Here is a 112678-nt window from a genome sequence, read left to right as displayed (position 1 = left end):
CCCCGCCACCAGCCCCCCCCCCCCCCCCTGCCCCCGCCGCCGGCCCCCCGCCCCCCCGCCGCGCCCGCCGGGCGCGGCGGCCCGTCGGCGGGCCGCTCAGTGCCCGGACCTCGGCCCGGACCTCAGAGGGCCGCCGGGGCCACCGTCGCCAGCGAGAGCGCGAACCTGCCCCGTGCGTCCGTCCACCACCGGGACAGCTCCATCCCGGCGTCGGCCAGCTCCGCGCGCACTCCTTCCTGACGGAACTTCGCCGACACCTCCGTCCGCAGCTCCTCGCCCTCGTGGAACGGCACCACCACATCCAGCTCCGGGATCTTCACGGTCACCGCCCGGCGGGCGCGCAGCCGCATCTCGATCCACTCGTGCTCCCGGTCCCACAGCGCCACATGGTCGAAGTCCTCGGGATCGGCGTCCGCGCCCAGCTCACGGGCCAGGACATTCAGTACATTTTTATTGAACTCGGCCGTCACTCCCGCCCGGTCGTCATAGGCCCGGACGAGCACGCCCTCGTCCTTCACCAGATCGGTCCCCAGCAGCAGCGCGTCCCCGGGGCCGAGCAGCGCCCGTACCGAGCGCAGGAAGAGCGCGCGCTCGGCGGGCAGCAGATTGCCGATCGTCCCGCCGAGGAAGACGACCAGCCGGGGCCCCGGGGTCACGGGCAGCGCCAGCCCCTCGGTGAAGTCCGCGATCAGGGCGTGGATGCGCAGCCCCGGACGCTCTTCCAGCAGCGCCCGGCCCGCGCCGCGCAGCGCGCTCTCGCTCACGTCGACCGGGACATAGCTCTCCAGGTCCGGCATCGCGTCCAGCAGATACCGGGTCTTCTCGGACGAGCCCGAGCCCAGCTCCACCAGGGTGCGGGCGCCGCTCGCGGCGGCGATCTCGGCCGAGCGGGCGATCAGGATCTCCCGCTCGGCACGGGTCGGGTAGTACTCCGGCAAGCGGGTGATCCGCTCGAACAGCTCACTGCCCCGGGCGTCGTAGAACCATTTGGGCGGCAGCTCCTTGGGGGTGCGGGTGAGCCCGTGGAGCACGTCTTCGCGCAGCGCGGCGCCGGTGGCGTCCTCGGGCAGGGTGCGGGTCAGCTGGAACGGGCTCACAGAGAGGGCTCCTTGAGCGGGGAGAGGAGAACTCCGGCGGCGGTGGCGACCAGCAGGGTGCGGTCGGGCACCTCGCGCCAGCGGGGATCGTCGTCGTACGGCTCCGATGCCACCGTGCACCGGTCCGGTTCGGCGAGCGACCAGAGCGAGTCGCCCCAGGTGGTCGCCGCGATCGTCGCGCCGTCGGTGAGGAGGAAGTTCAGCCGGGAGCCCGGCGCGGCCTCGGCCGCCTCGCGGACGGTGTCCGCGAGCGCCCGGCCCGGCTCGTCGCCGCGCCGGAGCCGGTGCAGCACCAGCGCCCAGAGCAGCGCCGTGTCGCTGCGCGCCTCCAGCGTGAGCAGTTCGGCCGCCGGCAGGGTCGCGGCGAGCGGGGCGAGCGAGCCGGGCCAGCCGGGGACCGAGCCGTTGTGGCTGAACAGCCAGGGACCGGCGGCGAAGGGGGCCGCCGCCGCCTCGCCGTCCGCGCCGGGCACGGTGGCGTCCCGCACGGCGGCCAGCAGGGCCCGGCTGCGGACCACCCGGGTGAGATCGGCGAAGGAGAGATCGGCCCAGATCGGACCGGCGCGCCGGTAGCGGGCGGGCACCGGATCGCCCTCGGCGTACCAGCCCACCCCGAATCCGTCCGCGTTGACGGTGCCGTGGCGCTGGTGGCGCGGGGCCCAGGACTGCCGCAGCAGCCCGTTGGCCGGCACGGTGAGCAGCTCCCCGAGGGCGGCCGGCGGCCCGAGGGAGGCGATGTGGCGGCACATCAGACGGTGTCCTCCAGGGGATCGGCGTCCCGCGCGGTGCGGAACCCGCTGAAGATCTGCCGCCGTACCGGAAGGTCCCAGTTGCGGAAGGTGCCCCGGCAGGCCACCGGGTCCACCCCGAAGGAGCCGCCGCGCAGCACCTTGTGCGCACTGCCGAAGAAGACTTCCGAGTACTCGCGGTAGGGGAAGGCGGCGAAGCCGGGATAGGGGAGGAAGTCGCTCGCGGTCCACTCCCACACATCGCCGATCAGCTGTCGCACCCCCAGCGGCGACCGCCCCTCGCGGTATCCGCCGGCCGGGGCCGGCCGCAGATGGCGCTGGCCCAGATTGGCGTGTACGGGGGTGGGGTCGGCGTCGCCCCAGGGGAAGCGGCGCGAGCGGCCCGTCCCCGGGTCGTGCCGGGCGGCCTTCTCCCACTCGGCCTCGGTGGGCAGCCGCCGCCCGGCCCAGCGGGCGTACGCGTCGGCCTCGTACCAGCTCACATGGAGCACCGGCTCGTCGAGCGGCACCGGCTCGGTCACCCCGAAGCGGCGGCGCAGCCACTGCCCGCCCTCCCGCCGCCAGAACAGCGGGGCCCCGATGTCGTGCCTGCGGATCTGCTCGTAGCCCTCGGCCGCCCACCAGCGGGGGTCGCGGTAGCCGCCGTCCGCGATGAAGGCGAGATACGCGCCGCAGGTCACCGGGGTGGTGTCGATACGAAAGGCGGGCACCGTCCGCCGGTGCGCGGGCCGCTCGTTGTCCAGCGCCCAGGGCTCGGTCGACGTGCCCATGGTGAAGGGGCCGCCGGGCACCAGCACATCGGCGGGCAGCTCCGCCGCGTCCGGCCCGGCCCGGGGCGGCTCGGGCGCGGACAGCGCGGCCGGGCCGTCGCGCAGCTGGTGCGTGATCAGCATCGTCTCGTCGTGCTGCTGCTCATGCTGGGCGATCATGCCGAAGGCGAAGGCGGAGTCGACCAGCGGTCCGCCGCCCTCCAGCGGGGTCCGCTCCAGCAGATCGAGCACCCGGCCGCGCACCTCGGACGCGTAGCCGCGCGCCTCGGCCGGGGCGAGCAGCGGGAGCGAGGGCCGGGTGGCCCGGGGGTGTTCGAAGGCGTCGTACACCGAGTCGATCTCGGGCCGCAGGGCGGCGCGCCCGCCGACCGTGCGCAGCAGCCACTGCTCCTCCTGGTTGCCTATGTGGGCGAGATCCCAGACGAGCGGGGACATCAGGGGCGAGTGCTGGGCGGTCAGCTCCCGGTCGTCCACACATTCGGTGAGCGTGGCGGTACGGGTCCGGGCCCGGGTCAGCGCGTCGAGCGCGCGCCGTCGGAGGTCTTCGTTCATATGCCCGGTTCCCTTTCCAGTGTTCCCTGGCCGTGCCCGGGCGCGGGGATGAGGAGCAGATCGTCGGCGGGACATCGGCCCCGCAGAACATGGCGCTCGTTGAAGGCGGCGACCGCCTCGTGGACCGCGCTGGACGCGCCGACGCGCGGCAGGGCCTCCAGCGCCGTGGCGAAGCAGGCCACGGCGGCCGTGCGCAGCTCGGGATGGCTCAGCCCGAGCCGGGCCGCGTCGAGCCAGAGCGGATTGCGGGGCGCGGGCCGCGACCCGGCGTACTCCGCGAGCGGTTTGACCGTCCGGTACACGGTCTCGGCCGCCTCCGGGTCCTCGAAGAGGGCGGTGGTCACCGCGAGCGGGACCATCCAGCCGTCGTCGCCCGGCTGCGCGTCGATCATCCGCAGTTCGAGATGGCCGCGCGGGCGCACCGGGGGGAAGAGGGTGGTGAGATGGCGTTCCAGATCCTGCCGGGTCGCCGCGCGCGGTGCGCCGGAGCGCAGCCATGAGCGGAAGGTCAGCCCCTCGGGCCGGAGCCACGGCCCGTCGGGCATCGTCATGAACATCAACGGGGCGTCCAGCGCGTGCGCGGCCCAGGCGGCCTTCGGCTCCCGGTCCAGCGGCGGCGAGACGGGGCGTACGGCGTCGAGTTCGTTCCAGATCGCCTGCCGGGTGGAGCGCCAGCCGGTGAGCCGGCCCGCCAGGGCGGGCGAGTTGGCGAAGACGGCGGTGAGCACCGCGCCGAGCAGATGGGCGAGCTGCCACCGTCTGCCGTGTCCGAGCGGTCCCGGCTCCTGCTCACCGGCGTCCAGGCACACCTGGATCGAGGCGGAGTTGCACATCATGACGCGACCGGACGGGCCGGTGCGGTCGAGGTAGGCCTCCATGGCGTCGTAGCGGGGTTCGCGCAGCATCCGGCGCGGTGACTGCCAGGGGTCGAGCCCCATTCCGGCGAGGGTGAGCCCGGTCGGCCGGAGGGCGGTCCGTACGGTGTCCAGATCGGCGGCGACGGAGTCCACGCACTCCATCAGGGAGGCCGCGGGCTGTGAGCTGAGTTCCAGCTGGCCGCCGGGCTCGAAGGTCAGAGCCGATGTCAGGGGGAGAGCGCGCACCAGGTCATGGGCGGCGGTGAGGCGCTCGGCCGAGAGGCGGAGCCGGGGGTCGTGCCGTTCGTGTATGAGCCATTCCAGCTCCACACCCACCATGGCGGGTGGGCCGTTCTTGAAGCAGATGCATCGAAGCAGATCCTCCGCTTCCTCTTCCGAGATGGGCCGGCCGTAGTCGCCGGCGTCGGGTGGACGCATGAGCGGCTCCTCTTTCGAAGGCCTTGCGAGGGCACTCTGCCAACCTAAAGCCAGGGTCGGCGCTTCGCACAAGAGTGCACCGCGGGGGTCCGGGGCCGGTCGCGGTTTCGCGGGCCGTTCGCCGGAAAAGCATTTGCCGCCTTTGTCGCAGGTCAAGGAGTATGTGGCCATGAGCGCACGACTGCGGGGGATCGCCCAACAGACCGAGGATATTGTTGAAACTGGTCGCTATCTGGCCACCAATGGACGAGAAGTGGTCATCGCGGCGGAGGTCGCCGCGGCCCGGGCCGGGACCCGGATGTACGGACCGGATCCGGTGCCCGTCACTCCGGACACCGGCCGCCGGACCGTCTTCGAGGTCACGGCGGAGAGCAGTACGGCGGCGGCCCGGCGACTCACGTCCGGTGCGGGTGTGGGTGCGGGTGCGGGTGCGGAGCCGAGCGCCGGGCCGGGTGCCGGTGCCAGTGCGGGCGCTGATGCCGGGCCGGGTGCCGAGCCGAGCGCCGCGTCCGCTCCGGAGTCCGGTGCCGCGTCCGGCCCGGTGGCCGTGCTCAACTTCGCCTCCGCGCGCAACCCCGGCGGCGGGTATCTGAACGGCGCGCAGGCACAGGAGGAGGCGCTCTGCCGGGCCTCCGCCCTCCACACCACCCTGCGGCGCGCACCCCAGTACTACGAACACCACCGCACCGACCGCGACCCGTTCTACTCGGACCGGGTCATCCACTCGCCCGCCGTCCCCGTCTTCCGCGACGACCGGGGCGCCCTGCTGGACACCCCGTACACCGTCGGCTTTCTGACCTCGCCCGCGCCCAACGCCGGTGTGATCGCGCGAAACGCCCCCGAGGAGACGCACCGGATCCCCGCCGCCCTCGCCTCCCGCGCCGAACGCGTCCTGGAGACCGCCGTCGACCGGGGCTACCGGCGGCTGGTGCTCGGAGCCTGGGGCTGCGGCGTCTTCCGCAACGACCCGGCGACGGTCGCGGGCGTCTTCCACGCGCTGCTCACCGGCGACGGCCGCTTCGCGGGCCACTTCGACCGGGTCGTCCTCGCCGTGCTCGACCGCACCGCGGGACGAACGACCCTCGGGGCCTTCTCCCGCGTCTTCGCCGAACAACTCCCTCCGGCACCGGAATCGGCCGCAACCGGCCCGTCCGCCGGTCATCCCCAGCCGTAACGCTCCCGGAGCCGCTGTACGACGGTGTCGAACCGGGGCCGGTCCAGCGCGCACGCCTCCCGGCGCATGCCCTTCTCGCGCACCCGCAGCACCCGGTCCAGATCGACCCAGGACTCCCGCTCCTCCCGGTCCCAGGGCCCGACCCCGATCGGCACCCACTCACGGTCCCGGTCATGGCGCTTGCTGGAGAGCTGCACCGCGAGCAGCGTCCCCGTCTCCTCCCGGGCCACGATCAGCACCGGACGGTCCTTTCCGCGCCCGTCGTTCTCCTCGAACGGCACCCACGTCCAGACGATCTCACCGGGGTCGGGATCGCCGTCGCGGTCCGGGGCGTAGGAGGTGCGGACCGGGCCCACCGCGGTGGGATCGGCCTCGGTGGTGGCCGAGGCGCCGCCGCGGCCGGGGGAGTCGGAGGCGCCCGATGCGCCGGAGAAGATCGTCACCGTCCCACGGTAGTGCCCCGAGGGGGCCGCCCGCCCGCACCGGCGGCGGACCCGGCTGCTCCGCGATCAGATCCAGCCCTCCAGCGCGGCCATGAATCCGTCGAAGTCGTCGCGGTGCACGGTGTGTCCCGCACCCGTGACGACACGCACCTCGAAGCCGCGCTCCCGCAGCACCGCCGCCCGCCGGGCAGGCACCAGCCGGCTCGGGTCGGCGGCCACCACCAGGGACGGCGCGACGGGCACGGCCGGCATCAGATCCCTGCCCACCGCCTCCTTCAGCCCCTGCGCCGTCGACTCGTCCCAGAGCCCCAGCGTCGCCAGCTCGATGTCGACGTCCTTCTCGTCCCAGCGCGGCGCGGTCTCCCGTATCGCCTCCCGGGACAGCCCCTTCGCCGCGGCGAACGCCTCCGCGCGGAAGCCCTCAGGCCCCTCGGGCAGATGCCAGACCGGGTCCACATAGACCACGCGCCCCGGCGACAGCTCGGCCGCCGCCAGGGACAGCGTCAGCCCGCCGAGCGAATGCCCCATCGCCAGTTCCGCCCCGGCCGGCAGGGACTCCACCAGATCGTCCGCGTACTCCCTCAGGCCGTACGAAGCGGCACGGCCGCTCGCGCCGTGCCCCCGCAGATCCACCGCGACCACCCGATAACCCCGCTCCGCCAGCGCCGGGCCCACCCGCCGCCAGCTGCGATGGTCGGACATGACGCCGTGAATCAGCAGGGCGACGCGCTCGCCCGTACCCCAAGTCGTCGTGTGAAGACGCACGCCGTTCCCTCTCCCTCTCAAGTGCGCTGACACCACCAGGATGAGCGAAGGAAGATCAAAGCAATAGGGGCATCCGGATCCGGCCAACCACCGGACCACGCCCGCGAGCGTTCTGGAAAGATTCCCAGGGCGATGAGCCAGACACCCAAGCAATCCGCCGAACGCTCCGTTCCCACCAGCGCCGACGTCGCCCGGTTAGCAGGGGTTTCCCGGGCCACGGTCTCGTACGTGCTCAACAACACGTCGTCCGTGCGCATCAGCGAGCCCACCCGCCGCCGGGTCCGGGAGGCCGCCGAAGAACTGGGTTACGTACCCCACGCGGCCGCCCGCAGCCTGCGCGCGGGACACACCAGAATGGTCCTGCTGCCCGCCGCGACCTTCTCGCTCGGCCCCCTGTTCCACGAGTTCTTCAACGAACTCCAATGGGCCCTCAGACGCCTGGACTACACCGTCGTTCAGTACGGCAGCCTCGGCCTCGACGGCGACGAGGCCGCCCGCGCCTGGGCCGAGCTGAGACCCGTGGCGGTCGTCTCGCTCGGCGAGGTCGGACTCACGCCCCAGGGCGTCGAAACCCTCAAACGCTCCGGAGCGAAGGCCGTCATCAGCCTCGCCCCCCGGCGGGTGGAAGGCGCGCACTCACTCGTCATGGACCAGAGCGAGGTCGGCAGCTGCGCCGTCACCCATCTGATCCAGCGCGGCCGGCGGGACATCGGCGTCGTCATACCCGGCGAAGCAGGCCTCGAACACTTCTCCGAACCGCGCTTCGAGGGCGCGCGCCGGGCCGGCGCGGCCGGCCGGGCCAGGATCGAGCCGCTGCCCCTCTCGTACGACGAGGAGTCGGCGTCCGCGCTCGCCTCGTCCTGGCGGGGCCTCGGCCTCGACGCCGTCTACGCCTACAACGACGATTACGCCATGCTCCTGATGCGCGCCCTCCAGGAGGAAGGCATCGACATACCGGGGCAGACGGCTGTGATCGGCGCGGACGATCTGCTGCTGGGAAGGCTGCTGCGCCCCCGGCTGAGCACCGTCCACATCGACATGGTGACCGGACGGCTGCTGGCCGAGATCGTCGACCGGGTGGTGCGCGACCCCGGGGACCACCTGGAGATCCGTGATCTGATGGGGGCCCGAGCGGTACACCGCGAGTCCAGCTGACTCCGTCGACCCCGCGTCGCGAGTCCGCCGGGATGCGGACGGGCCGCCGGGTGCCTAGCGTCACGCACAGCGACGATCCGCAGCGGATCCGCAGCAGAGGAGTCCCGGTGACGACCGAACCACAGCGCTTCGAAGTCCTGATCGTGCCCGAGCACGCCGAGGGGCACGACCCCGGCACCCTCTCCGAGGTCGCCCTCCGGTCGGCCCTGGTGGCCGCCACGGGCGAAACCGGAGCCTCCGGCTACCCCCGGTTCGCCGGGGAGGGGATCGTGGCCGACATCGACCCCGCCACCCGTACGGTCGAAGCCCTCCTCATCGACGGCTCCGAAATCGACTACGGCCTCTCGGCCCGGGTCCGCGAGGTCGGCCGCTGACCCGGGCCGCCCGGCATCCCCCGCATCCCCCCGGCACCCGGGTCAGCCCTTCGGGCCCTCACCGTTCCCCGCGCCGGCCTCGGCCTTCTTGATCGACTGGCGGACCTCGTCCATGTCCAGCGCCCTGGCCTGGCCGATCACATCCTCCAGCACGGACTCCGGCAGCGCGCCCGGCTGCGCGAACACCGCCACATTCTCGCGGACGATCATCAGCGTCGGGATGGACTGGATCTCGAACGCGGCGGCCAGCTCCTGCTGCGCCTCGGTGTCGACCTTCGCGAAGACCAGGTCGGGGTGGCGCTCGGCCGCCCCCTCGTACACCGGGGCGAACTGACGGCAGGGGCCACACCACGAAGCCCAGAAATCGATCAGAACGAATTCGTTCTCGGAAACGACCTGATCGAAGTTCTCCTTGGTGAGCTCTACAGTGCTCATGACGTGGTTACCTCTCCCTGTGTCCGGCCGTCCGGCCGTCCGGTGTGGACTCGCCCCCGACAACGGTGCCGAGGGCCGTGCTATTCCTGCGACTGCCCATGTGGCCAGGACGCACACCCGGTACCAGACTGTCCCTATGACCGAAGCTGTGGAGTTTGACGTCGTGGTGCTGGGCGCGGGCCCCACCGGCGAGAATGTGGCGGACCGGCTGCGGGCCGCGGGCCTGAGCACGGCGGTCGTGGAGAGCGAGCTGGTCGGCGGCGAATGCTCCTACTGGGCCTGCATGCCCAGCAAGGCCCTGCTGCGCCCGGTGCTCGCCCGTGCCGACGCCCGCCGGCTGCCCGGACTGAGCGAGTCGGCCGCCGCGCCGCTCGACACCGAGGCCGTACTCGCCCGCAGGGACGCCTTCGCCTCCCAATGGAAGGACGACGGACAGGTTTCCTGGCTGGATTCCACCGGCGCCCGGCTCTACCGGGGCCGCGGCAGACTGGACGGCCCCAAGCGCGTCGTCGTGGACGGCCCCGAGGGCGAACACCACGTACTCACCGCCCGCCACGCGGTCGCCGTGTGCACCGGCAGCCGCGCGGTCCTCCCCGACCTGCCGGGACTCCGCGGCGCGAGGCCCTGGACCAGCCGCGAGGCCACCAGCGCCCACACCGCGCCCGGACGGCTCGCGATCGTCGGCGGGGGAGTCGTCGGCGTCGAGATGGCCACCGCCTGGCAGGCCCTCGGCTCCCGGGTCACCCTCCTGGTCCGCGGCGACGGGCTGCTGCCCCGCATGGAACCCTTCGTCGGCGAATACATCGCCGACGCCCTCACCGAGGCCGGAGTCCACCTCCGCACCAACGTCTCCGTCGCCTCCGTCGAACGCCCCGACGCCACCGGCCCCGTCACCCTCGTCCTCGACGACGGCGACCGCGTCGAGGCCGACGAAGTCCTCTTCGCCACCGGCCGCGCCCCCCGCACCGAAGACCTGGGCCTCGAAACCGTCGGACTCCAGCCCGGCTCCTGGCTCCCCGTCGACGACAGCTGCCGCGTCGACGGCAGCAAATGGCTCTACGGCGTCGGCGACGTCAACCACCGCGCCCTCCTCACCCACCAGGGCAAATACCAGGCCCGCATCGCCGCCGCCGCCATCGTCGCCCGCGCCCAGCACGTCCCCCTCCTCGAAACCGACCCCTGGGGCGCCCACACCGCCACCGCCGACCACGCCGCCGTCCCCCAAGTCGTCTTCACCGACCCCGAAGCCGCCTCCGTCGGCCTCTCCCTCTCCGAAGCCCAATCCGCCGGCCACCGCGTCCGCGCCGTCGACCACGACCTCGCCTCCGTCGCCGGCGCTTCCCTCTACGCCGACGGCTACAAAGGCCGCGCCCGCATGATCGTCGACCTCGACCGCCAAATCCTCCTCGGCGTCACCTTCGTCGGCCCCGGCGTCGGCGAACTCCTCCACTCCGCGACCATCGCCGTCGTCGGCGAAGTCCCCATCGAACGCCTGTGGCACGCGGTGCCCGCGTATCCGACGATCAGTGAGGTGTGGTTGCGGCTGCTGGAGGCGTTTCGGGGATAGGAACCGCCGTTAAAGCCATACTGCGGTCGTCGGGTCGGGCTCTTGAGCGTTCGGTCCAGAGTGGTACGGGCTCGGAGCAGAGGATATTCAGGTTGTGGGGATCGGCCGCCCCACCCGCGTGGGGCGGTCCACAGAACCGGGGTCCGACGTGGAGTTCCGCCGGAATCTCTCCGCCGCCGCAGCAACAAGCCCGGTAGACCATCACGGTGGGCCGTAGAGCACCTGCTCCGGTCACGTCCGCTCATGCCATCTGCTTGGCGTGGTAGAACAGGCTCCCCCCTCAGCCGTGCTCTCCGCTGAATCCACTGCGAAGCCCTTTTCTCGACTGAGTCGGTAGTAGCTCGGAGCCCACGCCGGAAACCCACCCGGCCGAGGGAAGACTCGGCGAGGTGGGTCCGTGGACGAGCACAGTCGTGCCGGCAGCAGGAAGCAAGACGGCGCTTATCCTGGCGCGAGGTCTCGAGGGATCAGCCCTCCAGAAGCCTCACTGCTTTGGTTCGCCATTCCGCCACGGCCGCCATGAGCTGAACGAGGTTCTGGCAGGAGGTGATCAACCGCCGCGCGGGAACACGTAGATGTTGACTGGAAGCGCCGAAGCTATCGATCAGCGTGATGACTTCCTCGAAGTCGGCCGGTTCGGTCTCGCAGGAGGGCTCAGCCATGTGCCGCAGCATCTGTACGAGATCGTCCGACCACTCGCTGCGCGGAGTGTTCCGGGTCCACTCCATGAAGGCGTCGAAGGCGATGGTGGCGGCGCTCATGCGTTGGGCAAGTCGCTCGGTGGCTGATTCCAGTTCACCAGCTGGCCCGCTGATCACTTTGGCCATTTGGGTCAACACCGCCAGCTTGGCGTTCGCGGGGGCCCCAGGATGACTGACTCGGACCATGTCCTCCATCATGAGTTCCATGATCGCCCCGAGATCGGCCGCCGCCGAATCCACGTCGGCCATATCTGCTGTTATACCCGCCATTTGCGCCTCGGCCTCCGCGACGAGGTCAAAGAAGCCGGGAGCGTCGTCGTGCTCGTTCGCCTGAGGTTTGTCGGTCTCCACGGTCGGACCGATGGCCGAACTCGTTGGGCACGTTCCGCGCAGTGCCTCCGCCATCAGCGCCGTGAGCCGATTCCGAGCTGCGACGGGGTCCACAGCATGACGCGGAAGCTCGATGGAAGGGCTCGCACCGTGCCCCCGAGGGATCGCGGTTCCATCAGTGAAGTGGATGGTGTGTCGGCCGAGCGCGTGCCGGACGCCGAGCCCGAAAGAGAGTGCCTCATCGGTGCCGGTGACATCGGCGACGACAATGTCGGCTTCGGCCACCAGGCTCAGCAACTGATCAACCGGGAGTCCGGCATTCGTCAGATCATCGGCCCGGAGGGGGGTGAGGTTGAGCTGTTCGCAGGAAGGCCGTACAACATCCTCGTAGAGGATCGCTGAGCGGTCACACTCCTCCGTGACCGATCCACTGGAGGGGCGGGGCCCGGTGACCCTCATTCCAACGGCGAGACAAGTGGGCATGACACATCCTTCGGTGTAGTCGTTGAGACGTGCTGTGTGTGGGTGGGGGGGGAGTGACCGAGAAGGTCAGTCGAAGAGCGTGAGCGCCACTCCGTCGGCGATCTCGTCGGCGAAAACAGGCCGCTCCTCGATGCCCAGCGCTCGCAACAGGTCAACCGTGAGCACTCGGTGTCGTCTGCCGACTCGAAGCGTGGGGCAGGGGAACGTGTCGAGCGTGATGTGTCGGTAGGCCGTGGCACGGCACATCCCGAAGGCTCTGGCAGCCGTCCCCAGATCGACACTGACCGGAAGGTTGAAGATCTCGCGGAAAGTGAGCGGGGTGCTCTCGTGATCCGTCACCGGCCCCTCCCGGGTCGCCGCAGGGAGATCGCCGCGACCTGGCGGCCTCGGCCCGTATGGGGAACTTCAGTGGCCGTGTCCGACAGGCCCCAGGCCTGGGCAAGGGCACCGATCCGTACGCCCTCGACACGGTGACCGGGAACCGTGAAGCGCGGACTGGCGGAAAGCCCCGAAGGCCGTACGGGCGGGTTGTACTCCACCTGCCAGGGGAGTTCTGCCCCTGCACCGGACGATAGGCCTCCGGCGTGCTCCACATTCTCCACGGCCAGCTCATGGCAGGCCCCCCGCCAAACTTCCCAGGCGTGAGAACAGGTCGCGCGCAGCACATGGCCGCCCGGGTCCGACGCGTGGGTCCCGAACTCTGCCAGAGACTCCAGGTAGCAGGTGACGAGTTCGGCCTCGACGTCCTCGCGTTCCGCACGGCGGGCACTGACGATTCTCAAGGCGGTTCGCCGAAGCCCCGGCAGCCCTAACCACACGACTGCCACAGGCCAGTCGGACGTGTCGGCGTCGAATCGGGACCGTTCCTCGATCTGATGCCACAGCGCGACGCGTGCCCCATGGTCTACGGAGCGGTCGTACAGCACCCGTCGGGCGAGTTCCAGGGGCAGTGCAAGCCCCGATTCGTCCGTTCCGTCGAAGAGGCGTAGTTCGGGTGCCGGATTCCGATTGACGAACAGCCTCTCGATGGAGGTGAAGAGTCCAGGGTAAGCGAGAGTCGGCATCGCTACACCCCCTTCGGGCTGGGCTCGCGGGTGGAGATCCTCCTGCGCCACAAAGCGAGCAACCTCATGGCCAGTTCCTTGCTGGGCTTGCTGGGAACGACATCCTCGCTCCGTTCGAAGGCGAGCAGCCATCGGAGGAAACCGGGTTGCCGGGCAGCTGTGAGACCTTCGAGAAGCTCTGTCAGCGCTGGATCGGGTTCCGAGGCTTCGTCTGCCTTGCGGCACCAGTCGAGAAGGACATCTCGCATGGTTGCGTAAGTGCTCGGCTCGTTCAGGGTGTGTCCGGTCAGCCGGACCATGCCGGAAGCCGCTTCGCCACCCGCGAGGACCCGATCGCCGCACCAGGAGAGGTCGGCCTCTGCCATGAGGGGAAAGACGTGAGCGACAATCAGCCCCGGAATACCGTCGAGTGCGGCCCAGTCGCGCATTCTGTCGAGGTGTGCCCCCTTCGTACGGGCGTCGCCCGCTCTGAAGCACAGAACGAGGACTTCGGTGATTGAAGCGGCGACATCGACGTCCCCGCTGTCGCCGACCAACGTTCCCATCAGCCGATCGATGAGTTCCAGGCTCTGTTCGGGCATCGGCCCGTCCAGATCCGGGCGGCAGGCGTACGCCACGGCCTTGCGCAGTGGAGCCTCGGTCGCGACGCTCCACTGGTTCAGCAACTCGCCCGCCCTGAGCCCCGCTGCCGGGTTTCGGGCGACCAGCCCCAGACACCGGGCCGCGATCTCGGCAGCCGGTGGCCACGAACTCAGGACCAGGTGGTGCAGAAGGATCAACGTTCTGCCACCGGTCGCCGCGGCCATGGCTGCGGCCGTCCACCCCGCCCGCTCGATGTGGTGCGGATCCTTCCCGGTCCCGGCGAGCCAGGCATGGATCAAAGGCGACAGATCCTCATGTTCTCTGCACAGGACCTCCCAGAGCGCTTCGGCGGTGGTCGGCCAGTAGAACGATGCGATATCAGGGCCATCCGTCCCGGCCCGCGGCCCGCACCGCACCCCGAGAGCTCGCCATGCCTCGGGCAGGAGTTGCTGTCGCGCCCCGCTGCCCTGTGACTCGTCCGCTCGACGGAGCAGAATCTGCACGGTCGGTACGTGCTCCCAGCCGGAACCGGCTGCTTTCAGCAGGTCCGCTGCGCGCTCCGACACAACCGCGCGCTCCAGACCACCGTAGACACCGAGTGACAGCAGATGAGCAAGGAGCTGAGGTTCCTCCCGTGCTCGGGCCATGAGCTCCGATGCCTCCGTCCGCCCCAGGTCATAGAGCACTTCGGTGCTGGTGTCACTCTCGGCGATACCGATGCGGGTCAAGGCCTCCGCTGCTTGGGCCGCGCGCCGCGGCGGCAGCTCTGACGGCAGCATTTCGTCGAGGAGCCCCGATGCCAGGGAACGCAGGATCCAGGTCCGCTTCTGCTGGTCGGTGCAGACATCCTTGAGATGGGCGGCGAGGACCATTCTCGGATCGGGTGGCAAGTGCCGAAGGACCGGGATGCCCAGGTGCTCCGTCACGGCGGAAGTGAGCCCGGGTGAGTCCGTCAGCACGATGAGAAGATGCGCCCCGGCCTCCGCCAAGGTGAGTTCCAGCCGGGACAGGTCCCAGGGGCGAAGCTTGAAGAGGTTCTGCGGCTCCATCACCAGGTACCCCTGTACGCGATGAGGATGCGGTCCCCACTGTGTGAGGTCGACCGCTCCGTCAATCTGGTAAAGCACAGCTTCTTCCCTCCCGTGAGCCAGGAGATTGAGAGCATGTGTCTCACGGCCGGTGCCCGGGGGGCCGACCAGCACGGCGATTCCCGCTTCGAGGGTGGCCAGCGCTCCCTCGTATCCGGGTGGCGGGACGAAGCGGCGCCTCGCCGTTCTCAGGTCCTTGGCCCGCACGGGCCCCTGTCGCATGGGTGAGGCGCCGGGGCTTTCCTCATTCGGTGTGGTGGTGACGATCTGTCGCTGGCCGCCCGTCACCATTCCCGTATTGACGGTCCCGTTCGGAGCAACGACCACCATCTCCTTGCCGGCGGACAGGGCCGCGAGGAAGGCATCGAAATCCCCTCCGGGGAGCACATCAGATGTCACAGTCGGATCCTTCGTCATAGTGACCGGGCAAACCAACGGAAGTGATGCGCTGACCGCCGTATACGGTCCCGGTGTTGATGATCCCCCGCGCAGCATGGAGAACGGTTTTGGGTATGGCTTCGACCCCTTCGGCTACCTGGGCCGACTCAACATGATCACCCTTCGGATCGCATGTCGTTCGTGGACAGAAAGCGATCACCTTGTTCGCCTGACGAATTCCCTGTTCTCGCATTTCTTCCTCTCTGGGCATTCGGCATGCCCGAGACTCTGGTAGCGGCTTTCGAACACTTCGAGCATCGTGCATGCGCAACCTGCCGTATGCTTCCGCAGTGCGGAAATGGGGTGACTGCGGTCACAGTCGCGAGACAGGTCCAGACCTCATGACACGAAAGGGCGGGTGCGTCGCCCGAAGGCAATGCACCCGCCCGTCTGCTCTGTTCTTATTTCCTTGTCGCTGTCACCCCCGGGACCTGGCGTCCCAGCGCCGCGATCCGGTCGCGGAGGATGCTGGAAATCTCCTTTCGCTCCTGGTCGGTCAGAGTTCCGAGAAGAGAGGCCAATTCCTCCTGCCAGTCCGTATGCGCTGGGCCCAGTAGATCCTGATGGCCGACGGACCAGTCAAGAACCTGTTGCACCTGGTCGGGATGTCTGAGGAGCCAGAGAGCCGCGAGGGAGACCGGGCCGGCGCGCAGTGCCTGGAGGCAGAAGTCGTACTCACCCCGGCGGTCGTTCGTCCATGAGAAACGAACCCACTCGTTCTCCTGCTGACCGAGGAGAAGCTCTTCGCCGGAATCGCGAAGCCTTATGTCGAACACTCGGTAGCTCAGGCCCGCTTCCGCCATCCGCTGTGTCACGCCCAGGTGCCGCATGATCTCGGGGGCTCCGAGCCCGCTGCCCGCCTCGGTCTGCGCGTCTGCCAGCTGCCGCAGGATGCCGCTGAGATGGGTTCGGATCTGATGCCATCCGTACATGGTTCTGGTGCGTACGACCTGTACCGGATCATGCACCCACCAGGATACCCAAACGTCCACCGATTCGGTTCCGTAAACCGTGGGAATTCCCACGGCCCGGCTGTCCACATGCTCGGTTACATCCACCCGAAAGGAATCCGCGTAGTCACCGCGCAGACTCGGTTCCGGCGCATCGTCGATCATAGCCGCAGGCCCGCCGGAGTCGACAGGGTCGCCTCGGCGGCCGAGCATAAAGTATCGGCCGTCAAAATCTCTCACTACCAGGGACGAATCGCTTTTAGTTAGCCATTTATAGCCGAAGATCTCCCTCCATGGCCTCCGGTCCGTCCGTGAGTAGAGCTGCTTGGCGATGTCCTCACTCATGCAGACTCCCATCTTTCCCCCACACGCCAGCTACTGAGAGCGCTTCGCGCGATTTCGCGCCCCGCCCAGCCGGCGGTTCCCTGTTGGTCGATCTCCACGAACAGTCGTAGTTCGCCGTGCCGCATGCTTCGGGCCAACTCATGGAAGAGATTTTCTACTGATCGGGAAGCGGTCTCGTCCCAGAGTCCTTGGTTGGACCATCTCAGCAGGGCGGAACAGGTTTTGTCGAATGAGTCATCCGTGTTCAAGGCCCTCCGAATGATGTCGATCGTCAGAGGGCTACGGGAAGTCTCGCGAGAAAGTTGCAGTTGAAACCAATTCGATGAAAGAAGTAACCCGCTGAAAAGTGCGAGCAGCTGCTCCGGCTCGATTTTCTCACTCTTCAGCCACTCCAGAAGTCGGGTGAAGACGAGATCTTCATGGCCGGATTGGAACAAGCGGAGAATCGCCTCTTCCACGGCGAGCCTGAGCAGCAGCTGCTCCCCTTCCGTTCTTCCGCCGGGCTGTAGGCCTCGCAGGAGTGTGTGCAAGAGCCGCAGGGCGAATTCGGGCCGGGCGAGGCCGAAGTCGGCGGCGCACGCATACGCGGTCGTCCTTCTCCGATAGGGACTCGCCGCCATGCTCCAGTTCTCAAGCCGGTAGCGCACCTCTCCGACCAGCAGGGGATCCTCGGCGGCGATGCCCAGGGCATTAGCCGCGATCATCTGACTGGTTGTGCGTTCGGAATCGGCCAGGGTGCCGATGTGGCGCAAGGCCCGTCTCCCGCCGCCCCAGCTCGCGGCCTTACCCATGATCCGGCCCGCCGGCAGTGTGAGTTCGTTGTCGCGGCTCACCTTGCTCAGCCAACTGACAAGCAGGTCCGAAACCTGGCTGTACTCACGCCAGACATGCCGGAGTACGGCTTCCGCCTGTCGGTGCCTGATAAAGGAGACCGGCTCGACGCTGTGGGTGTACATCCCTCTCGCCGGAATCCGAGGCATCTGCCGTGAAGCGCCGATCGCATCGAGCAGATCGGTCAGGGAGCGCCGGAAGACGAACTGGGGGTTTGGCCTTTCCTCATTTCGGCCGCCTTGGGGATCGGTTACCGGCAGCACCGCGGAGAGGCGGCCCTCGGACAGCTCCAGCAGCCGATCTGCCTCCTCCTTCACGATCCGGTGGTCCAGTCCTTCGTAGACACAGGCGGCCAGGAGAAAGGCCAGCGCGTCGGACTCGTCGCGCAACCGTGCCACCAGCTCAGGGACTTCCTGTTCGGCCCGGAAACTCAGCTGCTCGGTGAGATCACCCAGCAGGGTCCGGTCTCCGCCCGCCGCCACGATGGCAGTCACCAACTCGACCACTTCGGTCGGCACCAGCTCGGGCGCCAGGAGTTCGCCGAGCACCTGATCGCCCACGGCGGACATCAGACGTTCCCGCTCACGCTCATCCGGAACCTCCGCTTTGAGCCGGCTGCCGAACACCAGCGAGGGCGGCGGGGGCTCGCACATGATGGGACCGATATGGAGATCCTGCTTGAGGCGACGCAGCAGGGCCGTGTCGTCCGGCAGGATGATCACCATGCACGCTCCGGCTTTCTCCAGCAGCGAGCGCACATGGCCGAGTACCCCCGGGCCGAGGGGCCTTGCCGGAAATAATCCGTCGACGATGTAGCCCCCCACCGTGGGCTTGGACGGACGCCATCGGTCCAGCTCGGTGAGACTGTCCATGGCTTGGAGCGGAACACCCTCCCCGCAGTACTGGCGCAACAGGTTGAGGGTCGCGGTACGACGTCCGGATCCCGGGCGTCCGGCCAGAAAGAGCACCTTTTTGTCCAGCTTCCTTCTGGCCGCCCCAAACCATGCGGGCTCCGCGAACCCGAATGCGGCGGCTTCCACCTCGGACTCTGGAACGGGCCCCTCGTGCACCCGAGCAGCCCGCCGGGTTCCCGCACCCTCTGTCGGACCGTTCTGTACGCGTTGATCACCATGAACGGTGCCTGCGTTGACGTTCGCGTACGGCGCCCAGACGTGCGGACCCGAGGAGCCCGCAGCCCCACCGAGGGCGTCGAAGAGATCGATGAGGTCGCGCTCCGCCCCCTCGTGCGACGATCCGGCGACGGATGCGTGCTCGGCCCCCGACGCCGCCGCGTCAGGCGGTTCCGCGGTGGTCCCTCGTTCTTCCGTGGTCACGAGCGCCCACGGTTCTTGTCACCACGGATCCGGTCGGCCTGGAAGCCGCGTACGCGTCGAGCCTTGTTCCCCTTGACAAGGTCCCCGGCGATGTCCTGGTTGCTCACGCTCTGGCCACCATGGACGGTGCCCGTGTTGATGTTGCCACCGGGAGCACTGTTCTCCACGTGCGGACGGAGTCCAGTGCTTTCGGGAGTCCGCACGTCCTCCTGCGGCACGATGTCACGGTCGTCACCGGTGTCGCGGTCCAAGGTCTCCTCATACAGTGGCCCGGATGGCTGCGGCACATAGAGCCATGCCCGCTGAGCGAAGGGTTTTCCCTCCACGGTCGCGGCCACCTCGACGAAGTGATCGGGGTGCCGCCCGGTGTATCCACTGACTACCGCGTCTTCGAAGCAACGGTCCGAAAGGATCGCCGCCACGTGGGTGACGTTCTCTTTGTGAGAGGCGAGTACGGCCTTGACGGGCCGGGAGTCGAGCAGCCGATGGGTGTCGTTGCGCACGGTTCCATTGCCGCTGAACTCGTCCCGAGTGTCGGGCAGGGGACCGATGTGCAGGCTGGCTCGGAGGCGGATGGGCATCACCCCATGAGACAGGACGTTGTAGTCGGTCAGTACATCCTGAAGGGTGAGAAGGAAAGGATGGATCACCATGGGCACGAGCGACACGTCGAACCCGAAGACATAGCCATCGCCCGTCGTGTTGGGAAACAGACGGTCGTCCCAGACTTCACGCATCCCCACCCGGGTCAGAGCCGTCATGAGAAGGTCCGGCACGGTACGGCTGATGGTCTCGTGCTCAAGGGCGGGCCGTCCCGTGAACCCCTTGGCGTCCACGGCCAGGACGCCCCTGTAAGGAGGTAGCGGACGACTGCGGGTGAAGGGGCGTTCGCGCCCCACGGACAAACTGCTGATCTGCTCATGCATGGGTGTGGCTCCTCGCTGAGGCCCCGCCCAGGAAGGCTGGACGGGGCGGAGTGTCCTTGGCCGTGCCACTCCAGGTTCCCGACGAGGCCTCGGGAGGTCTGCACCGCGAGTGCGTGTGGTGAGTGAAGTGGAGCACAATGTCGTCATGGACCGGCGTCGGCGAGAGCCCTCTTCAGTCCTTCCACGCTGGACACGATGATGCGCCCCTTCTCCACCCGCACCTTGTCCGGCCCGAGGGCTCTCAGCCCTTTGGTGACGGAGTTGCGCCCAGCTCCGATGTGCTGGGCCAGTTCCTCCCGGGTGAGGGAGAAGGAGCACACGCCCTCCGAGATGTCGACCAGACGGAGGAGCGCCATGGCCAGACGCTGATGTATGGCGCCGTCGTACATCTCGGTCTGCTCCCGCAGTCGACTTGAGGCAACCACCGCAAGGGAGTACGCGAGATCGTGCTGCTTCACCAGATGATGGAAGTCTCCGGCGGAGATCCATACGACTCTGCATCTGCTCATCGTCCGTACATCAGCCAGCCGCTCACCGCCGTACTGAAGGGCCATCTCGCCCAGAACCTCCCCCGGACCACGAAAGGCGAGCAGGCGTTGCCGATCGCCACGGTCTCTGCGAATCACTTTCACCATGCCGCTGATCAGCGCAAACGCCCCAGTGCCCGGGGTGCCTTGCTCCAAGAGGGTGACGCCCGGTGGACGAAAGCCCAGTGGGCGTCGGGTCATCTCTGCCCAGGCCTCTTTGGACACCAGGTCGCGCAGGGTTCGCGCCGAAGAGTGACGGTCTCTGCTCATACGGTTACGCTAAGGGAATGAGGCTCAGGGAGGGTGCGGATCTCCATAAATCAGTCCCTTCCGCCGATGTGAGGTCCCGACTCTCCAGTTGCCGCGAGTACTTTGCCCCTGCGACGCGGCCCCGCCATGTGGTGGCACGGGAGTGCCCATCCTGTCGTTATCGTTCGAGTGCCTGTGCTCGTGTCTCTGTCCTTGCCGTCACGGGGTGCTCCTCGCTCTGAGGGGACTCCCCGGACGGGACGCGCGGGCCGACAGGACCGGAACTGGCCCCTCTGGGTCTGTGGAGGGCCCGGGAACACCCCTGGGAAGTGATGTCGGCGACCCCGCTTATGCTGCACGGACGATCAAGCGGAGCCAGGGGAGAGCGCGGTATGTTCGGAAAACTGTTCGGCAGGGGCGGGGAGAGAACGGCGGCGGATCCGTACGCCCTTCCCGTCCCTCGCAGGCGGAAGGGCGGGATGTACACGCTGCGCGCGCTCGGGGACACACGGGTGCTCGCCCTGGTGGAGGCGGCCGACGCGGGGGACTGGGAGGCGGTCAAGGCGGCGTTGGAGCCCTTCGATCTCGGGCGGGACCACCGGGTTCTCGGCGAGCTGGTGGAGCTGGACGGTCTGCAGGACTGGATCGGCCGGGCCGTCGAGGAGGATGAGGAGCACCGGGCGACGGCTCTGCTGATATCGGGGGCGCGCCACATCAGCTGGGGCTGGGAGGCGCGCACCGCCGAGCGGGCCGTGAATGTCACGCAGGAGCAGTGGAGGATCTTTCACGAGCGGCTCCACATCGCGGAGGAGCAGCTGTTCGAGGCCGCCGAGCTGCGGCCGGAGTGGGTCACGCCGTGGCGCCGCCTCCTCACCTCCGGTCGTGGGATGTCGCTGGGCCCGACCGTCAACGAGGTCCGGTTCGACGCCGCGCTGCGCCGCGCCCCGCTGGACCTGGAGACCCATGTGGAACGGCTGTCGCAGCTCCAGCCCCGCTGGGGCGGCGAGCCGGGGCAGGGCCTGGCGTTCGCCCGCGAGGCGCTCTCCCGGACCCCGCAGGGGGACCGGCTCGGCTGTGTGATCGCCATGGCGCACATCGAGGAATGGGTCGAGTCGGACGACGGGGAATGCCTCGAAACCCCCGAGATCCAGGCCGAGTTGCGCAACGCGGCCGACCACAGCATCCTCCACCCCGCCCATGTGCGGAGCCCGGGCTGGCAGCACGACTTCAACACGTTCGCCATGGCCCTGTCGCTGGCCGGCGAGAGCCACACGGTCCGGCGCGTCTTCAAGGAGCTCGACGGCGCCTACACCAGCTGGCCCTGGACCTATCTCGCGGATCCCGAGAAGCGCTTCGCCCACCACAGCCGCAGCGTCTGATCCCACGCAGGCCCTTCCCTTCACCCGCCGCCCCTCCCCCTCGGACTGCCCGATGACTTCGCCCGATCCCGCCACCGCCACCGACACCGCCCCCGATCCGGCAGGCGCCGACCGCACCTTCCAGGTCGATCTGCGCGGCCTCGTGGACCTCCTCTCCCACCACCTCTACTCCAGCCCACGTGTCTATCTGCGCGAACTGCTCCAGAACGCGGTGGACGCGCTGACCGCCCGGCACGGCCTCGAACCGGACGCCCCCGCCGACGCCTTCGGCATCCGCCTCTACGCCGACGGCACGGCCGTACGCGTCGAGGACGACGGCGTCGGCCTCACCGAGGCCGACGTGCACACCTTCCTCGCCACGATCGGCCGCAGCAGCAAGCGCGCCGAACGGATCGCCGAGCAGCGCGCCGACTACATCGGCCAGTTCGGGATCGGCCTGCTCTCCTGCTTCCTGGTCGCGGACGAGATCCACGTCCTCAGCCGCTCCGCCCGCACCCCCGGCGCACCGGCCGTGGAATGGCGAGGGCGCGGCGACGGCAGCTACACCGTGCGCACCCTGCCCGCGTCCGCCCGCCCCCGGCCCGGCACCACCGTCACCCTCACCCCCCGCGCCGACGCGGGCGAGTGGACCCGCCCGGCGCAGGTGCACGCGCTGGCCCGGCACTTCGGCTCCCTGCTGCGCCACCCGGTGACCTTCGACGACGGCACGGGCGGCCCGGGCGCGTCCGTCAACCCCGACCCCGCGCCCTGGGCGCGTACGCACCCCACCCCCGGAGCGCGTTCCCGCGCACTGGCCGCGTACGGCGAGAAGACCTTCGGGTTCACCCCGCTGGACGTCATCGAGCTGGACCTGCCGGCCGTGGGACTGAAGGGCATCGCGTGCGTACTGCCCGAGGCGGTGCCCGCCGGGCGCCGCCACGGCCATCGCGTGCACGTCAAGGGCATGCTGCTGTCCGAGCAGGCCGAGGAGATCCTGCCCGAATGGGCGTTCTTCGTCCGCTGCGTCGTCGACGCAGAGAGCCTGCGCCCGACGGCGTCCCGCGAATCCCTGTACGAGGACGACACACTCGCCGCGGTGCGCGACGCCCTCGCCGAGCGGCTGCGCGCATGGATCGCCCGGGCCGCCGCCAGCGACCCGGACCTCCTCGCCCGTTTCCTCCAGGCCCACCACCTGGCCGTGAAGTCGCTCGCGGTGCACGACGACGAGATCCTGCGGATGCTGCTGCCCTGGCTGCCGTTCGAGACCACCGACGGGCACGCCACCCTCGACGAATTCGCGCGCACCCACCGCACCGTGCTCGTCACATCGAGCGTGGAGGAATTCCGGCAGGTCGCGGCGATCGCCTCGGCGGCCGGGCTCGGCGTCGTCAACGGCGGCTACACCTACGACCGTGAGCTGGTCCACCGGCTGCCCGAGATCAGGCCGGGGATCAGCGTCGCCGACCTCGACCCGGCGACCCTCACCGCCCATCTCGACCCCGTCGACCGTGAGACGGAACTCGCCGCCACGGCCTATCTCGCCCTGGCCCGCGACGCCCTCGCCGTCTTCGACTGCGACGTCGCGCTGCGCACCTTCCAGCCCGCCTCCGCCCCCGCCCTCCTGGTCGACAGCCGCGAGGCCCGGCACGAACGCACCCGCTCCCAGCTCGCCCGCGAGCAGGAGGGCGGCCTGTGGGGCGACATCCTCGGCGCTCTGCGCCAGGAGGCCCCACGGGCCCAGCTGATCCTCAATCAGCTCAACCCGCTGGTCCGCGCCGCCGTCGCCATCGACGAGCCCGAGCTGGCCCGCACCAGCGCCGAAGCCCTCTACGGCCAGGCCGCGCTGCTGTCCCGGCGCCCGCTCAGGCCCGCCGAGTCGAGCCTCATCAACCGCTCCTTCCTCGACCTTCTCGCCCACGCCCTCCGCAAGGACAGCTGACGATGCCGACCGCACCCCACCCCCAGAACACGGACGAGCTGTACCAGGCGCTCCAGGAGAACGGCCGCCGCCCCTACGGCCGCCCGCGCACCGTCACGGCCGAGGAACTCGTGGACACGGCGGAGCTGCTGGCGGATCCCGCCGCGCTCGTCCACGCGCTCCTCGAACTCCAGGACGCGTACACCTACGGCTCCGAGCCCCGGAAGTCGCCCGTCGTCTTCGCCCGTCTGCTCGCCCTGTTCGACGAGCAGCCCGACGTCTTCGACGAGCGCCGGCGCCACGCGCTCTTCTGGCGGTTCAAGTGGGTGGCCAACGCCCTGCGCGCCCTGCCCGAGATGCCGCTGACCAGCCTGCGCCAGTGGCTGACGGAGATGCGCGACCGGTACGAGAAGGCCGGCCTCGGCCTCCAGCCCTACTACGGTCAGGCGTACCAGCTCGCCGCCCACCGGGGCGAGGACACCACCGTCGCGTACGAGCTGTGGGCGGGCCGCCGCCGGACCCCGCTCAGCGACTGCGAGGCGTGCGAGATCTGCGAACTCGCCCGCCACCACCTCGCGGCGGGCGACGACGAACGGGCGCTGGCCGCCTGGGAGCCCGTCCTCGACGGCAAGGAATCCTGCCGGGAGGAGCCGGCCCGCTCCGTCTCGTACGCGCTGCTGCCCCTGCTGCGCACCGGCCGCGTCGAGCGCGCCCGTGAACTGCACCTCGCCGGCTACCGCGGCTGCCGCCGCGACCCCGCCATGTCCCAGGAGGTCGGCCGGCACCTGGAATTCTGCGCGCTGACCGGCAACGAGGCACGCGGCCTGGAGCTGCTCGCCGAGAACCGGAGCCTGCTGGACGAGGTGGAGTCGCCGCTGGACCTGTACGACTTCCTCACCGGCGTGGAGGTCCTCCTCCAGCGCGTCGAACTCCTCGGCCACGGCGAACTGCCCGCCGCCGGATACGCGGGCCGCACCTGGACGGTGACCGCCCTGCGCGCCGAGGTGAGCACGCGCGCCGACGACCTCGCCGCCCGCTTCGACGCCCGCAACGCGACCACGGCGCACACCGACCGCCGCAGGGCCCGCCTCGACCGCGCCCCCCTCCTGGACGCGCTGGAGCTGACCCTGCGCACCCGCGGCCTCGACGAGGCGACCGTGGCCGCCACCCCGGCCGCCGGGCCCGCCGCCCGCACGCCCGCCGCCGTCCCGGAGTCGCTGACCGAGCTCATCGTCCAGGCGCGAGCACTGGACCGGCAGGGACACCCGGACGCACAGCTCTGCTGGGCACGGCTGCGCACCCTCGTCGCCGCCCGCGACTACGCCCACCCCGACGACCCGGCCGTCGGCCCGCTCGTACAGCTGCGCGCGGACCTGCTGTCCGCCGAAGCCATCCGGGCGGACGAGAAGGACGAGCCCGCCGCCGCTCTCCACGAGGAGGCCGCGGGCCTGTACGAGGACGCCGGAGCGCCGGGCGACGCGGCGCTCGCCCGTGCCCACGCCCTGATCGCCGCCGCCGAGAGACCCGACGAGGCTCCCGCGGAGACCTCCGCCGAGACCTCCGCCGAAACCCTCGCGGAGGACGCCGACGACGCCGACGGCACCGGGGCGAAGGCCACCGCGCTGACCGCCGCCCACGCCTCCCTGGTCCGCCTGCACGAGGAGACGCCCGGCCTCGCCCCGCACCACGAGGCCCGTCTGCTGCGGCTGCGGGCGGCCGCGCTCGGTCTGCGCCTCCAGGCCTCGGGGAACGAGGAGCACGTCGCGCCGGTCTTCGCCGAGGTGGATCTGCTGCACGCGTACGCCACCCGGCACGACCTCCCCACGCAGATATCCGGCGCCCTCCATCTGCGGGCCGGCACCCACGCACTCTCCGGCGACCTGCCCGCCGCGGTCACCGAGATCGACGGCCTCCTCGACCGGCTCAAGGCGCACGGCCCCGCCTGGCACCTGCCCCGCACGCTCGCCCTGCGCGGCCGGATCCAGCTCGGCCTCCGGGACGCGCGGGCCGCCCACGCCGACCTGACCGAGGGCCTGCGACTGGCCGCCGACTGGCCCGCCGACACGAGCGGCACCGCCCGCCTCCACGCCGATCTGGCCGAGGCGTGCATGCACCTCGGCCGCCCCGACGAGGCACTGCGGCATCTGACGCGCTCCGCAGAGCTGGAACTGCGCCACGGCAACCGCACGGACGCGTACTGCACCTACGGCAACGCGGCCCAGCTCAGCCTCGACCTCGGCCGCGTCGAGGACTGCATCGCCCTGCTCGACTCCCTTCTGGCCGACCCGGGCGCCGCCGCCGGAGAGCTGGACGACCGGCTCGTCGCCCAGCTGCGCCTGACCCGCGCCCGCGCGCTGCACGCGGGGGAGGACCTCAAGGCCGCCACGGCCGAGTTCGTCGCCCTCGCCGCCGAGTCGGCCGGCTGGCACGACGACCCCGGGAGCCACGCCATGATCGCCGCGGAGACCGCCGTACTCCTCGGCGAGTCCGGCGAGTTCGACCGGGCCCGCGACGCCGCCGACCAGGCGCTCGCCGCCCACGCCCGGGCCCCGCGCTATGAGCAGCTCAGCAACTGCCTGCGCGAACTCGCCCGCCTCCAGACCCAGCGGCAGGGCCCCGACGGCCTGCCCGGCGCCCTCGCCCACCTCACCACCGCCGGCCGGATCGCCGACGAGGCCCGCGCCGCGGGCCACCAGGCCCACGGCCGTTCCCTGGACACGGCCCTGGCCTACGAACACGGGCGGATCAACGCCTACGCCGGCGCGTACGACGACTCCCTGACCGCCCTGGACAGGGCCCTCACCCTGCTCGGCGACCCGGGCCCCGAGGACGGCCACGCCGGCGAGTGGGCCGAGTGCGTCCGTCTCGCAGGCGCCGTGGAGGGCATCTACCTCGAACGCCCCGCACCCGCCCTCACCCGCCTCGACGCGGCGATCTCCCTCCTCACCGCCCTCGGCCGCACCGAGGACGCCGAACCGCTGACCTCCCTGGCGGCCCGGCTGCGCGACCAGGAGTGACGAGGGCTGACACGGTGAGCGCGCTGAGCCGATCACAACCAGGGCGGTCCGGGCCGGCGCCGTGTCGGTGTGGATGAACTCGCCCTGGGCAAGGGCGACTTGGCGGGCGAGGGCGAGGGCGAGCGGGAAGACGGAGGCGGTACGGCCCCGTGGGGCCGGGCCCCCTCGCCGCGCCCGCCGCCCTCGCGCTGACCGTCTCCGGCTGGCCGCTGCTGGAATGGGCCGGGCGCGACCGTCCGCACCGACACCGCCCCGCCCTGATGCGCCCGCCCGAGGTCGTCGGGCCGGAAAAAGATGTGGGGGGATCGAACCCCTCGTACCCGTCTATTCCGTCGTCATATTTTTATCCGTCCGTCGGATGGGATGACAAGAAGAGCACGAGGTGGGATTTTCCCCTTGCCGAAGCGGGTTCAGCGGGCGCCGTTCTCGGCTTTCTCTGGCCAACGCCCGTACTGGCAGGGGGAGTTCATGTTCTCCAGGAGGCGACAGAACCTCGGTGCCGTGACGCTCACCGCAGTGGTGGCGGCAGCGCTCGTTGCGGGGCTGACCACCCCGGCGTCGTCCGCTTCCATCGCCCTTCCGGGAGGCACGGCCGCCGCCGTGCCCTTGGGGACGGGCGTCGAACTCACCGATCGGAGCAGCAGGAGCAGCGGGAGCAGCGGGAGCAGCGGGAGCAGCGGAAGCGGTAAGAGCGACGAGGCCGGCGAGGGCGGCCGGGGCAAGGACGCCGTCCTCCACTGGGTCACCCTCATCACCGGTGACCGGGTCGGGGTGGACGCCGAGGGCGAGGCGGTCGCGCTCGACCGGGCCGAGGGCCGCTCGGGCATTCCCGTCCGGACCTTCACCCAGGACGGCGACACCTATGTCATACCGGACGACGCCCACTCCCTGGTGGCCGACGGCCGTCTCGACCGGCGGCTGTTCGACGTCACCGAGCTGAGCGGGGCGGAGAGCCGCACGGCGTACGGCGACGGGCTGAAGGTGATCGTCGCCTACGGCGGCGCCTCCGCGTCCACGGCCAGGAAGAGCCTGCGTTCCGCCGAAGACGTCCGGGTCGGCCGGAACCTCCCTCTTCTGAACGCGGACGCGGTGACGGTCCCGGGGCGGCGGACGAGCGCCCTGTGGGACTCCCTCACCCGGACCGGCGGCGAGCGAGGACGGGCCGCCATCGTCTCCGGCGTCGAGCGCGTCTGGCTGGACCGGGTGTACACGACCTCACTCGACAAGAGCGTCGTCCAGATCGGCGCCTCCAAGGTGTGGCAGGAGACCGGTCTCGACGGAACCGGCGTGAAGATCGCCGTACTGGACAGCGGGGTGGACAAGACCCATCCGGATCTGAAGACGCGGGTCGTCGCGGAGAAGAACTTCAGCAGCTCCCCGAGCGTGACCGACCGGGCGGGCCACGGCACGCACGTCGCCTCCATCGCGGCGGGCACAGGCGTCAGATCGGGGGGCACGCACAAGGGCGTCGCCTTCGGCGCCTCGATCCTCAACGGCAAGGTGCTCAACGACCAGGGCTCGGGCACCGCCTCCGGCGTCATCGCCGGCATCGACTGGGCCGTGTCCCAGGGCGCGGACATCGTCAATTTGAGTCTCGGCGCCCCGGACGGCCCCGAGATCGACCCGCTGGAAGCCCATGTCAACAAGGTCTTCCGGGAGAAGGGCGTACTCTTCGCGGTCGCCGCGGGCAATGAGGGATCCCACGGCATCAGCTCCCCGGGGAGCGCGGACGGAGCGCTGACCGCCGCCGCCGTGGACGACGACGGCGAGACGGCCCCCTTCTCCAGCCGGGGCCCGCGGGTCGACGGCGCGATCAAACCGGACGTCGCCGCTCCAGGGGTGGACATCACTGCCGCCGCGGCGACCGGGACCTATTTCGACCCCGAGACCCCGGGGTACGCCGCCCACTCCGGCACCTCGATGGCCAGCCCGCATGTGGCCGGCGCCGCCGCCCTGCTGAAGCAGCGGCACCGCGACTGGAAGGGGGAGCGGCTGAAGAACGCCCTGATCGCTTCCGCCGAGGATCTCGGCCGGAGCGCCGTCGAGCAGGGCGCGGGCCGGATCGCCCTGGAGCGGGCGGTCCGGCAGAGCGTCGTCGCCGAGCCGCCGTCGGTGAGCTTCGCCCGGCAGGCGTGGCCGCACCAGGACGACGTCCCCGAGACCCGGAAGATCAGCTACCGCAATCTGGGCGACACGGACGTCGCGCTTGAGGTGAAGGTCACCGGGTACGGGCCGAAGGGCAAGCCCGCTCCGGCCGGCTTCTTCACCCTGAGCGCCCGGCGGCTGACCGTCCCGGCCGGCGGCGCCGCCTCAGTGGACCTGTCCGTGGACACCCGCCTCGGGGGGAAGGCCGACGGCTACTACACGGCCTCGGTCGTCGCGACCGGCGGCGGGCAGAGCGTGCGCACCGTCGCGGGCGTGGATCGCGAGGCGGAGCAGTACGACCTCACCATCAAGTACATCGGACGGGACGGCAAGCCGACCAAGAACCTCTACTCGATCCTCCACGGGCTTTTCGAGGACGGGGAGATGTACTCGATCGACGATGAGAAGAGCAGTGTCACGGTCCGCGTCCGCAAGGGCGATTACGCCCTGAGGACCGGCGGCCCCGTGGACCCGAAGGACTACGCCAAGGGCTACGACCACCTCCTTCGGCCGAAGCTGTCCGTCACCGAGGACGCCACGGTCACGGTCGACACCCGCAAGGCCGAGCCGGTCTCCATCACGGTGCCGGACAAGAAGGCGAAGCTGCGCCGTGCGGTGCTCGGCTACGCGGTGGGCAAGGGCGCGCACCGGACCGACGGGTCCGTCGATCTCGACTCCTTGCGCAAGGTGCGCACCGGGCATCTGGGGCCGGAGATCTCCGACGGTTCGCTCAGCGAATCCTGGACCACCTGGTGGAAGCCGGTCGGCGCCACCGAGTACAGCACCGTCAGCGGCGGCACGGTGAAGAAGTACTCCACCGGCTACACCAAGAAGTTCAAGGCCGGGGACTTCGCCGAGGTGAAGGTCGGTATGGCGTCCTCGGTGAAGGGCAAATACGGCTATGTCGGCACGGTGAGCAAGCTGGACGGCATGCGGGCCATCATGGACGGCGGGACGAAGTCCCTTCCCGGCGTCTGGAATCTGCTGATCGCTTCCAGCCCCCGGGCCACATGGTCCTTGAGGGGCACCCAGACCCGGGTGAAGCAGCCCAGCTACCAGGACGAGGAGGTCGAGCACGGCACCCGGTTCCGGACTTACCGTGCGGGCACGTCGTACACCGAGACCATCGGCACGGGGGTGCATGCGCCGCTGGTGCGGAAGGGCGAGAGCGGCGTCCATCGCGAAGGAAGCAAGATCTACGGCGAGATGAAGCTCTTCACCGACGGCAAGGGCCACAGGGCGGTCGCCTCCGTCCACTCGTCGGCGAAGACCACCCTCCACCAGGGGGCGACGAAGATCGGCGAGAACGACGACCCGCTCAGCGGCTGGAAATCCTTCCACGTCGGCGAGGCCGAGGCCGAATACACCCTGGCGACCTCGGTGAAGCGGTCCAAGGCGATGACCCGGACCGCGAGCCGCATCGACGCGAGCTGGACCTTCCGCTCGAAGAGGCCCGCCCGGGGCACGGTGGACACCCTGCCGATCTCCTCGGTCCGCCTCACCCCGGAGCTCGCCCTCGACAACACCGCCCCGGCGGGCCGGAAGGTCGCCTTCCCGGTGACCGTCGAGGGCCCGGCGGCCGGCCAGGGGCTGAAGTCTCTCAAGATCTCCGCCTCTTACGACGGGGGTAAGACCTGGAAGAAGGTCGCCGTCGTCAAGGGCAAGGTCACGGTGAAGAACCCGGCCAAGGGGAAGTCGGTCTCCTTCAAGGCCGAGATCGTGGACAAGAAGAACAACAAGAGCGCCATCACGGTCTACGACGCCTACCACGGCAAGTAGACCGCGGCTGCCGGCTCGTCGCCGAGGCTGTCCCGACAGCTCGGCGGCGAGCCGGGGCGGTGGAGGCCGGGCGGGGGCCGTCGCCGGTCAGCTTCCGCAGACGCGTCTCGCTGCCGCCGGTTCGGCGCCCTCCGGGGTGTTCTCGGTGGTGCGGCAGGCATCGCCGTCTTCGCGGGCGGAGCTCTCGCCCATCCGGTCGGCGTCGGCCTTGACGACATAGACCTCCCAGGGCTCCTTGCCGGGGCCGTGGACCCAGACCTTGTCCTGGAGGGCGTAGCAGCAGGAGGTGTCGTTCTCCTCGAAGGTGGCGAGCCCGGCGTCCTTGAGGCGGTCGGCGGCGGCGGTGACCGTCTCCGTGGAGTCGACCTCGACGCCGAGGTGGTCGAGGCGGGTGTCCTGCCCGGGTTCGCCCTCGATCAGGACGAGCTTGAGCGGGGGCTCGGTGATCGCGAAATTGGCGTAGCCGGGGCGGCGCTTGGCGGGCTCGACGCCGAAGAGCCGGGAGTAGAAGGTGACCGACGCTTCAAGGTCGGCGACGTTGAGGGCGAGCTGGACCCGGGACATGACGGACTCCTCGAACACTCTGTATCGATGTTTATCGATGCCTTGTGGGTTCGAGCTTGTCTCTTGAATCGAAATTCGTCAACATAGACGTATGTCGAAACAAGAGCTTCCGGTGATCGGGCAGGACACCGCGGCGGACGGCTGCTGCCCCGGCCTGCTGACCGCCCCCCTGGACGAGGACGCCTCCGTCGAGCTGGCCAGGGTGTTCAAGGCCCTCGGCGACCCGGTCCGGCTGCGGCTGCTGTCGATGATCGCCTCCCGCGCGGGCGGTGAGGTCTGCGTCTGCGACCTCACCCCCGCGTTCGAGCTGTCCCAGCCGACGATCTCCCACCACCTCAAGCTCCTGCGCGAGGCCGGACTGATCGCCTCGGAACGGCGCGGGACCTGGGTGTACTACCGCCCGCTGCCCGAGACCACCGACCGGCTCGCCGCCCTCCTCACCCGGGGCGCCGCACCCGCACCCGCCGGGGCGCGGGCGTGAGCGCCGCTCCCGCCCCGGTGGCGGGACGGCTCTCCTTCCTCGACCGGTACCTGGCCCTGTGGATCCTCGCGGCGATGGCCGCCGGCCTCGGCCTCGGCCGACTCGTCCCGGGCCTGGGCGACGGGCTCGCGAGGGTCACGGTCGCCGGGGTGTCGCTGCCGATCGCCCTCGGCCTGCTGGTGATGATGTACCCGGTGCTGGCCAAGGTCCGCTACGACCGGCTCGACGTCGTCACCCGCGACCGCCCCCTCCTGGTGTGGTCGCTGGTGCTGAACTGGATCATCGGCCCGGCGCTGATGTTCGCCCTCGCCTGGATCTTCCTGCCCGATCTGCCGGAGTACCGCACCGGGCTGATCATCGTCGGGCTCGCCCGCTGCATCGCCATGGTCATCATCTGGAACGACCTCGCCTGCGGCCACCGTGAGGCCGCCGCCGTCCTCGTCGCGGTGAACTCCGTCTTCCAGGTCCTCGCCTTCGGTCTGCTGGGCTGGTTCTATCTCGACCTTCTGCCCGGCCTGCTCGGCCTGGCGACCACCGGCCTGGACATCTCCGCCTGGGAGATCGCCCGCTCCGTCCTCATCTTCCTCGGCATCCCCCTCGCCGCCGGATTCCTGACCCGCCGCCTCGGCGAGAAGACCCGGGGCCGCGACTGGTACGAGACGAAGCTGATCCCCCGCATCGGGCCGTTCGCCCTCTACGGGCTGCTGTTCACGATCGTCGTGCTCTTCGCCCTCCAGGGCGACGCCATCACCTCGAAGCCGGTCGACGTGGCCCGGATCGCGCTGCCGCTGCTGGTGTACTTCGCCCTCATGTGGGCCGGGTCCATGGCGATCGGCCGCGCGGCCGGACTGGACCACCCCAAGACCACCACACTGGCGTTCACCGCGGCCGGGAACAACTTCGAACTCGCCATCGCGGTCGCCATCGCCACCTTCGGCGCCACCAGCGGCCAGGCCCTCGCCGGAGTCGTCGGGCCCCTCATCGAAGTCCCCGTCCTCATCGGCCTCGTCCACGTCGCCCTCCGCGCCCGCCGCTACTTCCCCCAGCCCACCCCCACGCGGGCCGTCCCGGCCGCCGCCACCGAAGGCACCGCCCATGTCTGACACCCGGCCGAAGCCGTCCGTCCTCTTCGTCTGCGTCCACAACGCGGGCCGCTCCCAGATGGCCGCCGCCTTCCTCGCCCACCTCGCCGGCGACCGGGTCGAGGTTCACTCCGCCGGCTCCGCTCCGGGGGCTGCCGTCAACCCGACCGCTGTCGCCGCCATGGCCGAGGTCGGCATCGACATCTCCGCGGAGACCCCGAAGATCCTCACCGTGGACGCCGTTCAGGCGTCCGACGTCTGCATCACCATGGGCTGCGGCGACACCTGCCCCGTCCTCCCCGCCACGCGCTACCTCGACTGGACCCTGGACGACCCCGCAGGCCAGGGTCTCGAAGCCGTCCGACCGATCCGCGACGAGATCGAGCGCCGCGTCCGGACCCTGATCGGCGAACTCGGCGTCGAGCCGAGATAGCGGGTCAGCGCCGCAGACCGCGGTCCAGCGCGGCGATCAGCGAGCCCTGGGCGTCATCCCCGTCCAGGGACCAGACCATCACGCCGCCGAGATCGTTCCGCTGGGTGTAGCGGGCCTTCTGGGCGGCGGTGGCCGGGGTGTCGTACGTCCAGAACTCGTTGCCGTCGTACTTCCAGGCCGCGCCGTGCCTGCGGTCGGTGTGCACGGTGCCCGGCAGGTCCTTGACGGCCTTGTAGGGCAGTTGGCCGCCGCCGCGCGGGGACATGCCGGTGGCGGGCTGGTAGAGGCCGTTCTTCGTCCCGGCGGGCACTCCCGTCCAGCCGTAGCCCCAGGACGGCACCCCGAGCACCGCCTTGCGGGCCGGCAGGCCGCCGGCCAGGTAGTGCCGTACGACCCGGTCCGCGCTGTAGCTGTAGTCGACGCCGGAGGGGTCGGCCGGGTCGGTGTAGAGGTTCGCCTGGTGATTGGTCGGGCCCTGCGGCTCCCAGGAGCCGTGCATGGTGTAGGTCATCAGGTTCAGGTAGTCCACCTGGCGGGCGACCTTCCGCAGCTCCAGCCGGTCCGCGATGTCGGTGTTGGCGGCGACGGCCGCCGTCAGCAGATGGCGCCCCCGCCCGCCGTCGCCCAGCGCGTCCAGCTGCCGCCGGAACTCGGCCAGCAGCAGGGTGAAGTTGCGGCCGTCCTCGGGGCGCACCGAGTTGCCCGGCAGACCGTCGCCGCCCGGGTGCTCCCAGTCGAGGTCGATGCCGTCGAAGACGCCCGCGCCGCTGCCCGGGCCGCCCTCCGGCGAGCCCAGCCGCGGCAGGTTGCCCTTGATGTAGAGGTCGACGCAGGAGGCCACGAACTTCTTGCGCGCGGCGTCAGTGGCGGCCACGTCCGAGAAGTACTTCGACCAGCCCCAGCCGCCGATCGAGATGACGGCCTTCAGCTGAGGGTTCTTCGCCTTCAGCTTCCGCAGCTGGTTGAAGCTGCCTTTCAGCGGCTGGTCCCAGGTGTCGGCGACGCCGTCCACCGAGTCGGCCGCGCCGATCGGGCGCTGGTAGTCGGCCCAGGCGTCGGCCTGGTCGGCCAGGTTGTCCTCGAAGCAGGTGCCCTCGGGGGAGATGTTGCCGAAGGCGTAGTTGATCACGGTCAGCTTCGCCGCCTGGCCCGAGTCCTGCACCTTCTTGGCGGAGAAGCCGCTGTAGACGCTCCACCCGGTGAAGTAGGCCACACGGTGGCCGGGCAGCCGGCGGCTGTCGTCGTCATCGGCGTGAGCGGTCGCGGGGGCCGCGACGAGCGAGGCGAGCAGAGCCGTCGCCAGGAACGCGGAGGCGCGTCTGAACATACTGATGGCCTTCTCTGAGCGGGGTCAGATGGTCTGTACCAATCGCGAGAAGAGATCTAGTCCATGCCGGGGGGTGCGCACAAGAGGCCGAGTCGCACGAAGTGGCCAGTCTCCCTTGGAAATTGATGGAGCGTCAGTTAATCAATCGGCCCGCGCAGCCCGCGCGCCGCAGAATGTCGCCGTCGCGGAAGCAGTCCGTCTCACAGGAACCGTGCCGCGATCTTCTCCGGAGTGATCCGGACGGTCACCAGCTCCGGGAGGAGCGCGTGGGACTCCGGGTTGTGCTCGGCGTAGATCATGCCGGTGTACTTGACGGCCAGTCGGTCCAGGCGCTCGCGGCTGCCCGGACTCTCGAACCGGGCCGTGCCGCCGATCGACGCGTATCCGTACGGCTCGTCCGGCGGGTTCACCATGACGTTCAGCCGTGGATCGCGCCGCAGATTGCGGACTTTGAGCTTGTCGACACCGGTCACGAAGAAGAGCTCGTCGTCCTCCCTCCCGATCCAGACCACCGACTGGTGCGGACTTCCGTCGGGCCGCAGGGTCGCCACGGTGACGAAGATCCGGGCATCGAGCGCCTTCTTGAGTTTCACGGACAGACGGACCGGGCTCACGCGTGACTCCTGACTGGGTGCGGACACTGCGGCATCAAGTGCCACAACTATGTGACACTTGATACGTAACTCGCAACACCAATGGGGCAGTTGATGGCTCATCTGCTACGTTCCGCATAGACTTCCGGTCACGATGAGAGCTGACGCGGAACGCAACCTGGACACGGTCCTCCAGACCGGTGCGCGCCTGCTGGCGGCCGACCCCGGCGCGAGCATCGCGGCGATCGCGGCGGCGGCGGGGGTCGACCGGCGCACCGTCTACCGCCGCTTCACCACGCGCGAAGAGCTCTTGGTCGCGGTCCATACGGCCAAGCTCGACGCCTGCGAGCAGGTCGTCGCCGAGGCTCGATTGACCGAGGCGCCCGTGCTGGTCGCCCTGCACCGCTACGCGGAAGGCATCATCACCGTCAGCAGACGCCTGCCGGTGGACGTACGGCAAGTGCGGGACGAGGCAATGGCCGGTCGTCTCCGTCGGCTGATCGAGCAACTCGACGGCTTCATGGACCGCGCGGTCCGCGAAGGCGTCATCCGCCCCGGACTTCCCGACCGCTGGGCCCGCTCCCTGCTCGTCCGTCTCACCGCCATGGCCGCGCACGAGATGCCGGAGCTGACCAGCGCCCAGGGAGCCGACATGGTGGTCCAGTCACTGACCAAGGGCCTCCGCCCCGCCTGAGCGGACGGGCCCGCCGTGTCCGTCCCACCGAAACCACTGAAGAGCGCCATTCAACATTCCAGCGAACGAAGGCACTCCATTGCTTCTGAGACGACGAGCGACCTCCAAGACCGCCCTGGCCGTCACCGCGTTACTCGCCCCCGCGCTGCTCGCCCCCGCCCTCCTCGGCACTGAGGCTGCGGCCGCGGCCGCGTTCACGGCCGGGCCCGGTTCGCCGGTGGCCGCGCGGACCGTCGTGTCCTCATTGGCCTGGCGGGGTTGCGGCGGCGACCTCCCCGCCACCGTCGAGTGCGCGACCCTCAAGGTCCCCCTCGACCACCGCGAGCCGGGCGGCAAGAAGATCGATCTGTCGTTGTCGCGGATCAAGGCCGCCAACCCCGACAAGCGCCGCGGTGTCCTCTTGTTCAACCCGGGCGGTCCCAGCACCTCCGGGCTCTTCTATCCCCTGGCGCTCAGCGACTATCTGCCGCACTCCGTGAAGGACCGGTACGACCTGATCGGTTTTGATCCGCGCGGCGTCGGTGCGAGCAGTCCCCTCGCCTGCGGTACGACCAACGCCGGCGAGCGGAAGACGTACCGGCCCTACACGAAGGCGACGTTCGCCAAGGACGTCGCCTGGGCGCGCGACATCGCGGACCGGTGCCAAAAACGCAACAGGGAAACGATCCCGCACATCAACACCCGCAACACAGCACGTGACATGGACGCCATCCGCCATGCCCTCGGGGAGCGGAAGATCTCGTACTTCGGGCTGTCTTACGGGACCTATCTCGGTTCTGTGTACATCCAGCTATTCCCGAACCGGGCCGACCGGTTCGTCCTGGACAGCGCGGTCGACCCCAAACGGGTCTGGCGGGGCATGGCGCGGTCCTGGGCGGTACAGGCCGAGGCCACCTTCGACCGGTGGACGGAATGGACCGCCCGCCATTCGGCGCGATACGGACTCGGTGACACGGCCGCCGAGGTCGAGAAACTGTTCCGGGACATCGTGGCGCGCGCCGACCGGGAGCCGCTCGACCTGGGCGGGACCATCTTCAACGGTGCCGATGTGCGCGAGTACATACGGTGGGAGATCCCCCACCCGTCCCTCGCGGCAAGGACTCTGGGGCTGCTGAGGGACGCCGCCGCGGGCAAGCCCGTCCCGACGTTCCCGACCTTCGTACCGACCGACAACGAGCTGGCGAGCTACACGGCGGTCATGTGCGGCGACGTCCGCTGGCCCACCGACCCGGCCGTCTATCAGACCGACGCCCGCCGTGACAGCGTCCGCTACCCCCTGTACGGAGACTCCGTCTCGAACATCTTCCCGTGCGCGTTCTGGGACCGGCCCGCCGAAGCGGCCACCAAGATCGACAACAAGGTCCCCGCGCTCATCGTCCAGAACGAATGGGACCCACAGACGCCCCTGGCCACGGCGCTCGGCCTGCGGCGCGCGCTGAAGGGCTCCCGGCTCGTCACCGTCGACGAGGGGCAGGGCCACGGCGTCTACTTGCGCGGCATCAGCGCCTGCGCCGACGACGCCGCCACGGAGTATCTGACCACCGGCCGACTGCCCGCCGGGGACGTCACCTGCGCCGCCACCTCGAACATCTCAAGGAAATCGCCGACCGTTAGGGCCTGTCTGAATGACACGGAGCATCAACGCGCCCTTGCTGAACGAGCCGCCCGGTGACTCGCGACCGGGGTCGGGTCGGCATCACTGGGTCCGGGCCGGGCCGCCGCCGCAGAGGGTCTCTCCGTCCGCGGTGCGGCTTCGGACGGCCGGGGAGGAGATGTCTTCCGACTGGATCGGTTTCCGGTACTTGACTTGCCCAGTGCCGTTCCTGAGGCTATGGCTCTCACCACACGCCCCGAGAGCCGGAGGGCCCATGGCGGACACCACCCCGATGGACGGCGTTCCCTGGTTCGATGTCGCCGACCCGGGCTTCTCGATCACCTCCGCCGCGGTGCACGAGGCGCGGGAGAGGTCCTGGTACGCCCGGACCGGATACGGACTGGCAGTCCTGCGCCACGCGGAGATGGAAGCACTGCTCAAGCACCCTCTTCTCCGTCAGGGCAGTGTGGCCTGGCCCGCTCACAACGGGGTGAACGAGGGCCCTTTGGCCGACTGGTGGGCGAGCTGGATCCTCAACAAGGAGGGGGAGGAGCACCGTAGGCTTCGCCGGCTGATGAACCCGGCCTTCTCCGCGCGGCTCACCACCGCCCTGTTACCCCGGTTCAGGGCTCTCGCCATTGAGCTGACCGATGCCTTCGCCGGGAGCGGCTCATGCGAGTTCGTCTCGGATTTCGCCGAGCCCTACGCGGCCCGGGTGATCGCCATTCTGCTCGGGCTCCCGGAGTCGGAGTGGCCCGGCATCGCGCGTGAGTCCGCTGTTCTGGGACTGGCGCTGGGAGTGACCGTCCGCCAGGATCTCGACCGTATCGAACGCGCCCTCGCCGCGCTCCACGTCTACGCCGACGAAGTGATCGAGGACCGCCGGCGCAGGGAGCGCGACGACTTCGTCTCCCGGATGGTGCGAGCCGGTAGGGACAGCGACCGGCTCGACGGCGACGAACTGCGTGACGGACTGGTCCTGCTGATGTTCGGGGGCTTCGACACCACCCGCAATCAGCTCGGTCTGGCCCTGGAGTCCTTCATCCGGCACCCGGCCCAGTGGAGGCTGCTCGCCGAGCGGCCCGAACTGGGCGCGCGAGCGGTGGAGGAGGTGATGCGTGTCAATCCGACCATTCGGTGGGTCACCCGGGAGGCGCTTGAGGACTTCACTTTCCAGGGTCTGGACATCCCCGCCGGGACCACCGTCCATCTGTGGAACGAGTCCGCCGGTACCGACCCCCGCGTCCATGGTCCGTACTCCTTCGACATCACCGCCGAGCGCGAACCCCACTTCGGTTTCGGCGGCGGGGTCCATCACTGCCTTGGTCACTTCGTCGCCCGAGGTGACATGGCCGAGGCCCTGCCGGTGCTCGCCCGGCGTCTGCGCGACCCCCGGGTCGCCGAGGGCGCCGAATGGCTCCCCGACTCGGGCAACACCGGTTCCGTACGGCTTCCTCTCACCTTCACCCCCGCGTCCTGAGCGGGCTCCGCCGCCTTCCCGCCGCCCACGCCCTTGCCGTACGACTCCTCCGAGGTGTCCGCATGACCACCCGAAGCCCGAACACCACCGCGCTCGACGGCCATCGTGAGCGGAACACCGACCATGACGCGGTGGACGCCGTGCGTAAACGGATCGCCGAGGCCGGTGTCGAGTACATCTACTATCAGTCCGTGACGCTCGGCGGCCGGGCCGTCGGCAAGGTGGTACCCGCCGTACATCTGCTCCGCAATCTGGAGCGTGGCGTTCAGATGCACCGTGCCGTCGTCGCCGACTTCCAGACCGACCGGAGCGGCACCCTCCTCGGCGGTGGCGCCCAGGCGGCCGAGTTCACGGCCCTGCCCGACCTCGACACCTTCGCGGTACTGCCCTGGGACACCAGTGTCGGCCGGTTCTTCTGCCGTCTTTATGAGCCCGCGCATCGCCCCGAGTACGGTGGTGAGCCGTTCGCCGCCGATGTGCGCGGCAACCTCATCCGGCGGCACCGGGAGTTCACCGAACACACCGGACTCGTTCTCCGCTCGGGCTGCGAGCCCGAGACGACGTGGACCGGGCAGGGCCTGGAGGCGTCCCACCGCCCCGATGCCAGCCCGGCGTACCGGGTCGAGATGCTGGAGCGCAACCGGCCCGTCTACCAGAAAGTGATCACCTACGCCAGGGCGCTCGGACTCGACATGATCGAGGGCGACTACGAGGACCCCGGTCAGCTCGAACTGAACTGGATGTACGACCGGGCCGAGCTGACCGCCGACCGGCTCATCACCTTCCGGCAGATCTGTCGGCAGGTCGCCCGTGAACTGGGCGTCACCGCCAGTTTCATGCCCAAGCCCACCATCGGGGTGATGGGCAACGGCTGCCATCACAACCTCAGCCTGTGGCGTGGCGCAGAGAACGTGCTGGCCGAGCCCGGCCGCCGCGAACTGCATCTCTCCGGGACCGGACGGCATGTCCTCGGCGGCATTCTGAGGCATGCCGCGGGCGCCATGGCCGTCATGGGATCCACCGTCAACTCCTACAAGCGCTACTGGGACGCGGGCCTGTTCGCTCCCGAGCGAATCGACTGGGGCATGGACGACAAGACCTGCACCGTACGCCTCTCCGCCAATGGACGGCTGGAGTTCAAACTCCCCGATGCCATGGTCAACCCCTATCTCTCCCACGCCGTCCTGCTCGCCGTCATCTCCGACGGCCTGGAGAACCGGATCGACCCCGGACCGCCGCAGGCCACCGCCGAGGAACCCGGGTTCCGGTTTCCCGCACTGCCGATGAACCTCGGCGAGGCCCTGACGGCCTTCGGTGAGGACGCCGTGGTCAGAGGCGGGCTGACCGAGGAGATCGCCGCTCTCCATCTCGCCTGCAAGTCGGACGAGTGGGCGCGTTTTTGCGCCGCCGTCACCGACTGGGAGCACATGATGTACGCGGAGGACACACCGTGACCCAGCAGGTCCGGCCGATGCCCTCGCGAGCGAACGAGTAACGAGCGCTGAGCGATAAACCGGGTCGACGTGGATCAGTGCGGTACTCGATCATGTGTTCATGCCTCTGAGAGAGACCCTTGCCCGAGTCGACGCGGACCTGGCCGCCGGACGAGTTCCCGTCGCGCGCCAGCGTTTGCGCGGTCTCGTCTCGTCCTTCCCGCACGACCTGGCGCTCCGTCGGCGTCTGGCCGAGGTGTACCGGCTCTACGGCGATGCCGCCGAGGCCGGACGCTGGATGTACCTCGAAGAGGACCACGACGCCGACGAGACCGCCGCCTTCGAGGCCCGATACGGGTCTCGAAGGCAGCGGATGAAGGCCCTCGCCTGGCGCGGCCCCGAAGCTGTGGCCGGCACCTCCTTCGCGGAGGGGCGACTGGTCGCGGTGCGGACCGCCTGTGCCGAGGAGCTGGGGCGCCCCGTCGACTGGGACGACCCCGCCTCCTACCAGGACGACCCGGAGGAGTACGAGGAGACGACCTCCGAGCCGTGGACGGTCGGCGGTGTGCTGGCGGGCGTCGGCTGCCTGGTGGGGTCCCTCGCGTTCCTCGCGATCTGGGTGAACGGAGTCTTCGCCCTCTTCGACTGACCGGGCCGCCAGGGATCGGCTTGACCCTGACGCGCGGGTCAAGGGTTAACGTCGCCGTATCCCGCGGCGGACTCGTGCCGGGCCGCGGCCGAAACCCGCCCAGGAGCCCCGTATGAGCGCAGCCCTGCCCCGTACGACCCGTGAAGTCCGGCTGGCAGCCGTCCCCGAGGGATTGCCCACACAGGAGCATTTCGTCGTCGCCGAAACGCCGTTGCCCGAGGCCGGAGCAGGGCAAGTCCTCGTCAGGAACCGGTACTTCCTGGTCTTCCCCGGCCTGCGGACCCTGATCGGCGGGGAGGTCGAGGGAGTGCCGCTGCCTCCGCTGCGCAGCGGTGACACCCTCTTCGGCCCCGCCGTCGGCGAAGTCGTCGCGGCCCCGGCCGGATCCGCCCTGCGCACGGGCGAGATCGTGGCGCATATGCGCGGCTGGCGGGAGTACGCGCTGGTGGAGGCCGCCGAGTGCACCCCCTTGGCGGGCGCGTGGCCTGATCCGGTGTCGTACCTCGCCCAGGGGGCGGCGGCCTATGGCACGCTGACCCGCCTTGCCGACGTCCGTATGGGCGATGTGGTCTTCGTTACGGGAGCGGCGGGAGCGGTGGGCTCCCTGGCGGGGCAGATCGCCCGGCTGCTGGGTGCCAGGAGGGTGATCGGCAGCACCGGCTCGCCGTGGAAGGCCGAGCGGCTGATGTCCGAGCTGGGCTACGACGCGGTCGTGCTGCGGGGGGAGGGGTCCCTGGCGGACCAGCTCGCCGAGGCTGCGCCCGAGGGCATCGACGTACTGGTGGACACCGTCGCGGGGGAGCAGCTCCGCGCGGCGCTCGGCGCGGCACGCCAGGGCGCGCGATTCGCTCTGGTGGGGGCTCTGTCGGGGCAGTTGTCGGCGGAGCGGGCCGGTGGCAGCGCGCCGGTGGAGATCGATGCCTTCCGCATCGTGGTCAAGGGGATCTCGCTGCGCGGATACAGCGGTGCGGACCACCCCGATGTGGAGAGGGAGTGGGCGGGCCGCTTCAACGAGTGGCTGCGCTCCGGTGAGATCAGTTTTCCTCATACGCGGATCGCGGGCATTACTCGCGCCCCGAGGGCGTTGCGGGAACTGATCGAGGGCCGGCACTTTGGAGCCGTCGTCGTGGAGTTGTAGCCCGGTGGCGGCGCGGCGGCCGTGGGCGTGCGGACGTGGGGAAGGGGAGTGGGGGACCGTGCGGATCGGTGAAGCGGCGGCGGCGGCCGGGACCACGGCCAGGGCACTGAGGTTCTACGAGCAGCGCGGGTTGCTGCCCCCGCCCGTCCGCACGAGCTCGGGGCAGCGGACGTACACGCCCGGCGATGTCGCACGAGTCCGTGCGATCCGCGACCTGCTGGCCCTCGGGCTCACCGTCGAGGATCTGCGCGCCCGCGCCGACCGACTCCATCTGCTCACCGAGTACCCGCCCCCGCGCTGTGGCTCCGACGGACCCGGCGGTCCCGCATCCGAGGTCGTCAGCCGGAGGCTCGCCGCTCTCGACGCCGAGATCAGCCGGCTGACCGGGCTTCGCGAGAGCCTCGCGCGGCGCGCTGCCGGAGAGTGAACCCGGGCCCGCGCACGGAGGACGCCACCGCGACGCCGCCGGATGACGGAGAGCCGGGCCGTCACGTCCCCTCGGTCGGCGCGTCGCCGAAGCGCGTCAGGGCGAGTGCTCCCGCCACCGCCGCCATGAATCCCACGAGCGCCAGCCACTGGAGACCGTCGCGGGGACGGTCGCCCAGCCAGACGATGCCCACCACGGCGGGCCCGGTTGTTTCGGCCAGGACCATGCCCGCTGTCGCCACGGTCACCGAGCCGCGCTGGAACGCCGAGGTGAGCAGGAGGAAGCCCGCTGCTCCCCCGAGCACCAGGGCGTAGAGGGCGGGGTCGCCGAACACCCGGGGAACCGTGAGGGAGTCGATCAGCCGGACCGCGACCTCGACCACGCCGAAGCCCGCGCCCGCGCCGAGTCCCAGCAGCAGGGCGCGCGGCCGGCCCGGAAGCCGCCCGGCGAGCGCGCCGGCGAGGAGGACGAGGAGGACGGCGCAGAGCAGGGACCAGCGCAGGGCGGCCGGTCCGGCGCGGTTTCCCTCCGGTCCGGAGGAGAGCGCGATCATGGCCAGCCCCGCGCAGACCGTGGCCACCGCGGCCCGTTCGGCGGCGGTCAGCCGGGCGTCGAGGAGCCGGGTGGCGACCACGGCGGTGACCGCGAGACTGGCGGCGAGGGAGGCGCTCACCGCGTAGAGGGGAATCGACCGCAGGGCGACGATCTGGAGGAGGAACCCGAGGCCGTCGAGGGCGAGCCCGGCGGCGTAGCGCCACTGGCGCAGAGCGCGCAGCAGCAGCACGGGGTCGACGCCGGAGCCGGAGCCGGCCTCGACGGCACGCGCGGCGATGGCCTGGAGCACGGAGGCCGTGCCGAAACAGCAGGCCGAGGCGAGTGCGCACACCATCCCCAAGGGCATGAGACGGACTGTAGGCCGGAGCCCGGCGGAGAGCCGGGGGCCGGGCCGACGACCGCCCGGGGCACACCCGTACGGGGATGCCCGGGGCGTCCCCGGTCAAGGCCGGGGGCGGGGCGGTACGTCGACCGAGCCGATGTACTCCTGGGTCTCCGCGTCCGGGAGCCGGACGCGGAGTGCCCAGAAGTAGATCAGCAGACTGAACCCGGCGATGACCGCCATGTCCCACCACAGGGGCAGGGCGCCGGTCGCGCCGCAGGACACCGACGAGGCCGGGCCCCCGCTGCAGTAACCGCCCTGCCAGGAGATCAGCCCCAGGCCCACCAGATACACCGGCAGCCACTGGGCGGACCGCCAGTCCAGGTGCGGGGCTCTCGGGTTGAGTCCGAGCAGCGCCGAGCCGCCCAGCAGCAGATAGCCGAGGACGATCGCCAGGCCGAGCCGCCACAGGGTGTCCCAGCCGGCCCAGTAAATGATCAGGTTGGACACGATGAAGGCCACAGGAGCCCAGAACAGCCCGCCGGGAAGACGGTACGGGCGGTACCGGTCGGGGTCCTGCCGACGCAGACACCCGAGGGCGAGCGGCGCCCCCGCGTACATCAGCACGCTCGCGGAGGTGACGAAGCCGACCAGCTTCTGCCAGGTGGGGAAGGGCAGAAAGACGATGAGCCCGACGAGGAAGGTGAAGAGCAGACTGAACCAGGGCACCCCGCGTGCCGTCGTCCGTTCGAAGACCGCGGGCACATAGCCGTTGCGGGAGAGGCCGTACGACACCCGGGAGGCGGCGGTGGTGTAGATCAGACCGGTGCCGGTCGGCGAGACCACCGCGTCGACGTAGATCAGCGCGGCGAGCCAGCCGAGTCCGGCGGACAGGGCGATTCCGGCGAACGGCCCCGTCTTGTCGGCGAAGGTCAGATCGGCCCAGCCGTGGGCGAAGGCGCTCTGGGGCAGGGCTCCGATGAAGACCGTCTGGAGTGCCAGATAGATGAGCGCGCCGATGAGGATCGAGCCGATCACCGCCCTCGGGATGTCCCGTGCCGGGTCGCGGCTCTCTCCCGCCAGCTGGTCGGCCTGTTCGAATCCGAGGAGCGCGAAGATGATTCCGCTGGTGCTGATGGCGGAGAGCACTCCCTCGACGCCGAACGGGGCGAAGCCCTGGTGGCCGAAATTGCCTCCGTGGAAGGTGGTGCCCGCCAGGACGGCGATGGTCAGCAGGGGGATGGTGATCTTCCACCAGGTGGCCACGCTGTTGGTGTGGGCGAGCCAGCGGATGCCGAAGAAGTTGACGATGACGAAGAAGGCCATGAAGGCGACGGCCAGCCCGTACCCGGCGGGGGTCAGCCGGTTCTCCCCGGTCTGTACCCAGGTGGCGTGCACGCTGAGATAGTTCAGCGACGCCATGACCTCGATCGGCGCGGTGGCGACGGCCTGGAGCCAGGAGAACCAGCCGAAGGAGGCCCCGGCCGCGCTGCCGAAGGCGTAGTGCGGAAAGCGCGCGGTGCCTCCCGCGACCGGGTACGCGGCCCCCAGCTCCGCGTGGACGAACGCCAGAACGGTGATCGCGAGCGCTCCGATCCCCCAGGAGACGAGGGCTGCGGTCCCGGCCGCCTGCGCGGCGAACAGCGCGCCGAACAGCCAGCCCGATCCGATGATGGACCCCACGGAGGTCCAGATGAGCCCGATCGTGCCGATGTCCCGCCGGAGATCCGGTCGACGGGACGCCTCAGGCGTGGCCGATGTCGGCATCTGGCGGGAACCTCGCTCCGGTGCGGGCAGGACGCTCGGTCGGTCGACGCGTCCGCCGATCCCGTTCTCCCTTCCCCGGGTGACTGCCCGGCCACTCCGGCGGGACGGGACTTGCTCCGAACGGGTCCTGGAAGGGCTCAGATTCCGGTCGGCGGCGCTCCGGATCGGCCCCTGCCAACGCCCCCGCCACCGGCGGACGGATCTCGGCGCAGGGCCGCCACCGCGCAGATCAGCAGCGCGGCCCCGATCGCCACGAGATGTTCCCGGCCGGCCAGATTGGGCCTGACGGCTACCTCGACGGCCATCGCCACGATCACCAGGGCCCCGGTGAGCCACGCCCCCAGACTCACACAGACGCAGACCGCGAGCCCCGCGACCGCCGCCGACGGCCCGGTGTCGACGATCCGCGCGTCCGAGGCGGGCAGCCCGAGCGGACCGTCGGGACCGACGGCGACACCGAACCGTGCGTAGAGCGTCCCGGCGAGGGTGCAGACATAGGCGACGACAAGGGTCCGCCATCGTCCCAGAGCGATCTCCGCGATGCCGAACACCAGCAGCACCTGGGCCAGCGCACCCCACACCGGCAGGCTGAGCGCCGGTACGAAGAGCGAGGCCGGGGTGCGGAGCAGGGCGAGCCAGAGCGGATCCGCGGCCCGGACGGAACCGATGTCACCGACGAAGCCGTGGCCCCAGTCCTGATCCTGGACGAACTGGAACAGCACGATGAGACAGACCGCGGTGAGCGTGAGAGGGATCGCCCGCCACCCCCGGGCGGCCAGGGCGGTCCGCACGGTCGAGTACATCGGTCCCCACTCGCGCCGGGCGAACGAGGCGGCCGTGCTCAACGGCGGGCGCCCGGATGTCCGCGATGCGGCCGCTTCGGCGGACCGGGCACTTCCAGGAAGCCCTCCGCGCGGGCGCTCGCGAGACCGATCCGCAGCAGGTCGGTGCTCTGGTCGTACAGCAGGAAGCGGGGTTCCCAGATGGGCCGGTACTTGGCGTTGGCGCGATAGAGGGACTCGATCTGCCACCAGCGGGAGAAGAAGCTGAGCAGCGAGCGCCACAGTCGCAGCACCGGGCCCGCGCCGAGCCGGGAGCCGCGTTCGAAGACCGCGCGGAACATCGCGAAGTTCAACGAGACCTGCACGATCCCGAGATCGCCGGCGTGCCGGATCAGCTCCAGCACCATGAACTCGAACAGGCCGTTGTCCGCCTCCCGGTCACGCCGCATCAGATCGAGGGAGAGCCCGTCGCCGCCCCAGGGGACGAAGCTCAGCAGAGCACGCGGCCGTCCGCCGGCGTCACGGCAGACCAGCAGCACACAGCGCCCGTCCGCAGGGTCGCCGAGCCGTCCCAGCGCCATGGAGAAGCCACGCTCGGTGGCCCCGTCACGCCAGTCGTCGGCGAGTTCGATCATCCGCGCCGTCTCGTGCGGCGACAGGTCCTCGTGCCGGCTGATGCCGACGGTGTATCCGGCGCGCTCGACCCGGTGGTGGGCCTGGCGGACACCCCGTATGGCGCGGCCCTCCAGAGTGAACTCGCCGATGTCGATGATCGCCTCGTCGCCCAGCTCCAGCGCGTTCAGACCGTGCCGGGCATAGACGGTGCCGCCCTCTTCGCTCGCCCCGATCACGGACGGGGTCCAGCCGTGCTCCAGGGCCTGGGTCAGCCAGCGGTCGATAGCCCCGGGCCATGCCTCCGGGTCGCCGATCGGATCGCCCGACGCGAGCGAGACCCCGCCGAGCACACGGTAGGTGACGGCCGACTTGCCCGTCGGCGACCAGACGACGCTCTTGTCCCGGCGCAGGGCGAAGTAGCCGAGGGAGTCCCGCTCCCCGTGGTGCTCCAGAAGGCCGCGCAGCCGCTCCTCGTCGTCCTTGGTGATCGCGTCGGCGGCACGGCGGGACCGGAACGCCGCATAGAGGACCAGCAGGATCAGCGCCGTGCTCATCAGGTTGATGACCACCTTGGCCCAGCCGGGGGTGACGATGCCCTCGAAGCGGACATCGTCGTAGGAGAGCGACACCATGCGGAACACGCCGTAGCGCCAGCGCTCCAGAAAGTCGGAGCGCCCGGGGTGGGCGGCGGCGTTGGTCACCGTGACCATGGCGGCGGCGAGCAGCGAACCCACCGCCAGCCCGCCCGCGCCCACCGCCGCCGCCAGCTTCGGATTGGCACGGTCGCCCTTCGCGTAGAACTCGCGCCGCCCCACGAGCAGGGCTGTGAAGAAGAGCGCGGTCACCACGACCGCCACCCAGTTCTGGGCGTGCTGCCGGTACACCGGCAGCCCCAGGGCCACGGCGGTCAGGGACAGCGCCAGACCGCTCAGAGCGAGATTGAGGATCCACGCGGCCCGCTTGCGCCGCCGCATGGTGATCGCCAGGAACAGCGAGAACACGCCGGAGAAGAAGCCTGCGGTCAGCAGATAGGGCGTGAAGAACTCGTCGTCGTTGTGACGTCTGATCTCGTTCCCGAAAGAGATCCACACGGCACTGAGGAAGTTGGCGAACGCGACGAGGCGCAGGTACCAGACCGTGAATGTGTACGAGCGCCGCGACCAGTCGCCGCGATTCTCTCCGGGCCGCGAACCCGGTCGGACACGCCCCATACGAGCGAACGTAGAGGGCGCGGGGTACGGGGAGGCGTTACGACGGCATGGCGAACGGGTGGATTCGCGGCCCGGGACGGATTCGGCGGCGGGTCATCAGGGTTCATGGACGGTCGGCTCCGGCGGCTCCCGGGGCTCCGGCGGCTCCGGGGGAGGGGAGTCGTGCTTCGGCATCGCGAGGAGCACCGACACGGCCAGCAGGGTTCCGGCGATCCGCAGGGTCAGCCGCACCGGATCGCCGGGGAGGGCCTCGTCGAACGCGAAGGTGCCCAGTACGGCGGTGAAGACGCTGGTGACCGTCGTGCACACCGGCACGATGAGGGAGACCCGGCAGCGCTGGAGGGCCGCCTGCGACATGATCAGCCCGAACGCGCCGGTGAACAGGAGGAGATACGGGTACGGGGAGCCCAGAGCGTCGAGGGGGCCGGTCAGCCGGCCCGAGAGCCCCTTGATCGCCAGGGAGCTCACCCCGTACAGCAGCCCCAGGGCGACCGCGTACTCGACCCCTGTCGTCGGCCGCCGGTGCGGTTGCCGCGACCGGCGCTCGGCGGTGGTGTAGATCCAGGGTCCGGCGGCCAGCGCGGGCAGGCAGATCAGCAGGACCAGAGGTGTCGGCGCGTCGGCGCCGATGGTGTCGGTGGCCGGGGAGAGGGAGAGGACCACCATGACGAGGGCGGCGAGGATCGCCCCGATGGCGAACCGTTCGCGTGCCGAGGTCCGTTCGCCGAGCAGGCGCGCGGACAGCAGCAGGAGCAGTACCAGGCCGGAGACGAAGATGCCTTGGGCGGCGGCGATCGGCAGCGTCCGGTAGACGATGAGCTGAGCCCCGAATCCGGCGGCCAGCGCCAGGGAGCCGCCGATCCACAGCGGGCTGCCGAGGACCAGACGCAGCAGCCGCGCGGGCTGTTCGACCGATACGGCGGGCATGGTGCCGAGGGCCTTCTTCTCCAGGACGAATCCCGTGCTGTAGAGCACATTCGCCAGCAGCGCGGCGGCCACCCCCCACCACATGGGTTAGACCCTCCGGGCGTGCAGCAGCAGGATCGAGGAGAGCGAGGGGGCCGCGCACGCCAGCCGGTCCAGGGGGCGCAGGGGGCGCGGCACCCCGTGGAAGGGCGCGCCCGCGAGCCGGACCACCTCGAAGCCGGACGCGGACACGAACTCCCGCAGCGCGCGGGCGGTGTAGAGCCGAAGGTGCCCGACGACCTCGGCTCCGGGACGTCCGTGGATGCCGCGCAGGCTGACCTCGGAGAAGACGGGCTGGACACCGGCGAGCAGCAGGGCCCGGTTGTACCAGGCGGCCAGGTTGGGGGTGGACAGCATCAGATGGCCGCCGGGGCGCAGTACGCGCCGCAGTTCGTCCAGGGCGCCGTCCGGGTCGACCAGATGCTCGATCACCTCGCTGAACAGCACGGCGTCGGCCGCGCCGGACCTGAACGGCAGTCGGCCGGGGGTGAGTTCGCCGCGGACCACGTCGGTGAGCCGGGTCCGGGCCCGGCGCAGGGCGTCCTGCGACCAGTCGACGCCGATGACCCGGTGCCCGGCGAGCAGCGGTGCCGCGGTGGCCGCCGCCGTGCCGTCGCCGCAGCCGACGTCGAGGACGACGGCGGGTCGCGCGGCGGCGGGGCCGAGCGCGGCGGCGAGCATCCGGGCCTGTCGCAGAGTGCGGGCGTCCCCGGAGGCGACGGGCACGGCGGGATTCTCGTAGAACTCCCGAAGCCCCCGGAGCCCCCGGCGCGGCGCGGTGTCGGCATCCGTCTCCGCCTCTGTCTCCGCCTCTGTCTCCGTCTCCGTCTCCGTCTCCGTGCCCCTCTCCGACTGGGCCGTTGTCTTCATCCCGACCCCTTCTCCGCGGCCTCTGTCGCGCCCAGGTACCGTTCGAACAGCTCCAGCAGCCTCTCCCCGTCCCGCTGTGCGAGCAGCTCCTTCGACCAGCGGAGCGCGAGATGCAGCCGCCCGGCGGTGGACGCCGTCATCACATTGAGCCCCCGGGGCATCCGGGCGGGCGCCGAGAACCAGACGGCGTCCGCGCGGCCCGCGTCGCCGAAGTCCAGGGCGTACGGAACGCGTCCGATGTTGCTCAGCAGCGTCGTGGACGTCCACGGCCCCGCCGCCCGCCGCAGGCCGCGGGTGACGGCGGCCCGCCATGCCACCGGCGCGACCGGAGCCGTCAGCAGGGCGGCTCCGTACCCGAGCTGCGGGCGGGGTACGGCCTTGAGGGCGCGGGTGCGGCCGGCGGTGCGGTGCAGCAGCCCGTCCACGCCGCCCCGTTCACCGGAGGCCAGCTCGGCCGCGGTGAAGGGGACCTCGACGAGCCGGGTGCCGTTCCCGATGGGCATGTCGACGCCGCGAGGCCGGTCGTCCACCGGCATGGTGATCCGTATCGGGCGCGGTGGGACGCCGTGCTCCCGGTTCCAGCACGCGATCATCAGCGCGGTGGCGACCAGGAGCTGATCGTTCACGGTGTACGCGGCACCCGGCGGGCGGCGAGGTACGGCCAGGTCGGCCACGAGCATGCCGTTGCCCGGGGGGCCGGACGGGGTGCCGCGGGCCACGCGGGCGGACGGCGACCACGGGGGCGGCCCCGGCGCCGCCGGGGGCCGGCCGCCGGGGGCGGCACGGACCGGGGGCGCCGCCGGGGCGCTGCCCCGGCCGCCGTACAGCTCGGCGGCCGTCGCGAGGACCCGCAGACACGCGGGGCCGTCCAGCGCGGTGTGGTTGACGGTGAGGAACAGGGCCGTGCCGCCGGGACGTTCGGGATCCTCGACGATGTCGAGCCGGACCGGCGGGGACGCCGACAGGGAGGGAGCCGAGGCCAGACAGCGCTCCCTGGCCCGCTCCAGCGCCCCGGGCCCCGGGGGTGCGACCGTCACCACGTCCACGCCCGGGTCCGGCTCCTCGGTCAGCTCCCAGAAGTAGCGCCGCCGGTACCAGGGGCCCGTGGCCTGGCGGACCTGCGCGCGCGGATGGCGGCGCAGCGCGTCGGTGAACGCCCGCCGCAGCCGGGCCGGGTCGGGCCGGCCCGGCAGCCGGATCTCCAGATGGATGGTCTCGGGCTCCTCCTCCCGGAGACAGTGCCGCGAGACCTCGTCGACGACGGGGAACGGCACGAGGACGGGCCGCGCTCCGGGCGCGGAGCGCGCGGGACCCTCCACGGCGGTCACTGGCCACCGCCGTCTTCAGGAGCACCGGAAGGGCTGGTGCCCGGGCCGGAATCGGCCCCGGGCGACACCCGTCCGAACCGCCCGAGCCCTCCGACGGTCACCAGGGCCGCGAACAGCGCGATGAACGCCAGGAGCTGGGCCGCGTACCCGAACGCCCCCGCCCCGGCGGCCGGAGCCTCGCCCGCGCCGGTGGCCGCCACGATCCCCGCCCCCGCCATCGCGGCGAACGCGATCGGCGTCAGCAGCGTGTGCCGCCGCAGGGCGATCAGCGCGAGCGCCGGGACCAGCAGCGCGAACCAGCCCGCGACCACCACGGCCACCAGGGTCGGCGCCACCACCCCGAGGACCGTCCCCGGCCCGTTCGGCACCGGCGTCGGCCCGGTCCCGTCCGTGCGCTCGGGGTTCTCCTCGTGCCTGCGGTACAGCACCAGACCGATCAGCGCCAGCAGGGCGACGCCGCCGGCGATCAGCCCCGCCCCGTACACCCGGGACGGCTCGTACGACAGCTCGACCGTCCCGCCCTCGCCCTCCGGGATCTCGAAGGCCTGCTGCCAGCCGTCGAGCCGGAGCGGCGAGAGTTCCTCGCCGTTCAGCGTGGCCTTCCAGCCGTCGTTGAAGTTCTCGTACGTCGTCAGATACGAGGCGGCACCGGGCTCGACCGACACCTCACGGCGGTCGGACGACCAGTCGCCGACGGTGAGTTCCCGGCTGTTCGCGGCGGGCGCGGCCGGTTCGCCCCGGGTGAGGGTCACATCGGTGATCGCGAGCGGACCCGCGTCCCCGGCCTCGACCCGGTGCATGCCCGCGCCGAGGGCCAGCCGTGTGTCCTTCTCTCCCTTCTGGCAGAGCGTCACCTCGATCGGGCGGCGCTCCACCAGGTCCCCGACGGTGCCCGTCGCACTGGTCGCGTGCAGGGTCCCGTCGACCGCGAGGGCCGGTCCCTCGCCGCACTTCAGGGTGAAGGGGCGGTCGGCGGAGGGCTGCTCGGTGCGCTGGTCGGCGAGTGCCGGGACATGCAGCTCGGTGAGGCCGACGGGGAGCTGGAGGTCGTCGTCGGCGATCGGGTTGTGCAGGGTCACCGGCGCGGTCCGGGTGACCGTGATGTCGAGCCGGTCGGTGGTGATCGCCTCGAAGCGGGCCCAGCCGTTGTCGTCGACGTTCGCGATCGCCGCGCCGTCGGGGGAGCTGATCTCGATCTTCGTGGGCCGGGCGGAGAGTCCGCCCGCGCCGGCCAGCACCAGCGAGTCCACGGACTTCTCGCCGGACCAGCTCAGATGGATCACCGGCTTGTTCCCGGCGATCCACGCGGTCGTCAGATCGCCGTCGGTCAGATTGCGCGCCGAAAGCTCCGCGCCGAGCCGGGCCGTGGAGTCGGCGGTCGCGACGATCCGCCCCTTCTGCTCGGGAGCGACCCGGTACAGCAGCTTGTCCAGCTCCTCGCCGGGCACCGGAACCGCGCTGATCCCGATGTCCCTGACTCCGGCCGAGCCGGTGGTGAAGGAGCGGTGCAGCCCCGACTCCGTACCGGCCGGGGAGAGCCCGCCCGGGTCGGACGGCCGGTGCAGCGACACCGTCTCGGCCGCCGCGTCCGAATCCGCGCCGTCCGTCGGCAGCCTCAGCATCCGTGTCACCGTGACACCGGGAATCGCGATCTCGGCGAACCCGGCGCCGATCAGCCCCGGCCGCCCGGCCTCCGCGTCCACGATGGTGACCTTCACCCAACCCGTCTCACCAGGGGGCGAGGCGATGTCCTGGGTCGTGCCGTCGGCCGTCAGCGGGCTGATCTCACTGCCCTGCTCGGTCTCCACCCGCACCCGCGTCGCGGCGGCCCGCACCCCGTCCCGCGGAAGCGGGGTCACCTTCAGCGACGACGGCAGCCGCTTCTTCCCGTCGAACGCGATACGCAGCCACTGGCCCTTCGCGCCGGTGTGCGAGCCCTCGGCCCACGCCGTGTCCGGGTTCCCGTCGAAGGCGTTCACGGGGTCGTACTGCGGCAGATGGAACAGCCAGTTGCCGCTGGAGGACGCCGTCACCTCACGCGCCCCGCGCAGCTCCGCGACCGTCTGACGCTCGATGCCCCTCGTCGGCAGGATCTGATGCGGCGCCTCCGAGGGGTTCTGCACGCTGCCGGGATGATTGCGCTCGTCCTTGGTGTAGGTGTACGAGGTGTTGGTGTTCACCAGGCCGAACCGGGTGTCGGCGCGCCGCAGCCCATCACCGGTGACCTGGAGCGCAGGCTTCTCGACGCCGGGGTGCTCGTCCCCGCTCAGCACGGTGGGCCGTCCGCGCAGCGAGGGATCGGCGGCGAGCGGCAGCAGCGACTCCGGTCCGCCCGACACCACGGCCGTGTCGGCGGCGGTGTAGATTCCGGCCCGGCCGGGCCGCCGGATGTCCTCGGCGGGCGCGAAGATCTCCACCGCCCGCTGCCGCGGATACACCGCCTCCACCTGGAGGGGGGTGTCGTCCGCGATCCGTCCACCGGTCATGACCGGGCCGAGGGCCTTGACCCGCTCATAGCCGGACTGCTCCAGCGCCCGCTTCACGGTCGGCGTCGGCACATGGCCGAGCTGGTCCGGGTCCAGGTCGTTGCGGACCACCACATAGTGCAGTCCCGCCCGGCTCAAGTAGTCCCGCAGCCCCGGTATCGCGGCGCCGGTGAGCAGGGCCTGCTCCACGGCGTCCATCGCGCGCCGGTTCCCCGGAGTGCCGAACGGCACATAGTCGCGCTGGGCCCAGGGGGAGTCGGCGAGCACATCGAGAGGCTGGTCGATCGGGGAGCCCCAGGTGTAGGTGCCGTGCGCGGTCGCCGGGACCACCAGGGCCCGGCTGTCCGGCGAGTGCTTCTCCAGCCAGTCCGCCGTGTCGCTCCAGTGCGTCGGCAGCTTCGTGAACGAGCCCGGTTGCAGGACCGCCCCGCTGGCATACGGCAGGGCGAGCCCGGGCAGCACCAGCAGCGCCGCGATCGGCGCGGCGTACCGCCGCCCCCACCGCACCCCGTGCCCCGGACGCGACCCGCGCTCCCGCTCCGCGACGGCGGTCAGATGGACGAGTCCGAGGACCAGGGCGAGCGCCAGCCCCGGCTGGAACTTGTAGACGTTCCGGAACGGGGCCAGCGCCCCGTCCAGCAGATCCTGTACGGGCCCGGCGAACGGCGCGCCGAACTTCCCCGCGTACCCGGCGAGGGTGAGCAGCGCGACCGTCAGCACCGTCAGCGTCAGCCAGCGGCGCTCCGGCAGATCCCGCCGGGCGAGCCCGCCGAGCCCCAGCGCCGCGGCCAGCGCCGAACAGATGACGACCAGGACCGAGGTCGCGACACTCCACCCGGCGGGCAGCCAGGCCTCACCGAAGTTCAGATACGCCACCCAGTTGCCCGCGCCGCGCAGGGCCTCCGTCGCCGCCATCGTGTCCGTGGTGACCTGTGACGTCTCGACGTACGGGAGGAAGTTCTCGCCGTACACGCTGAGCAGCAGCAGCGGGATCACCCACCACAGCGTCGCCAGGAAGACCCCCGGCACCCACCACAGGATGAGCCCCCGCTTCCGCGGACCGTTCGGCCGGGACAGCAGATACAGCGCCACCGGCAGCAGCGAGGCGAGGGTCGACACCGCGTTGACCCCGCCCATGAACGGGATCAGCAGCGCGGAGCGCAGCGCCGCGACCCGCGCGCCGTACCGGTCGTCGGTGAGCGGCAGCAGCACCCACGGCAGCAGCGCGCCGGGCAGCGCGGCCGCCGACGTGGACCCGACGACGATGGTGAACGTCGGCCACAGCGCGTACGCCACCGCGCCGAGGAGCCGCGTCGGACGGGTGCCGAAGCCGAGGCGTTCGGCCAGCCGCAGCGCCCCCCAGAAGGCGGTGGTCACCACCAGCGAGAGCCACAGCCGCTCCGTCAGCCACACCGGCGACTGCGCCAGATCGGCGAGTCCGTGGAACGGGAGCATCGGGAACGCGTACCCGATGTACTGGTTCGAGAGCCCGCCGAACCCGCCGGTGTCCTGCCACAGCCGCCCGAGGTCGGCCATGAACCGCCACGGATCGGCGACGACGCCGAGCTTGGTGTCGAACGTCATGCGCCCCGGCGACGCCGCCAGGAAGAGCACGAACACCACGGCCCAGAACCCCAGCAGCCACCAGCGCGACCGGGGCCCGTCGGGAGGGTCCTGGGCCGCACCGGTGGTCCGGACGGCAGCCGGAGGGGGAGCCTGGGCCGCTGGGGCCGTACTGGTCATGGACACCGCCGAAGGATGAGAAGGAGATTCCAGGTAGCGAACTCACGCAGGCCCGGCACCCGGGTCACCGCCCCGGCCAGGAACGGCCAGTAGCGGGAGCGGGCCGAGACCACCGTGACGTCGGTCCTCGCCCGTACCTGGCGCAGGGTGGGACCGATGTGCACGGCGAAGAGGTTCTCGCCGAGGGTGTGCTTGGCGGGGCGTCCGGTACGCCGCTCGTAGCGGCCCCGGGCCCGCGCCGCGCCCAGATAGTGCCAGGGCGCCCACTCATGACCGCCCCAGGGGGACAGCCAGTTGGTGAACGAGAGATAGATCAGCCCGCCGGGGCGGGTCGCACGGATCATCTCGCCGAGGAAGGCCCGCGGATCGGCCACATGCTCCAGGACGTTGGAGGAGAAGCAGACATCGGCCGAACCGTCCGCGAGCGGCAGCAGACAGCCGTCCGCGACGACCGTCCCCCCGGGCGGCCTCGGCCCCAGCTCCCGTACGTCCGCCTCGAAGAGGAAACAGCGCGCACCGCGACGGCGGAACTCCTCGGTGAAGTACCCGCGCCCACCGCCGATGTCGACGACGGTCAGCCCGCCGACCGGTCCGCCGTACGCCTCGACCTGATCGGCGGAGTCCCGCGCCAGCAGCGTGTAGCACGTCTCGGGGTCGTCCCGCTCCCGCATGAAGGCCCGGAACAGGGCGAGCGAGCGTCCGGGGGAAGCGCCGCCCTTCGGCGCGGTACGTACTCCTGGATCAGGGGCTGGCATCGGCGCTCATTTCCGCCGGGAGCGCCCGGCGGCCTCCACGGCGACCTCGTGGAACGCCCGTACCGTACTGTCCCAGGTGTATCCGGCCGCCATTTCCCGCGCGGCCCGCCCCATCGCCGAGCGGTGCTCCTCGCCGAGCGCCAGCGAGCACCAGGCGGCGGCGAACGAACTCTCCCCCCGGGCCAGCACCCCGCTCACCCCGTCGACGACGGAGTCCCGCAGCCCCGGAACGTCGAAGCCGACCGTCGGGGTCGACCGGATCGCGGCCTCCGTGACCACCAGCCCCCACCCCTCCACGGCCGAGGGATGCAGCAGCAGCCAGGCCGAGCAGAGCAGCCGGTGCTTCTCCGCCTCCGTGACATGGCCCGTGAACTCCACTGAGGGGCCCGCGAGCCTCGCCAGCCGGTCCCGCTCCGGACCGTCCCCGACGATGACGAGCCGCCCGCCGGTCACGGGTCTGACCCGCTCCCACATCCTCAGCAGCAGATCGATCCGCTTGTACTCCACGAGCCTGCCCAGAGCCAGGAACAAGGGCTCGGGCGAGCGCGGCGGCCGGGGACCGGGCTCATCGACGCCGTTGTGCACCACACGTATTCGGTCCTGGTCGACGCCGATCCCGCGCAGCGCCCCGGCCGTGGACGGGGACACCGCGACCACCAGATTCCGCCGCTGCGCCTCCTTGAGGGACCAGTGCTCCAGCCGGCGGCCGAGCCGCCCGGCGGGCGCGAGGGCACGGCCGCCGAAGCGCATGTTCCACAGCTCGGTGTGGACATGGTTGACCAGGCACAGCGTCGGGCCGCGATGCCACAGCGGCGTCAGATACGGCATGCCGTTGCACACCTCGACCAGCAGATCGCAGTCGCCGACCCGCCGGGCCAGGGTCCCCCGGGCCCGCAGGAAGTGACCGAGGTCGCCGCCCGCCGACACCACACGGTAGTCACGGGGGGCCGCCGGGCCACCGCAGACAAGGGTGACCTGATGGCCGAGTCGGGTGAGACCGCCGGCCAGCCGGTCCACCAGGAGTTCGGAACCGCCGGCGGCGGGATTGCCGAGGTCGCGGCGGGAGAGGAACACAATGCGGCGCGGCTCGGAGGGCGGCGCCGCGAGCGGCTGAGCGGGCCGGGGACCGGCCTTGCGCAGCGAAGCGGGCACGTGCTGGGGCATTGGTGCTCCGACTCGTCTCGGGGTGCGGAACGGTGCGGCGGTACCAGGGAGGTCCACGGCGGTACGGAGTTCGAGCGGGGTACGGGATGAGGTACGGGTGCGTAAGAGGTACGGGTGAGGTGTACGGGTGGGTGGGCCGGGTCCGGGACCGCGCGGGCGAACGACTGCTGCCGCACGCGGTCCCGGCGGGACTCCGGCCCGGGGATCCGGCTCCGGACGAGCCCCGGAGGGTGCCGGGGCCGCTCGAATGTGCCGGGGTCTTGCACGGATGGTGTGTTCGGGTGGGTGGGATGGACAGTTTTCGCCCAGCGGTTCGCCGCGGCTACTCACCGGGATGACAAATCGCGCGCCTGTTACCGGCCGTACCTCATCACCGAGTGAAGGGTTCCGGTTCTCCGGCCGGAGCCGGGACCGCGCCGGTGTCCTCGGAACGCCCCCGGAACACCATCACCGAGCCCGCCGCGGCCAGCAGCAGCCCCAGCGCGCCCGCCCCCACGGGCACCGTCAGCCCCAGCAGCCGGAACTTGCGGTTATCGGCCCGCGCCAGCTCGACCTGCTTCTTCTGCGTCTCCTCGGTGAACGCGATGCGCTCGCTCTCCAGCAGCACCACCTCGTTCCCGCCGGAGACCGCGCCCGGAGCCCGCAGCGTCTTCCTCGGCCCGATCGCCGCGAACAGGATCCGCCCGGTCTTCCGGTCCGCGACCAGCTCGATGCCGTGGTTCGCGTACCACTCCTCGGCGAGCACCTGCCCGCGGTCCGGCAGACCGACGAGCACCCCCGGCACCTGCCGCGTCCCGGTCCTCACCGGGTCGACCGTGCCGGTGAACCGGTATCCCTCGTGCCCCTGGACCTTCGTCCCGCCCGCGAACTCCAGCTCCACGGTGCCGCCCAGCGTGCTGTCCCACCAGCGGTACGCCCGCCGCTCCACATTGAACGGGAACTTCAGATACGCCTCGCCCTCGAAGCGCGGGCTCTCCTCGCAGCAGTGCACGGGGGTGTTGGTCCTCCGGTCGGTCACCCAGCGTTCCACCGTCCACTGGAACGAGTCGTGGGTGTCGGACGCGGGCAGGGTGTCGTCGGTGTCGACGCTCGTCGACACGTCCCAGACGGCCCGGCCGCTCTCCTCGCTGTCGGCCACGTCCCCGCGGACCTTCCGGGTGACGGTGAGCTTCGTACCGTCGACGGTTTTGACCTTCTTGGCATCGAAATAGCTACCCCGACCAGTGAAGACCGTGGTCGCGTCGGTGTCGATCGGGGTGCGCTGGGCGCGCGGCTCGACATACCAGGCGAGCATCGCGGCCAGCACCAGCAAAAAGGTGCCGACGCCCAGCAGAACGAGCGGGACGGGTGAGGCGGTACGTCGCATCCGGGCACTCCAGGAGGGTTCGGGGCGGGTCAGCGCAGTGGCGGAGAATCGCGGTCACAAGGTGACGGAGCGTGTGCGCGCGTAGGGAGAAAACGCAGGCGCGGTATGGGCCGGGAACCGTAGGCGCCCTCTTGACTAGGTGTCAATGCATTGTTGAGACTGACCCCTGCCGGCCGAGACCGGCGCGCGCCACCACGGGAAGGCGGTACCAGGGACCCGTGACCGCCCATGAGCAGGGAACTCATGAGCACCGGCGCGGATTGTGCGGATCACCCGGGGTGGGGACGACCTTTCGACCGGAGAGGCTGGACCCCAGCATGCCCAGACTGCTCACCGCCGCACTCACCGTCGTGGCCGCCGCGGCCCTCGCCGTGGGCGCCGCCCTCGGTGCCGTCGCCCTGCTCAATGCCGCCCCGGAGCAGCCCAACACCCCCCTTGTCACCTACGAGACGGCCCCCCGGGAGCGCTGACCAGTGCCTTCCCCCACCTCCCCGGGCGCCACCGCGGGCCCCCTCACCACGGGGGACCGCACCGTGCCGCCACTCGGGACCCGCTCGGCCTGGCACGACGTACCGCGCACCCAGGTACGCCAGTTCGCGGCACTCGTCATGGCCGAGGCCCCCACGCTGGCCGAGGAGATCCTGCGGGAGATCCGCCGCGAGTACCCCCATGTCCCGGTCGTCCTCGACGACTCCGGGGAACCCAAGTCCCTCATCGGCATCCGGCGCGCCATCGAGATCTTCGTACTGCGTCTGGAGACCGCCGAGGACCGGCCCCGCGTCCACCCCGAAGTCTTCCAGGACTTCGGCCGCGGCGAGGAGATCGGCGGCCGCAGCCTCGACTCCCTCCAGGCCATCTACCGCCTCGGCGTCCGCCTCACCTGGCGGCGTCTCGCCGAGATCGGCCAACGCGTCGACATCCCGCCGCCCGCCATGTACGAGCTGGTCGACGCGGGTTACGAGTACCTCGACGGCCTCGTCGACCAGTCGGTACGCGGCTATGCCGAGGCCGCCGCCCGACAGGCCGGTGAACGCCTCCGCCTCCAGCGCGAGCTCATGGAACTCCTCCTCGCCGACCACAGCACCCGCCCCGCCGCGGGCCCGCACGAGATCGCCGCCGCCCTCGCGGAACGCGCCGCCCGGATCGGCTGGCCGCTGCCCGCCAAGGTCTCCGCCGGAGTGCTGCTGCGCCCCGCCCGCCAGGCCGTCGCCCCCGCCGTCGGCCAGGGCGTCCTCCTCGACATGGAGGCCGAACAGCCCCGCGTGATCGTCCCCGACCCGTACGCGGCGGGCCGCCCCGAACTGCTGCGGCGCGCCATGACCGGCTGGGCCGGCGCGATCGGACCGCCGGTGCCGCTGGTCGACGCCGCGAAGTCGCTGCGCTGGGCCGAGGCCGCCGTACGCCTCATGGAACGCGGGCTGCTTCCGGCGGGGGAGGTGCTCCACTGCACCGAGCACACCGAGGCCCTGGTGCTCCTCCAGCCCGAGGAGCTGATCGACGACCTCGCCCGCCGCACCCTCGCCCCCCTCGCCCACTGCGGCCGCACCCCCGCCCGCCGCCTCGCCGAGACCCTCCTCGCCTGGCTGGAGACCCGGGGCGGCGCCCCCGAGGTCGCGGCACGCCTCGGGGTCCACCCCCAGACCGTCCGCTACCGGCTCCGCCAGATCCGGGAGCTGTGGGGGGACGAGATCGACGACCCCGACCGCCGCTTCGAACTCGAACTGGTGCTGCGCGCCCAGCGGCTGCGCGGAGACCTGGGCAGCTTCACCCCCTGAGCCCGGGGCCGTAGCCCGAGGCCGTCCGGGGCCGTAGCCCGGGGCTGAGGGGCCGTCCGGGGCGCGTCAATCGCCGTGCGCCGCCGCCGGTTCTGACTCCCGCTCCGGGGCCGGGGGCTGCTCTGTCTCCTCCTCCCCGTGGCCCACGGTCGAAACGCCGCGCAGCATCACCGCGGCCAGCGCCGCGGTGGCGAGCAGCAGCGCGGCGGAGACGCCCGCCGCGGTGGCGAGGCCGTCGGTGAAGGCGTCGCGGGCCGCGTCGACGAGACCCGACGAGGCCGGTTCCGGCAGGTCCTCGGCGGCGCTGACGGCACTGCCGACGGTCTGCTGGGCGTCGCTCAGCGCGGCGTCGTCCACACCGGCGGGCGCGTTGTCGGAGAGCTGCCGCCGGTAGACGGCGAGGCCGAGGCTGCCGAGCAGCGCCATGCCCAGGGAGAGGCCCAGCTCCGCGCCGCTCTCCGAGACGGCCGACGCCGCGCCCGCGCGCTCCGGCGGGGCGGAGCCCACGATGAGGTCGGCGGTCAGGGCGAGAATCGGGGTGACACCGGCGTACAGCAGGGTGAATCCGCCGATCGCCCAGGCCAGTCCGGACTCCGGGCCCGCGGGCACGATCAGCGCCGCGCCGACGGCGGCCAGCACCAGACAGACGCTGACCGCGGTGGCCGGGCGGACCCGGGTGACCGTGCGCGGGGCGAGCAGGGTGCCGACGATGCCGATGCCGACGGCGGGCAGCGTCCACAGGCCCGCCCGGAGCGGGGAGAGTTCGTGGACGGACTGGAGATACTGCATCAGCAGGAGCTGGGTGCCCGCGAGACCGCAGACCGAGAGCGTCTGAGTGCTCAGCGCGGCACTGAAGGCCGGGACGCGGAACAGACCGAGATCCACCAGCGGCTCGTCCAGCCGCTTCTGCCGCCGGACGAAGGCCGCGCCCGCGGCCAGGCCGACGAGAGCGAAGCCCAGTGGCCCCGCACCCGCGCCCGACTCGGAGAGCAGCTTGACCGCGTAGACCAGCGAGAGCACCGCCAGCAGCGACAGCGCGGCGCTGACGAAGTCGAAACGCCCCGCCGGCCGGGCCTCGCGGTGCTCCGGCAGCAGCTTGGGCGCGGTGACCAGGAGCAGCACCATCACCGGGACGGCGATGAGGAACACCGACCCCCACCAGAAGAACTCCAGCAGCACGCCGCCCACCAGGGGGCCGACCGCCTCGCCGGTGATGAAGGCGGTCATCCAGACGGCGATGGCGAAGGCGCGCTGGGCGGGGACCGCGAACATGGTGGAGATCAGGGCCAGTGCGGAGGGCATCACCGTCGCCCCGGCGACCCCCAGCAGCGCCCGGGCCAGGATGAGCGTCTCGGCACTCTGCGCATACGCCGCGAACACCGAGGCCGCGGTGAAGGCGGTGGCTCCGGCCATCAGCAGCCGACGGCGTCCGATCCGGTCGCCGAGGGTGCCCATGGAGATCAGGAATCCCGAGATCAGGAAGCCGTAGATGTCCAGGATCCACAGCAGCTCGCTGCCGCTGGGGGAGAGATCCTCGCTGATGGCGGGCGCGGCGAGATGCAGGACGGTCATGTCCATCGCCAGCATGGAGGTGGGCAGGGCCAGTACGGCCAACCCCCACCACTCCCGTCGTCCCGCGCGCGGCGGCGCGCTTTCGCTGGGCACTGCCGTGCCTCCTTCCTTCCGTGCGTCACTTCACGGCCGTCACTCGGCGACGGCCGTTCGCACGAACGGTAAACCCTCACATCAATGTGAAAGTCAAATCCAGGGAGGGGGGTTGGAGGTGCGGCGCGGTGTGGTGCGGCGCGGCGCGTATGAGGGAACCTTCCCGCCGTACGGGCACCGGCGACTTCTAGAGCGAGGCCCGGCGCACCACGCGGTGGCGGAGGCAGACGACTCCCGAACCGAAGGCACGGGTCCCGACGAGTTCGAGATCCACCCGGCGCTCCCGCCGGGGAAAGAACGGAACACCGCCGCCGACCAGCACCGGGTGGACCCTGGCCCGGTACTCGTCGATCAGCCCCAGCGCGGCCGCCTCGGCGGCGAGCGTCGCACCGCCGATCGCGATGTCACCCTCCCCCGGCTCGGCCCGCAACCGCTCGATCTCCTCCGGCAGACCACCGGAGGCCAGGCGGGCGCTGCCCCGCACCGTCGACAGCGTGGTGGAGAACACCACCTTGGGGAGCGGCTTCCAGATCGCCGCCCACTCACGCAGGGAGCCGCCGAGCGACGGATCCTGGTCCGCAGTCTCCCAGTACAGCATCGTCTCGTACAGCCGCCGTCCCAGCAGATGGACGCCGACCTCCCGGATCTCGTCGGTGACGAAGCGAAAGAGCTCCTCGTCGGGCTCCGTCCAGTCGAAGCGGCCGTCCGGCCCGACGATGTAGCCGTCGAGGGAGACGCCCATCGAGTAGGTCACCCCGCGCATCAGAAGTCCTCCTCCGGAACAGGCCCGACTCTATGAGCCGACCGCCGCGGGACTCGTCGCGGCTCACCGTCCCCGCCCTTCCCTTTACGCGGGACGAATCCCACCGGGCACCCCGGTTTCCCGCCTGAGACCGAGCCCCCACGGAGGCTCTTCTACGGCGTCCGGTCGGCGCCCTCCCCGTTCCCGCGCGCGCCGGGCAGATGGATCAGTACGAGGGCGAACGCCGCCAGCATCACATTGCGTCCCGCGGGCTCCAGCCCGTTCCAGTCGGACGACTGCCACATCTGGAACCACTCGCCGCCGATCACGATGAAGCCGAGTCCGAAGAGCAGCAGCACCATGAGCAGCCCCAGGGTGGTGGTCCGGCGCGCCGGGCCGACATCCCCCCGGTTCCCGCGCCGCAGTCCGCGTACCCACAGCCACACCGCGCCCAGCAGGACGGCGGCGGTCAGTGTCTCCCAGGCGATGATGCCCACGTACGCCACGTCGGCCACGGCGTGCGACTCGATCGCCCGCCACATCACGTCCTCGTCCCGGAAGGTGGTGTCCATGGCCAGGACATGGCGGACGAACTCGCGGTTCGTCCCGAAGTCGGTGATGTTCCCGAACGCGACCAGGGCCATGTAGGCGGCGACGATGCCCGTGAGCACGGCCCCCGCGACCGGCAGACTCCCGAACCCGCTCCGTATGCCGTCGCCGTCCTTGCCGTCCCTGCCGTCCTTGCCGTCCTTCGTCATGAAATCCCCTTCCATCACACAAGTCCCATGCGTCTCACACGCATTGATCTCGCGCATCGTTCCACGCCGGCCGGACCCTGTGTCCGTTCACCCCGTGAACTGCGCCCGGGTGGGGGCGGGGACGGGGAGCGGGTGGGCGCTTCGGGTGCGCAGACCGTCGAAGACCATGGCCAGATAGCGCCGCCAGAGGCCGGGGGCGTCCTCGCTGATGCTGAGGACGGCCTGGGAGGCGGCGCTCAGCAGGAGCACGATGTCGAGGCCCGTGATGTCGTCACGGATCGCCCCGGCCCGCTGCGCGTTGGCGACGAGGGTCTCGGCCACGTCCGCGAGGCGTTCGCGGGAGGTGTGGACGGCTGATTCGCTGCGGGAGAGGGCGGCGGCGGCCTGGCAGAAGGAGCGGTCGCGGGCCTGGATCTCGGTGCCGATGGTCATGAACTCGAAGAGCGCGCCGGCCGGGTCGTCGGACTCGGCGAGCCGGAGACCGGCCGTGACCAGTTCCTCCAGGCGGTCGCTGAAGATCTCGGCGAGCAGTTGTTCCTTGGTGTCGAAGTGCCGGAAGACCGTCCCCTTGCCGATTCCGGCCCGGGTGGCGATACGGGTGATCGACACATCCATGCCGTTCTCGGCGAACTCCGCCGCGGCGGCGTCCATCAGCAGGCGGCGGTTGCGCACGGCGTCAGCTCTCATCATGGGTCCCATCCTACCTAATCGGACCGCGCGGTCATGTTGTGCTACGGTTCAGAACATGACCGAGCGGTCCGGTTGTCCGGATCGTGTGGCACGAGGCGCTTCGGAGCCGAGTGCCACCGGTCTCGGCGCGGCCCCAGGACGGGGGCGCGCCCGATCAGACCTCCCCGCCCCGCCGGTGTCACGGCGGGGCCCGCCCCGAGCGGGATCGCCCGATCCGGGGAGTGGCAGCACGCAGTGAGAGAGGAAACAACCATGGACGTCCGCGGCTACGAGACCGGCCCGATCAAGGCGGAGGCGGCCTTCACCTCCGACTTCCCCCTGGATGACCGCTACTCCACCCAGGACCTCGTCGACATGCTGGAGCGTGAGCGCCCCAACATGGACATCCGCCCGGGCATGCGCCACAAGTACACCCCGCTGCGCTTCGACCCGGCCACCGGCGTCAAGTACATCGGCGGTCGCTACCTCTTCGACACCTGGGAGAACGTCCTCGACTACAACCACTTCACCAACGAGGAGCTCTTCCCGGAGCCCGGCGTGAAGTTCTGGTCGCGCTTCCCCGGTGTGGACAAGCACTACTGGAAGGTCACCGGCGCGCACGACTTCAAGCCGATGGCCACCTCGCACCACATCAACCGGTTCGAGCGGTACTCCTACCCCGCCGAGAGCGCTGAGGGCGTCGAGCGGCTGCTGGCCGAGGTGTGGCCGGCCATCCGTGACGAGGCCGAGAAGCAGGGCCAGTCCAGCATCTGGCTGATGTTCCAGCCCGAGGAGAAGCAGATCGGCATCCTGACCGTCGCCGAGAAGACCGGCGACGCCGACCAGTCCGTCGCCATCTCCAAGGGCCTGGAGCGCCTGGAGAAGGTCGAGCCCTTCGGCCGCTTCCTGCCCGGGCGGCTCGGCGCCGAGCAGCTGATGGACCGGACCAGCCTGATCATCTCGTCCTGGCTGCCGGAGTCCCGGGCGCTGGGTGGGGCGCACTCGTCCTTCGACGTGTTGCCCCCGCCGCACCCGAAGCCGCAGACCGGAGGGGGTGCGAGCGGATCTGAGGGGGTCCGAGCAGACCCAAGCGGGCCCGAGCGGACCCGACGGCGAACGGGCGCCCGGCCGGAACACTCTCACTGTCCCGGCCGGGCGTCCGTGAACCGTACCGCTCGCGGACCGGCCCTTCAGCCGTTCCCGGCGGGAACGCCGTTCGCGGTGGGCCCGGCCGTCAGGTCCAGGCTTCCCGGTACGGCGGCGAACGCGCGGTCGGTCAGGGCGATCAGCTCCGGCCGGCCCGCGTTCGCGGGCCCGGTGGACCAGGCGTGCAGCGCGCACCGGAAGGCGGCCACGGTGATCTCCAGCGCGATCCGCAACCGCAGCTCGTCCATCCCCGGCCCGTCCGGACCGCCGTCGTCCGCGATCAGTGGCCCCCGGGCCCCCAGGCGCCCGGAGAGCAGCGCCAGGACGGCGCCGGAGGTCTCGGCGCAGTGCTGGAGGCTGTGCGCCGAGAGCGCCGGGATCCGCTCCACGAGCCGCCGGCTCTCCGCGAACCGCCGCTCCCACTCCTCTCCCATCCGCTCCAGAGAGGCGATCAGCGCCCGGTGCAGCACACCGAGGACCGGCCCGGACAGTTCGGCCGCCCGGAGCACATCGAGGAAGGCGGCCCAGAACTCCTTCTCCGGCGCGAGCGCCACATCCTCCTTGGAGGCGAAGTAGCGGAAGAAGGTCCGCTTCGAGATCTCGACATCGTCGGTGAGGTCGTCGAGTGTCGTCCGCTCGAAGCCGTCCCTGGCGTACCGGGTGAGCGCGGCCTCGACCAGGGCCCGCCGGGTACGCAGCCGCTTGCGCTCGCGCAGCGGCAGCTCTTTCCCCTCCAGCCCCGGCCCCGGCCCCGGCCCCGGTGCCGGTCCCGGTCTCGTCGCCGTCCCTGTCGTCATACCGGCGAGTGTAGGCGGAATCGCCCCTGGAATACCTAAGCCACCGAGCAGCGTTTGCCTACTATAAGCAAGTGCCACTGAGTGACATTTTCTGGACGGCGGCCCGCCCGCCCCAGAGACCGACCGGAGGAATCCCATGCGTGCCCTGATCGCCGACCGCTCCGCCCCGGGACGGCTGCGCCTCGCCGAAGCACCCGACCCCGTCCCCGCGCCCCACCAGGCGCTCGTCCGCGTCACGGCGATCTCGCCCAACCCGGCCGAGTTCCGCTACATCCTTCCGGGCGCGCCCGACGGCGCGGTGATCGGCTGGGACGCCGCCGGTGTCGTCGAGCGGGCCGCCGCCGACGGCTCGGGCCCGGCGGCCGGCACCCCCGTGACCACCCTCGGCCTCAGCGAGGGCTGGGCGGAGCTGCGCGCCGTCGACACCGCGCTGATCGGCACCGTCCCCCGGGGCGCCGACCTCGGAGAGATGAGCACCCTGCCCGTCTCCGGCGGGACCGCGCTGCGCGCCCTGCGCAGACTGGGCCCGATCCTGGGCCGTCGGGTCCTGGTCAACGGGGCCTCGGGCGCGGTCGGCCGGTTCGCCGTCCAGCTCGCCGCCCGGGGCGGCGCGTATGTGATCGCCGTCGCCCGGAAGCCGGAGACGGCCGACGAGCTGCGCGCCCTCGGCGCGCACGAGGTCGTCACCGGCCCCGACGGGATCACCGCACCCGTCGACGGAGTGCTCGACCAGGTCGGCGGCCCCGACCTCGCCGCGTACTTCGACGCGCTCGGCGAGGGAGGCACGCTCGTGCTGACCGGTGCCGCCTCCGGCGGCGCCACCACCTTCGGACCGGGCGGTCTGCTCGCCGACCCCGCGCGCCAGAACCGCTCGATCGTCACCTTCTTCGAGATGACCGGCGGCGGCATCGACACGGACCTGACCTGGCTCGCCGCCGAGGTCGCCGCCGGGAGGCTGCGCACGCACACCGTGTGGCGCGGCGACTGGAACGACGCCGCCGAGACACTCGACGCCGTACGGATGAGCCGGCTCGCCGGAAAGGCCGTCCTGGAGCTGTCCTGACGCGCCCGCCGCGCCGATCGCGACCCGGCCCGGTTCCATCACCGGAACCGGCCCCCGACCCCACCACGAAAGAACCGAACCGTCATGACCCGCTACTCCGACATCCCGCTCTCCGTCCTCGACCTCTCCCCGATCCGCACGGGCCGGCCCGCCGCCGAGGCGCTGGAGAACACCGTCGCGCTGGCCTGCGCCACCGAGGCGTACGGCTACCGCCGCTTCTGGATCTCCGAGCACCACAACACCCCGGCGATGGCCAGCTCCGCGACCTCGATCATCATCGGCCGGGTCGCCGCCGCCACCGAGCGGATCAGAGTCGGAGCGGGCGGCGTCATGCTCCCCAACCACGCCCCGTACGTGGTCGCCGAGCAGTTCGGCACCCTCGCCACCTACCACCCGGGCCGGATCGACCTCGGCCTCGGCCGCGCCCCCGGCACCGACCCCTGGACCACCCGCGCCCTGCGGCGCGAGCACCAGAGCGGCGCCGACTTCCCCGAGCAGGTCGCCGAACTCCGCGGCTACCTCGCGCCCGGCAGCGCCGAGCGCAAGGTCCGCGCGATCCCCGGCGAGGGCGTCGACCTGCCCGTCTACATCCTCGGCTCCAGCACCTTCGGCGCGGCCCTCGCCGCCCGCGAGGGGCTGCCGTTCGTCTTCGCCTCCCACTTCTCGCCCGACCAGCTCGGCACCGCGCTGGAGCTGTACCGCAACGCGTTCCGCCCGTCGGCGACGCTGGCGAAGCCGTACGCCGTCGTCGCGGCCAACGCGGTCGTCGCCGACACCGACGAGGAAGCCGTACGGATCTTCAGCACCATGCGGCAGAAGTTCCTCACCCACTTCCGGGGCGGCATGGAGTTCCTGCCGCCGGTCGACGACATCGACGCCGTCTGGGCCCCGCAGGAGGCCCGGATGGTGAACGCCATGCTCGCCGAGTCCTTCACCGGCACCCCGGAGACCGTCCGCCGGGGCCTGGAGGGCCTCGTCGACCGGACGCACGCCGACGAGCTGATGATCGTCAGCGAGGCCTGGGACTTCGACGCCCGGCTGCGCTCGTACGAACTGCTCGCCAAGACCTGGAACCACTGACCCCGGCACCCTCCTCGCGAAAGGATCCGCAGTGAACGCGCCCGCCGCCCTCTTCCGGCCCACCCGGCTCGGTGACCTCGCCCTGCCCAACCGCATGGTCATGGCGCCGATGAGCCGCGCCCGCGCGGACGCCGACGGCACCCCCGGCCCGCTCATGGCGAACTACTACGCCCAGCGCGCCTCGGCCGGACTGATCGTGGCCGAGGGCACCCACCCGGTCGCCGCCGGAGCCATCGGCCCCGGCGCGCCGGGCCTGTTCACCGACGCCCACCAGGACGGCTGGGCACGGGTCGCCGACGGGGTGCACGCGGCCGGCGGACATCTCTTCCTCCAGCTCATGCACGCGGGCCGGCTGGCCCACCCCGACTTCCTGCCCGAGGGGACGCCCCCGGCGGCCCCCTCGGCGGTGGCCGCCGACACCCTCGTCCACACCTCCGCCGGCCGGATGCCCGCCGTCACCCCGACGGCCCTCACCGACACCGCGATCCAGGAACTGATCGACGCCTTCGTCCACTCCGCCTGCCGAGCGGTGGCCGCGGGCCTCGACGGAGTCGAGATCCACGCTGCCAACGGCTATCTGCTCCACCAATTCCTCGCGGAGAACACCAACCTCCGCACCGACCGCTGGGGCGGCGACACCGAGGGCCGTATCCGCCTCACCACCGCCATCACCAAGGCCGTCGCGGACACCATCGGCCCCCACCGGGTCGGAGTGCGCATCTCCCCGTCCAACCCCTTCGGCGACCTCACCGAGACCGACCCCCACACCACCTACACCGCCCTCCTCCGCACACTCGCGCCCCTCCGCATCGCCTATCTGCACCACGGCGAGACGGGCACACCACTGGACACGGCGGTACGAGAACTCTGGCCCACAGCCCTCATGATCACCCCCCTCCCGGCCCACCGCGACAAACCACAGGCCGCCGCCCACTCCCTCGAACACGGCGCGGACCTCGTCTCCTTCGGCCGCGACTTCCTCGCCAACCCCGACCTCGTCACCCGCTGCCGCATCGGCGCCCCCCTCAACCCGGCCCGCCCGACGGGCTTCTACGGCGGGGGAGCCCACGGCTACACCGACTACCCGGCCCTCGGCCGACCCGCGTGATCGGGCGGTCGGCCGATCCTGCCGCCCACCGCGGTGCCACGCCGTACAGTCGGACGCGTGCACTCAGCGACAAGAAGAGCCCCCGCCGGGCTGGTTACGGTCACCGGAAGTTCGGGCCAGGTCGGAGCGGCCCTGGCCGAGGCGCTGGACGCGGCCGGCTGGGTGGTTCGCGGTGTGGACCGGATTCCCGGGCGCTGGACGAGCGTGGTCGGAGATCTGCGAAACCGGCCGGTGAGACTGGCCGCATTGGAGTCGGCCGATGTCCTGGTCCATGCTGCCGCGCTGCACGCCCCGCATGTCGGCCGTCTGGCGGATGGAGAGTTCCGGTCCGTGAACGTAGGCGCGACCGTGGGCCTGCTCGACGACGCCGACCGCCTCGGCGCCCGGCGGGTTCTCTACATCAGCAGTACGAGTGTGTACGGGCACGCCCTGGAGCCCACCGATCGTGCTGTCTGGGTGGACGAGCGGCTCACGCCGCTTCCCAGGGACATCTACGACGAGACCAAACTGGCCGCGGAGGAGCTGGTCGCCGGCTGCGCCGTTTCTTCGATCACGCTGCGCATATCGCGATGTTTTCCGGAGCCGCCGCCGGTGCGAGCCCGCCATCTGCTCCACAGGGCGGTCGACGTCGCCGACGTAGCGGCGGCGGGGGTCCTGGCCGTGGCACATCCCACCGTTACCGGCAGGTTCAACATCTCAGGGCCGCACCCGTTTCACCGCGAGGACTGCCTTGCCCTTTTCCGTGATGCGGGCGCGGTGCTCGCCGAACGGGTTCCGGACGTCGTCCGGGCATTCCGCGACCAGGGGTGGCCTGTGCCCGATCGTCTGGACCGGGTGTACGACTCGACCGCCGCGGCGAACGCGTTCGGTTACCGACCTGTTCGCGGAGTGCGGGAGCTACTGCGCGATGCCGCGGCCGGTCCGGGGCCCGAGTGATCGGACGGCTCGGCTCGGCTCGCCCTCGACGGCTTCCGTGACCGGTCCGGCGAGGCCGGTGAGGGGTGAACCATCACTCTGGTTGTTCGGTGAAGTCCAAGCCCAGCCAGCAGTTGCCCGGTGCCTCCGGATCCCTGCTGGTCCAGAACTCGACGACCGCCGAGGTGAATTCCTCCGCCGACAGCCTGCCGTCCCCGTCACGGTCCAGTCGGCGGAAGGCGGCGTCCACATGCTCTCTGGACTGTCGGGGGAAGTGGCCGCTCAGGAAGGAGAAGTACTCGTCGGGGTCGAGTGCCCCGTCCCGGTCGGTGTCGGCGACGGTCAGGAAGACCTCCGCCAGGGCCCCCACGGTGGCGCGCGCCGCTGCGGGGTCGTCGGCCAGGGAACGGGTGGACTCGATGAACTGCTCGCGGCTCATCGCCTCCGCGCCGGGCGGCAGATGGGGCACATGCAGGTTCCGCCAGATGGACACGTACGCGTCCACGATGCGCTGCTCCTCCTCCGACCCGGAGAGGTGACCGAGCGACCGGGCGGACCGCTGTCCCATGAGGACATGATCGGCTTCGGTCAGATCCCCGCTGCCGTCCACGTCGAACTGGTCGAAGCCGTAGGCGATTTTGCGGATCAGCAGTTCCTCTGACATCGGCCTGTCTCCTTCGAGCGGGGGAGCGGCCCCGGAGGCCGGAGAAGGGCCCGGGGCGGCAGCGGTGCACGGTGATATTACTCCGTTCCGGTGAGGGCCCGGAATCGAACAGGGCACAGCACACGGCGGAATCGATTTCCACCGCCACCGCCACCGCCACCGTGCGCATCGCCCCGAACCGGCCGGTCCCGCGTCGGCGGATGTGGCGCTGGTGGTGCTCCTGAGGGTGCTGTACCTGCGGCGATACCTTCGTTCGGGGGAATCGGCATCCTGAGGGCTTGCGGGGTGCGGTGTTCGCGTGATGATGCCGTCACGGAACAATCACCCGGTTGGAGCCCCAAGATGACTGAACGGGACCAGGACACCACCGAAGCGGGCGGCGAACCGCTGGACCTGGCCGACCAGGAGCTGGTCCGTGATCCGTTCACCGCGTACGCACCGGTTCGTGAACGTGAGCGGATGGTGCGGGGACGGGTACGGGGCGTCGACCTCATGTGGGTGGCCACACGGCACGACGACATTCGTACGATCATGAGCGATTCCCGCTTCACCATTGACGCGGCGACCGTCCCCGGCGCGTCGGTGGCGCATCGCACCGAGCAGACCTGGCAGGCGCGCGGCATGTACGCGGGGCACGAGAAATATCTGCGCGCAGGAATCTTCGACGCGGACGGAGCCGACCACCGCCGGCTGCGCGGCCTGGTCACCGCCGCGTTCTCCCCGCGCCGAGTGGCGGCGCTGCGCCCCAGGATCGACGCCATCGCCGCCCAACTGCTGGACCGGCTGCCGGACCACGCCGAGGACGGCGTCGTCGACCTGGTCGAACACTTCGCCCGGCCGCTGCCGATCACCGTCATCTGCGAACTGATCGCCGTCCCCGAAGCGGACCGGGACCGCTGGCGGGCACGGAGCGCCACACTGAGCGCGGGCGTGTGCGGTGAGGAGCTGGGAGAGGCGCTCGCAGGCATGATCGACGACGCCCACACGCTCATCGAGCACCACGCGGCCCACCCCGGCGGCGACCTCATCTCAGAACTGCTGTCGCCCCGCCACCGCGATCGACTGAGCACCGACGAGCTTGTCGCGCTCATCACCAACCTGGTCGTCGCCGGGCACATCACCACCGTCAATCTCATCGCCAACAGCACCGAGGCACTCCTCGCCCACCCCGACCAGCTCGCTCTGCTGCGCGAGGACCCCACCCTCATGCCGTACGCCGTCGATGAACTCATGCGCTACTGCGGCCCCGTCGTGCGCGCCCTCCCGCGCTACGCCGTCTGCGACACCACCGTGGGCAGCACCCCCGTACAGGCGGGGGAAGCGGTCCTGCCGATCGTGTCCGCGGCCAACCGCGACCCGGCCGCCTTCACCGACCCCGACCGTCTCGACCTCGGCCGCACCCGTCGCGGCAGGGAACCCCACCTCGGATTCGGGCACGGCGCCCACCGCTGTCTGGGCGCGCACCTCGCCCAGGAGGAGACCGCCGCCGCCCTGACCGCTCTGTTCGACCGGGTGCCGGACCTCCGGCTCGCCACCGATCCACAGGATCTGCAACGCGGCGCCAACCCTGTCAACTGGCATCTGAGAGCGCTCCCCGTGCGCCTGTGAGCCGACCTCGACGATCACTCGTGCCGGTGTCGCCGGAGACGGAGACGGCGACGGAGATGATCGACGAGGACGGGTACGTGGCTGTGCTCCGGGTCCTTGACGGCGGTGACCAGGGTGACGGTGGAGGCGCGGGCCAGGTCGATCAGACGGCCGACCGCCGCCACCCGGTCGGGCTCGGCCAATTCCTCCTCGTAGCGGGCCCGGAAGGCGGCGAAGTCGAGCCGTCCGGAGTGGTAGGCGGTGCGCAGATCACCCGAGGGCGTCACATCCTTGAGCCACTCGTCCACCGCGGCCCGCTCCTTGGACACCCCGCGCGGCCACAGCCGGTCCACCAGGACCCGCCGGCCGTCGGCCGGCTCGGGAGGGTCGTAGACCCGGCGCACCCGGAAATCAGGGTCAGACGGCATGGTGTGCCTCCCGGAGCGCGGACCTGTCACGAGGAACGCTATCCCGGGGCCGCCGCTCGGCTCCGGCGAACCGCCGTGGCGGCCGTCGGCCGAAAACGTCTACCGGGGGCCGGGGCCGGGGACCGTTCGCGACACGCGCAGTTCCGTGAGGTACCGCTTGGCGACCCGGCCTCCGTACCGCCCGTCGATCAGCGTGGCGATGCATTCGAGGAGCCCTTCGCGCGCCTTCGGCGGCAGCGCCCGATGGCCGGAATAGGTCCGCAGTACCTCCAGATACTGGGCGGTGGTGTACGTCAGCTCCCACTCGTGACGCCGGAGGGCGACAGGGCCGAACCGGCCGGTGCGCGCGACCTCGTCCGCGTGGTCGGAGGTGTCGACGTCCCCGGCGGCGGGCGGGCGCAGCCCCGGAGGGGTGGCCGGGTCGAAGCGTTCGTAGCACTCCTGGACCTCGATGAAGAACTCTTCGCTGCCACCCGCCACATGCTGCGTGGCCACCACGGCGAGGGCGCCCCCGGGCCGCAGCGCGTCAGCGGCTTTCGCCGTGCGCACCGCCGGATCGATCCAGTGGAACGCCGTGGCGAAGAGAACCGCGTCGAAAGGCTCCCCGGGCAGCGGCCAGCTCTCGAAATCAGCGGTCACGATCTCCACCGCCGGGAAACCGGCCAGGTTGCGCCGGGCGACGGCGGCCATGTTCGCCCCCAGCTCGACGGCGGTGACCCGGCAGCCCCGCTCGGCGAGCGGCAGGGTCGCCTTCCCGGTGCCCGCCCCCACCTCAAGGACACGGCGGCCGGGACCGATGACGGCCATGCCGCTGAGGTCCTCGAACAGCTCCGGCGGATATCCGGGCCTGGCCCGGTCGTACAGCTCCGCGTCCTCGTCGAAGGTCCGGCTCAGCCGGGTACGGTGCGTCTCTTCGGGGGTGTCGTCGCGCATGGCAGCACACTAGGCCGCGGCCGCGTCATCCGCGGTCGGCGATGCGCTCAGTGCCTGGCCCGCTCGCCCAGCCCGCGCGGGGCCGCCGCCGCACCTACTGCTCGCGCGCGTGCAGACAGCGGCAGTACCGCCGGAACACGGACCGCCGGAACACGGACCGGCGGAAGACGGGGAGCTGAGGAGGGGACTCTCAGGCGTCGGGCAGCGACGCCGCGAGGCGCTCCCAGTCCGTGTGGACCCGCTCCCCGACGATCCCGAACTGGGTGATGACCGCGACGCACCGCCCGTCCTCGTCGTCGAGCTCGATCGCCGAGGTCGGGCCGTGCGCGGCCGTGGAGCGGACGAGGTGGCACGCGCGGACGGCGGGGAGCCCGATCACCACCGAGCTGTCCGCGACGGCCGCGAACACCTGGCCGCCGACGGTCTGGTCGGTGATGTGCACCCGCCCGGCGCACGCCTGCATGGCCGCCGGGCCGAACACCGCGACGCCGATCGGCAGCCCGGCGGAGCGGACGTGCTCCAGAACCGAGGGCAGGACGGCGGCGTCGATCTTCCGGTGCTCGCCGGGATACCGGTCGAAGGCCTCGCGCCGGGCGACACCCCCGTCGACGAGGATCGCGTCGAGCTGCGCGAGCTGGTCGCCGTCCTCCCAGGCGGGCGGCCGGACGGGGGCCGTGGGGGGCGGCGCGGCGGTCACCGCACCGCCCGCGGCCGGGCCGGTGAGACCGGCCAGCAGCCGGTCGCCCTCGGAGAGCAGCAGCCCCTGGTGGGCGATCCGGCCCGCGGCGTCGAACAGCTGGACGGCGACCGAGCCGGTGCGCTCGTCCCGTACGACCGAGGCCGAAGCGACCGCGTCACCGTCGACGCGCAGCGTGATCGACCCCGGCAGGACGGAGAACGCCTCCCCGCGCAGACTCGGCACCGCGTAGCTGCCGGCCTGGTCGATCCGCGCGACGGGACCGCCGGTGACCGCCTGGACGTACTGGAAGAGCGTCAGACAGCGACCGAGCTCCGGCATCCGCGCGTCGATCGGACGCCCGGTGCCGCTCCGTCTGCCGCAGTGCTCCCCGAACACGCACAGGCGGCCGTCGGCGTGCGGCGGCCCGGCCCGGTGATCCGCCATGCGTCAGTACACATCCCGCACATAGCGCTTCGCCCGGCGCAGATCCGCGAGGTACTGCGAGGCGTCGTCCTCCCCGTGCCCGCGCTGCTCGGCGATGACGCCCAGCAGGGCCGCCTCGACGTCCTTCGCCATCCGGGAGGCGTCACCGCAGACGTACACATGAGCGCCGTCCTCCAGCCATCCGTACAGCTCCCGCGACTGCTCGCGCATCCGCGTCTGCACATAGACCTTCTCGGCCTGGTCGCGCGAGAACGCGAGGTCGAGCCGGGTGAGGACGCCCTGCTCACCCAGCTGGGTCAGCTCGTCCTCGTACACGAAGTCGGTACGGCGGTGCTGGTCGCCGAAGAACAGCCAGTTGCGCCCGGCGGCCCCCCGCGCGGCGCGCTCGTGGAGGAAGCCCCGGAAGGGGGCGATGCCGGTGCCGGGACCGATCATGATCATCGGGGCGTCGTCGTCCGCCGGGACGCCGAAGGAGGCGTTCGGCTGGAGGTAGACGCCCGCCGTGCCGTCGGAGGCGCCCTCGCCGATCCGGTCCGCGAGATAGGTCGACGCGACGCCCTCGTACCGGCGGTGCGCGTTGGCGTACCGCACGGACGCGACGGTGAGATGGATGCGGTCCGGGTGCGCGAGCGGGCTCGACGAGATCGAGTACTGCCGTGCCTGGAGCGGACGGAGGAACGGCAGCAGCTCGTCCAGGCCCGGCGCGGCGGACCCGGCGTCACGGATCAGGTCGAGCACATCCCGGTCCCAGAGCCAGGAGTCGAGGTCGGACCGGTCGCCGTGCGCGACGACCGAGGCGAGTTCGCTCGAAGGGGCGCGCTCGACCAGGTCGGCGACCAGCTCCTTCGACGGGATGCGGATCTCGCGCCCGGTGCTCAGCACCTCGGCGAGCCGCCCCCCTTCGACGTCCTCGTCGCCGCTCGCGCCGAACTGCTTGAGGAAGTCGACGACGAGCGCGTCGTCATTGACGGGTACGACGGCGAGCGCGTCACCGGCCGTGTAGGTGATGCCGCTGTCGCCGAGGTCGAACTCGTAGTGGCGGATCTCCTTCGCGCTGTCCGGCGAGGACAGCAGTCTGTTCACCGCGAGCCGGGAGCGGTACGGGCTGCGCCGGTTCCAGGGGGACCGGGTCCGGCCGGCCGGGGGCGCGGTGCTCGCCGCCGTCGTCGTCGTCGCACCGGCCGTGGCGGTCGCGCCGGTCTCGTCGGCGAGACGGTCCAGGACCGAGGCCGTCCACGCCGCGGCGGGCTCCTCGAACTCGACGTCGCAGTCGACGCGGTCGTGCAGCCGGGTCGCCCCGAGCTGCTCCAGCCGGGTGTCCAGCAACTTCGCGGCCTGGCAGAAGTCGTCGTACCCCCGGTCGCCGAGCCCGAGGACCGCGTAGCGCAGACCCTCCAGCCGGGGCGCGCTCTCGGCCTGGAGCGCCTCCCAGAACAGCCCGGCGTTGTCGGGCATCTCGCCCTCGCCGTAGGTCGAGACGACGACGATCAGATGGGACATGGCGGCGAGCCGCTCGGGGGTGACGTCGTCGAGCGCGGTGGCGGCACCGCCGAGGCCGCGGGCGCGGGCCCCGGCGACGAGTTCGCCGGCGAGGAACTCCGCGTTGCCGGTCTGGGTGCCGAACAGCACGTCGACCGTGGCCGAGGGCGTGTCCGCCGCGGCGGTCTCCCGGCGTCCGGCGGCCGCGACGCCCGCGATGAACCCGGCCAGCCAGGACTCCTGTTCGGCGGAGAACGGCGCGTCGGCCAGGATGAGGGATCCGGTAGGGGGCATGAGAGTCACGCGGTCACCGCCTCGGTCGGGGCCTGCGGGGCGCGGCGCGCGATGTCCTCGAAGGCCGCGGTCGCGAGCAGTTCGTCGAATCGGGCGGCTCGGACGCGGCCCGCGTTCTTCGTGTTCTGGTGGACGATCCAGCCGTAGGTGCCGGGAGCGTCCACACTCAGGTTGTTCCGCTGCCTCAGCGCGTGCTTGTAGTCGTCGAGACGCTTGATCGCGATGAGCGTCGCCAGTTCGTCGTCGTCGAACCGCTCCAGCGCTCCGCGCAGATACTTCACGACGCGCTGCTTGACGAGGAAGTCCTCGGTGAGCACCAGATTGCGGACCGCGTCGGCGACCCGGGGGTCGTCCAGGCCCGTCGCCCCGGGCACCCGCTTGAGGGCGAGGTCCTGCGCGACGCCGAGCACCGTGTACGAGGAGAGCAGCGAGAACATGCCGTCGCCGCCCTGGTCGCCGAGTGCCGGGGCACGGCCGCCGAGCACGGTGCGGCGGTCGCGGTAGTCGACCTTGAAGGCGCGGAGCTTGTCCGTCGCGGTCGAGGTCGCCAGCTCGTCGAGCAGCTCGGAGCGGGTCGCCGCGGCGAGGATCTCGGAGGCGTCCTGGTACAGCAGCAGCGAGCGGGGCATCCCGCAGTACACATGCTCCCGCTCACTCGCCCAGTTCTCCAGCAGCCGGGCCGCGAGCCGCGAGCCGGTGGCGGCCAGGTGCCACTCCAGGAGCAGCCGGACGGCCTCCTCGTGGAAGGCCCCGTGCTCGGTGTCGGTCACCGGGAACACCAGGAGTGAGTCGGCGCTGACCCGGTCGCGCACCTCGCCCGTCGGGTCGTACTGGTACAGGAACCCGCCGCTCATGCCGTTGCCGAGGCCCTTGCCGAAGCCGCCCAGGTTGAGCACGGTGCCGCCGGTCATGTACTCGCAGCCGAAGTCGCCGAGGCCCTCCACGACCGCGGTCGAGCCGGAGTTCCGCACGGCGAACCGGTCGCCCGCCTCCCCCTCGACGAACGTCCGGCCGCCGGTCGCGCCGAACAGCGCGAAGTTCCCGATGAGCACATTGCCGCCGCGTTCGGCGCTGCCGCCGCCCGGGGCGCGGACGATGATCCGCCCGCCGCTCTGGCTCTTGCCGACACCGTCGTTCGCGGTGCCGGTGTGCTCCAGCGTGATGCCGTCGTTGCAGAACACACCGTACGACTGACCGGCCGAACCGCTGGTGCGGATACGGACGGCGCCGTCGGCGAGACGGCGGCGGCCCCGGTCGTCGGCCGTGATCGCGGGCGCGCCCGCGAGGTCGGCGGCGCTCAGCTCGTGGTTGAGGAGCCGCTCGACATCGATGCCGAGCTGTCCGCCGACCGACTTGTCGCTGTTGCCGAGGCGGATGCCCTCGATGAGCGCGGCGGGCTCCCGCCGGTCGACGAGCGCGGCGCGGACGCGCTCGATGAGGGCGTCGTCGGTGGTGAAGTCCTTCTCCAGGTACTCCGGGTTCTCGACGATCTTCTCCGGCACACGGGTGAGCAGCCTGCGGACGTCGAGGCGTCCCACGCTCGCCGGGTGGTCGAGAAGCTGGAGCAGATCGGTGCGCCCCCGGGCGTCGCGCAGGGAACGCAGCCCGAGACGGCCGAGGATCTGCCGGACGTCGTGCGCGATATTGAGCAGGTACTGCGCCAGCGCGCGCGGGTCGCCCTCGAAGGCCTCGGCGTTCGTGGTGAGCCCGGCGGGGCACTTCACATTGCAGTTCTTCGCCATGACGCAGCCGAGCATCATGAGCGCGGTCGTGCCGAACTCGAAGCTGTCGCCCCCGAGCAGCGCCGAGGTGACGACGTCGCCGCCGGTCTGGTGCGCGCCGGAGCAGCGCAGGGTGACCTTCTGCCGGAGCCCGTTGGCGACGAGCGCCTGGTGCACCTCGGCGACGCCGATCTCCGCCGACCGCCCGGCGTACTTGAGGCTGGTGACGGCGGCCGCGCCGGTGCCGCCGGTGTTCCCGGCGACATTGATCACGTCCGCGCCCGCCTTGGCGACGCCGACCGCGATGGTGCCGATGCCCTCGGAGGACACGAGCTTCACGATGACCCGCACCCGCGCGGCCTTGCAGTCGTGGATGAGCTGCGCGAGGTCCTCGATCGAGTACGTGTCGTGGTGCGGCGGCGGGGAGATCAGCTCGATGCCCGGGGTGCCGCCGCGCGCCGCCGCGATGTCGACGGTGACCTTCGGCGCGGGCAGCTGGCCGCCCTCGCCGGGCTTCGCGCCCTGGCCGATCTTGATCTCCAGCTCCTCCAGCATCGGGTCGGCGAGATAGCCCGCCCAGATCCCGAACCGGCCGGACGCGAACTGCTTGATCCGGGAGCCGCGGATGGTGCCGTACCGGGAGTGGTGCTCGCCGCCCTCACCGCTGTTCGACATGCCGCCGACCATGTTCGTCCCGTGCGCGACGGCCTCGTGGGCGGTCGCCACGAGCGCGCCGTGGCTCATCGCGCCGGAGGCGAGCGCGCGGGTGATCTCGTGCGCGGGCTGCACCTCGTCGAGCGGCACGCTCTCGGGCGCGCCCGTCAGCAGCGCGAGCAGCCGGGCCGCGTCGCCGGAGGCGGTGACGACGACACCGTCGGCGTCCGCCCCCGCCGTCTCGACCTGGCCCGGGTGGGCGAGCGCGAGCCCCTCGGCGAGCGCGGCGTGCCGCTCCGCGCCGTCGGGGCCGGGGGAGAGCAGGCTCAGCCGGGCCGTCACCGCGCCCGTGTCGCCGTCCGTCCCGGAGGCGGTCGTGACCACACCGCGGACCGTGATGCTCGCGTTGCCCTCGGGGCAGAAGCGGCCGAGTTCGCGGGCGAAGTCCTCCGGGGTGCGCAGCCCCGCGACATCGGCGGGCAGCGCCAGCACATCGCGGAGCGCGGCCGGGCGGCGGAGGCGCTCCTCGCGCGTGGTCCGCAGGAAGGCGCGGTATCCGGGGGTGATGTGGAACGCGTCGATCTCGGCGTCGCTGAGCGCGTCGTACCCGGTGTTGCGGTACGCGGCGTCGGTGATGCCGAACGCGTCGTCGAGCTGGCCGAGCGTGAGGAGGCGGAGCGCCTCCGAGTCGTCCGGCCGGCCGAACTCCGGCCGCTCCTCGGTCATACCGCCGAAGCCGCGCACGGCCGTGACGCCGAACGAGTGCCCGGCGCCGTCCGACCGCTCCTTGAAGAGGCCGAGCAGCGGGATCTGCTGCTCGGTCTCCACCGTACGGGCCCGCTCGTGCCACTCCGTCGTGGTCTGAGCGATCCGGGCGAAGCCGACACCGCCGACCGGGGCGTCCATGTGCGGGAAGATCCGCGCGAACACGTCGTCGCGGGTGTCGAGGTAGTTCGGCTCGAAGAACTCGCCGCCGATGTAGCTCTCGGCGGTGCACAGCCCGACGCGGCCCATGGTCTTGGCGAGCGACTTCTCGGCCGCCTTGCGGAACCTCGCCAGCGCCCGGTCGGTCTCGGTGATCTCGCCCGCGGGCGCGGGGGCGCTCGGGTGCTTCTCCTCGGCGCGCAGCCGCGCGCTGAGGCTGTAGACCGCCGACGCGCCGAAACCGAGCGCGGTCGCCACATGGTGCGAGGAGGCCAGCTGGCCGCTCTCCGCCACGATCGAGGCGCGCAGGCGCAGCCCGGTCTCGATGAGGCGCTGGTTCACCGCCGCGACGGCGAGGATCACCGGCAGCGGCGCGCGCGCCGAGGAGACCGCCCGGTCGCTGAGGAGCGCGATGCCACCGCCCTCCGCGGCGAACCGCTCGACGTCGTCGCAGAGCAGTTCGAGCGCGGAGCGGAGCGCGTCGGCGTTCGCGCTCTCGTCGCCGGTCACCGGGGTGTAGAGCATGGCGAACCGCTTCAGCGGCACGATCCGCTGGTCGCGCAGCCGGACCATGTCGAGGTGTCCGAGCACGGGTGAGGAGAGCACGAGCTGCCGGCTTCCGGCGATTCCGGTGCTCCCGGTGCCGTCGGGCTTCGGGCCGAGAGCGACCCGCATGCTCATGCCGTCGGCCTCACGGATGCTGTCGAGCGGCGGGTTCGTCACCTGGGCGAAGCGCTGCGAGAAGTACTTCGCCATGCCGCCCTCGGTGTCGCTGAGCGCGTTGATGGCATTGCCGTAGCCCATCGCGGAGATCCGCTCGGAGCCGTTGGCGAGCATCGGGTCGAGCATGAACCGGAAGCTCTCCTGGTTCAGCGAGTACGCCACGTACCGGCCGGCCGGCGTCAGATCGCCGTCGTACCCGAGCGTCGTCGTGCCGCGCTGGTAGTCCGGCGCGGGCAGGTCGTCCAGGTTCACCCGGGCCGCGGTGAGCAGCTCGGAGTACGGGCGGCGCGCGGCGAGGGCGTCGAGCACCTCGCGGGTGCGCATCCGGTCGCCGGTGCGGTGGTCGACGACGAGCATGCCGCCTGCCTCGATGCGGCCCCGGTGCACGACCTCGTCGTCGGGGAAGGCGACCTGGCCGGCCTCCGACGCCACCATGAGGTACTCGGCGGTCTCGACGGTGCGCAGCGGGCGCAGACCGAGCCGGTCGAGCCGCGCGCCGATGACGTCCCCGTCGCTGAAGATCACGGCCGCCGGGCCGTCGTTCTTCTCCTCGTACAGCGAGAAGTACTCCAGCATGTCCCGCACGGAGTCGGGCAGGGTGCGGTCGTTCTCCCACGCGGGCGGCATGAGCGACACGACGGCCTCGACGATGTCCAGACCGTCGTCGAACACCCGGCTCTGGAGGGTCTGGTCGAGCCGGCTGGAGTCCGACTGCCCCGGCGGACGCACGATGCTGCGGGTGCGGGCGCGGGCGAGGGCCTCGTCGGAGAGACGGTTCTTGCGGTCGGTGTTCAGCTCGCCGTTGTGCGCCATGAGGCGGAACGGCTGCGCCATGGTCGGGTGCGGCTCGGTGTTCGTGGAGAACCGGGTGTGGAAGTAGAGCGACCGGACGGAGTGCGCCGGGTCGCCGAGGTCGCGGAAGTAGCCGATGACCTCGCCGGAGTTGAGCCGTCCCTTGAGCACCTGGGTCCGCGCGCTCAGGGAGAGCGGGTACAGCCCGGCGTACGCGTCCTCGGCGTAGGCGGCGGCCTCGACGGCGAGCAGCGCGCGGTTGGCGGCCGCGTCGACGTCACCCCGCTCCCAGCTCTCGGGCGCGCGGAAGACCCACTGCACGATGGGAAGCTGGTAGCGCTCCGCCTCGGGACAGGCGACGCTGTGATCCACCGGGACGTCGCGGACCAGCAGAACCTCGAACCCCTGCTCGGCGATGCTCCGGCCGACGAGGTCCACCGCGCCGTCGCGGCGGCCGTCGTCGCCCGGCACGAAGCAGTTCGCGACACCGAAGTGCCCGGCGCGCAGCTTCTCGCCGGTGATGGCGTCGAAGAACTCCACCGACAGATCGACGCTCACGCCCGCGCCGTCGCCGACGCCCTCGGCGGACTTGCCGCCGCGGTGCGGGATGGTGCGGAGAGCTTCGTCGCCCTTGAGGATGACGTCGTGGCTCGGCGTCCCGTCGAGACGGGTGATGAAGCCGACTCCGCAGTCACTGTGGTCGAGGGCAGGGCTGTAGAGCCCGAAGGGGGAGTGGTTCACATGGATCCTGTCAGCGAAATACATACCGGCAGCGGACGGCCAGGCTGCGTCGGTGAAGCGCTCGCCGCGGGCAGGCCGGTGTGACGGCCGAGCCCCGAGGGTGTGAATGTGAATCGTAAGGCTCGCCTAATCGTCACCGCAAGGGTTTCGCTGCCCGGATTTCGGGACCGGAGTGTCAGCAGGTGGACATTCCGCAGGTGGGGGCGGTGCGTCGGACCCCTTGACGGGCCGCCCGGCCGGGGTCGCACGGCGGGCCTCGACCTCCGTCAGCACCCGGTCGACCCGGCGGAAGCGCCGCAGCAGATGAGGCGCTCTCGCCCCGGCGGCGGCGAGAAGCGCGACGGGCAGCGGACGGCCCGCCAGTACGGCGAGTGCGATGGTCCAGGGCGGCACGCCCGCCAGCGCGCACACCAGAACGGTCGCCCGGGGCGTCCACGGCAGGAGCGCGAGAAGGACCAGGGCCCAGACGCCGTACCGGGTGACCGTCCCGCCGGCCTCGCTCAGCCCGCCGAGGCCGGGAGCGGGCAGCCCGAGGGCGTCCAGCAGCCGGGGCCCGGCGCTCTGGACGGCGGTCGCCGTCAGGAACGCGCCCGCGGCGGACGCGATGACGAAGGTCAGGGCGATCGCCCGCCAGCGCCGGGGGTGGAGCGCGGGGACCCCCATGAGCAGCATCTGGTTGGGGAGGAACGGCAGCGCGTAGTCCCCGAGCGGGAAGACGGCGAGCGCCGGCAGGAACCATCGCCGGTGCGCGGCGCGGTCGAGCCGTATCAGGGTGCGTACGGTACGAGCGGCCGGGCCGCGAGGAGCGGCGGCGGGCGCGGGAGCGGGAGCCGGGGTGGGGGCCGGGGCCGGGGCGTCAGCCATGCCGCAGCGCGCGGTGGCCGAGCGAGGGGGAGATCCGCATCAGGGCGGGCAGAAAGCGCGCCTTGCCGACATAGATCTCCGTCCGCTCGCGGCGGACGCCCTCCAGGACCGCCCGCGCCGTCTCGGCCGCACTGATCTTGCCCCGGCCCCGGCCGGCGGTCATGTCGGTGTCGACGAGCGGGAGGATCGCGTCGATCACCCGGATCTGGGGCGCGGAGTCCTCGCACTGGTAGCGCAGCGCCCGGGTGAAGGTCCGGACCGCCGACTTGGCGGCGCAGTACACGGGCGCCGAGGGTTTGGGAACGATGGCCAGCCCGCTGCTGATGTTGACGATCGCGGCCGATGGCCGGTCCCGGAGATGGGGGAGCAGGCCCGTGGAGAGCGTGATGACGGCGTCCAGATTGACGGCCAGCTCCCGGCGCAGCACCGTCCGGGTGTCGCGGGGGTCGGCGGTCAGGAAGTCGCTGAGGTTCTGCACCCCGGCGTTGTTGATGACCACGGAGAGCGCGGGGTGACGGCCGGGCAGCCCGTCGGCGAAATCGCCGACGGCCTCGGGGTCCGAGAGGTCCAGCGCCTCGGCCGACACCCGGTCGCCGTACTCGGCCCCGAGCCGCGCGAGCCCGTCGGGGTCACGGCCCACGGCCACCACATGGGCGTCGAGTGCGACCAGCCGCCGGGTCAGGGCCCGGCCGATGCCACGGGTGCCGCCCGTGACGAGAACCGTTCTGCCGGTGAGATTCATGGAGTCCTCTCCTTCGCGGGTCCGGCTGTCCGGTCCCCGTGCTCCTCGGCGGTCCGCCGCCGGAACGCCGATCGGTAGACCGCGGGCGTCATGGCGGTCCGGAGTTTGAAATGGCGGGTGAAGTGGGGCTGGTCCGCGTAGCCGCAGGCGAAGCCGACGACGCTCAGGGGGTGCCCGCTGCGCATGAGCAGCCCGGCGGCGACCTCCGTACGCACCGTCCCCAGCACTCCGCTGAAGCCCCCGGCGTCCGCCAGCCGCCGCTGGAGGCTCCGGGTGGGAAGCCCCAGCTCGGCGGCGAGCCCGCCGAGCGTCCACCGCCGGGCGGGATCGGCGGCGATCAGCCCGCGCGTCCTCGACACCTCGTCCCGGCCGGATTCCCCCGTACCGGTGTCCTCGGTGCCGGTGTCCTCCGTACCGGCGCTCAGGGCGGGCGCCGTGCCGGACCAGGTGAAGCGCCACAGGCCGCTGCCGTGTTGGGGCGGCGGCACGCCGAAGCCGCCGTCCGTGAACACGACCACCGGTGCGTCGCCCGCGGCGACCGTGAGGTCCAGGGCCCCGCACATCGACAGCAGCGCCGTCAGCACGCCGAGTACCAGGGCGTCCTCGGCCGGGTCGGGCGGCGCCCCCGGGGGGCCGACGTGTTCCGCGACCAGCCGCCGTACGCCGTGCTCCCGGATCACCACACGGTGACGGGAGTGGGTGAACCGCTCCAGCCGCTGCCACCGCTCGAACAGATCGAGCGGGGTGCGGGCGTGCAGCAGGGCCGAGACGGCCGGATCGGACGGGTGCACCGCCAGCGTCGAGCCGACCCGCATCAAGGGCAACAGCCCGTGGCCGCCCGCCACTTCGGTCAGAAACCGGCGCTTCGCCTCGAACGGCAGCAGAGCGCCGTCACTCCTGGGCGCGACGGCGGGGATGCCCGCCGCCGTCAGCGCGCGCTGGACCAGATCCACCAGCTTGGCACTCGCGTACTCCTCCATGACCGCCCCTTTCCGCGCTCTGCGGGCACGGTATGCGCGGCGGTCCGGGGGTGTCTTGAAGGATCACGCCACCGCCGCTCTTCGGCGGCGGCGCTGCTCACCTCAGCGGGGCCCGGGGCCGTGGGCCGCCGGAGTGAAGGCGTCCAGGGATTCCGGGAGGGTCTGGCCCCCGTCGACGGTGAGGGTCTGGCCGGTGATGAAGGCGGCCTCGTCGGAAGCGAGGAAGAGCACCGAGTGCGCGATGTCGAAGGTCTCGCCCAGACGGCCCAGCGGGATCGCGGCGGTCATCTTCCGCAGATACTCCTCGCCCAGCCCGGCGAGACCCTCGGTGCGCACATTGCCGGGCAGGACGGCGTTGACGGTGATGTTGTGCGGTGCCAGCTCAAGGGCGGCGCCGCGCAGAAAACCGAGCTGGCCCGCCTTGCTCGCGCCGTAGTGGGACCACCCCGTGTACCCGGTGGTGGGGCCGGTGATCGAGGAGGTGAGAACGATCCTGCCGCGCCCGGCGCGCTCCATCGCCGGCAGACAGGCCCGGACGGAGAGAATGCCACCGCGGAGGTTGACGTCGAGGACCTCGTCCACATCGTCGGCGGTCATCTCGCGCAGCGGCTTCTCGGGGAAGATCCCGGCATTCGCGCAGAGCACGTCGACGCCCCCGTGCAGACGCACGGCCTCGGCCGCCATCGCGTCGATGGCCTCCGGGACCCGCAGATCCACCCCCGTTCCCACGACCCGGCCGCCGGTGTCGCGGGCGATCTCGGCCGCGACGGCGCGCGCGGCCCCGGTGTCCCGGCCGGTGAGCAGGACCGCGGCCCCCTGACGGGCGAAGAGCTCGGCGATCCCCTTCCCGATGCCGCGCGTTCCGCCGGTCACCACGACCGAGCGGTCCTTCCAGTCCGTGAACGTCATACTCCGCGCCCCTTCTCCGCCGTCCGGCCCGGATGCCGGACTCCCCATGCGGCTCACACGGTAGCGGCCGGGCCCGCCCGGCGGCGCGGGATCACGCGTACCGCCGGGGCCTCACTGGCCCACTCTGCCGTCGACGCACTCGCGCAGCAGATCGGCGTGGCCGCAGTGCCGGGCGTACTCGTCGATCCGGTGCACCATCAGCTCCCGGATCGAGGTCCTGTCCCTCCCCACCCGCTCGCCCAGGTCCGGGTGCGCGGCCAGCGCCGCGTCGGTCGCGGCCTGCTCGCGCTCCAGATCGGAGAACGCGGCGTCGACCACCGCCCGCTCGCCGACCGCGCCGTGGAAATCGGCGTCCCGCCCGCCGTAGAGCTTCGGCAGCGGATCGCCCTCGCCGAGCCAGTTGCGCCAGTCCCTCTCGACCTCGGCGAGATGCCGGACCAGACCGAGCAGCGACATCGTCGACGGCGGGACCGACCGGCGGGCCAGCTGCTCCGGGGCCAGGCCCTCGCACTTCATCCGCAGGGTCAGACGGTAGTCCGCCAGAAAGTCCTCAAGCGTCGCGAGCTCGCCGTCCCGGCTCACCCCTTCGCCGCCGCGGGGGTCGTCGTCCGGGTCCGCCCACATGTCCGCGTAGACGGTCGCCCTGGTCCATCGTGCCGGCTGGTCGCTCATGGGGGCCATATTCGTCCCGGGGGAGCCGGGTCGGCCAGTGGATTTCGACGACGGCGGCGGCCGGCTGGGCCATGCGCCCGCCCGGCCGGTCACAGCCAGCCGCTGCGCTGTGCCTGCAAGGCCATCTGGAAGCGGTTGGCCGCGCCCAGCCGCGCCATCAGAATCTGCAGACGGCGGTAGAGCGTACGACGGCTGACGCCCATCTCACGGGCGATGACCTCGTCGCTCGCGCCGCCCGCGAGGAGCCACAGCAGCCGGCGGTCGGCGGGCGGCAGACCGCCCGGGCGGGTGGTGCGGCCCTGGAACGGCAGGGCGTTCAGCCAGGACTGCTCGAACAGCGCGATGAGCGCCGAGAGCAGGCCGCAGGGCTGCACGACCAGCATGGTGTTGTGGACATCGGCCTCTTTGATCGACAGGGAGACGAGCGCGTACGCCTCATCGATGATCACGAGTTTCACCGGTACCGACGGCAGCACCCTCGCCTGCTCGCCGGCCTCGACGCACGGCTCGATCACCTCCCTCAGATGGCCCGGGTGCTCCAGCGACTCCCGCGAGTACACGACACGCTGCGTCACACCGCGCGCGAGCGTGTCCAGCGCGTCCCGCGTGGCACTGGACAGCGGGAAGTACGGGGGCGACTCGAACTGCCTGATCTGATCGCGGGCGCTCGCCCACGCCTGCCGGATCCGGGGGCCGACGGCCTCCCCGGTGACGACCTCGACGAGATCGTCGTTGTACGCGGCGAGCCGCTGCCGCCGAAACGATTCGAAAGCGCCCCCGACGGCGATGCGGGACTCCTCGACCTCGGCCGCCCGGTGCCGGGCGAGGATCTCCAGACCGGCGGTCGGCGGAACCGGCGCGACCGTGTCCCCGCCCTCCTCGGCGGCGCTGGCCAGCCCCGCGTCGACCAGCGCCCCGTAGGCGGCGGTCAGCTCCGCACCGCTCAGACCGGCGGCCTCCGCGATCGCGCTCAGCGGGGCGGGCGCCCGTTCGAGGAGGGTCAGATAGACCCGCGCCGCCGCGTGATCGAGCCCCAGAAGCCGGAGGGCCTCGCCGAGTTTCGCGTTCGTCATGTGTCTCATTATCGACGACCCCCTCCCCGGCGAATGGCCGATCCATGCCAGTGGCACGGCCCGGCACCGTACGGACACGGTGCGGGATACCGTCCGGGAGCCGCCGAGGACCGGCGGCGGCGAGGCCACCCAGGGAAGGTGCACGACATGGCGAAAGGCCGCAAGAACGGTCTCTACTCAGGGATCTCCGAGGAACTCTCCGCCCTGATGCGGACGGGATGGGCGGACACCGAGCGCCACGATCTGCTCCCCGGCGAGCAGGCCCCGCACGCGGCCCGCCGCCGCGCCGCGCTCTCCGCGCGCTTCCCGGGCGAGCGCCTCGTGATCCCCTCCGGAAACCTCAAGGCCCGCTCGAACGACGACAGCTACCCGTTCCGCCCGTACACCGGCTATGTGCACATGACCGGCGACCAGGCCAGGGACTGCGCGCTCGTCCTGGAGCCCCGCGCGGACGGCGGCCACGACGCCTACTGCTACCAGCTCCCCCGGGACAGCCGGGACGACGACGAATTCTGGACCGGCAACACCGCGGAACTGTGGATGGGCCGCCGCCGCTCCCTCGCCGAGTCGGAACAGGTGCTCGGGCTGCCCTGCCGCGACGTCCGCACGGCCGCGGGCGACCTGGCCGCCGCCTCCGGCACGACGCCGACCCGGATCGTCCGAGGCGTCGACCCCGCCCTGGAGGCAGCCGTCACCACCGAGGAGGAGCGCGACGACGAACTGGAAGAGGCGCTCAGCGACCTCCGTCTCGTCAAGGACGACTGGGAGATCACCGAACTCCGCAAGGCAGTGGACTCCACCGTGCGCGGCTTCACCGATGTGATCGCCGAGCTGTCCCGGGCGATCGCCTCGTCCGAGCGGTGGATCGAGGGCACCTTCTTCCGCCGCGCCCGCCTCGAAGGCAACTCCGTCGGCTACGGCTCGATCTGCGCCGCCGGCGAGCACGCCACGATCATGCACTGGACCGACAACGACGGCCCGGTGCGCCCGGGCGACCTGCTGCTCCTCGACGCCGGTGTGGAGACACGCACCCTCTACACCGCCGACGTCACACGCACCCTTCCGATCAGCGGCACCTTCACACCGCTCCAGCGCGAGGTCTACGACGCGGTGTACGAGTCCCAGGAGGCGGGCATGGCCGCCGTCCGGCCGGGCGCCGCCTACCGCGACTTCCACGAGGCCTCCCAGCGCCACCTCGCGGCCCGGCTGGTCGAGTGGGGCTTCATCGAGGGCCCGGCCGACCGCGCGTACGAACTCGGCCTCCAGCGCCGCTTCACCATGGCAGGCACCGGTCACATGCTCGGCCTGGACGTCCACGACTGCGCCCGGGCCCGCAACGAGGAGTACGTCGACGGCTTCCTGGAGCCGGGCATGGTCCTCACCGTCGAGCCCGGCCTGTACTTCCAGCCCGACGACCTCACCGTCCCCGAGGAGTGGCGCGGCATCGGCGTCCGCATCGAGGACGACCTCCTCGTCACCGAGGACGGCCACGAGAACCTGTCGGCGGGTCTGCCCCGGTCGGCGGAGGACGTCGAGGCGTGGATGGCCCGCTTCGCGGGCTGAGCGCGCCGCGACCCGGTCGTCGCCCCATCCGGACGGGGCGACGACCGGGTCGTGTGCCCTCCCTCCGCGGGCCCGCGCCCGGGCCGGTCCGTACCGGGGCACGGACCGGGGCCCGGTACGGACCGCTGACCCCGGATCAGCCGGCCCCGCGCCGTATCCGCCAGAGGCCGAACAGAACGAGGATCCCGCCGAGCGACAGATAGATCCCGGTCTCCAGCCACTGGAACGTCCAGTAACGGCTCTCGGGGTGATAGCTGACGTCGACATGGAGATCGAGCCGGGCGAGACACACCGCCGCGTCGCCGAATGTTCCACCCGCGCCCGTTCTGGGCGGGCTGTCGACGCAGTCGCCGAACACGGCCGTGTCGAGGTTCTTCCCGTCCGCGGTGCGCAGCGGACTGGTGTCCGCGATCCACGCGTCGGGTTCGCCCGGGATCCGCACCCCGCCGATCACGGAGCCGCCGCCGATCCCGCCGAGGTTCTGGGCCCCGTTGATGGCCCCGGCCGTCATCGCCAGCGTGGCCCTCTCCGGCGGAATGAGAGCGGGACGCACCACATTCGGGAAGAAGAACTGGAAGGCGAGGAAGCCGACGAGCGTCACGGCCATCGCGGGCAGCGTCCGGCGCAGCAGGAGTCCGGTGACGGTCCCGAAGGCGAGGGCCAGCGTGGCGTAGCCGATCGGGGCGATGCCGCGCGCACCGAACACCAGGGCGCTGAACCGGTCCCCGGCGATCTCGTCGTACGGCTGCGCCGCCCAGGTGAGCAGGGCCGCCGCCGTGCCGGTGAGGACCACGGAGGCCAGGCCGACGAGCAGGATCCTGCCGAGCAGCCAGCGCGGACGGGTGACGCTCTGGTTCCACACGAGCCGGTGGGTGCCGTTCTCCAGCTCCCGGGCGATCAGCGGCGCGCCCCAGAAGGCGCCGGCCACGGCGGGGATCAGACCGAGTCCGGCCGCGAGGAACAGCAGGGTGTTCCTGTGGGCCCCGCGGAACCGGGCGGCCGCCTCGGCGCAGTCGGCCCGGTTCAGGCAATGGGCCCGGTAGAGCTCGTATCCGTCGCGGACGTCCCAGCCCAGGCGGATCAGGAAGACGGCGATGACGAGCAGCGCGCCCGCCCCGACCAGCGCCTGGACGCGGAACTGCCGCCAGCTCAGCCACATCATCGCGAACCCTCCCCGGCCCCGGCCCCGGCGAGGGGCGCTCCGGCCGCCCGTGTCATATAGCCGAGGACCAGTTCTTCGAGCGAGACGGGCTCGACCCGGTACGGCGGGGGCGCGGACAGCCCGCGGGCGCGGACGATCGCGCTGCCGTGCGGTCCACGGTGCTCCGCGGAGATCATCTCGACCCCGGCGGGCAGCCGGTCGAACTCGGCGCGAGGAGCCACCAGCCGGGCGTGCTCGGCCAGCAGATCCCGGGTGTCGCCGGCGACCTGCACCCGTGCGTCGCACAGCACGATGAGGTAGTCGCAGACCTGCTCGATGTCGCCGAGCAGATGCGAGGAGAGCACGGCGCTGGCGCCCAGCTCCCGTACGAACTCCAGGAGGTTCCGCAGAAACCCCTGGCGGGCCAGCGGATCCAGCGCCGCCGCCGGTTCGTCGAAGATCAGCAGCTCCGGCCGCTTGGCCGCCGCGACGGTCAGCGCCAGCTGCGCCCGCTGGCCGCCCGAGAGCTGCCCCGCCTTCCGCGCCGGGTTCAGCCCGGCCTCGCCGATACGCCGCTTGGCCAGGTCGGGGTCCCAGGAAGGGTTCATGCTCGCGCCGAGCCTCAAGTGCTCGGCCACGGTCAGCGAGCCGTACACCGGGGTGTTCTGAGCGACGAATCCCACCCGGGCCAGATGCGAGGCGCTCGCCGCCGGGCGCGACCCCAGCACGGTCAGCGAGCCGGCCGACGGCTCGGTCAGCCCGCAGGCCAGATGCAGCAGCGTCGATTTACCGGCTCCGTTCGGGCCGACCAGACCGATCACCCGGCCGGAGGGGACCGCGAGGTTCACCCCGCTCAGGGCCGTCCGGCCGCGTCGGCCGTACTTCTTCGTCAAGTTCTCCGCGCCGAGCGCCGGAGGGAGTTCTGCAAGGGACATGCCCCAAATCCTGGAAGATCCACGATCGTCGCGGCACCGGCCTGAAGTACGGCTTCCGCCCCCCGGCGGCCGTACTTTCGGCCGGTTCGGCTACGGAGCGCCCCCGACGAGGCGGTGTTCCCAGGCCCAGACCGCGATCTCGGTCCGGTTGCGCGCCCCGAGCTTGCCCTGGATCCCGGACAGATGGCTCTTGACCGTGCTGAGCGAGATGAACAGCTCGGAGGCGATCTCCTGGTTGGTACGGCCGCGCGCGACGGCCCGGACCACCTCGATCTCCCGCCCGGACAGCGGAGTCGACCGCCCGGCGGGGGAACGGGGCGCGGCGGCGGGGTCGTTGAGATGTCTGAGCAGCCGCAGGGTGACCGACGGCGAGACCAGCGCCTCGCCCTTGTGCGCGGCGCGGACGGCCTCGACGAGCAGCGCGGGCCCGGCGTCCTTGAGGACAAAACCCACCGCGCCGCCGCGCAGCGCCCCGTACACGTACTCGTCCAGATCGAAGGTGGTGACCACGATGACCTTCATCGGATCGGGTACTCCCGGACCGGCCAGCGCGCGCGTGACCTCGATGCCGTCGACTCCCGGCATCCTGATGTCGACCAGGCACACATCCGGGCGCAGCGCCCTGGCCATCGCCATCGCGGCGGCCCCGTCCGGGGCCTCGCCCGTGACGGTGATGTCGGGCTGGTCCTCCAGGATCAGCCGCAGACCGCGCCGGATCATCGCCTGGTCGTCGGCGATCAGCACCTCGATGGTCATCCGGGCTCCCGGGCGGGTACGGGCAGGGTCGCCCGCACGGACCAGCCGCCGCCGGGTCCGGGTCCGGCGTCCAGCGAGCCGCCGAGCGTGGTGACGCGCTCGCGCATGCCGATCAGACCGTATCCGCCGCGCTGAGGGGGGCGGACGGAGTTCGGCGGGGCGTCGTCGGTCACCTCCACGGTGACGCCCCCGGCGGTCCGGCCGACGGTGACCTCGACGGAACGGGCGTGCCGCGCGTGCCGCAGCACATTCGTCAGGGCCTCCTGGACGACGCGGTACACGGTGCTGGTCACCTCCGGCGGCCACCGCGCGTCGCCGTCGGGGACGGTCAGACTCACCTTCGGGCCCTGTCGGCCGAAGTGCTCCACCAGCGCGCTCAGCCGGTCGGGACCGGGCGGGGCGGGCGGTGTGTCGTCGGTGTCCCGCAGCAGGCTCACGACGCGGCGCATCGCGGCCATGGCCTCGGAGCCCGCGGTCTCTATCTCGGCGAGCGAGTCCGCCACCCGGTGCGGGTCGCGCCGTGCGACGATCTGCGCGGCCTGCGCCTGGATCAGCATTCCGGTGATGTGATGGGCCACGATGTCGTGCAGCTCCCGTGCCAGATCGAGCCGTTCGTCCCGGCGCACCCGCTCGACGGTGGCCCGTGCCCGGCCGTCGTGGGCCCGCAGCGACAGCCCCGCCGCGACGGCGAGTACCCAGCCCGTCGCGGTGATGACCGCCACCGCCGACGCGGGCCGGGCGGCGAACTGACCGGCGATCACCAGCAGTCCGGCACCGGCGACGGCCCCGGCCCGGGCCACGGGCAGCGCCCTGACCGAAGAGCCGATGAGCACCGCCAGCGCCAGCGTCATGGCGGGCCCCGGCTCGGCGGGAAGACGGACCCCCGGCAGCAGCCCGGCCGCCACCACGAGTCCCGCCACGCCCAGGCCCGCCGCCGCCGTCCGGGTCCGCCACCGGTGGCGGACCAGCGCCAGCGCGCCCACCGCCGAAGCGGCGACAGCGCCCGGGATCCAGTAGCCGGAGCCCCAGCTCTGCGCCACCGCGAACGCCTGCGCGGCGATCGCGGCGAGAAACACCGCACCGAGCCCGGCCGCGGACACGCGCCTGCTCCGAGGGCCGGGAATGATCATGCCGGGCAGGCTACCGAACCCGAACCTGGGCCCGGAGTCGGACCCGTGGCTGTCCGTCGCGTACTCCGACGCCGTGCCCGGACGGCCGGTGCCCACTGATTCCGGTTCCACCTTGTCTCCGCGCTCCTCCGCACCTCCCCACACCTCCCCGTGCCTCTCCGGGCACGGGGCCGGCGTCCACGCCGCCCAGATTAGGAAGCCCGGGCCGCTCGGCGCACCGGCCGAAAGTACGGAAGTACGGAAGACGGTTCGCCCCCGGTCCCGGGGCGGGCCACGAAGCCCGCCCCGGCACCGGGAGAGGGGGTCAGGCGCTCTCGCCGTTCAGACCCGAGCGGACCGTACGGGCGGCGCTGACCAGATTCTCCAGCGACGCCTTCGTCTCGGGCCAGCCGCGCGTCTTCAGCCCGCAGTCGGGGTTGACCCAGAGACGGTCCGCCGGGATCGCCTCCAGCCCCTTGCGCAGCAGGGCGGCGGCCTCGTCGGCGCTGGGCACCCGCGGCGAGTGGATGTCGTAGACACCGGGCCCGGCCTCGCGCGGATAGCCGTGCCCGGCGAGTTCGGCGGCGACCTGCATGTGGGAGCGGGCGGCCTCCAGGCTGATGACGTCGGCGTCCAGATCGTCGATGGCCTGGACGATGTCGCCGAACTCGGCGTAGCACATGTGCGTGTGGATCTGGGTGGCCGGCCGCACCCCGCTGGTGGTGAGACGGAAGGACTCGGTGGCCCACTCCAGATATCCGGCGTGGTCGGCCGCGCGCAGCGGGAGGGTCTCGCGGAGCGCGGGCTCGTCGACCTGGATGACCGAGGTACCGGCGGCCTCCAGGTCGTCCACCTCGTCGCGCAGGGCGAGGGCCACCTGCCGGGCCGTGTCGCCGAGCGGCTGGTCGTCGCGGACGAAGGACCAGGCGAGCATGGTCACCGGGCCGGTGAGCATGCCCTTGACCGGCCGCTCGGTGAGCGACTGCGCGTAGGAGGTCCAGCGCACGGTCATCGGCTCGGGACGGGAGATGTCGCCTGCCAGCACCGGCGGCCGGACATAGCGGGTGCCGTAGGACTGGACCCAGCCGTGCTGGGTGGCGAGATAGCCGGTGAGCTGCTCGGCGAAGTACTGCACCATGTCATTGCGCTCGGGCTCGCCGTGCACGAGGACGTCGATGCCCGCCTTCTCCTGGAAGGCGAGGACCTCACGGATCTCGTCCTTGATGCGCTCCTCGTACCCGGCGGTGTCGATGCGCCCGGCACGCAGATCGGCCCGCGCGGTGCGCAGCTCGTTCGTCTGGGGGAACGAACCGATGGTGGTGGTCGGCAGCAGGGGCAGCCGCAGCCCCGCGCGCTGCGCCGCGGTCCGCTCGGCGTAGGGCTGGGAGCGGCGGCCGTCGGCGTCGGTGACGGCGGCGGTACGGGCGCGCACGGCCGGGTCGCGGGTGAGGGCGGAGGAGGCGCGGGAGGCCAGATCGGCCCGGTTGGCGGCGATTTCGGCGGTGATCGCGCCGGTGCCCTGGGCCAGCCCCTTGGCGAGAGTGACGATCTCGGCCGTCTTCTGCCGGGCGAAGGCGAGCCAGCGGCCGATCTGCGGATCGATGTCGCGTTCGGCGGCGGCGTCGAGCGGCACATGCAGCAGCGAGCTGGAGGCGGCCACATCGACCCGGCCGGCGAGGCCGAGCAGGGTGCCCAGGGTCGCGAGGGACTTCTCGTAGTCGTTGATCCAGATGTTGCGGCCGTTGACGACACCGGCGACCAGACGCTTGCCGGGCAGCCCGCCCGCGGCGGCGAGATCGGCGAGGTTGCCCGCGGCCCGCTCCGTGAAGTCGAGGGCGAGGCCCTCGACGGGCGCCTTGGCCAGCACGGGCAGGGCGTCGCCGAGACGGTCGAAGTAGGAGGCGATCAGCAGCTTGGGCCGGTCGGTGAGCGCGCCGAGGTCACGGTAGGCACGGGCCGCGGCGTTCAGATCGGCCGGAGTGCGGTCCTGGACCAGCGCGGGCTCGTCCAGCTGCGCCCACTCGGCCCCGGCGGCGCGCAGATCGGCGAGGACCTCCGCGTACACCGGCAGCAGCCGGTCCAGCAGCGTCAGCGGCTCGAAGTCGGCGGCCACCCCGGGGGCGGGCTTGGCCAGCAGCAGATAGGTGACGGGTCCGACGAGGACCGGCCGGGGGGTGAGCCCGAGCGCGAGGGCCTCCTTCAACTCGGCGACCTGCTTGGCCGAGTCGGCCGTGAAGACGGTGTCGGGGCCGAGTTCGGGGACCAGATAGTGGTAGTTGGTGTCGAACCACTTGGTCATCTCCAGGGGCGCGACGTCCTGGGTGCCGCGCGCCATGGCGAAGTAGCCGTCGAGCGCGTCCGCGGCACGGGCGCCGCGATGCCGCTCGGGGACAGCGCCGACCATGACACTGGTGTCCAGCATGTGGTCGTAGTACGAGAAATCACCGGTCGGCACCTCGTGGACGCCGGCCTCGGCCAGCTGCCGCCAGTTCGTCCGGCGCAGACCGGCGGCGGTCTCCCGGAGGGCGTCGGCGGTGACGCGGCCCTTCCAGTAGCCCTCGATGGCCTTCTTCAGTTCCCGGTTCTGTCCCTGGCGGGGGTAGCCGTACACGGTGGCCCGTGCTGCCGCGGCTGCGGACTGCGCTGTCACGGAAATCTCCTTCGCGAGATGTCTCCTGAACTCCCGGGGACGACACGGGACGGAGAACGCGAAGGGATGACAGACCGGACGGACCGAGGCCGCACCTGGGTACGGTCGTCCGCCTGATTCGTACGCCCCCGGACCAGGTCCAGGGGTGCCCCCACTCGACCCGCCCACGAGGTCACCGGGATACCGCGCACGATCGGCCGTGCGCGGGCAACGGGCAGGTCTTCGGACTCGCGGGCACATCCTCCGGTCTCCCGGCGGACACCTACTGGCCGTCGCTTCCCAGGCCCGGACGGGCCCAGTGCGTATGACGGCGGTCGTTCCCGCTCACCGCTGCGGGGCAGTCCCGGATTTCCACCGGGTTCCCTCTTGCGACGCGTCTGTCTGGCGGACAGGGCGAACCAGCTGCGTCCGTCAGCCTAGAGCGGCGACCCGGGTTCGGACAGCACTGTTCACATACCGGACCGTGATATGAGACACGGACGGAGCAGGGTTGGAACCGTCCGACACCCGTGGAGCAGCCCGTTCGCCCGTGCTCAGGACGCGCGGCGGACCGGCCGGAAGCGAAGCTGGGGAAGCTTGTCCACGGTGACGATCCCCGGCCGCGCGGCGATGACATCGGGGATGCGGTTGACCAGCGTCGCGCAGGTGGTGTGCGCTGTGTCCAGGTCGCTGTCGCGCAGATGGAGCGTGGGCCTGCCCGAGGAATCGGTCAGATTCCATTCGTTGAAGTCCCGCTCGTGCTCCTCGTAGACCGAGCCCCGCGAGCTGACGGACAGGGTGACGCCCTCCTCCGTCTCCAGGGTGTCGGTGTCGGTGTACCCCAGCAGCCTCCCTTGCCCCACCGTCGCCCCGAGCGCCTTGGAGCGCACGTCCCGCTCGGCGATCACCGGTTCGGTCGTGGTGCGCAGTGCGCCCTGAGGGGTCAGCCCGAGGGCGGCGGCCAGGGCGTACAGCGAGTAGTGGGTGAAGGTCGGCGGGCGCTCCGCGTGCGCCTGCCACCGGGCGAACTCCTCCGCGGTCGCGTTCACCCGCTGCTGCTCCGCGAGGGCCCGGCCGAAGTCGTCGACGTTCCAGGAGAGCCGGCCGGTCACGCTTCCGAGATCATGGGTGGAGCCCGCCAGCACACTGACGAGGTTGACCCAGTAGGCGTCCTGATGACCCGTGCCCGTCACCGTCACCTCGTGCCGCTTCGCCAGCGCGTCCAGCTCCCGGGCCAGGGGATTGTCCGTGGCGAAGGGGTAGAGCATCTCCTCGGCGAGCGTGATCACATCGGCCCCGGCCCGGACGGCGGTCGCGAAGATCTCGTACTGGGTCTCGTCGAGATAGGTGCTGACCGTGACGACCACGATGTCCGGAGCGCTCTCGCGCAGCACCTGCTCGGCGTCGCCCCGGGCGGGGAACGCCAGTCCGGGGACACCGGCCAGCTCACCCAGGCTCCGGCCGTCCTTGTCGGAGCCTGGCCTGACGATTCCCGCGACGATGTCCGCCCCGCGACCGTGCAGGATTCTGACGATGTCCAGCCCCATGGCCCCCAGCCCGTAGACGGCGATACGCGGACTTTCCACGATTTCGGGCATGGCTCACTCCTCGTTCCGTGCGGACCGCTCCACGGGCCGCCTCATCCGATGGGACATCATCGCCACATGTCCCGCCGCCATGAGGGCTGTCCGGCCAAATAGCCCCGAACAGCGGCCAGTCGTATGAGAATCTCGCGCGATGTCGACCGAATCGGACCACTCGGACCACTCGGACCACCTCGCCAAGGCAGCCGATCCTCCGCCGGGGAGCGGATCCCGCGCACGGGAGGCGGAGGAGTACGCGTTCGGCTGGTGCCGGGAGCACGGGCTGTTACGGGACCGGGCGCGGGCCGGGAGTTTCCGGCGCGCCCGCTTCGGAGCGCCGGCGGCGAAGACCCATCCGCAGGCTCCCCCCCGGGCAACGCCCGGACGCCCGTACGGCGGACCCGCTGCTGGCGGACCTCGTCGCGGTGACGGCGGGGAAACGGCGGTCGCGAGACGCCTTCGTCAGGGCGTACGAGGACCTCTGGCGGAGCACCGCGTCGACCACGGCCGCGCCGCCGACTCCGTACGCACCAGAATCGCCGCCCGCACCGAGGAGTTCACCGCCCTGGCCGCCGCCGGACCCCCGCACCCGGAGCCGGCCGCCCGCGTGGCCGACCTCGGCCACTGGATCACCGGCTTACGGGGATGGCTCTCCGAGACCGGCCGCTACCGGGTGTAGCGGAGCGACCCCGGCCACCAGACGGCGCGTCCGATGTCCCGTACCAGGGCCGGGACGAGCAGGGAGCGGACGACGAGGGTGTCGAGCAGCACGCCGAAGGCGACGATGAAGGAGATCTGTACGAGGAAGGCCAGCGGGATGACGCCGAGCGCGGCGAAGGTCGCGGCCAGCACCACCCCGGCGGAGGTGATGACTCCGCCGGTGGTGACGAGCCCGCGCAGCACTCCCCGGCGCACCCCGTGGCGCAGGGACTCCTCGCGCACCCGGGAGAGAAGGAAGATGTTGTAGTCGACCCCGAGGGCCACCAGGAACACGAAGCCGTACAGCGGCACGGACGGGTCGGTGCCGCTGAAGCCGAGCAGATGCTCGAAGACGAGCGCCGAGACGCCGAGGGTGGCCAGGAAGTTGAGGCCCACCGTTGCCACCAGGAGCACCGGCAGCAGCAGGGAGCGCAGCAGACCGATCAGGATCACCAGGATGACGGCGAGGACGACCGGGACGATGATCGCGCGGTCGCGTTCCGCCGTGACCAGGGTGTCGTACTGCTGGGCCGTGGGGCCGCCGACGATCGCGTCGGCCCCGGGCACGGAGTGCAGGGCGCTCCGCAGCCTGACCACGGTGTCCCGGGCGGCCTCGCTGTCCGGCGCGTCCCGGAGGGTGACATCGACACGCACCCGGCCGTCCACGGTCCGGGGCCCGCCGTCGCCGGGGCGTCCGGACTCCGTCACGGCGGTCGCGCTCGCCACCCCCTCGGTGTCCCTGGCCGCCGCCGTCACCCGCGCCAGCCCGTCGGCGTCGGCGATGACCACGGCGGGGCTCCCCGATCCGCCGGGGAAGTGCCGGGCGAGGGTGTGCTGGGCGGAGACCGACGGGGCCTCCTTGACGAAGATCTCTTCCAGCGGCACCCCCTTCGACGTGAGCATGGGCGCGAAGGCGGCGCAGACCAGCAGCCCGGCGAGGGTGAGGGACCAGACCTTGCGGGGCGCGCGGTCGACCAGGCCCGCCACCCGGTGCCACACCCCCCGGCCGCTCTCCGGGTCCTCGGCGCGGCGCGGCCCGGCGGGCCAGTGGACGGCGGGACCGAGCAGCACCAGGGCGGCCGGAAGGAAGGTCAGCGTGCTGAGGACGGCGCAGACGATGCCGATCGCGCCCACCGGCCCGAGCGCCCGGTTGTTGGTGAGATCGCTGAGCAGCAGCGCCAGCAGGCCCAGCGCCACGGTCGCCGCGCTGGCGACGATCGCGCCGGTGGACCGGCGCAGCGCGGCGAGTACGGCGGTGAACCGGTCGCTGTCGCCCCCGGCCAGCTCCTCCTGGTGGCGGGCGGTCAGCAGCAGCGCGTAGTCCGTGGCCGCGCCGATGACGAGAATGGACAGAATGCCCTGGACCTGGCCGTCCACCCGGACGATGCCACGGGCGGCGAGGGCGTACACGACCGCGCAGGCGAGGGCGAGCGCGAGGACCGCCCCGGCGATGATGACGAGGGGCAGCAGCACACTGCGGTGGACCAGCAGCAGAATCACCAGCACCGTGGCGAGGGCCACCCCCAGCAGCAGCCCGTCGATCCCCGCGAACGCCGAGGACAGGTCCGCCCTGGCGGCGGCGGGCCCCGCCAGCTCGACCACCGTGCCGGGCACGGTCTCGGCGGCCTGTCTGACCCGGTCCAGCGCGGCCGGCAGCCGGTCGCCGAGGTCGCCTTCGAGCAGGACGACTCCCTGGAGGGCCTCCCCGTCCCGCGACGGCAGGACGGGAACCGGCCGCTCGCCGTCCCCGGAGACCGGGGTCACCGAGGCCAGCGCCCGGTCCGCCGCGCTCCGCCGGTCCGCGTCGAGCGGTCCGCCGCCGTCCGCCGTCCAGACGACGACCACGGGGGTCCGCCCGTCCCGCTGGAACGCCCGCTGCTCGGCGAGCACCTCGGTGGACTCCGCCCCGCTCGGCAGAAAGGCGGCCTGGTCGGCGGTGGCGACCTCGCCGAGCTTTCCCGCGTAGGGGCCCAGTGCGCCGCCTATGCAGAGCCAGACGACGAGCAGGACGACAGGGACGAGCCGGCGGGCCCGTCGTGAGGTGGCGATCATCGCTCTCCCAGCTGTTCTCCGCCGTCCGCCGCGAGGAGACGTGAACGCTCCCCGGGGCGCGGACGGCCCGGTCCGGGACGGCGGAACGCTCCCGTGGCGACACGTCGCCACGGGAAGCGAGCCCGTCCCGTGCACCATTCCGCCGATGTCCCGGGAACGGATGCGCCCGAAGGCGGAAAATTCGGAGGCGCTCCCGACGGCCCCCGCGGCGCCCCGGCGTACGCGCCCGCCCGGGCCGTCAACCGCCCGGCGCGCGGGGGTGGTACGGCCGTGACGGTCTCTGGCGTACGCGCCGGTGTCCGATCCGTTCACTCGCCGCGCCCGCGGTGGCAGGCTCTTGGGAAAAAGACGGGCCGTCCCGGCGGGCGGGACCGCGGGTGAGGGAGGAAGCAGTGACGCACGGCAGGAAGAAGAGCCCTCTGGGAACGGCGGCGGTCTCGGCCGCCCTGGCCCTGACCGCCCTGGCCGGGACCGCGGGCCCGGCGGAGGCCGCGGCGAGTCGCCCGGTGGCCCCGTCGGCCCCAGTGGCCCCGTTGGCCCCGGCCGTCTCGCCGGCCTTCGACAAGGCGGAGCTGAAGCGCAGGGCCGACCGTGTCATGGCGCTCAGCTACAAGAAGTTCGCCAAGGCCAAGCGGGCGAAGCCCTTCGACTGGCGGGCCGACGGATGCAGCGTCCCGATGAAGGACTTCCCGTACAAGAAGAAGTTCAGAAGGGCCTGCGACCAGCACGACTTCGGCTACCGCAACTACGGGGCCAGAGGGAAGCTGGAACTCAGCCCCACCAGGGCGACCCGGAAGAAGATCGACGGCAGATTCCTCGCCGAGATGCGGCGGACCTGCAACGACACCTACAAGGGTCGATCGCGCACGAAGTGCAGGCTGCTCGCGGCCAACTACTACCTCGCCGTCCGCGCGGTCGGCGGCAAGGCCTTCGGCTACCGCTGACCGGCCCGCCGCCCGCGTACGGGGGCGAGCCGGCCGGGCGGCCGTCAGACGACGGTCACCGTGAGCCGGGCCGGGGGCAGCGGCACGGTGCCGTCACCGGTGAAGGCGAAGACCACCGTGTGCGTACCGGGAGCGAGCGACCCGGCGGCGGTGAGGGTCAGCCGCCGTGCGCCGTCGCTCGCGCCCGACACGGTGAGCGCGCCCGAGGCGGCGGAGAGGGTGAGGCCCGGGGGAGCCGAGGCGCTCCAGGTCACCGTGTGGCCGCGCCAGTCGACGTCCTGGGCGCGCAGCCGTACCGCGGCGGAGCCGCCGCGCGCGAGGGTGACCCGGTCGCTCACCAGGGAGGCATGCGCCGGGAGATGGTAGAGCGGATACCCGTCCCGGTGGGCGAGCGAGCCGCCCCAGCGCTGCACCGCCCGGATGTCCTGGAGGACCAGCCCGCGGAACCGGCGCTCTTCGAGGAGCGCGCGATAGGCGGCCCTCGCGGTGGCCCGGGACGCGGCGGTGGCCGAGACCGAGATCGTGACATCGGCCAGGGCGAGTTCGAGATGGGACCGCAGCAGGGCCACGACCAGCCGCTCCTCCCGGCCCGCGAGAGCGGCCAGCGCGCTGTCGAGAGCGGTGGCCGCGCTCCGGTAGCCGGCCAGCACGGCGGCGGCGTACGAGGGGTCGGCCAGCCCGTCGGGATCGGCCGCGGTCGCGCGGAAGTACTCGCCGAGCGCCCCGGCGGCCGGTCCGAACCTGTCCGCGAGATACTCCGCCAGCCAGGCGTCCGGGTCGGTGCCGGGCTCGCGGGCGAGCCGCGCGGAGAACAGATGCACGGCCTCGAAGGGCAGCCAGTCGGCGGGCTCCGAGTACGAGCCCAGCCCGTCGACGCCCAGGGACTCGTAGAACCGCGCGTCGGCGGCGAGGATCCGCAAGGGGCGCACCGGCAGCGAGCGCCACCGGTAGCGCCGGTTGTAGTCGTAGACCGACAGGGGGCCGTCGGCCGCCTCCGCCCAGGAGCGCAGCAGCGCCGCCAGGGGCGCGTTGGGGCCGGACGCGGGGTCGGCGAGCGCGTGCAGATAGTTCCGCTCGTACGGCGCGAAGTCGATCAGCACCTCCGGGTGGAAGCCGGGGCCCGCGCTCGGCGGGGCGATGGCCGCGCCGTAGGCGACGCGTTCCACCCGTACCGAGGGGAGCGCGGTGGCGAGCGCGGCGCGCAGCGTGTTGACCACATGGGCCTCGGCGTCGGCGACCGAGCCGAAGGCGGCGACGGAGGCGGCGGGCCAGGTCGCCGTGTCGGGCGGCCAGGCGTCGAAGACGGCTATCTCCGGACGCCCGGCGAGATAGCCGGTGACCGCCCGGACATAGGTGTTCAGCGCGGCCTCGTCATGGACGTTGAAGACATTGGAGCCGGGCGTGTAGAAGTCCGGGTACCGCTCCCTGGGCAGGAAGCTCTCGTAGCCGTGGCCGCCGACCTCGACGACGATGCCGCGCCGCGCGGCCTCGGGGGAGACGCTCTCGCGCACCCTGTCGTAGGTGATGTGCCCCCAGTGGTTGTAGTCATAGGGGTGTACGAGGGTGTTGAGCCGGTTCTTGGCCATCCAGTCGAGCAGCAGCACCAGCCCCTCGGCGGTGTGGCTGGTGCCCTCCTCGACGTACTTGCGCCGCCAGGTCCAGGCGGGCTCCGCCACGGTCCCGGCCCCGGCGGTCGCGGGGATCACCAGCCCGCCGTCCCTCGGCACCCGCTCGGCCCGGCCCTCGTACTGCGGGAAGGCGGGCGCGAAGAAGCGCACCCCGGCGTGTTCGAGCAGCGCGTACGCGGCGTACAGCACGGCCCGCGCGCCGTTGCCGGTGGCGAGCGCCCCCGTCGCGCCCACGGTGAAGGTGTGCGCCTCGGGCCCCCGGCCCGCGAGCAGCCGGTCCGCCCCGGCGCCGAGCGAAGCGGGCACATCGCCGTGCGCACCGGAGGACGGCGAACCGGCGGGGAGCAGCGCCAGGCCGCGCCCCGGGCGGGCCGAGCGCCGTGCCGCGACGGGGCCGGAGACGATCCGTCCCAGATACCCGGCGAGTTCCGATGCGGCGAAGGAGACCACCTCGGCCTCCGCGTCCGGGGCCCACCACAGGACCGCGGAGCCGGCCACCTGGGTGCCGCCCGTGCCGCCCGTGCCGCCCGTGCCGCCCGTGCCGTGCTTCCGGGCGGCGGCCTCCGGCGCGGCGAGGGCGGTGGCCGCGACCGCCGTCGCGCCGACGGCCGCCGTTCTCAGCACGGTCCGGCGGCCGGGTCCGGGTCCGGGTCCGGCAGCAGCCGCCGCCGTGCCGGTGCGGTCGTCAGGGTGTCGGTGCATGGCTGTCACGCCCTTCGGGGGTGCGGTCCGGCTCGAAGGAGCCGAGGGAGGTGTCACCGGCCGGTCCGCCGATGTCGAGAACGGCGGCCATCCAGTGGTGGAAGTTGTCGCCCCGCTCGCGCAGCCGCTCGTACAGCCGCCGTACGAGCCGGTCGCGCGCGTCGCGCAGGGCGGGATCGTCCCAGGCGTTGCGCAGTTCATGGGGGTCCGTCACCAGGTCGTACAGCTCGCAGACGGATTCGGGGTTCACCACGACCTTGAAGCGTTCCTCGCGCAGCATCCGCTGCGGATACGGGAAGTGATGGCCGTGGAACTCGCCGATCACCTCGCGCGGCCAGGACGCGGGCGCGGCGTCCCCCGAGACCAGCGGCAGCAGACTGCGGCCGTCCACCGCCGGGGCCGGGTCGCAGCCCGCCAGATCCAGGATGGTGGCGGTGATGTCGGTGAGCGTGGCGAACTCGTCCCGCACCACTTTGCCCGGCGCGCCGGGCACCCGGAGCAGACCGGGAACGCGGTAGACGTCCTCGTACATCGCCGGTCCCTTGTCGTGCATCCGGTGGGAGCCGGTGAACTCGCCGTGGTCGGCGGTGAAGATGACCGCCGTGGAGTCCGCGAGACCGAGGTCCGTGACGGCCTGCCGGATGCGGCCGATCTGGAAGTCGATCAGGGCCACATAGCCCCGGTAGGCGGCGATCAGCCCCCGGTACTCGCTCTCGGAGAGGGAGTCGTGACCCCACAGCGCGCTGTAGTTCCGCTGGACGGGCGGTTTGCCCTCGAAGGTCTCGGCGAGCGAGAGAGGCAGCTCCACCGTGTCCGGGTCGACCAGGTCGTAGTAGGCGTCGGGCAGCAGATAGGGCAGATGGGGGCCGAAGAAGTGGGTCGCGAGGAAGAAGGGCCGTCCGCTGTCCTCCCGCGCCCAGCGGTGCAGCAGTTCGATGGCCCGGGTGGCGAGATAGTGCTCGAAGGTGGCCTCGACGGGCTGGAGCAGCCGCGCGGCCAGCATCGGCCCCGGCCCGCCGCCGGGCAGCCGGGTGCGGACCGGATCCTTGATCGCATACGGCGGAAGCCCGTGCTCCGCCAGATGGGCCAGATAGTCGGGATGGGTCACCGGATTGTGCCAGCCGGGCAGATACGGCCCCTCGAAGCCGAAGTCGGCCGGGACCCGGCGCACCCCCGTGTGCCATTTCCCGATCAGCCCGAGCCGGTAGCCCGCCTCGGCGAGCGGGGCGGTGAAGGTGAACTGGCCGTCGGCGAGATCCTCCTGATAGCCGACGTTCCGCTCGTAGTTGGCGAGCAGCTTGTGCCGGAAGGGCGCGTACCCGGTGAGCAGGCTGGCGCGGGCCGGGGTGCAGATCGACGTCGGGGTGTAGAAGCGGTCGAAGCGGGTGCCGTCGGCGGCGAGCGCGTCGAGATGCGGGGTGTGGCCGCCGCTCGCGCCGTACGCGCCCAGGGTGTCCGTACGGTGCTGATCGGTCATCAGGAAGAGGATGTTGGGCCGCCGGGAGCCCTCGGCCGGGGCCGGTTCGTACGTCACTTTCCGTCCGCCGCCTTCGTGTAGAGGCCGCCCGCGTAGAAGCTGCCGGGGCGGGCCGGACCGTCGAGCTTCCCGGTGGAGACGAAGAACTCCTGGAGCGCGGCGTACCACCGGGCGACGGTGCCGTCCTCGGTCTTCTTCAGCAGGTCGGCCGTCGACAGCGGTTGGGTGTTCCGCGCGTCCTCGGCCACGGCCCGCTCGTCCAGCCGCAGGAATCCGGCGGTGATCCTCACCGACTCCGCCCGGTCGCGGTGGCGGATGTCATTGGCCTCCTGGAGCACCCGGTTGACGTCGGTGACCAGGCCGGGACGCTCCTTGACGGTCTTCGGCGAGGCGACGACGGAGCTGGGGAAGACGAACTTCTCCGCGAAGTCGGCGCTCTTCGCCAGTTCCACCAGATCCGGCACCCGCTTCTCGACCGTGCCGAGCAGCGGGTGCCACAGGGCGGCCGCGTCGATCTTGCCGGAGGCGAGCGCGGCGACGGCGGTGGGCGGGGCCATGGGCACGACCTGTACGTCCTGCCTGGTCAGCCCGGCCTTCTTCAGTGCGAGAGTGAGGATCATGTCGCCGGACGTGCCCTCCGGGACGGCGACCTCGCGGCCCTTGAGATCCGCGATCGTCCGGATGCCCTTCCCCGGCAGCGCCACCACACGGTCGGCCTGGCCGAGCTGGTTGACCGCGATGACCGTGGCCTTCCCGGAGGCGGGCAGCCAGGTCGCGCCGGGGCCGATGGTGCCGAAGTCGAGATCGCCCGCGCCGAGCGCGGTGATCTGGGTGGGGCCGTCGGTGAACACCTTGTACGAGGCGTCGAGGCCGTGCTTGGCCCACAGGCCCCGCTTCTCGGCGATGGCCAGCAGCCCCGCCTGGTTGTAGTCGGCGATGTAGCCGAAGTCGATCTTCTGCCGCTTCTCGCCGTCCGCCGCCTCGGCGGAGCAGCCCGCGGCGGCCAGTACGACGAGCACGGCGGCGGCGGCGCTGGTGAAGCGGGTGGTGCGGCCCCGCGCGGGCCGGGTCGTCCGGCCGGTCCGGGGCAGTCTGGGCAGGGGCATGGTCAGTTCTCCTGGGTGGCTTCGGACGCGGGGCGGGCAGTGGGCTCGGACCGCTGGACGGCCTGCCAGAGTTCGGTGCGCAGCGCGGTGAACTCGGCGGTCAGCCGGGTGGCCCGGGTACGGGGGTAGGGCAGCGGGATCTCGACCGTGCGGTCGATCCGGCCCGGCCGGGAGGCCATGACGATCACGCGGGAGGCGAGGAAGACGGCCTCGTCGACGTCGTGGGTGACGAAGAGGACGGTGCGGCGCTCCCGCTCCCAGGTCTGGAGGAGCTGCTCCTGCAACTGCGACCGGGTGAGCGAGTCGAGCGCGCCGAAGGGCTCGTCCATCAGCAGGATCCGGGGGTCGGCGGCGTACGCCCGCGCGATCGCGCAGCGCTGCTTCATCCCGCCGGACAGGGTCTTGGGCAGGGCGTCGGCGAAGTCGGCGAGCCCCACGAGGTCGATGTAGTGCTGCGCCCGGCGACGCCGTTCGGCGCGCGGCACCCGGGCGGTGCGCAGCCCGAACTCCACATTGGCGCGGACGGTCAGCCAGGGGAAGAGGGCGTACTGCTGGAAGACCACGCCCCGGTCGGGGCCGGGCCCGGAGACCGGGCGGCCGTCGAGGAGCACCTCGCCCGAGGTCGGCTCGACCAGTCCGGCGGCGATCGCCAGCAGGGTCGACTTCCCGCACCCGGACGGGCCGACGATCGCGGTGAACTCGCCCTCGGCCACATCGAGACCGATCCCGCCGAGGGCGGTGAAACCGCCGTCCGGGCCGGGGAAGTGCTTCACCGTGTCCCGGAACGAGATCAGCGCGGGGGAGTCCGGGGAGCCGGGGGAGTGGGCGGGTACGGCGGGGACGGTGGCGGTCATGCCGCCCTCCTTTCCTGCCAGGCGGTGGCCCGGCGCTCGGCCGCCATCAGCAGCCGGTCCATCAGCAGTCCGAGCAGACCGATCGAGACAATGCCGACGAAGATCGTTTCCAGGTCGTAGTAGAGCTGCGCCTGCTGCATCCGATAGCCCAGCCCCTTCTGGGCGGCGATCAGTTCGGCGGCCACCAGCGTCGACCAGGACGCGCCCAGGCCGATCCGGGCGCCCGCGAAGAGAAACGGCGTGGTGGCCGGCACGACCACCCGTACGAAGATCGTCGGATCGCCCGCGCCCAGCACCCGGGCCGCGTCGATGAGGGTCCTCTCCACCCCGATCACGCCCTGGAAGACCGGGACCACCGTGGAGAGGAAGGCCGCCAGGAAGATCACGGTGATCTTGGGAGCCTCGTCGATGCCGAGCAGCACGATCGCCAGCGGGATGATCGCCAGCGGCGGGATCACCCGGAAGAACTGCACCCAGGGCTCGAACAGCGCCCGCGCCGTGGGATACCAGCCCATCAGCGCGCCGACCGGGATCGCGGCCGCCGTGCCGAGCGCGAAGCCGGTCAGCACCCGGCGGAGCGAGGCCAGCGCGTCCGCGATCAGCGTCCCGTCGGCCACCAGCTCCGCACCGCGCGCGGCCACCGGCCCCGGGCCGGGGACACCCCCGGCCCCGAGCGCGGCGAGCAGCTGCCACAGCGCCAGCCCGGTGAGCACCGACACCGCGCCCAGCAGCCGGACGGTCCACCTCCGCCGGGCGGCGGCGCGCACCGGCCCGGCCGGGGGCTTCGCGCTCGTCTTCGAAAGGCCCCCGGCCGGGGGAGGCGCGGGGGGTCTGGTCCTGGGCATGGCGGTACCGCCTCTGTGTTCTGGGGTGTTCGAAGGCGGCGGAGCGCCGCCCCGGCACGGCGGACCCGGGCCGGGGAGCGGCCCCGGGCGCGCCGGAGGGGAGAGAAAGGGTCAGCCGGAGACGACCGGCCCGGTACAGCCGGTGCCGGCGGCGGCCGGGTACGGCTGCCGGGCGAGACGCGGAGCGGGGGACTCCTGGCGTACCAGCGCGATCGCGCCCAGCGCGCCGCCCGAGTCGCCCAGCCGCTCGGCGGTGATCCGCAGCCCCTGCCGGACGGCGGGCAGGGCACGGGCCCGCAGCTCCGCCTCCAGCGGGGCGAGCAGCCGCTCGCCGCAGCCGGCCAGTTCGCCGCCGACGACGATCAGCTCCGGGTCGAGCGTGTTGCAGAGCCCGGCCAGCACCTGTCCGGTGAGCCGCCCCGCCCGCTCGACGGCGGCGTCGTCCCCGAGACCGCCCGCGGCCTCCACGGCGGGCAGGGACGCGTACAGCTCCAGGCAGCCACGGCCGCCGCAGTGGCAGCGCGGCCCCCGCGGATCGGCCGGGACATGCCCGATCTCGCCCGCCGCGCCGCTCGCGCCGCGCAGCAGCCGGCCGTCCACGACCAGTCCGCCGCCGACGCCGTGCGACAGCCGTACATAGACGGAGTGCCGGGTTCCGGCCCCGGCTCCGTGAACGGCCTCGGCGAGCGCGGCGAGCCGGGTGTTGTTGTCGACGAGCACGGGCACCCCGTACCGCTCGCCGAACAGCCGCACGGCGGCCGAGGCCCGTTCCGTGGCCGGGCCGACGGGACCGTACAGTCCGATCCCGATGCCCTCCAGGCCGTCGCTCCCGCCGCCGAGGACCGTGTCGAGCAGCTCCAGCGCGATCGCGGTCCGCTCCTCCCAGGAGGTCCGCCGGGGGTACGGGCGGCTCTCCGAGCCGATGATCTCGTGCGCCGCGTTGCTGACGACGGCGCGCACCCGGCCCCGGCCCAGATCGACCCCGGCGCACCGGCCGATGGCGGGGTTGAGCCGCAGCAGATCGACGGGACGGCCGCGACCGCGCGTGCCCCGGGCGGGGGCCGCCGGTGCGGTGACGACGACACCGCGGCCGATCAGCGAGCCGGTGATGGACGACAGAGCCGTACGGGACAGACCGGTGCGCCGGCCCAGCTCGGCGCGGCTGAGCGCGCCGAGCCGGCGCAGCAGTTCGACCACCTGCGCCTCATGGGTCCGGCGCAGGAGGGTCAGCGCGGTCGGCTCACTCCTCGGCATGCGGAGGATGGTGCCGTCGGCGCTGATTAACGTCAATGTCCCGGATTAATTCACGGCAGGCCTTCAATTGCTGCCCAATCGGAGGAAATCCCCCCGGTGTGAGTGGCTCGATGCCCTTCTTTGGGGGAGATTGGCGTACTTCATGGGTCATGCAGTGTTCATGCTGCCTTGACGCCCCGGATACGGCCGGGGAGCGTCAACCGCCCGCTACCGGACCGCCCATCGGGGCGGTCGCCGCTCCTGCTCCCGCTCCCGCTCTCGCTTCCGTCAGCTCGGCGAGGGCCGCTTCCGCGCCCGCCCCCTCGGCCAGCCCCAGCCGCCGGTAGACGGCGACCGATTCGCGCAGCCGGGCCACGGCGCTCTCGCGCCGGCCGAGCGCGGCCAGCGCCCGGCCCAGGGTGGCGAGGGCGCGCGCCTCGATCCGGAACATCCCCAGGTCATGGCTGAGCGCCCGGGCCTCCTCCGCCGCCGCGACCGCCGAAGAGGCGTCGGCGGCGGACAGCCGGGTCTCCGCGATCCGGTGCAGAGTCCCCGCCTCCAGGAAGCGCAAGCCCAGTTCACGGCTGAGCTCCAGACTCCGGGCGTAGCACTCGGCCGACGCCGCGGTCTCGCCCGACAGCCCCAGCGCACTGCCCCGGTGGATCAGGATCTGCGCCTCGCCCATCGGGTCGCCGAGTTCGCGGTAGAGCGCCAGCCCCTCCGCGCAGGTCCGGATCGCCGCCGCCGGATCGCCGACCACGTTCTGGGCGAACGCGAGGCTGCCGAGGGTGTTCGCCTCCCCGGAGGGGTTCCCGATCGCCCGCTGGAAATCCAGTGCCTCCCGCAGCAGCCCGACCGTCACACCGTTGTGGCCGCCGTCGAGCGCCGCCGAGATCAGCGCCCGCAGCATCATCACCTCGGCGAGCACCAGCGGGTGATCGTGGTCCCGGCAGAGCCCGCCCGCCCGCTCGATGTGATCGGCCCCCTCGACGGGCCGGCCGAGCTGCCACAGCGCCCCGCCGAGCATGTAGCGCGCGGCGGCCTCCGCGCGCGGCAGCCCGGCGCGCTCCGCCCCGCTCACCACCGCCCCGCCCACATGCACGATGTCGGACCACGCGTAGGCCCGTTCGAGCAGCGGATCGAGACCGAGCAGCACATCCGACGCCCGCCCCACCAGCGCGGGCGTCCGCAGCACCGCCTGGAGGAGCACACAGAGGACTCCGTCGCGCTCCACGTCGAACCAGTCGTGCGCCGACCGCGCGTCGGCGAACGCCACCCCCGGAGCCCGGCCCCCTTCGAGCAGCGACGCGATGAGATGACCGGGGCGGACCAGCCGGTACGCGTTGCGCACGGTCCCCAGCAGAAAGTCCAGCAGCCGGGTGAGCGCCTCGGCGACCCGCTCCTCGGCGTCCGTCTCGGCACATCGGCGGCGGGCGAAGAGCCGCACCAGGTCGTGATAGCGGTAGCGGCCCAGCTGCGGAGACTGGAGCAGACCCGCCTGGACCAGCTCGTCCAGCAGCTGCTCGGCGTCGAACTCCTCGGCCCCGAGCAGCGCGGCGGCGAACGGCAGCGACACGGTCTCGGCCTCGGGGAGCGCCAGCAGCCGGAACGCCCGCGCCAGGGCGGGGGCGAGCTGGTCGTAACCGAGCTGGAAACACGCCTGCACATCCAGGTCCCCGGCCCGCAGCTGGTCGAGCCCGCGCCGTTCGTCGGAGAGCCGGCGGAGACAGTCCGCGACGGTGGAGCCGGGCCGCGCCACGACGCGGCAGGCGATGACCCGCACGGCGAGCGGGAGATGTCCGCAGGCCGCCACCAGCTTTCGTGCCGCCTCCGGCTCGGCCAGCACACGGCGGCGGCCGATCACCGAGGCGAGCAGCTCCAGGGCCTCTTCGGGGTGGAAGGGATCGAGCTCGACGGTGTGCGCGGGCATGGCGGTCAGCCGCACCCGGCTGGTGACGATCACCGCACAGGAGGGGTAGCCGGGCAGCAGATGTCTTATCTGCTCCATGCCCGCCGCGTTGTCCAGCACCACCAGCATCTTCTGCTCCGCCAGCATCGTGCGGTAGAGCGCCGCCCGGGCCTCCAGATCCTCGGGCACCCCCGCCTCGGGAACGCCGAGCGAGCGCAGCAGATGCCCCAGCACCATATGAGGCTCGGCCGGACGGTCCGTCACCCCCGCGAGATCGACGAAGAGCTGGCCGCCGGGGAAGCGCGGGCGCAGCCGGTGCGCGACATGCACCGCCAGCGCGGTCTTGCCGCTGCCGCCCATGCCGGAGATGGCGAAGACGGGCACGGCGGGCCCGGCGGGAGCGCTCAGGGACGCGGTGAGGGCGGCCACGATCCGCTCCCGGCCGGTGAAGTCCGCCATGTCGGCCGGAAGCTGCGCCGGGGCGGGGACGGCGGCTGCCGGAGCCGGGGCCGGGGCTGGAACCGGAACCTGAGCCGCCACCGGCGTGGGCCCGGCAGCGCGCTCCGCCCGGCCCGGCAGCAGCGCCGGATCGGAGCGCAGGATCCGCCCGTACAGCTCGGACAGCCGGGGATCCGGGTCGATGCCCAGCTCACGGGCGAGCACGGTGCGGACGTCCCGGAACACATCGAGGGCCTCGGCCTGCCGCCCGCACTGGTAGAGCGCCCGCATCAGCGGCAGCCGCAGGCTCTCCCGCAGTGGGTGCCCGGCGACCGCCGCGGTCAGATCGGTCACCGCGGCGCGGGCGTCGCCGAGTTCCAGATCCAGTTCGACCCTGGCTTCGAGCAGGCTCAGCCGGCGCTGGGCGAGCCGCTCCCGCCAGGCCTCCGCGAAGGGCCCGGCCAGAGAGGCGAGCGGGGCGCCCCGCCAGCGGCTCACGGCCCGGTTCAGCAGGATCTGCGCCCCGCGCGGATCGTCCGCCCGACGCGCCTCGGCCGCCGTCGCCTCCCGCTCGGCGAGCGTCACGTCGAGGGAGCCGTCCGGCAGCTCCAGCGCGTACGAGGATCCGACCGAAACCAGCAGGGTCGGGCCGCCGTTCCGGCGGTGCCCGGGCTCCAGCAGGGTGCGGATCCGCGAGACGTACGTCCGTACCGTGGTCGTGCCGGCTTTGGGGGAGCCCGCGCCCCACAGGCCGTCGACCAGCTCCTCCGTGGTGACCGGCTGCCCGCCGGCCAGCAGGAGCATCGCCAGCGCCGTGCGCTGCTGCGGTCCGGCCAGGGAGAGTTCCTCCGTACCGCGCCAGCCGCGGACCGTGCCAAGGAGGGTGAAGGTGAAGGGAACGCTCGGATTCACGTCTTGTGGCCCTTTCCTTGATCGAAAATTGCCAGTCTGGCACGGCTGTTGACTCGTTGTTGACGCCGCTTCGACGGCATGGCCGGTTCAACGGCCTTCCCGCCATGGGCTGTTGACATTTTGTCGACAGGTTCCGGGAAGAATCGGCCTCCTCGGATCCGACCGGCCCGGCCTGGAGGAAGCATGCACCTGCGTACGCGTCTGTTCCGATGGACCTCGGTCGTCCTCGGCGCGCTGCTCTTCGCCGTCCTCGGCGCGGGGACCGCGTTCGCCGCCCTGCCCATCGGCGAGTCCCGCACCGGCAAGGCGACCTGGTACAGCGACGCGGGTTACGGCGCCTGCGGGACGCCCATCGACGCCTCCACCCAGGATCTGGTCGCGATCTCCCACCGCTGGTGGACCGCGGCCAACCCCAACAACGACGAACTCTGCGCCGGAATCTCCGTCGAGGTGACGTACAACGGCCGGACGATCACCGTCCCCGTCAAGGACAAGTGCCCCTCGTGCGGCCCGGAGCACATCGACCTCAGCCGTACGGCCTTCCAGAAGCTGGCCGCGACCGACCTCGGTGTGATCAACGGAATCACCTGGAAGTTCGTCCGAGCCGGTGGCGGCGGAGCCTGCTCCACCGCGCCCGCCTGGACGGCCGGCACCTGGTACCCGGCGGGGACCGTGGTCGTGTACGCGGGCCGCCACTACATCGCTGAGCACGGCAATCCGGGGTACGACCCGGTGATCAGCACCTGGTACTGGGACCCCTACACCTGCCGGTAGGGCCTGCCGCGGCGGTGGGGTCCCCCCCCCGCGGCGGGGCGCCCCCCCCCGGCGGGGGGGGCCGGGGCCCCCCCCGCCCCCGCTTCGCGCCGGCCGCACCCC

Annotated in this window: 89 protein-coding genes, 3 pseudogenes and 1 riboswitch; of the genes and pseudogenes, 32 read left to right on the top strand and 60 right to left on the bottom strand. The window is 71.8% G+C overall.

Annotated elements, in window-relative coordinates; translation table 11 throughout:
- Positions 1-122: 122 nt before the first annotated feature.
- Genes egtD through egtA form a run of 4 tightly spaced genes read right to left on the bottom strand, consistent with a single transcriptional unit; the run spans position 123 to position 4463 of the window.
- Complete coding sequence (gene egtD / locus IE247_RS16940; protein WP_190123963.1) at positions 123-1097, bottom strand: L-histidine N(alpha)-methyltransferase; 975 nt, start codon at positions 1095-1097, stop codon at positions 123-125.
- Complete coding sequence (egtC, locus tag IE247_RS16935; RefSeq protein WP_190123962.1) at positions 1094-1846, bottom strand: ergothioneine biosynthesis protein EgtC; 753 nt, start codon at positions 1844-1846, stop codon at positions 1094-1096. The genes egtD and egtC overlap by 4 nt, the downstream gene beginning before the upstream one ends.
- On the bottom strand, positions 1846-3168 hold the full coding sequence (gene egtB / locus IE247_RS16930; RefSeq protein ID WP_190123961.1) for an ergothioneine biosynthesis protein EgtB: 1323 nt from the start codon (positions 3166-3168) through the stop codon (positions 1846-1848). Before egtB ends, egtC begins: the two co-directional genes overlap by 1 nt.
- On the bottom strand, positions 3165-4463 hold the full coding sequence (egtA, locus tag IE247_RS16925; protein WP_190123960.1) for an ergothioneine biosynthesis glutamate--cysteine ligase EgtA: 1299 nt from the start codon (positions 4461-4463) through the stop codon (positions 3165-3167). Before egtA ends, egtB begins: the two co-directional genes overlap by 4 nt.
- Before the next feature lie 169 nt (positions 4464-4632).
- On the opposite strand from egtA, the gene IE247_RS16920 reads away from it, so the two are divergent.
- Positions 4633-5637, top strand: a complete 1005-nt coding sequence (locus IE247_RS16920) for a TIGR02452 family protein (RefSeq protein ID WP_190123959.1) — start codon at positions 4633-4635, stop codon at positions 5635-5637.
- Here IE247_RS16920 and IE247_RS16915 read toward each other — a convergent pair.
- The gene (locus IE247_RS16915; RefSeq protein ID WP_190123958.1) at positions 5622-6080 is read right to left on the bottom strand and encodes a type II toxin-antitoxin system PemK/MazF family toxin; all 459 of its coding nucleotides are present in this window, start codon (positions 6078-6080) and stop codon (positions 5622-5624) included. The two genes, IE247_RS16920 and IE247_RS16915, sit on opposite strands and share 16 nt — an antisense overlap.
- Before the next feature lie 66 nt (positions 6081-6146).
- A complete protein-coding gene (locus IE247_RS16910; protein WP_190123957.1) occupies positions 6147-6845 on the bottom strand; it encodes an alpha/beta fold hydrolase in 699 nt (232 codons plus the stop codon).
- 132 nt (positions 6846-6977) lie between these two features.
- Between IE247_RS16910 and IE247_RS16905 the strand changes: the two genes are divergently transcribed.
- Both IE247_RS16905 and IE247_RS16900 read left to right on the top strand, forming a co-directional pair.
- Positions 6978-8000 carry a LacI family DNA-binding transcriptional regulator gene (locus IE247_RS16905; protein ID WP_190123956.1) on the top strand — a complete coding sequence of 341 codons (1023 nt, stop codon included), beginning with the start codon at positions 6978-6980 and terminating at the stop codon, positions 7998-8000.
- 107 nt (positions 8001-8107) lie between these two features.
- Complete coding sequence (locus IE247_RS16900) at positions 8108-8374, top strand: hypothetical protein (RefSeq protein WP_190123955.1); 267 nt, start codon at positions 8108-8110, stop codon at positions 8372-8374.
- A gap of 42 nt (positions 8375-8416) precedes the next feature.
- On the opposite strand, the gene trxA is transcribed toward IE247_RS16900, so the two are convergent.
- The gene (trxA, locus tag IE247_RS16895) at positions 8417-8926 is read right to left on the bottom strand and encodes a thioredoxin (RefSeq protein WP_373305572.1); all 510 of its coding nucleotides are present in this window, start codon (positions 8924-8926) and stop codon (positions 8417-8419) included.
- A gap of 19 nt (positions 8927-8945) precedes the next feature.
- Between trxA and IE247_RS16890 the strand changes: the two genes are divergently transcribed.
- The gene (locus tag IE247_RS16890; protein ID WP_190123953.1) at positions 8946-10376 is read left to right on the top strand and encodes a dihydrolipoyl dehydrogenase family protein; all 1431 of its coding nucleotides are present in this window, start codon (positions 8946-8948) and stop codon (positions 10374-10376) included.
- A 467-nt stretch (positions 10377-10843) separates the two neighbouring features.
- On the opposite strand, the gene IE247_RS34370 is transcribed toward IE247_RS16890, so the two are convergent.
- Positions 10844-11428 carry a hypothetical protein gene (locus IE247_RS34370; protein ID WP_229869165.1) on the bottom strand — a complete coding sequence of 195 codons (585 nt, stop codon included), beginning with the start codon at positions 11426-11428 and terminating at the stop codon, positions 10844-10846.
- A 96-nt stretch (positions 11429-11524) separates the two neighbouring features.
- On the opposite strand from IE247_RS34370, the gene IE247_RS34365 reads away from it, so the two are divergent.
- Positions 11525-11809 (top strand): hypothetical protein, encoded by a 285-nt coding sequence (locus IE247_RS34365; RefSeq protein WP_229869164.1) that lies wholly within the window; start codon positions 11525-11527, stop codon positions 11807-11809.
- Between the two features lie 147 nt (positions 11810-11956).
- On the opposite strand, the gene IE247_RS16880 is transcribed toward IE247_RS34365, so the two are convergent.
- The 7 genes from IE247_RS16880 to IE247_RS16850 form a co-directional block, all read right to left on the bottom strand.
- Positions 11957-12229 carry a DNA-binding protein gene (locus IE247_RS16880; RefSeq protein WP_190123951.1) on the bottom strand — a complete coding sequence of 91 codons (273 nt, stop codon included), beginning with the start codon at positions 12227-12229 and terminating at the stop codon, positions 11957-11959.
- Complete coding sequence (locus IE247_RS16875; protein WP_190123950.1) at positions 12226-12954, bottom strand: hypothetical protein; 729 nt, start codon at positions 12952-12954, stop codon at positions 12226-12228. The genes IE247_RS16880 and IE247_RS16875 overlap by 4 nt, the downstream gene beginning before the upstream one ends.
- Positions 12955-12956: 2 nt before the next feature.
- On the bottom strand, positions 12957-15023 hold the full coding sequence (locus tag IE247_RS16870) for a hypothetical protein (RefSeq protein WP_190123949.1): 2067 nt from the start codon (positions 15021-15023) through the stop codon (positions 12957-12959).
- A gap of 440 nt (positions 15024-15463) precedes the next feature.
- The gene (locus IE247_RS16865; protein ID WP_190123948.1) at positions 15464-16357 is read right to left on the bottom strand and encodes a hypothetical protein; all 894 of its coding nucleotides are present in this window, start codon (positions 16355-16357) and stop codon (positions 15464-15466) included.
- A complete protein-coding gene (locus tag IE247_RS16860; protein WP_229869163.1) occupies positions 16354-18522 on the bottom strand; it encodes a hypothetical protein in 2169 nt (722 codons plus the stop codon). Before IE247_RS16860 ends, IE247_RS16865 begins: the two co-directional genes overlap by 4 nt.
- On the bottom strand, positions 18519-19448 hold the full coding sequence (locus IE247_RS16855) for a hypothetical protein (protein ID WP_190123947.1): 930 nt from the start codon (positions 19446-19448) through the stop codon (positions 18519-18521). Before IE247_RS16855 ends, IE247_RS16860 begins: the two co-directional genes overlap by 4 nt.
- Before the next feature lie 143 nt (positions 19449-19591).
- A complete protein-coding gene (locus IE247_RS16850; RefSeq protein WP_190123946.1) occupies positions 19592-20245 on the bottom strand; it encodes a Crp/Fnr family transcriptional regulator in 654 nt (217 codons plus the stop codon).
- Positions 20246-20616: 371 nt separating this feature from the next.
- On the opposite strand from IE247_RS16850, the gene IE247_RS16845 reads away from it, so the two are divergent.
- From IE247_RS16845 to IE247_RS16830, 4 genes are all read left to right on the top strand, one after another.
- Positions 20617-21603: a hypothetical protein gene (locus tag IE247_RS16845; RefSeq protein WP_190123945.1), complete on the top strand. Its 987-nt coding sequence runs from the start codon at positions 20617-20619 to the stop codon at positions 21601-21603.
- A gap of 52 nt (positions 21604-21655) precedes the next feature.
- Positions 21656-23521: an HSP90 family protein gene (locus IE247_RS16840; RefSeq protein ID WP_190123944.1), complete on the top strand. Its 1866-nt coding sequence runs from the start codon at positions 21656-21658 to the stop codon at positions 23519-23521.
- Positions 23522-23523: 2 nt separating this feature from the next.
- The gene (locus tag IE247_RS16835; protein WP_190123943.1) at positions 23524-26517 is read left to right on the top strand and encodes a hypothetical protein; all 2994 of its coding nucleotides are present in this window, start codon (positions 23524-23526) and stop codon (positions 26515-26517) included.
- Between the two features lie 501 nt (positions 26518-27018).
- Positions 27019-30441: a S8 family peptidase gene (locus IE247_RS16830; RefSeq protein WP_308433240.1), complete on the top strand. Its 3423-nt coding sequence runs from the start codon at positions 27019-27021 to the stop codon at positions 30439-30441.
- Positions 30442-30528: 87 nt separating this feature from the next.
- Here IE247_RS16830 and IE247_RS16825 read toward each other — a convergent pair whose 3' ends face one another.
- The gene (locus tag IE247_RS16825; protein ID WP_190123941.1) at positions 30529-31005 is read right to left on the bottom strand and encodes an ArsI/CadI family heavy metal resistance metalloenzyme; all 477 of its coding nucleotides are present in this window, start codon (positions 31003-31005) and stop codon (positions 30529-30531) included.
- Between the two features lie 91 nt (positions 31006-31096).
- On the opposite strand from IE247_RS16825, the gene IE247_RS16820 reads away from it, so the two are divergent.
- The 3 genes from IE247_RS16820 to IE247_RS16810 all read left to right on the top strand — a co-directional run bounded on the left by IE247_RS16820 (position 31097) and on the right by IE247_RS16810 (position 33001).
- Positions 31097-31486 carry an ArsR/SmtB family transcription factor gene (locus IE247_RS16820; protein ID WP_190123940.1) on the top strand — a complete coding sequence of 130 codons (390 nt, stop codon included), beginning with the start codon at positions 31097-31099 and terminating at the stop codon, positions 31484-31486.
- 74 nt (positions 31487-31560) lie between these two features.
- Positions 31561-32589, top strand: coding sequence for an ACR3 family arsenite efflux transporter (gene arsB, locus IE247_RS16815; RefSeq protein ID WP_229869170.1), 1029 nt, complete (start codon positions 31561-31563; stop codon positions 32587-32589).
- On the top strand, positions 32582-33001 hold the full coding sequence (locus tag IE247_RS16810; RefSeq protein ID WP_190123939.1) for an arsenate reductase ArsC: 420 nt from the start codon (positions 32582-32584) through the stop codon (positions 32999-33001). The genes arsB and IE247_RS16810 overlap by 8 nt, the downstream gene beginning before the upstream one ends.
- Positions 33002-33005: 4 nt before the next feature.
- Here the strand turns inward: IE247_RS16810 and IE247_RS16805 are convergent, their stop codons facing one another.
- Together IE247_RS16805 and IE247_RS16800 are read right to left on the bottom strand one after the other, a co-directional pair.
- The gene (locus tag IE247_RS16805; RefSeq protein WP_190123938.1) at positions 33006-34328 is read right to left on the bottom strand and encodes a glycoside hydrolase family 18 protein; all 1323 of its coding nucleotides are present in this window, start codon (positions 34326-34328) and stop codon (positions 33006-33008) included.
- Positions 34329-34528: 200 nt separating this feature from the next.
- On the bottom strand, positions 34529-34942 hold the full coding sequence (locus IE247_RS16800; protein WP_229869162.1) for a PPOX class F420-dependent oxidoreductase: 414 nt from the start codon (positions 34940-34942) through the stop codon (positions 34529-34531).
- 133 nt (positions 34943-35075) lie between these two features.
- On the opposite strand from IE247_RS16800, the gene IE247_RS16795 reads away from it, so the two are divergent.
- The 7 genes from IE247_RS16795 (at position 35076) to IE247_RS16765 (ending at position 42336) form a co-directional block, all read left to right on the top strand.
- On the top strand, positions 35076-35615 hold the full coding sequence (locus IE247_RS16795) for a TetR family transcriptional regulator (RefSeq protein WP_190123936.1): 540 nt from the start codon (positions 35076-35078) through the stop codon (positions 35613-35615).
- Between the two features lie 79 nt (positions 35616-35694).
- Positions 35695-37287, top strand: a complete 1593-nt coding sequence (locus IE247_RS16790) for an alpha/beta hydrolase (RefSeq protein WP_190123935.1) — start codon at positions 35695-35697, stop codon at positions 37285-37287.
- Positions 37288-37483: 196 nt separating this feature from the next.
- Complete coding sequence (locus IE247_RS16785; RefSeq protein ID WP_190123934.1) at positions 37484-38689, top strand: cytochrome P450; 1206 nt, start codon at positions 37484-37486, stop codon at positions 38687-38689.
- A gap of 62 nt (positions 38690-38751) precedes the next feature.
- Complete coding sequence (locus tag IE247_RS16780) at positions 38752-40143, top strand: glutamine synthetase family protein (RefSeq protein ID WP_190123933.1); 1392 nt, start codon at positions 38752-38754, stop codon at positions 40141-40143.
- Positions 40144-40243: 100 nt separating this feature from the next.
- Positions 40244-40771 carry a DUF6584 family protein gene (locus IE247_RS16775; RefSeq protein ID WP_190123932.1) on the top strand — a complete coding sequence of 176 codons (528 nt, stop codon included), beginning with the start codon at positions 40244-40246 and terminating at the stop codon, positions 40769-40771.
- Between the two features lie 112 nt (positions 40772-40883).
- A complete protein-coding gene (locus IE247_RS16770) occupies positions 40884-41909 on the top strand; it encodes an MDR family NADP-dependent oxidoreductase (RefSeq protein WP_190123931.1) in 1026 nt (341 codons plus the stop codon).
- Between the two features lie 58 nt (positions 41910-41967).
- Entirely contained in the window at positions 41968-42336 is a 369-nt protein-coding gene (locus IE247_RS16765; RefSeq protein WP_190123930.1) for a MerR family transcriptional regulator, read from the top strand.
- 61 nt (positions 42337-42397) lie between these two features.
- Here IE247_RS16765 and IE247_RS16760 read toward each other — a convergent pair whose 3' ends face one another.
- From IE247_RS16760 to pgfA, 11 genes are all read right to left on the bottom strand, one after another.
- Positions 42398-43225: a DMT family protein gene (locus IE247_RS16760; RefSeq protein WP_190124019.1), complete on the bottom strand. Its 828-nt coding sequence runs from the start codon at positions 43223-43225 to the stop codon at positions 42398-42400.
- A gap of 108 nt (positions 43226-43333) precedes the next feature.
- Positions 43334-44980 carry an APC family permease gene (locus tag IE247_RS16755; RefSeq protein WP_190123929.1) on the bottom strand — a complete coding sequence of 549 codons (1647 nt, stop codon included), beginning with the start codon at positions 44978-44980 and terminating at the stop codon, positions 43334-43336.
- 137 nt (positions 44981-45117) lie between these two features.
- Complete coding sequence (locus IE247_RS16750) at positions 45118-45825, bottom strand: hypothetical protein (protein WP_373305571.1); 708 nt, start codon at positions 45823-45825, stop codon at positions 45118-45120.
- Positions 45822-47588 (bottom strand): phosphatidylglycerol lysyltransferase domain-containing protein, encoded by a 1767-nt coding sequence (locus IE247_RS16745; protein WP_190123928.1) that lies wholly within the window; start codon positions 47586-47588, stop codon positions 45822-45824. The genes IE247_RS16750 and IE247_RS16745 overlap by 4 nt, the downstream gene beginning before the upstream one ends.
- Positions 47589-47684: 96 nt before the next feature.
- Positions 47685-48599 (bottom strand): DMT family protein, encoded by a 915-nt coding sequence (locus IE247_RS16740; RefSeq protein ID WP_190123927.1) that lies wholly within the window; start codon positions 48597-48599, stop codon positions 47685-47687.
- 3 nt (positions 48600-48602) lie between these two features.
- On the bottom strand, positions 48603-49424 hold the full coding sequence (locus IE247_RS16735; protein ID WP_229869161.1) for a class I SAM-dependent methyltransferase: 822 nt from the start codon (positions 49422-49424) through the stop codon (positions 48603-48605).
- Positions 49421-50752 carry a condensation protein gene (locus tag IE247_RS16730; protein WP_190123926.1) on the bottom strand — a complete coding sequence of 444 codons (1332 nt, stop codon included), beginning with the start codon at positions 50750-50752 and terminating at the stop codon, positions 49421-49423. Before IE247_RS16730 ends, IE247_RS16735 begins: the two co-directional genes overlap by 4 nt.
- Positions 50749-54981: an alpha-(1->3)-arabinofuranosyltransferase gene (locus tag IE247_RS16725; protein WP_190124016.1), complete on the bottom strand. Its 4233-nt coding sequence runs from the start codon at positions 54979-54981 to the stop codon at positions 50749-50751. Before IE247_RS16725 ends, IE247_RS16730 begins: the two co-directional genes overlap by 4 nt.
- Positions 54978-55736 (bottom strand): class I SAM-dependent methyltransferase, encoded by a 759-nt coding sequence (locus IE247_RS16720; protein WP_190123925.1) that lies wholly within the window; start codon positions 55734-55736, stop codon positions 54978-54980. Before IE247_RS16720 ends, IE247_RS16725 begins: the two co-directional genes overlap by 4 nt.
- A gap of 6 nt (positions 55737-55742) precedes the next feature.
- Positions 55743-56900 (bottom strand): glycosyltransferase family 4 protein, encoded by a 1158-nt coding sequence (locus IE247_RS16715; RefSeq protein ID WP_190123924.1) that lies wholly within the window; start codon positions 56898-56900, stop codon positions 55743-55745.
- Between the two features lie 370 nt (positions 56901-57270).
- Positions 57271-58266 (bottom strand): cell envelope lipid trafficking protein PgfA, encoded by a 996-nt coding sequence (pgfA, locus tag IE247_RS16710; RefSeq protein WP_190123923.1) that lies wholly within the window; start codon positions 58264-58266, stop codon positions 57271-57273.
- Between the two features lie 317 nt (positions 58267-58583).
- Here pgfA and IE247_RS16705 point away from each other — a divergent pair, with 317 nt between their 5' ends.
- Complete coding sequence (locus IE247_RS16705; protein WP_190123922.1) at positions 58584-58736, top strand: hypothetical protein; 153 nt, start codon at positions 58584-58586, stop codon at positions 58734-58736.
- Between the two features lie 63 nt (positions 58737-58799).
- A complete protein-coding gene (locus IE247_RS16700; protein ID WP_190124015.1) occupies positions 58800-60041 on the top strand; it encodes a PucR family transcriptional regulator in 1242 nt (413 codons plus the stop codon).
- A 66-nt stretch (positions 60042-60107) separates the two neighbouring features.
- Here IE247_RS16700 and IE247_RS16695 read toward each other — a convergent pair whose 3' ends face one another.
- The 4 genes from IE247_RS16695 to IE247_RS16680 all read right to left on the bottom strand — a co-directional run bounded on the left by IE247_RS16695 (position 60108) and on the right by IE247_RS16680 (position 63896).
- The gene (locus tag IE247_RS16695; RefSeq protein ID WP_229869160.1) at positions 60108-61706 is read right to left on the bottom strand and encodes an MFS transporter; all 1599 of its coding nucleotides are present in this window, start codon (positions 61704-61706) and stop codon (positions 60108-60110) included.
- Between the two features lie 187 nt (positions 61707-61893).
- Positions 61894-62469 (bottom strand): dihydrofolate reductase family protein, encoded by a 576-nt coding sequence (locus IE247_RS16690; protein WP_190123921.1) that lies wholly within the window; start codon positions 62467-62469, stop codon positions 61894-61896.
- A 152-nt stretch (positions 62470-62621) separates the two neighbouring features.
- A complete protein-coding gene (locus IE247_RS16685) occupies positions 62622-63206 on the bottom strand; it encodes a DUF2165 domain-containing protein (RefSeq protein ID WP_190123920.1) in 585 nt (194 codons plus the stop codon).
- A gap of 87 nt (positions 63207-63293) precedes the next feature.
- Entirely contained in the window at positions 63294-63896 is a 603-nt protein-coding gene (locus IE247_RS16680; protein ID WP_190123919.1) for a TetR/AcrR family transcriptional regulator, read from the bottom strand.
- A 252-nt stretch (positions 63897-64148) separates the two neighbouring features.
- Between IE247_RS16680 and IE247_RS34360 the strand changes: the two genes are divergently transcribed.
- Positions 64149-65597 carry a hypothetical protein gene (locus IE247_RS34360; protein WP_229869172.1) on the top strand — a complete coding sequence of 483 codons (1449 nt, stop codon included), beginning with the start codon at positions 64149-64151 and terminating at the stop codon, positions 65595-65597.
- 26 nt (positions 65598-65623) lie between these two features.
- Here IE247_RS34360 and IE247_RS34355 read toward each other — a convergent pair.
- Positions 65624-65818 (bottom strand): annotated as a pseudogene (locus IE247_RS34355) (hypothetical protein); the annotation flags it as partial.
- 136 nt (positions 65819-65954) lie between these two features.
- Between IE247_RS34355 and IE247_RS16665 the strand changes: the two are divergent.
- The 4 genes from IE247_RS16665 (at position 65955) to IE247_RS16650 (ending at position 70005) form a co-directional block, all read left to right on the top strand.
- The gene (locus IE247_RS16665) at positions 65955-66881 is read left to right on the top strand and encodes a zinc-binding dehydrogenase (protein ID WP_190123918.1); all 927 of its coding nucleotides are present in this window, start codon (positions 65955-65957) and stop codon (positions 66879-66881) included.
- 84 nt (positions 66882-66965) lie between these two features.
- Positions 66966-67961: an LLM class flavin-dependent oxidoreductase gene (locus IE247_RS16660; protein ID WP_190123917.1), complete on the top strand. Its 996-nt coding sequence runs from the start codon at positions 66966-66968 to the stop codon at positions 67959-67961.
- 31 nt (positions 67962-67992) lie between these two features.
- Positions 67993-69069 carry an alkene reductase gene (locus IE247_RS16655; RefSeq protein ID WP_190123916.1) on the top strand — a complete coding sequence of 359 codons (1077 nt, stop codon included), beginning with the start codon at positions 67993-67995 and terminating at the stop codon, positions 69067-69069.
- Positions 69070-69126: 57 nt separating this feature from the next.
- Entirely contained in the window at positions 69127-70005 is an 879-nt protein-coding gene (locus IE247_RS16650; RefSeq protein WP_229869159.1) for an NAD-dependent epimerase/dehydratase family protein, read from the top strand.
- Positions 70006-70078: 73 nt separating this feature from the next.
- On the opposite strand, the gene IE247_RS16645 is transcribed toward IE247_RS16650, so the two are convergent.
- Positions 70079-70648 (bottom strand): EF-hand domain-containing protein, encoded by a 570-nt coding sequence (locus IE247_RS16645; RefSeq protein ID WP_190123915.1) that lies wholly within the window; start codon positions 70646-70648, stop codon positions 70079-70081.
- A gap of 342 nt (positions 70649-70990) precedes the next feature.
- On the opposite strand from IE247_RS16645, the gene IE247_RS16640 reads away from it, so the two are divergent.
- Complete coding sequence (locus IE247_RS16640; RefSeq protein WP_190123914.1) at positions 70991-72256, top strand: cytochrome P450 family protein; 1266 nt, start codon at positions 70991-70993, stop codon at positions 72254-72256.
- 14 nt (positions 72257-72270) lie between these two features.
- Here IE247_RS16640 and IE247_RS16635 read toward each other — a convergent pair whose 3' ends face one another.
- From IE247_RS16635 to IE247_RS16585, 11 genes are all read right to left on the bottom strand, one after another.
- Entirely contained in the window at positions 72271-72663 is a 393-nt protein-coding gene (locus IE247_RS16635) for a DUF488 domain-containing protein (RefSeq protein ID WP_190123913.1), read from the bottom strand.
- A gap of 99 nt (positions 72664-72762) precedes the next feature.
- A complete protein-coding gene (locus tag IE247_RS16630; RefSeq protein ID WP_190123912.1) occupies positions 72763-73596 on the bottom strand; it encodes a class I SAM-dependent methyltransferase in 834 nt (277 codons plus the stop codon).
- Positions 73597-73786: 190 nt separating this feature from the next.
- Positions 73787-74719: a hypothetical protein gene (locus IE247_RS16625; protein WP_190123911.1), complete on the bottom strand. Its 933-nt coding sequence runs from the start codon at positions 74717-74719 to the stop codon at positions 73787-73789.
- A gap of 3 nt (positions 74720-74722) precedes the next feature.
- Positions 74723-76492: a sulfite reductase subunit alpha gene (locus IE247_RS16620; protein WP_190123910.1), complete on the bottom strand. Its 1770-nt coding sequence runs from the start codon at positions 76490-76492 to the stop codon at positions 74723-74725.
- A 5-nt stretch (positions 76493-76497) separates the two neighbouring features.
- On the bottom strand, positions 76498-82071 hold the full coding sequence (locus tag IE247_RS16615) for a glutamate synthase-related protein (protein WP_190123909.1): 5574 nt from the start codon (positions 82069-82071) through the stop codon (positions 76498-76500).
- A gap of 102 nt (positions 82072-82173) precedes the next feature.
- Entirely contained in the window at positions 82174-82911 is a 738-nt protein-coding gene (locus IE247_RS16610; protein WP_190123908.1) for a hypothetical protein, read from the bottom strand.
- Positions 82904-83653 carry an SDR family oxidoreductase gene (locus IE247_RS16605; RefSeq protein WP_190123907.1) on the bottom strand — a complete coding sequence of 250 codons (750 nt, stop codon included), beginning with the start codon at positions 83651-83653 and terminating at the stop codon, positions 82904-82906. Before IE247_RS16605 ends, IE247_RS16610 begins: the two co-directional genes overlap by 8 nt.
- On the bottom strand, positions 83650-84633 hold the full coding sequence (locus IE247_RS16600; RefSeq protein ID WP_190123906.1) for a helix-turn-helix transcriptional regulator: 984 nt from the start codon (positions 84631-84633) through the stop codon (positions 83650-83652). The genes IE247_RS16605 and IE247_RS16600 overlap by 4 nt, the downstream gene beginning before the upstream one ends.
- 102 nt (positions 84634-84735) lie before the next feature.
- On the bottom strand, positions 84736-85542 hold the full coding sequence (gene fabG, locus IE247_RS16595; protein ID WP_190123905.1) for a 3-oxoacyl-ACP reductase FabG: 807 nt from the start codon (positions 85540-85542) through the stop codon (positions 84736-84738).
- Between the two features lie 111 nt (positions 85543-85653).
- Positions 85654-86223 (bottom strand): mycothiol transferase, encoded by a 570-nt coding sequence (locus IE247_RS16590; RefSeq protein ID WP_190123904.1) that lies wholly within the window; start codon positions 86221-86223, stop codon positions 85654-85656.
- 80 nt (positions 86224-86303) lie between these two features.
- Positions 86304-87287 (bottom strand): helix-turn-helix domain-containing protein, encoded by a 984-nt coding sequence (locus IE247_RS16585; protein WP_190123903.1) that lies wholly within the window; start codon positions 87285-87287, stop codon positions 86304-86306.
- Between the two features lie 147 nt (positions 87288-87434).
- Here IE247_RS16585 and IE247_RS16580 point away from each other — a divergent pair, with 147 nt between their 5' ends.
- Positions 87435-88850, top strand: a complete 1416-nt coding sequence (locus IE247_RS16580) for an aminopeptidase P family protein (protein WP_190123902.1) — start codon at positions 87435-87437, stop codon at positions 88848-88850.
- Between the two features lie 136 nt (positions 88851-88986).
- Here the strand turns inward: IE247_RS16580 and IE247_RS16575 are convergent, their stop codons facing one another.
- The 6 genes from IE247_RS16575 to IE247_RS16550 all read right to left on the bottom strand — a co-directional run bounded on the left by IE247_RS16575 (position 88987) and on the right by IE247_RS16550 (position 97018).
- Positions 88987-90012 (bottom strand): ABC-2 membrane transporter-related protein, encoded by a 1026-nt coding sequence (locus IE247_RS16575; RefSeq protein ID WP_190123901.1) that lies wholly within the window; start codon positions 90010-90012, stop codon positions 88987-88989.
- Positions 90009-90926 (bottom strand): ABC transporter ATP-binding protein, encoded by a 918-nt coding sequence (locus IE247_RS16570; RefSeq protein ID WP_190123900.1) that lies wholly within the window; start codon positions 90924-90926, stop codon positions 90009-90011. The genes IE247_RS16575 and IE247_RS16570 overlap by 4 nt, the downstream gene beginning before the upstream one ends.
- Before the next feature lie 90 nt (positions 90927-91016).
- Complete coding sequence (locus IE247_RS16565; RefSeq protein WP_190123899.1) at positions 91017-91682, bottom strand: response regulator; 666 nt, start codon at positions 91680-91682, stop codon at positions 91017-91019.
- Positions 91679-92812, bottom strand: coding sequence for a sensor histidine kinase (locus IE247_RS16560; protein ID WP_190123898.1), 1134 nt, complete (start codon positions 92810-92812; stop codon positions 91679-91681). The genes IE247_RS16565 and IE247_RS16560 overlap by 4 nt, the downstream gene beginning before the upstream one ends.
- Positions 92813-93116: 304 nt before the next feature.
- On the bottom strand, positions 93117-95441 hold the full coding sequence (gene metE, locus IE247_RS16555) for a 5-methyltetrahydropteroyltriglutamate--homocysteine S-methyltransferase (RefSeq protein ID WP_190123897.1): 2325 nt from the start codon (positions 95439-95441) through the stop codon (positions 93117-93119).
- Positions 95442-95637: 196 nt separating this feature from the next.
- A riboswitch (cobalamin riboswitch) is annotated at positions 95638-95859 on the bottom strand.
- A 115-nt stretch (positions 95860-95974) separates the two neighbouring features.
- The gene (locus IE247_RS16550) at positions 95975-97018 is read right to left on the bottom strand and encodes a dihydrodipicolinate reductase (protein ID WP_190123896.1); all 1044 of its coding nucleotides are present in this window, start codon (positions 97016-97018) and stop codon (positions 95975-95977) included.
- A gap of 139 nt (positions 97019-97157) precedes the next feature.
- On the opposite strand from IE247_RS16550, the gene IE247_RS16545 reads away from it, so the two are divergent.
- Positions 97158-97682, top strand: coding sequence for a hypothetical protein (locus tag IE247_RS16545; protein WP_190123895.1), 525 nt, complete (start codon positions 97158-97160; stop codon positions 97680-97682).
- On the opposite strand, the gene IE247_RS16540 is transcribed toward IE247_RS16545, so the two are convergent.
- On the bottom strand, positions 97670-99754 hold the full coding sequence (locus IE247_RS16540; protein ID WP_190123894.1) for an MMPL family transporter: 2085 nt from the start codon (positions 99752-99754) through the stop codon (positions 97670-97672). The genes IE247_RS16545 and IE247_RS16540 overlap by 13 nt on opposite strands.
- A 392-nt stretch (positions 99755-100146) precedes the next feature.
- Between IE247_RS16540 and IE247_RS16535 the strand changes: the two genes are divergently transcribed.
- Positions 100147-100698, top strand: coding sequence for a phospholipase A2 (locus IE247_RS16535; RefSeq protein WP_229869158.1), 552 nt, complete (start codon positions 100147-100149; stop codon positions 100696-100698).
- Between the two features lie 44 nt (positions 100699-100742).
- Here IE247_RS16535 and IE247_RS16530 read toward each other — a convergent pair whose 3' ends face one another.
- From IE247_RS16530 to IE247_RS16500, 7 genes are all read right to left on the bottom strand, one after another.
- On the bottom strand, positions 100743-103028 hold the full coding sequence (locus IE247_RS16530) for a DUF4838 domain-containing protein (RefSeq protein WP_190123893.1): 2286 nt from the start codon (positions 103026-103028) through the stop codon (positions 100743-100745).
- Entirely contained in the window at positions 103012-104562 is a 1551-nt protein-coding gene (locus IE247_RS16525; RefSeq protein WP_268247205.1) for a sulfatase family protein, read from the bottom strand. Before IE247_RS16525 ends, IE247_RS16530 begins: the two co-directional genes overlap by 17 nt.
- On the bottom strand, positions 104559-105611 hold the full coding sequence (locus tag IE247_RS16520) for an aliphatic sulfonate ABC transporter substrate-binding protein (RefSeq protein WP_190123892.1): 1053 nt from the start codon (positions 105609-105611) through the stop codon (positions 104559-104561). The genes IE247_RS16525 and IE247_RS16520 overlap by 4 nt, the downstream gene beginning before the upstream one ends.
- Before the next feature lie 2 nt (positions 105612-105613).
- Positions 105614-106465: an ABC transporter ATP-binding protein gene (locus IE247_RS16515; RefSeq protein WP_190123891.1), complete on the bottom strand. Its 852-nt coding sequence runs from the start codon at positions 106463-106465 to the stop codon at positions 105614-105616.
- Positions 106462-107310 (bottom strand): ABC transporter permease, encoded by an 849-nt coding sequence (locus IE247_RS16510; RefSeq protein ID WP_190123890.1) that lies wholly within the window; start codon positions 107308-107310, stop codon positions 106462-106464. The genes IE247_RS16515 and IE247_RS16510 overlap by 4 nt, the downstream gene beginning before the upstream one ends.
- Positions 107311-107421: 111 nt before the next feature.
- Positions 107422-108564 (bottom strand): ROK family transcriptional regulator, encoded by a 1143-nt coding sequence (locus tag IE247_RS16505; RefSeq protein ID WP_190123889.1) that lies wholly within the window; start codon positions 108562-108564, stop codon positions 107422-107424.
- A gap of 196 nt (positions 108565-108760) precedes the next feature.
- On the bottom strand, positions 108761-111802 hold the full coding sequence (locus IE247_RS16500) for an AfsR/SARP family transcriptional regulator (protein WP_190123888.1): 3042 nt from the start codon (positions 111800-111802) through the stop codon (positions 108761-108763).
- Positions 111803-111880: 78 nt separating this feature from the next.
- On the opposite strand from IE247_RS16500, the pseudogene IE247_RS34350 reads away from it, so the two are divergent.
- A pseudogene (locus IE247_RS34350) lies at positions 111881-112369 on the top strand (cysteine/serine endopeptidase inhibitor); the annotation flags it as partial.
- A 54-nt stretch (positions 112370-112423) separates the two neighbouring features.
- Positions 112424-112570, top strand: a pseudogene (locus IE247_RS34345) (chitinase); the annotation flags it as partial.
- Positions 112571-112678 lie beyond the last annotated feature (108 nt).

This window comes from Streptomyces inusitatus (assembly GCF_014651115.1).
GTDB classification, from domain to species: Bacteria; Actinomycetota; Actinomycetes; order Streptomycetales; family Streptomycetaceae; genus Streptomyces; species Streptomyces amakusaensis.
The sequence above is the reverse complement of the archived record's forward strand: the minus strand, read 5'-3'. Positions and strand labels throughout refer to the sequence as shown.

Excerpts from the sequence above, each read along its gene's own strand:
- IE247_RS16625 (WP_190123911.1), bottom strand. The coding sequence starts at position 74,719 with ATGGCGGATCACCGGGCCGGGCCGCCGCACGCCGACGGCCGCCTGTGC.
- IE247_RS16565 (WP_190123899.1), bottom strand. The coding sequence starts at position 91,682 with ATGACCATCGAGGTGCTGATCGCCGACGACCAGGCGATGATCCGGCGC.
- egtC (WP_190123962.1), bottom strand. The coding sequence starts at position 1,846 with ATGTGCCGCCACATCGCCTCCCTCGGGCCGCCGGCCGCCCTCGGGGAG.
- IE247_RS16825 (WP_190123941.1), bottom strand. The coding sequence starts at position 31,005 with ATGTCCCGGGTCCAGCTCGCCCTCAACGTCGCCGACCTTGAAGCGTCG.
- IE247_RS16890 (WP_190123953.1), top strand. The coding sequence starts at position 8,946 with ATGACCGAAGCTGTGGAGTTTGACGTCGTGGTGCTGGGCGCGGGCCCC.
- IE247_RS34365 (WP_229869164.1), top strand. The coding sequence starts at position 11,525 with ATGACGCGGAAGCTCGATGGAAGGGCTCGCACCGTGCCCCCGAGGGAT.
- IE247_RS16755 (WP_190123929.1), bottom strand. The coding sequence starts at position 44,980 with ATGCCGACATCGGCCACGCCTGAGGCGTCCCGTCGACCGGATCTCCGG.
- IE247_RS16630 (WP_190123912.1), bottom strand. The coding sequence starts at position 73,596 with ATGCGCGACGACACCCCCGAAGAGACGCACCGTACCCGGCTGAGCCGG.
- IE247_RS16560 (WP_190123898.1), bottom strand. The coding sequence starts at position 92,812 with ATGATCATTCCCGGCCCTCGGAGCAGGCGCGTGTCCGCGGCCGGGCTC.
- IE247_RS16660 (WP_190123917.1), top strand. The coding sequence starts at position 66,966 with ATGACCCGCTACTCCGACATCCCGCTCTCCGTCCTCGACCTCTCCCCG.
- IE247_RS16645 (WP_190123915.1), bottom strand. The coding sequence starts at position 70,648 with ATGTCAGAGGAACTGCTGATCCGCAAAATCGCCTACGGCTTCGACCAG.
- IE247_RS16875 (WP_190123950.1), bottom strand. The coding sequence starts at position 12,954 with ATGCCGACTCTCGCTTACCCTGGACTCTTCACCTCCATCGAGAGGCTG.
- IE247_RS16550 (WP_190123896.1), bottom strand. The coding sequence starts at position 97,018 with ATGCCCGAAATCGTGGAAAGTCCGCGTATCGCCGTCTACGGGCTGGGG.
- IE247_RS16665 (WP_190123918.1), top strand. The coding sequence starts at position 65,955 with ATGCGTGCCCTGATCGCCGACCGCTCCGCCCCGGGACGGCTGCGCCTC.
- IE247_RS16720 (WP_190123925.1), bottom strand. The coding sequence starts at position 55,736 with ATGCCAGCCCCTGATCCAGGAGTACGTACCGCGCCGAAGGGCGGCGCT.
- IE247_RS16520 (WP_190123892.1), bottom strand. The coding sequence starts at position 105,611 with ATGCCCCTGCCCAGACTGCCCCGGACCGGCCGGACGACCCGGCCCGCG.
- IE247_RS16725 (WP_190124016.1), bottom strand. The coding sequence starts at position 54,981 with ATGACCAGTACGGCCCCAGCGGCCCAGGCTCCCCCTCCGGCTGCCGTC.
- IE247_RS16635 (WP_190123913.1), bottom strand. The coding sequence starts at position 72,663 with ATGCCGTCTGACCCTGATTTCCGGGTGCGCCGGGTCTACGACCCTCCC.
- IE247_RS16745 (WP_190123928.1), bottom strand. The coding sequence starts at position 47,588 with ATGGGGCGTGTCCGACCGGGTTCGCGGCCCGGAGAGAATCGCGGCGAC.
- IE247_RS16805 (WP_190123938.1), bottom strand. The coding sequence starts at position 34,328 with ATGTTCAGACGCGCCTCCGCGTTCCTGGCGACGGCTCTGCTCGCCTCG.
- IE247_RS16775 (WP_190123932.1), top strand. The coding sequence starts at position 40,244 with ATGCCTCTGAGAGAGACCCTTGCCCGAGTCGACGCGGACCTGGCCGCC.
- IE247_RS16605 (WP_190123907.1), bottom strand. The coding sequence starts at position 83,653 with ATGAATCTCACCGGCAGAACGGTTCTCGTCACGGGCGGCACCCGTGGC.
- IE247_RS16515 (WP_190123891.1), bottom strand. The coding sequence starts at position 106,465 with ATGACCGCCACCGTCCCCGCCGTACCCGCCCACTCCCCCGGCTCCCCG.
- IE247_RS16905 (WP_190123956.1), top strand. The coding sequence starts at position 6,978 with ATGAGCCAGACACCCAAGCAATCCGCCGAACGCTCCGTTCCCACCAGC.
- IE247_RS16600 (WP_190123906.1), bottom strand. The coding sequence starts at position 84,633 with ATGGAGGAGTACGCGAGTGCCAAGCTGGTGGATCTGGTCCAGCGCGCG.
- IE247_RS16810 (WP_190123939.1), top strand. The coding sequence starts at position 32,582 with ATGTCTGACACCCGGCCGAAGCCGTCCGTCCTCTTCGTCTGCGTCCAC.
- IE247_RS16715 (WP_190123924.1), bottom strand. The coding sequence starts at position 56,900 with ATGCCCCAGCACGTGCCCGCTTCGCTGCGCAAGGCCGGTCCCCGGCCC.
- IE247_RS16865 (WP_190123948.1), bottom strand. The coding sequence starts at position 16,357 with ATGAGTGAGGACATCGCCAAGCAGCTCTACTCACGGACGGACCGGAGG.
- IE247_RS16920 (WP_190123959.1), top strand. The coding sequence starts at position 4,633 with ATGAGCGCACGACTGCGGGGGATCGCCCAACAGACCGAGGATATTGTT.
- IE247_RS16685 (WP_190123920.1), bottom strand. The coding sequence starts at position 63,206 with ATGACGAAGGACGGCAAGGACGGCAGGGACGGCAAGGACGGCGACGGC.
- IE247_RS16760 (WP_190124019.1), bottom strand. The coding sequence starts at position 43,225 with ATGGTGTGCGCACTCGCCTCGGCCTGCTGTTTCGGCACGGCCTCCGTG.
- IE247_RS16585 (WP_190123903.1), bottom strand. The coding sequence starts at position 87,287 with ATGACGAACGCGAAACTCGGCGAGGCCCTCCGGCTTCTGGGGCTCGAT.
- IE247_RS16785 (WP_190123934.1), top strand. The coding sequence starts at position 37,484 with ATGGCGGACACCACCCCGATGGACGGCGTTCCCTGGTTCGATGTCGCC.
- IE247_RS16770 (WP_190123931.1), top strand. The coding sequence starts at position 40,884 with ATGAGCGCAGCCCTGCCCCGTACGACCCGTGAAGTCCGGCTGGCAGCC.
- IE247_RS16680 (WP_190123919.1), bottom strand. The coding sequence starts at position 63,896 with ATGATGAGAGCTGACGCCGTGCGCAACCGCCGCCTGCTGATGGACGCC.
- pgfA (WP_190123923.1), bottom strand. The coding sequence starts at position 58,266 with ATGCGACGTACCGCCTCACCCGTCCCGCTCGTTCTGCTGGGCGTCGGC.
- IE247_RS16590 (WP_190123904.1), bottom strand. The coding sequence starts at position 86,223 with ATGGCCCCCATGAGCGACCAGCCGGCACGATGGACCAGGGCGACCGTC.
- IE247_RS16835 (WP_190123943.1), top strand. The coding sequence starts at position 23,524 with ATGCCGACCGCACCCCACCCCCAGAACACGGACGAGCTGTACCAGGCG.
- IE247_RS16540 (WP_190123894.1), bottom strand. The coding sequence starts at position 99,754 with ATGATCGCCACCTCACGACGGGCCCGCCGGCTCGTCCCTGTCGTCCTG.
- IE247_RS16690 (WP_190123921.1), bottom strand. The coding sequence starts at position 62,469 with ATGCGCGGGGTGACCTACTCGATGGGCGTCTCCCTCGACGGCTACATC.
- IE247_RS16780 (WP_190123933.1), top strand. The coding sequence starts at position 38,752 with ATGACCACCCGAAGCCCGAACACCACCGCGCTCGACGGCCATCGTGAG.
- IE247_RS16510 (WP_190123890.1), bottom strand. The coding sequence starts at position 107,310 with ATGCCCAGGACCAGACCCCCCGCGCCTCCCCCGGCCGGGGGCCTTTCG.
- egtB (WP_190123961.1), bottom strand. The coding sequence starts at position 3,168 with ATGAACGAAGACCTCCGACGGCGCGCGCTCGACGCGCTGACCCGGGCC.
- IE247_RS16840 (WP_190123944.1), top strand. The coding sequence starts at position 21,656 with ATGACTTCGCCCGATCCCGCCACCGCCACCGACACCGCCCCCGATCCG.
- egtA (WP_190123960.1), bottom strand. The coding sequence starts at position 4,463 with ATGCGTCCACCCGACGCCGGCGACTACGGCCGGCCCATCTCGGAAGAG.
- IE247_RS34360 (WP_229869172.1), top strand. The coding sequence starts at position 64,149 with ATGGACGTCCGCGGCTACGAGACCGGCCCGATCAAGGCGGAGGCGGCC.
- IE247_RS16845 (WP_190123945.1), top strand. The coding sequence starts at position 20,617 with ATGTTCGGAAAACTGTTCGGCAGGGGCGGGGAGAGAACGGCGGCGGAT.
- IE247_RS16570 (WP_190123900.1), bottom strand. The coding sequence starts at position 90,926 with ATGTCCCTTGCAGAACTCCCTCCGGCGCTCGGCGCGGAGAACTTGACG.
- IE247_RS16580 (WP_190123902.1), top strand. The coding sequence starts at position 87,435 with ATGGCGAAAGGCCGCAAGAACGGTCTCTACTCAGGGATCTCCGAGGAA.
- fabG (WP_190123905.1), bottom strand. The coding sequence starts at position 85,542 with ATGACGTTCACGGACTGGAAGGACCGCTCGGTCGTGGTGACCGGCGGA.
- IE247_RS16545 (WP_190123895.1), top strand. The coding sequence starts at position 97,158 with ATGTCGACCGAATCGGACCACTCGGACCACTCGGACCACCTCGCCAAG.
- IE247_RS16855 (WP_190123947.1), bottom strand. The coding sequence starts at position 19,448 with ATGCATGAGCAGATCAGCAGTTTGTCCGTGGGGCGCGAACGCCCCTTC.
- IE247_RS16505 (WP_190123889.1), bottom strand. The coding sequence starts at position 108,564 with ATGCCGAGGAGTGAGCCGACCGCGCTGACCCTCCTGCGCCGGACCCAT.
- IE247_RS16705 (WP_190123922.1), top strand. The coding sequence starts at position 58,584 with ATGCCCAGACTGCTCACCGCCGCACTCACCGTCGTGGCCGCCGCGGCC.
- IE247_RS16575 (WP_190123901.1), bottom strand. The coding sequence starts at position 90,012 with ATGATGTGGCTGAGCTGGCGGCAGTTCCGCGTCCAGGCGCTGGTCGGG.
- IE247_RS16620 (WP_190123910.1), bottom strand. The coding sequence starts at position 76,492 with ATGCCCCCTACCGGATCCCTCATCCTGGCCGACGCGCCGTTCTCCGCC.
- IE247_RS16850 (WP_190123946.1), bottom strand. The coding sequence starts at position 20,245 with ATGAGCAGAGACCGTCACTCTTCGGCGCGAACCCTGCGCGACCTGGTG.
- IE247_RS16820 (WP_190123940.1), top strand. The coding sequence starts at position 31,097 with ATGTCGAAACAAGAGCTTCCGGTGATCGGGCAGGACACCGCGGCGGAC.
- IE247_RS16740 (WP_190123927.1), bottom strand. The coding sequence starts at position 48,599 with ATGTGGTGGGGGGTGGCCGCCGCGCTGCTGGCGAATGTGCTCTACAGC.
- IE247_RS16615 (WP_190123909.1), bottom strand. The coding sequence starts at position 82,071 with ATGTATTTCGCTGACAGGATCCATGTGAACCACTCCCCCTTCGGGCTC.
- IE247_RS16530 (WP_190123893.1), bottom strand. The coding sequence starts at position 103,028 with ATGCACCGACACCCTGACGACCGCACCGGCACGGCGGCGGCTGCTGCC.
- IE247_RS16640 (WP_190123914.1), top strand. The coding sequence starts at position 70,991 with ATGACTGAACGGGACCAGGACACCACCGAAGCGGGCGGCGAACCGCTG.
- IE247_RS16735 (WP_229869161.1), bottom strand. The coding sequence starts at position 49,424 with ATGAAGACAACGGCCCAGTCGGAGAGGGGCACGGAGACGGAGACGGAG.
- IE247_RS16610 (WP_190123908.1), bottom strand. The coding sequence starts at position 82,911 with ATGGCTGACGCCCCGGCCCCGGCCCCCACCCCGGCTCCCGCTCCCGCG.
- IE247_RS16795 (WP_190123936.1), top strand. The coding sequence starts at position 35,076 with ATGAGAGCTGACGCGGAACGCAACCTGGACACGGTCCTCCAGACCGGT.
- arsB (WP_229869170.1), top strand. The coding sequence starts at position 31,561 with ATGGCCGCCGGCCTCGGCCTCGGCCGACTCGTCCCGGGCCTGGGCGAC.